Source organism: Sabulicella rubraurantiaca, from assembly GCF_017355885.1.
GTDB classification, from domain to species: domain Bacteria; phylum Pseudomonadota; class Alphaproteobacteria; order Acetobacterales; family Acetobacteraceae; genus Roseococcus; species Roseococcus rubraurantiacus.
In genome coordinates, this window is the sequence record NZ_JAFEUU010000006.1 from 1 (window position 1) to 105589 (window position 105589).

The 105589-nt window shown below is 71.5% G+C and carries 112 protein-coding genes and 1 pseudogene (1 of these 113 cut by a window edge); 67 read left to right on the top strand and 46 right to left on the bottom strand.

The window, feature by feature from the left end; genetic code table 11:
- The 3 genes and pseudogenes from JTJ31_RS11910 to JTJ31_RS25355 form a co-directional block, all read left to right on the top strand.
- A partial coding sequence (locus JTJ31_RS11910) for a hypothetical protein (RefSeq protein ID WP_207538893.1) occupies positions 1 to 284 on the top strand: 284 nt, incomplete at its 5' end.
- A gap of 91 nt (positions 285 to 375) precedes the next feature.
- Positions 376 to 813 carry a PaaI family thioesterase gene (locus JTJ31_RS11915; RefSeq protein ID WP_207538894.1) on the top strand — a complete coding sequence of 146 codons (438 nt, stop codon included), beginning with the start codon at positions 376 to 378 and terminating at the stop codon, positions 811 to 813.
- 420 nt (positions 814 to 1233) lie between these two features.
- Positions 1234 to 1329 (top strand): annotated as a pseudogene (locus tag JTJ31_RS25355) (PEP-CTERM sorting domain-containing protein); the annotation flags it as partial.
- Positions 1330 to 1356: 27 nt separating this feature from the next.
- Here JTJ31_RS25355 and JTJ31_RS11925 read toward each other — a convergent pair.
- Positions 1357 to 2619, bottom strand: a complete 1263-nt coding sequence (locus tag JTJ31_RS11925; RefSeq protein ID WP_207539210.1) for a sensor histidine kinase — start codon at positions 2617 to 2619, stop codon at positions 1357 to 1359.
- Positions 2620 to 2687: 68 nt separating this feature from the next.
- On the bottom strand, positions 2688 to 3836 hold the full coding sequence (locus JTJ31_RS11930; protein WP_207538895.1) for a penicillin-binding protein activator: 1149 nt from the start codon (positions 3834 to 3836) through the stop codon (positions 2688 to 2690).
- Here JTJ31_RS11930 and rsmI point away from each other — a divergent pair.
- From rsmI to JTJ31_RS11945, 4 genes are read left to right on the top strand one after another with little or no spacing between them, the layout of a single operon-like run.
- Complete coding sequence (gene rsmI, locus JTJ31_RS11935) at positions 3818 to 4699, top strand: 16S rRNA (cytidine(1402)-2'-O)-methyltransferase (protein ID WP_207538896.1); 882 nt, start codon at positions 3818 to 3820, stop codon at positions 4697 to 4699. The genes JTJ31_RS11930 and rsmI overlap by 19 nt on opposite strands.
- A complete protein-coding gene (locus JTJ31_RS24660; RefSeq protein WP_236020133.1) occupies positions 4696 to 5001 on the top strand; it encodes a hypothetical protein in 306 nt (101 codons plus the stop codon). The genes rsmI and JTJ31_RS24660 overlap by 4 nt, the downstream gene beginning before the upstream one ends.
- Positions 4998 to 5504, top strand: coding sequence for an MOSC domain-containing protein (locus JTJ31_RS24665; protein ID WP_328805723.1), 507 nt, complete (start codon positions 4998 to 5000; stop codon positions 5502 to 5504). The genes JTJ31_RS24660 and JTJ31_RS24665 overlap by 4 nt, the downstream gene beginning before the upstream one ends.
- Positions 5505 to 5533: 29 nt before the next feature.
- Entirely contained in the window at positions 5534 to 6208 is a 675-nt protein-coding gene (locus tag JTJ31_RS11945) for an HAD family hydrolase (protein WP_207538898.1), read from the top strand.
- Positions 6209 to 6237: 29 nt separating this feature from the next.
- On the opposite strand, the gene JTJ31_RS11950 is transcribed toward JTJ31_RS11945, so the two are convergent.
- The gene (locus JTJ31_RS11950) at positions 6238 to 7899 is read right to left on the bottom strand and encodes a stimulus-sensing domain-containing protein (protein WP_207538899.1); all 1662 of its coding nucleotides are present in this window, start codon (positions 7897 to 7899) and stop codon (positions 6238 to 6240) included.
- A gap of 10 nt (positions 7900 to 7909) precedes the next feature.
- Entirely contained in the window at positions 7910 to 9406 is a 1497-nt protein-coding gene (locus JTJ31_RS11955) for a tripartite tricarboxylate transporter permease (RefSeq protein ID WP_207538900.1), read from the bottom strand.
- A gap of 38 nt (positions 9407 to 9444) precedes the next feature.
- Between JTJ31_RS11955 and lysM the strand changes: the two genes are divergently transcribed.
- Positions 9445 to 9915: a peptidoglycan-binding protein LysM gene (gene lysM, locus JTJ31_RS11960; RefSeq protein WP_207538901.1), complete on the top strand. Its 471-nt coding sequence runs from the start codon at positions 9445 to 9447 to the stop codon at positions 9913 to 9915.
- 71 nt (positions 9916 to 9986) lie between these two features.
- On the opposite strand, the gene JTJ31_RS11965 is transcribed toward lysM, so the two are convergent.
- On the bottom strand, positions 9987 to 10496 hold the full coding sequence (locus tag JTJ31_RS11965) for a tripartite tricarboxylate transporter TctB family protein (protein WP_207538902.1): 510 nt from the start codon (positions 10494 to 10496) through the stop codon (positions 9987 to 9989).
- A 75-nt stretch (positions 10497 to 10571) separates the two neighbouring features.
- On the opposite strand from JTJ31_RS11965, the gene JTJ31_RS11970 reads away from it, so the two are divergent.
- A complete protein-coding gene (locus tag JTJ31_RS11970; protein ID WP_207538903.1) occupies positions 10572 to 11357 on the top strand; it encodes a class I SAM-dependent DNA methyltransferase in 786 nt (261 codons plus the stop codon).
- Here JTJ31_RS11970 and JTJ31_RS11975 read toward each other — a convergent pair.
- Positions 11336 to 12388: an alkene reductase gene (locus JTJ31_RS11975; RefSeq protein ID WP_207538904.1), complete on the bottom strand. Its 1053-nt coding sequence runs from the start codon at positions 12386 to 12388 to the stop codon at positions 11336 to 11338. The genes JTJ31_RS11970 and JTJ31_RS11975 overlap by 22 nt on opposite strands.
- Positions 12389 to 12574: 186 nt before the next feature.
- On the opposite strand from JTJ31_RS11975, the gene JTJ31_RS11980 reads away from it, so the two are divergent.
- Together JTJ31_RS11980 and JTJ31_RS11985 are read left to right on the top strand one after the other, a co-directional pair.
- Positions 12575 to 13444: an SDR family oxidoreductase gene (locus tag JTJ31_RS11980; RefSeq protein ID WP_207538905.1), complete on the top strand. Its 870-nt coding sequence runs from the start codon at positions 12575 to 12577 to the stop codon at positions 13442 to 13444.
- Positions 13445 to 13487: 43 nt separating this feature from the next.
- Positions 13488 to 14453: a Bug family tripartite tricarboxylate transporter substrate binding protein gene (locus tag JTJ31_RS11985; protein WP_207538906.1), complete on the top strand. Its 966-nt coding sequence runs from the start codon at positions 13488 to 13490 to the stop codon at positions 14451 to 14453.
- A gap of 190 nt (positions 14454 to 14643) precedes the next feature.
- On the opposite strand, the gene JTJ31_RS11990 is transcribed toward JTJ31_RS11985, so the two are convergent.
- The gene (locus JTJ31_RS11990) at positions 14644 to 15600 is read right to left on the bottom strand and encodes a Bug family tripartite tricarboxylate transporter substrate binding protein (protein WP_207538907.1); all 957 of its coding nucleotides are present in this window, start codon (positions 15598 to 15600) and stop codon (positions 14644 to 14646) included.
- A gap of 3 nt (positions 15601 to 15603) precedes the next feature.
- Complete coding sequence (locus tag JTJ31_RS11995; RefSeq protein WP_207538908.1) at positions 15604 to 16335, bottom strand: SapC family protein; 732 nt, start codon at positions 16333 to 16335, stop codon at positions 15604 to 15606.
- A gap of 105 nt (positions 16336 to 16440) precedes the next feature.
- Here JTJ31_RS11995 and JTJ31_RS12000 point away from each other — a divergent pair, with 105 nt between their 5' ends.
- From JTJ31_RS12000 to JTJ31_RS12010, 3 genes are read left to right on the top strand one after another with little or no spacing between them, the layout of a single operon-like run.
- Positions 16441 to 16827 (top strand): hypothetical protein, encoded by a 387-nt coding sequence (locus JTJ31_RS12000; RefSeq protein ID WP_207538909.1) that lies wholly within the window; start codon positions 16441 to 16443, stop codon positions 16825 to 16827.
- 3 nt (positions 16828 to 16830) lie between these two features.
- A complete protein-coding gene (locus tag JTJ31_RS12005) occupies positions 16831 to 17307 on the top strand; it encodes a hypothetical protein (RefSeq protein ID WP_207538910.1) in 477 nt (158 codons plus the stop codon).
- Complete coding sequence (locus JTJ31_RS12010; RefSeq protein ID WP_207538911.1) at positions 17304 to 18455, top strand: cupin domain-containing protein; 1152 nt, start codon at positions 17304 to 17306, stop codon at positions 18453 to 18455. Before JTJ31_RS12005 ends, JTJ31_RS12010 begins: the two co-directional genes overlap by 4 nt.
- Here the strand turns inward: JTJ31_RS12010 and JTJ31_RS12015 are convergent.
- A complete protein-coding gene (locus JTJ31_RS12015; RefSeq protein ID WP_207538912.1) occupies positions 18433 to 19206 on the bottom strand; it encodes an AraC family ligand binding domain-containing protein in 774 nt (257 codons plus the stop codon). The genes JTJ31_RS12010 and JTJ31_RS12015 overlap by 23 nt on opposite strands.
- A gap of 44 nt (positions 19207 to 19250) precedes the next feature.
- Here JTJ31_RS12015 and JTJ31_RS12020 point away from each other — a divergent pair, with 44 nt between their 5' ends.
- The 3 genes from JTJ31_RS12020 (at position 19251) to JTJ31_RS12030 (ending at position 23694) form a co-directional block, all read left to right on the top strand.
- Positions 19251 to 20483 (top strand): MFS transporter, encoded by a 1233-nt coding sequence (locus JTJ31_RS12020; RefSeq protein WP_207538913.1) that lies wholly within the window; start codon positions 19251 to 19253, stop codon positions 20481 to 20483.
- Between the two features lie 113 nt (positions 20484 to 20596).
- Entirely contained in the window at positions 20597 to 23170 is a 2574-nt protein-coding gene (locus JTJ31_RS12025) for an HWE histidine kinase domain-containing protein (protein ID WP_207538914.1), read from the top strand.
- Entirely contained in the window at positions 23167 to 23694 is a 528-nt protein-coding gene (locus tag JTJ31_RS12030) for a biliverdin-producing heme oxygenase (RefSeq protein WP_207538915.1), read from the top strand. Before JTJ31_RS12025 ends, JTJ31_RS12030 begins: the two co-directional genes overlap by 4 nt.
- A 110-nt stretch (positions 23695 to 23804) precedes the next feature.
- Here the strand turns inward: JTJ31_RS12030 and JTJ31_RS12035 are convergent, their stop codons facing one another.
- Positions 23805 to 24713: a LysR family transcriptional regulator gene (locus JTJ31_RS12035; RefSeq protein ID WP_207538916.1), complete on the bottom strand. Its 909-nt coding sequence runs from the start codon at positions 24711 to 24713 to the stop codon at positions 23805 to 23807.
- A gap of 93 nt (positions 24714 to 24806) precedes the next feature.
- On the opposite strand from JTJ31_RS12035, the gene JTJ31_RS12040 reads away from it, so the two are divergent.
- Positions 24807 to 25226 (top strand): DoxX family protein, encoded by a 420-nt coding sequence (locus tag JTJ31_RS12040; protein WP_207538917.1) that lies wholly within the window; start codon positions 24807 to 24809, stop codon positions 25224 to 25226.
- A gap of 55 nt (positions 25227 to 25281) precedes the next feature.
- On the opposite strand, the gene JTJ31_RS12045 is transcribed toward JTJ31_RS12040, so the two are convergent.
- Complete coding sequence (locus tag JTJ31_RS12045; RefSeq protein WP_207538918.1) at positions 25282 to 25749, bottom strand: zinc-ribbon domain-containing protein; 468 nt, start codon at positions 25747 to 25749, stop codon at positions 25282 to 25284.
- A 77-nt stretch (positions 25750 to 25826) separates the two neighbouring features.
- Between JTJ31_RS12045 and JTJ31_RS12050 the strand changes: the two genes are divergently transcribed.
- From JTJ31_RS12050 to JTJ31_RS12065, 4 genes are read left to right on the top strand one after another with little or no spacing between them, the layout of a single operon-like run.
- Complete coding sequence (locus tag JTJ31_RS12050) at positions 25827 to 26498, top strand: cell division ATP-binding protein FtsE (protein ID WP_207538919.1); 672 nt, start codon at positions 25827 to 25829, stop codon at positions 26496 to 26498.
- Positions 26491 to 27330 (top strand): FtsX-like permease family protein, encoded by an 840-nt coding sequence (locus JTJ31_RS12055; RefSeq protein ID WP_207538920.1) that lies wholly within the window; start codon positions 26491 to 26493, stop codon positions 27328 to 27330. Before JTJ31_RS12050 ends, JTJ31_RS12055 begins: the two co-directional genes overlap by 8 nt.
- Positions 27331 to 27357: 27 nt before the next feature.
- On the top strand, positions 27358 to 27963 hold the full coding sequence (gene tsaB, locus JTJ31_RS12060; RefSeq protein ID WP_207538921.1) for a tRNA (adenosine(37)-N6)-threonylcarbamoyltransferase complex dimerization subunit type 1 TsaB: 606 nt from the start codon (positions 27358 to 27360) through the stop codon (positions 27961 to 27963).
- On the top strand, positions 27960 to 28400 hold the full coding sequence (locus JTJ31_RS12065; protein WP_207538922.1) for a GNAT family N-acetyltransferase: 441 nt from the start codon (positions 27960 to 27962) through the stop codon (positions 28398 to 28400). The genes tsaB and JTJ31_RS12065 overlap by 4 nt, the downstream gene beginning before the upstream one ends.
- Here the strand turns inward: JTJ31_RS12065 and JTJ31_RS12070 are convergent.
- Positions 28387 to 28605, bottom strand: coding sequence for a sulfurtransferase TusA family protein (locus JTJ31_RS12070; protein ID WP_207538923.1), 219 nt, complete (start codon positions 28603 to 28605; stop codon positions 28387 to 28389). The genes JTJ31_RS12065 and JTJ31_RS12070 overlap by 14 nt on opposite strands.
- 99 nt (positions 28606 to 28704) lie before the next feature.
- Here JTJ31_RS12070 and JTJ31_RS12075 point away from each other — a divergent pair, with 99 nt between their 5' ends.
- From JTJ31_RS12075 to JTJ31_RS12100, 6 genes are all read left to right on the top strand, one after another.
- A complete protein-coding gene (locus tag JTJ31_RS12075) occupies positions 28705 to 29130 on the top strand; it encodes a Ros/MucR family transcriptional regulator (RefSeq protein WP_207538924.1) in 426 nt (141 codons plus the stop codon).
- Between the two features lie 62 nt (positions 29131 to 29192).
- Positions 29193 to 29591: a Fur family transcriptional regulator gene (locus JTJ31_RS12080; RefSeq protein WP_207539211.1), complete on the top strand. Its 399-nt coding sequence runs from the start codon at positions 29193 to 29195 to the stop codon at positions 29589 to 29591.
- Positions 29588 to 30382, top strand: coding sequence for a GNAT family N-acetyltransferase (locus JTJ31_RS12085; protein WP_207538925.1), 795 nt, complete (start codon positions 29588 to 29590; stop codon positions 30380 to 30382). Before JTJ31_RS12080 ends, JTJ31_RS12085 begins: the two co-directional genes overlap by 4 nt.
- Positions 30383 to 30457: 75 nt before the next feature.
- Positions 30458 to 30916 carry a carboxymuconolactone decarboxylase family protein gene (locus JTJ31_RS12090; protein ID WP_207538926.1) on the top strand — a complete coding sequence of 153 codons (459 nt, stop codon included), beginning with the start codon at positions 30458 to 30460 and terminating at the stop codon, positions 30914 to 30916.
- Positions 30917 to 30918: 2 nt separating this feature from the next.
- A complete protein-coding gene (locus tag JTJ31_RS12095) occupies positions 30919 to 31809 on the top strand; it encodes a sigma-70 family RNA polymerase sigma factor (RefSeq protein WP_207538927.1) in 891 nt (296 codons plus the stop codon).
- 83 nt (positions 31810 to 31892) lie between these two features.
- Complete coding sequence (locus JTJ31_RS12100; protein WP_207538928.1) at positions 31893 to 32279, top strand: hypothetical protein; 387 nt, start codon at positions 31893 to 31895, stop codon at positions 32277 to 32279.
- Positions 32280 to 32292: 13 nt separating this feature from the next.
- Here the strand turns inward: JTJ31_RS12100 and JTJ31_RS12105 are convergent, their stop codons facing one another.
- From JTJ31_RS12105 to JTJ31_RS12125, 5 genes are all read right to left on the bottom strand, one after another.
- Positions 32293 to 32988, bottom strand: coding sequence for a lysophospholipid acyltransferase family protein (locus tag JTJ31_RS12105; RefSeq protein ID WP_207538929.1), 696 nt, complete (start codon positions 32986 to 32988; stop codon positions 32293 to 32295).
- Positions 32989 to 33035: 47 nt separating this feature from the next.
- Positions 33036 to 33689 (bottom strand): LysE family translocator, encoded by a 654-nt coding sequence (locus tag JTJ31_RS12110; RefSeq protein WP_207538930.1) that lies wholly within the window; start codon positions 33687 to 33689, stop codon positions 33036 to 33038.
- A 10-nt stretch (positions 33690 to 33699) separates the two neighbouring features.
- A complete protein-coding gene (locus JTJ31_RS12115; protein WP_207538931.1) occupies positions 33700 to 35577 on the bottom strand; it encodes a potassium transporter Kup in 1878 nt (625 codons plus the stop codon).
- A gap of 117 nt (positions 35578 to 35694) precedes the next feature.
- Positions 35695 to 38892, bottom strand: coding sequence for a PAS domain S-box protein (locus tag JTJ31_RS12120; RefSeq protein WP_207538932.1), 3198 nt, complete (start codon positions 38890 to 38892; stop codon positions 35695 to 35697).
- Between the two features lie 92 nt (positions 38893 to 38984).
- Positions 38985 to 39623 carry a glutathione S-transferase family protein gene (locus JTJ31_RS12125; RefSeq protein WP_207538933.1) on the bottom strand — a complete coding sequence of 213 codons (639 nt, stop codon included), beginning with the start codon at positions 39621 to 39623 and terminating at the stop codon, positions 38985 to 38987.
- A gap of 45 nt (positions 39624 to 39668) precedes the next feature.
- On the opposite strand from JTJ31_RS12125, the gene JTJ31_RS12130 reads away from it, so the two are divergent.
- Together JTJ31_RS12130 and JTJ31_RS12135 are read left to right on the top strand one after the other, a co-directional pair.
- The gene (locus JTJ31_RS12130) at positions 39669 to 40271 is read left to right on the top strand and encodes an RluA family pseudouridine synthase (protein ID WP_328805724.1); all 603 of its coding nucleotides are present in this window, start codon (positions 39669 to 39671) and stop codon (positions 40269 to 40271) included.
- The gene (locus JTJ31_RS12135; RefSeq protein WP_207538934.1) at positions 40256 to 40627 is read left to right on the top strand and encodes a hypothetical protein; all 372 of its coding nucleotides are present in this window, start codon (positions 40256 to 40258) and stop codon (positions 40625 to 40627) included. Before JTJ31_RS12130 ends, JTJ31_RS12135 begins: the two co-directional genes overlap by 16 nt.
- Here the strand turns inward: JTJ31_RS12135 and JTJ31_RS12140 are convergent.
- Genes JTJ31_RS12140 through JTJ31_RS12150 form a run of 3 tightly spaced genes read right to left on the bottom strand, consistent with a single transcriptional unit; the run spans position 40612 to position 43621 of the window.
- Positions 40612 to 41001 carry a hypothetical protein gene (locus tag JTJ31_RS12140; protein WP_207538935.1) on the bottom strand — a complete coding sequence of 130 codons (390 nt, stop codon included), beginning with the start codon at positions 40999 to 41001 and terminating at the stop codon, positions 40612 to 40614. The genes JTJ31_RS12135 and JTJ31_RS12140 overlap by 16 nt on opposite strands.
- Positions 40998 to 42839, bottom strand: coding sequence for a transglycosylase domain-containing protein (locus JTJ31_RS12145; RefSeq protein WP_207538936.1), 1842 nt, complete (start codon positions 42837 to 42839; stop codon positions 40998 to 41000). The genes JTJ31_RS12140 and JTJ31_RS12145 overlap by 4 nt, the downstream gene beginning before the upstream one ends.
- Positions 42840 to 42883: 44 nt before the next feature.
- Positions 42884 to 43621 carry a DUF6639 family protein gene (locus tag JTJ31_RS12150; protein ID WP_207538937.1) on the bottom strand — a complete coding sequence of 246 codons (738 nt, stop codon included), beginning with the start codon at positions 43619 to 43621 and terminating at the stop codon, positions 42884 to 42886.
- 192 nt (positions 43622 to 43813) lie between these two features.
- Between JTJ31_RS12150 and JTJ31_RS12155 the strand changes: the two genes are divergently transcribed.
- Positions 43814 to 44731, top strand: coding sequence for a glutathione S-transferase family protein (locus tag JTJ31_RS12155; RefSeq protein ID WP_207538938.1), 918 nt, complete (start codon positions 43814 to 43816; stop codon positions 44729 to 44731).
- Positions 44732 to 44733: 2 nt separating this feature from the next.
- On the opposite strand, the gene JTJ31_RS12160 is transcribed toward JTJ31_RS12155, so the two are convergent.
- The 3 genes from JTJ31_RS12160 to JTJ31_RS12170 all read right to left on the bottom strand — a co-directional run bounded on the left by JTJ31_RS12160 (position 44734) and on the right by JTJ31_RS12170 (position 47528).
- Complete coding sequence (locus JTJ31_RS12160; protein WP_207538939.1) at positions 44734 to 46356, bottom strand: ABC-F family ATP-binding cassette domain-containing protein; 1623 nt, start codon at positions 46354 to 46356, stop codon at positions 44734 to 44736.
- A gap of 71 nt (positions 46357 to 46427) precedes the next feature.
- Positions 46428 to 47084, bottom strand: a complete 657-nt coding sequence (locus JTJ31_RS12165) for a glutathione S-transferase family protein (RefSeq protein ID WP_207538940.1) — start codon at positions 47082 to 47084, stop codon at positions 46428 to 46430.
- A gap of 3 nt (positions 47085 to 47087) precedes the next feature.
- Positions 47088 to 47528, bottom strand: coding sequence for a hypothetical protein (locus tag JTJ31_RS12170; protein WP_207538941.1), 441 nt, complete (start codon positions 47526 to 47528; stop codon positions 47088 to 47090).
- 85 nt (positions 47529 to 47613) lie between these two features.
- On the opposite strand from JTJ31_RS12170, the gene lysA reads away from it, so the two are divergent.
- Complete coding sequence (gene lysA / locus JTJ31_RS12175) at positions 47614 to 48972, top strand: diaminopimelate decarboxylase (protein WP_207538942.1); 1359 nt, start codon at positions 47614 to 47616, stop codon at positions 48970 to 48972.
- A 171-nt stretch (positions 48973 to 49143) separates the two neighbouring features.
- A complete protein-coding gene (locus JTJ31_RS12180; protein ID WP_207538943.1) occupies positions 49144 to 51615 on the top strand; it encodes a TIGR02302 family protein in 2472 nt (823 codons plus the stop codon).
- A 36-nt stretch (positions 51616 to 51651) separates the two neighbouring features.
- On the opposite strand, the gene JTJ31_RS12185 is transcribed toward JTJ31_RS12180, so the two are convergent.
- From JTJ31_RS12185 to hemE, 4 genes are read right to left on the bottom strand one after another with little or no spacing between them, the layout of a single operon-like run.
- Entirely contained in the window at positions 51652 to 54693 is a 3042-nt protein-coding gene (locus JTJ31_RS12185) for a S8 family serine peptidase (protein ID WP_207538944.1), read from the bottom strand.
- A gap of 58 nt (positions 54694 to 54751) precedes the next feature.
- On the bottom strand, positions 54752 to 55384 hold the full coding sequence (locus JTJ31_RS12190) for an HAD family hydrolase (protein ID WP_207538945.1): 633 nt from the start codon (positions 55382 to 55384) through the stop codon (positions 54752 to 54754).
- Entirely contained in the window at positions 55381 to 56475 is a 1095-nt protein-coding gene (gene hemH / locus JTJ31_RS12195) for a ferrochelatase (protein ID WP_207538946.1), read from the bottom strand. Before hemH ends, JTJ31_RS12190 begins: the two co-directional genes overlap by 4 nt.
- A 30-nt stretch (positions 56476 to 56505) precedes the next feature.
- The gene (gene hemE / locus JTJ31_RS12200) at positions 56506 to 57543 is read right to left on the bottom strand and encodes a uroporphyrinogen decarboxylase (RefSeq protein WP_207538947.1); all 1038 of its coding nucleotides are present in this window, start codon (positions 57541 to 57543) and stop codon (positions 56506 to 56508) included.
- Positions 57544 to 57851: 308 nt separating this feature from the next.
- Here hemE and JTJ31_RS12205 point away from each other — a divergent pair, with 308 nt between their 5' ends.
- On the top strand, positions 57852 to 58796 hold the full coding sequence (locus tag JTJ31_RS12205; protein WP_207538948.1) for a pyruvate, water dikinase regulatory protein: 945 nt from the start codon (positions 57852 to 57854) through the stop codon (positions 58794 to 58796).
- Positions 58793 to 59386 (top strand): Maf family protein, encoded by a 594-nt coding sequence (locus JTJ31_RS12210; RefSeq protein ID WP_207538949.1) that lies wholly within the window; start codon positions 58793 to 58795, stop codon positions 59384 to 59386. The genes JTJ31_RS12205 and JTJ31_RS12210 overlap by 4 nt, the downstream gene beginning before the upstream one ends.
- Here JTJ31_RS12210 and mscL read toward each other — a convergent pair.
- The 6 genes from mscL to JTJ31_RS12240 all read right to left on the bottom strand — a co-directional run bounded on the left by mscL (position 59383) and on the right by JTJ31_RS12240 (position 64258).
- The gene (gene mscL / locus JTJ31_RS12215) at positions 59383 to 59838 is read right to left on the bottom strand and encodes a large conductance mechanosensitive channel protein MscL (RefSeq protein WP_207538950.1); all 456 of its coding nucleotides are present in this window, start codon (positions 59836 to 59838) and stop codon (positions 59383 to 59385) included. The genes JTJ31_RS12210 and mscL overlap by 4 nt on opposite strands.
- A 127-nt stretch (positions 59839 to 59965) precedes the next feature.
- Positions 59966 to 60703 (bottom strand): aquaporin Z, encoded by a 738-nt coding sequence (gene aqpZ, locus JTJ31_RS12220; RefSeq protein WP_207538951.1) that lies wholly within the window; start codon positions 60701 to 60703, stop codon positions 59966 to 59968.
- A 117-nt stretch (positions 60704 to 60820) separates the two neighbouring features.
- A complete protein-coding gene (locus JTJ31_RS12225; protein WP_207538952.1) occupies positions 60821 to 61627 on the bottom strand; it encodes an ABC transporter permease in 807 nt (268 codons plus the stop codon).
- Positions 61624 to 62376: an ABC transporter ATP-binding protein gene (locus tag JTJ31_RS12230; protein WP_207538953.1), complete on the bottom strand. Its 753-nt coding sequence runs from the start codon at positions 62374 to 62376 to the stop codon at positions 61624 to 61626. The genes JTJ31_RS12225 and JTJ31_RS12230 overlap by 4 nt, the downstream gene beginning before the upstream one ends.
- A gap of 32 nt (positions 62377 to 62408) precedes the next feature.
- On the bottom strand, positions 62409 to 63548 hold the full coding sequence (locus JTJ31_RS12235; protein ID WP_207538954.1) for a hypothetical protein: 1140 nt from the start codon (positions 63546 to 63548) through the stop codon (positions 62409 to 62411).
- Complete coding sequence (locus JTJ31_RS12240) at positions 63545 to 64258, bottom strand: hypothetical protein (RefSeq protein ID WP_207538955.1); 714 nt, start codon at positions 64256 to 64258, stop codon at positions 63545 to 63547. Before JTJ31_RS12240 ends, JTJ31_RS12235 begins: the two co-directional genes overlap by 4 nt.
- Before the next feature lie 205 nt (positions 64259 to 64463).
- On the opposite strand from JTJ31_RS12240, the gene JTJ31_RS12245 reads away from it, so the two are divergent.
- The gene (locus tag JTJ31_RS12245; RefSeq protein WP_207538956.1) at positions 64464 to 65831 is read left to right on the top strand and encodes a bifunctional heptose 7-phosphate kinase/heptose 1-phosphate adenyltransferase; all 1368 of its coding nucleotides are present in this window, start codon (positions 64464 to 64466) and stop codon (positions 65829 to 65831) included.
- A gap of 33 nt (positions 65832 to 65864) precedes the next feature.
- Here JTJ31_RS12245 and JTJ31_RS12250 read toward each other — a convergent pair whose 3' ends face one another.
- The 3 genes from JTJ31_RS12250 to JTJ31_RS12260 form a co-directional block, all read right to left on the bottom strand.
- Positions 65865 to 67340, bottom strand: a complete 1476-nt coding sequence (locus JTJ31_RS12250; protein WP_207538957.1) for a lytic transglycosylase domain-containing protein — start codon at positions 67338 to 67340, stop codon at positions 65865 to 65867.
- A 225-nt stretch (positions 67341 to 67565) separates the two neighbouring features.
- The gene (locus tag JTJ31_RS12255; protein ID WP_207538958.1) at positions 67566 to 67787 is read right to left on the bottom strand and encodes a DUF4287 domain-containing protein; all 222 of its coding nucleotides are present in this window, start codon (positions 67785 to 67787) and stop codon (positions 67566 to 67568) included.
- A 92-nt stretch (positions 67788 to 67879) separates the two neighbouring features.
- Complete coding sequence (locus JTJ31_RS12260) at positions 67880 to 68221, bottom strand: cupin domain-containing protein (RefSeq protein ID WP_207538959.1); 342 nt, start codon at positions 68219 to 68221, stop codon at positions 67880 to 67882.
- A gap of 143 nt (positions 68222 to 68364) precedes the next feature.
- Here JTJ31_RS12260 and JTJ31_RS12265 point away from each other — a divergent pair, with 143 nt between their 5' ends.
- The 5 genes from JTJ31_RS12265 (at position 68365) to JTJ31_RS12285 (ending at position 72299) form a co-directional block, all read left to right on the top strand.
- Positions 68365 to 68871: a MarR family winged helix-turn-helix transcriptional regulator gene (locus JTJ31_RS12265; protein ID WP_328805725.1), complete on the top strand. Its 507-nt coding sequence runs from the start codon at positions 68365 to 68367 to the stop codon at positions 68869 to 68871.
- Between the two features lie 135 nt (positions 68872 to 69006).
- Entirely contained in the window at positions 69007 to 69513 is a 507-nt protein-coding gene (locus tag JTJ31_RS12270) for a glycine zipper 2TM domain-containing protein (protein ID WP_236020134.1), read from the top strand.
- A 64-nt stretch (positions 69514 to 69577) separates the two neighbouring features.
- Positions 69578 to 70837 carry a glutamate-5-semialdehyde dehydrogenase gene (locus tag JTJ31_RS12275; protein WP_328805726.1) on the top strand — a complete coding sequence of 420 codons (1260 nt, stop codon included), beginning with the start codon at positions 69578 to 69580 and terminating at the stop codon, positions 70835 to 70837.
- A gap of 62 nt (positions 70838 to 70899) precedes the next feature.
- Entirely contained in the window at positions 70900 to 71748 is an 849-nt protein-coding gene (locus JTJ31_RS12280; RefSeq protein WP_207538960.1) for a 2-keto-4-pentenoate hydratase, read from the top strand.
- Positions 71745 to 72299 carry a nicotinate-nucleotide adenylyltransferase gene (locus JTJ31_RS12285; protein ID WP_236020135.1) on the top strand — a complete coding sequence of 185 codons (555 nt, stop codon included), beginning with the start codon at positions 71745 to 71747 and terminating at the stop codon, positions 72297 to 72299. Before JTJ31_RS12280 ends, JTJ31_RS12285 begins: the two co-directional genes overlap by 4 nt.
- Before the next feature lie 8 nt (positions 72300 to 72307).
- Here JTJ31_RS12285 and JTJ31_RS12290 read toward each other — a convergent pair whose 3' ends face one another.
- Positions 72308 to 72478, bottom strand: coding sequence for a hypothetical protein (locus JTJ31_RS12290; RefSeq protein WP_207538961.1), 171 nt, complete (start codon positions 72476 to 72478; stop codon positions 72308 to 72310).
- Between the two features lie 22 nt (positions 72479 to 72500).
- On the opposite strand from JTJ31_RS12290, the gene rsfS reads away from it, so the two are divergent.
- Positions 72501 to 73082, top strand: coding sequence for a ribosome silencing factor (gene rsfS / locus JTJ31_RS12295; protein ID WP_207538962.1), 582 nt, complete (start codon positions 72501 to 72503; stop codon positions 73080 to 73082).
- Complete coding sequence (locus tag JTJ31_RS12300; RefSeq protein WP_236020155.1) at positions 73079 to 73546, top strand: 23S rRNA (pseudouridine(1915)-N(3))-methyltransferase RlmH; 468 nt, start codon at positions 73079 to 73081, stop codon at positions 73544 to 73546. Before rsfS ends, JTJ31_RS12300 begins: the two co-directional genes overlap by 4 nt.
- Positions 73547 to 73625: 79 nt before the next feature.
- Here JTJ31_RS12300 and JTJ31_RS12305 read toward each other — a convergent pair whose 3' ends face one another.
- Positions 73626 to 74306 carry a PEP-CTERM sorting domain-containing protein gene (locus JTJ31_RS12305; protein ID WP_207538964.1) on the bottom strand — a complete coding sequence of 227 codons (681 nt, stop codon included), beginning with the start codon at positions 74304 to 74306 and terminating at the stop codon, positions 73626 to 73628.
- A gap of 702 nt (positions 74307 to 75008) precedes the next feature.
- On the opposite strand from JTJ31_RS12305, the gene JTJ31_RS12310 reads away from it, so the two are divergent.
- The 3 genes from JTJ31_RS12310 to JTJ31_RS12320 all read left to right on the top strand — a co-directional run bounded on the left by JTJ31_RS12310 (position 75009) and on the right by JTJ31_RS12320 (position 77452).
- Positions 75009 to 76100, top strand: coding sequence for a TRAP transporter substrate-binding protein (locus JTJ31_RS12310; protein WP_207538965.1), 1092 nt, complete (start codon positions 75009 to 75011; stop codon positions 76098 to 76100).
- A 132-nt stretch (positions 76101 to 76232) separates the two neighbouring features.
- Complete coding sequence (locus tag JTJ31_RS12315) at positions 76233 to 76469, top strand: YMGG-like glycine zipper-containing protein (protein ID WP_236020136.1); 237 nt, start codon at positions 76233 to 76235, stop codon at positions 76467 to 76469.
- Between the two features lie 197 nt (positions 76470 to 76666).
- Positions 76667 to 77452: a GNAT family N-acetyltransferase gene (locus JTJ31_RS12320; protein ID WP_207538966.1), complete on the top strand. Its 786-nt coding sequence runs from the start codon at positions 76667 to 76669 to the stop codon at positions 77450 to 77452.
- Positions 77453 to 77476: 24 nt separating this feature from the next.
- Here the strand turns inward: JTJ31_RS12320 and JTJ31_RS12325 are convergent, their stop codons facing one another.
- A complete protein-coding gene (locus JTJ31_RS12325) occupies positions 77477 to 78451 on the bottom strand; it encodes a quinone oxidoreductase family protein (RefSeq protein WP_207538967.1) in 975 nt (324 codons plus the stop codon).
- Positions 78448 to 78921, bottom strand: a complete 474-nt coding sequence (locus tag JTJ31_RS12330; protein ID WP_207538968.1) for a methylated-DNA--[protein]-cysteine S-methyltransferase — start codon at positions 78919 to 78921, stop codon at positions 78448 to 78450. The genes JTJ31_RS12325 and JTJ31_RS12330 overlap by 4 nt, the downstream gene beginning before the upstream one ends.
- Before the next feature lie 95 nt (positions 78922 to 79016).
- Here JTJ31_RS12330 and JTJ31_RS12335 point away from each other — a divergent pair, with 95 nt between their 5' ends.
- Genes JTJ31_RS12335 through JTJ31_RS12360 form a run of 6 tightly spaced genes read left to right on the top strand, consistent with a single transcriptional unit; the run spans position 79017 to position 84782 of the window.
- Positions 79017 to 79358, top strand: coding sequence for a (2Fe-2S) ferredoxin domain-containing protein (locus JTJ31_RS12335; RefSeq protein ID WP_207538969.1), 342 nt, complete (start codon positions 79017 to 79019; stop codon positions 79356 to 79358).
- Positions 79348 to 80646 carry a tRNA uridine-5-carboxymethylaminomethyl(34) synthesis GTPase MnmE gene (gene mnmE, locus JTJ31_RS12340; RefSeq protein ID WP_207538970.1) on the top strand — a complete coding sequence of 433 codons (1299 nt, stop codon included), beginning with the start codon at positions 79348 to 79350 and terminating at the stop codon, positions 80644 to 80646. The genes JTJ31_RS12335 and mnmE overlap by 11 nt, the downstream gene beginning before the upstream one ends.
- 19 nt (positions 80647 to 80665) lie before the next feature.
- A complete protein-coding gene (gene mnmG / locus JTJ31_RS12345) occupies positions 80666 to 82546 on the top strand; it encodes a tRNA uridine-5-carboxymethylaminomethyl(34) synthesis enzyme MnmG (protein ID WP_207538971.1) in 1881 nt (626 codons plus the stop codon).
- Complete coding sequence (rsmG, locus tag JTJ31_RS12350; protein WP_207538972.1) at positions 82533 to 83129, top strand: 16S rRNA (guanine(527)-N(7))-methyltransferase RsmG; 597 nt, start codon at positions 82533 to 82535, stop codon at positions 83127 to 83129. Before mnmG ends, rsmG begins: the two co-directional genes overlap by 14 nt.
- Positions 83130 to 83175: 46 nt before the next feature.
- The gene (locus tag JTJ31_RS12355) at positions 83176 to 83934 is read left to right on the top strand and encodes a ParA family protein (RefSeq protein WP_408015410.1); all 759 of its coding nucleotides are present in this window, start codon (positions 83176 to 83178) and stop codon (positions 83932 to 83934) included.
- A complete protein-coding gene (locus tag JTJ31_RS12360) occupies positions 83931 to 84782 on the top strand; it encodes a ParB/RepB/Spo0J family partition protein (protein ID WP_207538973.1) in 852 nt (283 codons plus the stop codon). Before JTJ31_RS12355 ends, JTJ31_RS12360 begins: the two co-directional genes overlap by 4 nt.
- Here JTJ31_RS12360 and JTJ31_RS12365 read toward each other — a convergent pair.
- Positions 84772 to 85869 (bottom strand): serine hydrolase domain-containing protein, encoded by a 1098-nt coding sequence (locus JTJ31_RS12365; RefSeq protein WP_207538974.1) that lies wholly within the window; start codon positions 85867 to 85869, stop codon positions 84772 to 84774. The genes JTJ31_RS12360 and JTJ31_RS12365 overlap by 11 nt on opposite strands.
- A 123-nt stretch (positions 85870 to 85992) precedes the next feature.
- Between JTJ31_RS12365 and JTJ31_RS12370 the strand changes: the two genes are divergently transcribed.
- Genes JTJ31_RS12370 through JTJ31_RS12400 form a run of 7 tightly spaced genes read left to right on the top strand, consistent with a single transcriptional unit; the run spans position 85993 to position 92206 of the window.
- Positions 85993 to 86967, top strand: a complete 975-nt coding sequence (locus JTJ31_RS12370; protein WP_207538975.1) for a Bug family tripartite tricarboxylate transporter substrate binding protein — start codon at positions 85993 to 85995, stop codon at positions 86965 to 86967.
- 39 nt (positions 86968 to 87006) lie between these two features.
- On the top strand, positions 87007 to 87993 hold the full coding sequence (locus JTJ31_RS12375) for an Ldh family oxidoreductase (protein ID WP_207538976.1): 987 nt from the start codon (positions 87007 to 87009) through the stop codon (positions 87991 to 87993).
- The gene (locus tag JTJ31_RS12380) at positions 87986 to 88747 is read left to right on the top strand and encodes a TrmH family RNA methyltransferase (RefSeq protein ID WP_207538977.1); all 762 of its coding nucleotides are present in this window, start codon (positions 87986 to 87988) and stop codon (positions 88745 to 88747) included. The genes JTJ31_RS12375 and JTJ31_RS12380 overlap by 8 nt, the downstream gene beginning before the upstream one ends.
- On the top strand, positions 88747 to 89826 hold the full coding sequence (locus tag JTJ31_RS12385) for an MlaE family ABC transporter permease (protein ID WP_236020137.1): 1080 nt from the start codon (positions 88747 to 88749) through the stop codon (positions 89824 to 89826). Before JTJ31_RS12380 ends, JTJ31_RS12385 begins: the two co-directional genes overlap by 1 nt.
- A complete protein-coding gene (locus JTJ31_RS12390) occupies positions 89826 to 90575 on the top strand; it encodes an ABC transporter ATP-binding protein (RefSeq protein WP_207539220.1) in 750 nt (249 codons plus the stop codon). Before JTJ31_RS12385 ends, JTJ31_RS12390 begins: the two co-directional genes overlap by 1 nt.
- Complete coding sequence (locus JTJ31_RS12395) at positions 90576 to 91571, top strand: MlaD family protein (RefSeq protein ID WP_207538978.1); 996 nt, start codon at positions 90576 to 90578, stop codon at positions 91569 to 91571. It begins immediately after the preceding gene.
- Positions 91568 to 92206 (top strand): ABC-type transport auxiliary lipoprotein family protein, encoded by a 639-nt coding sequence (locus tag JTJ31_RS12400; RefSeq protein WP_207538979.1) that lies wholly within the window; start codon positions 91568 to 91570, stop codon positions 92204 to 92206. The genes JTJ31_RS12395 and JTJ31_RS12400 overlap by 4 nt, the downstream gene beginning before the upstream one ends.
- Positions 92207 to 92212: 6 nt before the next feature.
- On the opposite strand, the gene JTJ31_RS12405 is transcribed toward JTJ31_RS12400, so the two are convergent.
- Both JTJ31_RS12405 and JTJ31_RS12410 read right to left on the bottom strand, forming a co-directional pair.
- Positions 92213 to 92632: a SufE family protein gene (locus JTJ31_RS12405; RefSeq protein ID WP_207538980.1), complete on the bottom strand. Its 420-nt coding sequence runs from the start codon at positions 92630 to 92632 to the stop codon at positions 92213 to 92215.
- Positions 92632 to 93396: a CarD family transcriptional regulator gene (locus tag JTJ31_RS12410; protein ID WP_328805728.1), complete on the bottom strand. Its 765-nt coding sequence runs from the start codon at positions 93394 to 93396 to the stop codon at positions 92632 to 92634. Before JTJ31_RS12410 ends, JTJ31_RS12405 begins: the two co-directional genes overlap by 1 nt.
- Positions 93397 to 93412: 16 nt before the next feature.
- Between JTJ31_RS12410 and JTJ31_RS12415 the strand changes: the two genes are divergently transcribed.
- Positions 93413 to 93613, top strand: a complete 201-nt coding sequence (locus tag JTJ31_RS12415) for a hypothetical protein (protein WP_207538981.1) — start codon at positions 93413 to 93415, stop codon at positions 93611 to 93613.
- Positions 93614 to 93908: 295 nt separating this feature from the next.
- Here the strand turns inward: JTJ31_RS12415 and fdxA are convergent, their stop codons facing one another.
- Complete coding sequence (gene fdxA / locus JTJ31_RS12420; RefSeq protein WP_207538982.1) at positions 93909 to 94241, bottom strand: ferredoxin FdxA; 333 nt, start codon at positions 94239 to 94241, stop codon at positions 93909 to 93911.
- Positions 94242 to 94531: 290 nt separating this feature from the next.
- On the opposite strand from fdxA, the gene JTJ31_RS12425 reads away from it, so the two are divergent.
- Positions 94532 to 95494: a class I SAM-dependent methyltransferase gene (locus JTJ31_RS12425; protein WP_207538983.1), complete on the top strand. Its 963-nt coding sequence runs from the start codon at positions 94532 to 94534 to the stop codon at positions 95492 to 95494.
- On the opposite strand, the gene JTJ31_RS12430 is transcribed toward JTJ31_RS12425, so the two are convergent.
- Positions 95491 to 95775, bottom strand: a complete 285-nt coding sequence (locus tag JTJ31_RS12430) for an RNA-binding S4 domain-containing protein (protein ID WP_207538984.1) — start codon at positions 95773 to 95775, stop codon at positions 95491 to 95493. The two genes, JTJ31_RS12425 and JTJ31_RS12430, sit on opposite strands and share 4 nt — an antisense overlap.
- Before the next feature lie 117 nt (positions 95776 to 95892).
- On the opposite strand from JTJ31_RS12430, the gene JTJ31_RS12435 reads away from it, so the two are divergent.
- A complete protein-coding gene (locus tag JTJ31_RS12435) occupies positions 95893 to 97392 on the top strand; it encodes a glycosyltransferase family 39 protein (RefSeq protein WP_207538985.1) in 1500 nt (499 codons plus the stop codon).
- 1 nt (position 97393) lies between these two features.
- Here JTJ31_RS12435 and JTJ31_RS12440 read toward each other — a convergent pair whose 3' ends face one another.
- Complete coding sequence (locus JTJ31_RS12440) at positions 97394 to 100279, bottom strand: helicase-related protein (RefSeq protein WP_207538986.1); 2886 nt, start codon at positions 100277 to 100279, stop codon at positions 97394 to 97396.
- A 74-nt stretch (positions 100280 to 100353) separates the two neighbouring features.
- Between JTJ31_RS12440 and JTJ31_RS12445 the strand changes: the two genes are divergently transcribed.
- From JTJ31_RS12445 to JTJ31_RS12465, 5 genes are all read left to right on the top strand, one after another.
- Positions 100354 to 101460, top strand: a complete 1107-nt coding sequence (locus JTJ31_RS12445) for an MFS transporter (protein ID WP_207538987.1) — start codon at positions 100354 to 100356, stop codon at positions 101458 to 101460.
- Between the two features lie 97 nt (positions 101461 to 101557).
- On the top strand, positions 101558 to 103078 hold the full coding sequence (locus JTJ31_RS12450) for a replicative DNA helicase (RefSeq protein ID WP_207538988.1): 1521 nt from the start codon (positions 101558 to 101560) through the stop codon (positions 103076 to 103078).
- Between the two features lies 1 nt (position 103079).
- The gene (alr, locus tag JTJ31_RS12455; protein ID WP_207538989.1) at positions 103080 to 104129 is read left to right on the top strand and encodes an alanine racemase; all 1050 of its coding nucleotides are present in this window, start codon (positions 103080 to 103082) and stop codon (positions 104127 to 104129) included.
- The gene (locus tag JTJ31_RS12460) at positions 104126 to 104908 is read left to right on the top strand and encodes an MlaE family ABC transporter permease (protein ID WP_207538990.1); all 783 of its coding nucleotides are present in this window, start codon (positions 104126 to 104128) and stop codon (positions 104906 to 104908) included. The genes alr and JTJ31_RS12460 overlap by 4 nt, the downstream gene beginning before the upstream one ends.
- Positions 104905 to 105589: the 5' portion of an ABC transporter ATP-binding protein gene (locus JTJ31_RS12465; RefSeq protein WP_207538991.1), read on the top strand. 89 nt of this gene lie beyond the right edge of the window; the window shows 685 of its 774 coding nt (coding positions 1-685); its start codon is at positions 104905 to 104907; its stop codon lies off the right edge, out of view. The genes JTJ31_RS12460 and JTJ31_RS12465 overlap by 4 nt, the downstream gene beginning before the upstream one ends.

Sequence of the window (105589 nt, forward strand, 5' to 3'; positions counted from 1 at the left end):
GAACCATCCCCATGACGCAGATCACCTCCCCCGCCGCTGGCCTGGCCCTGACCGACGACCAGCTGGACGCCGCTTCGGGCGGCATCGGCCTGGGCACCTGGATTGGCGCGGGCGTCGGCCTCGTGGCTGGTGTGGCGCTGACCATCGCCACCGCCGGTGCCACCGCGCCGCTGCTGGCCGAGGCGGGCGTTACCATGGCCAGCATCATCGCCACCGGTGCCACCACCACCGCAGGCCTCACCGCCTCCGGCGCACTCGTCGGAACCGCCGTCGGAGGAAGCTGAAGCAGAGGGAGAGGCTCCAGGGTGTGCCGGACGGCGCATCCCGGAGCCGGCCCCGCTTGCCAGGGCGGCCGCCACGCGGCACCCGGAGCGGATGGAATCGCATCTCCTCACCCAGGCCGCCTCGCCCTTCCACGACCTTCTCGGCATCGAGATGGACGAGTGGCGCGAGGGCTTCGCACGGCTGGTCTGCCGGCCGGGGCCGCAGCACGCCAATCGCGGCGGCATCGTCCATGGCGGGGTGATGCTCGCCCTGCTGGACCAGGTGAACGCCTTCGCCGGGCTGTTCTGCCCGGTGCCGGGGCGGCGCCGCTCCGCCGTCACCCTCGACCTCGATGCGCGCTTCACCGCGCCGGGCCGCATTGGCGGGGTGCTGCGGGCGGAAGGGCGTCTCGTCACGTCTGGACGGGCGGTGTTCTTCGCGCAGGGCCAGGTGCTGGACGATGCGGGGCAGGTGGTCGCCTTCGGCGGCTCCACCCACCGCTACCGCTCCGGCAGCCACGCACTGGAAGGCGTGCCGGTCGAGGCCTGACCCCGCGCCCTGATGCAGTCGCGATCAGCAATTTTCTTGACATCTATCATTTCGAGGCCGTCACCATGCCTCCCTGTTGCGGGAGGCATGAGGATACGTCGTCTGGCTGCATTGACCTTGGTGCTGATCGGGCTTCTGGGCGGTTCTGCCACCGCGGCACCCATCACCGGCCTGCTCTACGTCCCGCTGGGTGGCACGAACATCATCCGCATCGATTTCGACGGGACGCAGTTCATTGGCGGCGGCGTGATCGGCGAGGCGATTTCCCCAAGCTGGGACGCCATGTCCTACGACCAGGCGAGCGGCGACCTGTATTACGTCCAAGAGAACGGCACCACGCTGAACCGCATCCAGTTCGACGGGACGCAGTTCATCGGCGGTGGCGTGCAGCTGGAGGAGATCCGGCCCGACTGGAACGCGATGAGCCTGATCTTCGCACCGACCTCGACGCCGGTTCCCGAGCCGACTTCCGCCCTGCTGCTCGGCTTCGGCCTGCTGGGCCTCAGCGCGATGCGCCGCCGCCCCGCCAGGCCTGACCGGCGCTCAGTTCCCCGGCAGGGCGACGCGAAAACTCGCGCCCTGCCCCGGCTCGCTTTCGATCGAAAGCTGTCCCCGGTGGCGCTGGACGATGTGCTTCACGATGGCGAGGCCAAGGCCGGTATTGCCCTGGGCGCGGGCGCGGCCCTTGTCCACGCGAAAGAAGCGCTCGGTCAGGCGGGGCAGGTGCTCGCGCGCGATGCCAGGCCCGTCGTCGCGCACGGCGAAGCCGACGCGCGCCCGCTCGCGAAAGGCTTCCAGGCGCACCTCCTCCGCTGCGTGCCGCAGGGCGTTGTCCAGCAGGTTGCGCGCCACCTGCGCCAGCTGGTCGGCATCGGCCGGAGCGGCGGTGAGCGACTGCTCCGGCAGGTCCAGCACGAGGCGCACGCCGCGCCGGGCGAAGAGCGGCTCCATCGCCGCCGCCTCGCTGCGCAGGATGTCGGAAAGCGGCGCCTCGCCCGAAGGGGGCAGGTGCTCCGTCGCCTCGACGCGCGACAGGCCGAGCAGGTCGTCGATCAGGCGGCGCATCCGCTCGCCCTGCTCCGCCATGATGGCGAGGAAGCGCTGCTGCGCCGCCGGGTCGTCCGCGGCCGGGCCGCGCAGCGTCTCGACGAAGCCCATCATGCTGGCCAGTGGCGTGCGAAGCTCGTGGCTGGCATTGGTGACGAAATCGGCCCGCATCCGGTCCAGGGCGCGGGCCGCGGAACGGTCGCCCAGCAGCAGCAGGATGCGCCCACCATCATCCAGCGGCGGGTCCATCGCCAGGGCCTGGGCGGCGTATTCGCGATGCGACACGCCGGGCAGCGCCACCTCCACCACCTGCGGTCCTGACCCGGCCAGGGCGCGGTCCAGCGCCGCCGCCAGGGCGGGGTGGCGCAGCAGCGCGCCCAGCCGCCCACGTGCGCCGTCGCCGAAGGCCAGCCGCGCGGCGCGATTGAGGCGGATGGGGGCCAGCCGCGCATCCAGCACCAACAGCGGGTCGGGCAGGGATTCCACCACCGCCTCTCCTCCCGCGCGCAGCCGCCCCACCAGGGCGGCGCGCGCCTCCGTGGCGCGGGCGAGGCGGGACAACTCCTCCTCCACGGCGCCGAGGCCGGGCAGGGCGGGCAGGGGCACCGGGGCCGCGCGCGGGCCTTCCGCCGCGGCGCGCAGCGCCGCAACCAAGCGGGCCGAAGCGACAGCCCAGAGCACCCCCAGCGCCCCCGCCCCCACCAGCACGGCCAGCAGCGCGGCCAGCCCGGGGCCGGAGGAAAGCGCTCCCGCCCCCATCAGGGCCACCAGCACCGCCGCCGGTGAGGCGGCGAGCAGCAGCGTGGCGAGGAGGGCGGTGCGACGCCTCAGCTTCCCGCCCCGCCGGGGGACGGAGCAGGCTGCACCACCACTGGATCGCCCCCTGGCCGCAGGGCAAAGACGGCAAGGCCGCGCGACACCACGCCGCCGGGCAGGATCTGCATGGGCCCGTCCGCGCCCAGGAAGGTCATGCCCACCGGCGGGGTGCCGTCACGCACCGCTCGCGCTGCCAGCGCCGCCCCGTCATAGGCCGTGCCGGCGAGGCGCGGCGGCGCGCCGCCGAAGGCCGCGGCATATTGCCCATCGAAGCGCCCGCGCCCCTGCGGATCGGGACCGGGGAACCACGCCCCGGCCAAGCTCGGCTCGTTGCCCAGCGCCGCCTCGCCCGCCCAGAGGACGGTGCCGAGCAGGCGCGGCCGGTTCGGCCCGAAGGCGTTGGCGATGGCCGGCCCCGCCTGACGGGCGAAGGCGGCGCCCCCGCCCAGGAGGATCGCGTCGGGCTGCGCAGCGGCGAGGCTCTCCGCCGGCCCGGCCATGTCGCCGCCACGCGGCCCCGTGAACTGCACGGCGGGCGGCGGCAGGCCGAGATCGGACAGGGCGCCGCGCATGGCGGAAGCCAGGCGCTGGCCGAAGGCGTCCTCCGGCGCCAGCAGGGCGAAGCGGCGCGCCCCGGCTTGGGCCGCGGCGGACACCATGCGCCGCGCCTGCTGCGTCGGCGTGATACCCAGCACCCAGACCTGCGGCCCGGCCTGGGCCTCGTCGGCGGTGAAGGCGAAGACCGGCACGGGGCTGCCGCGGACCACGCCCGACACCGCGGCCGTCTCGCCCAGGGTGAGCGGCCCGGCGATGGCCTGTGCACCCTCCGCCATGGCGCGCCGCGCCGCCTCGGACGCGCCGGAGGCGCTGGAGCGCGTGTCGCGCGGCACGAGTTCGAGGCCAGGGTCGCCGCTCTCGAACAGGGCGAGGGTGGCGGCGTTCTGCATCGCCTGGCCGAGCGGGGCGTTCCCGCCGGAAAGCGGCAGCAGCAGCGCGACGCGGGTGCGCGGCACCTCCGCCGGGACAGGGCCGGCCATGGGGGGCCCCCAGCCAGGCGCGGGAGCGTAACCGGGATAGCCCTGCGGGGCTTGCGGGGCGCAGCCGATCAGGAGCAGGAACAGGGCCCCCGGCAGCAGAGCCCATGGACGACGACGCGGCATCACCTCTCCCCCCTTCCGGCGGCCTCACCCTGGTGGCCACGCCGATCGGCAACCTGGACGACATCCCGGCCCGCGCGCTCCAGGCGTTGCGCGGGGCCGACACCGTGCTCTGCGAGGATACACGGGTGACGGCGAAACTGCTGGCGCGGCACGGCGTTGCCGCGCGCCTCGCCGCCCTGCACGACCACAACGAGGAAGCGGAGGCCGCGCCGCTCGTCAAGCGAATGCTGGCCGGCGAAAAATTGGCATTGGTGAGCGATGCCGGCACACCCTTGATGAGCGACCCCGGCTACCGCCTGGTGCGCGCTGCCATCGCGGCTGGCGTGGCGGTGACGGGCATCCCCGGGCCCAACGCGGCGGTGCTGGCGCTGACCTTGTCCGGCCTTCCGCCGCATCCCTTCCTGTTTCTCGGCTTCCTGCCTGCGCGTGGCGGCCCGCGCGAGGCCGAACTCGGCCGTCTGCGCGCCGCCGAGACGGCGGGTCTTTCCGCGACGCTGCTCTTCTACGAGGCGCCGCACCGCGCGGCGGAGACGCTGGCGGCGCTGCGCGACGCGCTGGGGGCCGACCGGCCGGCCGCGCTGGCGCGCGAGCTCACCAAGCGCTTCGAGGAGGTGCGGCGGGGGACGCTTGCCGAACTCGCGGCGCATTACGAGGCGCACCCGGCGCGGGGCGAGGTGGTGCTGGTGGTGGGCCCCGCCCCGCCGCCCGATGCCCCGGCGGAGGAGACGCTGGACGCGCTGCTGCGCCGCGCGATGGAGACGCTGTCCCTGCGCGACGCCGCCGCGCATGTCGCCGCCGCCACGGGAATGCCGCGCAAGCAGGTCTATGCCCGCGCGCTGGAGATCGGGAAGGGCGCGGGGTGAGGCGGCGCGTCCTGTGGATGAACCTGCTCTTCGCGGCCGGGCTGGCGCTGATCCTGCCCTGGTTCGCCGCCGGCGTGCTGGCGCATCGCTGGAAGGCGGCGCGCGGCACGGCCTGGGCGACGCAGCACGCCTATGCGGCGCGCACCTTCTGGATCGGCGTGGTGGGGCTGGTGGCGGGGGCGGTGTCCGGGCTTTGGCCCATCCTGGTGCTGGCCTGGCTGTGGTGCGCGGCGCGCGTCACGCGGCAATTCATGTTCTGGGAAAGCGAGGATTGGGTGGCCGATCCGGGGCGTTTCCTGTGAGCGGCGGCTTCCCGCCCGGCTCGCCGCTGGCGCGGCTGCTGGAAGGTCCGATCGCGCCGGGAAGGCTGCTGTGGATCGGGCTTCGCCCCGAGCGCCGCGCGCCGGTCGTACCCGTGTCCGAGGCGCTGCTGGTGGCCGGGCGCGGCGTGGAGGGTGACCGGTATCGCGGCACGGGCAAGGCGAACCGGCAGGTGACGATCCTGGCGCGCGAGCACCTGGACGCCATCGCCTCCTTCCTGCACCGCGACGCGATCGCGCCCGAGGCGCTGCGCCGCAACCTGCTGGTGGAAGGCGTGAATTTGCTGGCGCTGAAGGGACGGCGCTTCCGCATCGGCGCGGCGCTGCTGGAGCACTCCGGCGAGTGCCACCCGTGCTCGCGCATGGAGGAGGTGCTGGGGCCGGGCGGCTACAACGCCACGCGCGGCCAGGGCGGAATCACCGCGCGGGTGATCGAGGGCAGCGTGGTACGGGTGGGTGATGAGGTAGAGGTGGCCGAGGCATAGGGCACGGTGCGTTTTGGAGGAAATCTCGCATGATTCCACGCCCGCTCGACGCCGTGATCTTCGACATGGATGGGCTGCTCCTCGATACGGAGACGCTGTATCGGCAGGCAATCGTCTCCTCCTGCGCCAGCCAGGGCCACGAGATGCCGGGTCATCTCCATCTCAGCCTGATCGGCACGCCCCAGGAGGCTGGCGACGCATTGCTCCGTGGCCATTTCGGCCTCACCTTCGACCTCGACGCCTACCATGCGGCCTGTGCCCAACATTTCGACAGATTATGCGAGGCTTCGGTGCCGCTGCGGCCCGGAGCGCTGGAGCTGCTCGGCTATCTGAAGGCCAACGACATTCCGATGGCGGTCGCGACCTCGACCACGCGAAGCCGTGCGGAGCCTCGCCTCGCACGCGCAGGCATCCTCGACTTCTTCCATGGCTTGGTCACGCGCAGCGACGTGCGGCGCGGCAAGCCGCATCCGGATAGCTTTCTGGCCGCCGCCGCCGCGTTGCAGGCCCGGCCCGGCCACTGCCTTGCGCTCGAGGACTCGCATAATGGCGTCCGCGCCGCGGCAGCTGCGGGAATGGCAACGGTCATGATCCCCGACCTGCTCGCCCCGACCCCGGAGATCGAGAGGCTTTGCGTCACGGTGTGGCCCAGCTTGCTGGAGGTCCTGCATCGCCTCGAGCTGGTCGGCGCCACGCGCGGCTGAGGCTTTGTGGGCGGCTGCGCGTGTGCCGGCTATGCCTTCGGCAGCCGCACGGTGAATTTCGCGCCCAGCACCTTGCCATCGGCGCTGCGGCGGTTCTCGGCGGTGATGCGGCCGCGCAGGCCTTCGATGATCTGCTTGGAAATGGACAGGCCCAGGCCGGAATGCTGGCCGAAGCGCTCGCCGCGCGGGCGTTCGGAGTAGAAGCGGTCGAAGATGCCGTCCAGCTTGGCCTCGGGGATGCCGGGGCCTTCATCCTCCACCACCACTTCCACCTCCGCCCCCGCCGCGCGCGCGCGGATGGTGACGGTGCCCTCCTCCGGCGAGAAGGAGACGGCGTTGCCCATCAGGTTGCGGAACACCTGTACCAAGCGGTCCTCCACCCCCAGCACGGTGAGGCGCGCCGGTACTTCCAGCGCCATCACCGGGTCCTTCTCGCGCCGCGTGGCGTTGTGAAGCTCCACCAGCACGGAGAGCATGGGTGAAAGCTCCACCGGCTCCGCCACCGCGCGCGACAATTCCGCATCCACCTTGGAGGAGTCGCTGATATCGCCGATCAGCCGGTCCATCCGCACCGCATCCTCGGCGATGATGGCCAGCAGCCGGGAGCGCTGGTTCGGGTCCTCCACGCGGCGCAGCGTCTCGATGGCGCTGCGCACGCTGGTCAGCGGGTTCTTCAGCTCGTGCGCCACGTCGGCGGCGAAGCGCTCATTGGCGTCGATGCGGGCCCAGAGTGCGCGCGCGGCGGCCTGGAGGTCACGGGCCAGGATGCCGATCTCGTCGTCGCGCGCGCGCAGGTGGCGCGGCACGGAGCCACCGCGGCCGCGCCCTTGGCGCATCTCCGCCGCCGCGCCGGCCAGTTGCAGGATGGGTCGCGCGAGGGTGCGGGTGAGGAAGAGCGACACGCCCACCGTCAGCACCAGCGCCAGAAAGAAGAGGCCGAGCACGGAGACGCGGATCTCCAGCAGCCGCGCATCCACCTCGCGCGCCTCGCGCGTCAGCAGCACGATGCCGAGATTCTGCCCGCCGCGTCGCGCCGGCTCCGCCACGCTGACCAGGAGGCGCCCTTCCGGCGTGCGGCGGATATAGGGGGCGACACCGCCCTCCAGCGCCAGGCGCAGCTCCGCCTGCCGCTCCGGCCCGAGGTCGGGCTGCCACTCGAAGCTCTGCGCGGCGGGCGAACGGTCCAGCGTGACGTCGGAGCGGCGCGGGCGCGGAACCAGGGCGGAGACCTGCTCGGCCAGGGTGGAGAGGCGCTGGCCCCAACCGCCGGGCACGGCGGGGGCGGGCAGCGGCTCGGCGATCACCGTGCCGCCCGCCCCCTCGCGCACGCGCGAATCGGCGATGACGAGGCCGGCCGCGTCGAAGATGCGCGCCTGGGTGGCCGGCGACGGCTCGACGAGGCGGCGCAGCAGCGGCCGCGCCTGCTCGGGCACCAGCGTCGCGCGGTCATCCTGCACGCGCACCGCGGCCTCGGCGATGGCGCCGGCATAGATGCGCGCCTGGGTGCGCATCGCCTCCACCTCGGCGGCGAGCAGCCCGTCCTGGTACTGGTCGAGATAAAGCAGCGCCGCCGCCAGCAGCGCCGGCGGCAGGGCATTCACCAGCAGGATGCGGCGCAGCAGCGGCGAGACGAGACGCCGCCGTGCGGGCGGCGCCGCGTCCGGCTTCAGGAGAGGCGCGATCTCGGACATGCCGGATGGGTTACCCCCGGCGCACGCGCCACGCCACCCACAGCCGCGGCCCCGCCAGCCCCAGCACCGCGAGGAGAAGGATCGCCAGCGAGACGGGGCGCGTCACGAAGACGCTCCAATCGCCCTGGGAGATGGTGAGGGCCTGGCGCAGCGCCTGTTCCGCCATCGGGCCGAGGATCATGCCGATCACCACCGGCGCCACCGGGAAGTCGTAGCGCCGCATGAACATGCCGACGATGCCGATCAGGTAGAGCAGCACGAGGTCCACGACGGAATTCGAGATGCCGTAGGTGCCGACCGTCGCGAAGACCAGAATGCCGGCATAGAGCTGCGGCTGCGGGATCTTCAGGATGCGAACCCACAGCCCGACCAGCGGCAGGTTCAGCACCACCAGCATGATATTGGCAATGAAGAGGGAGGCGATCAGCGTCCAGACCAGCTCGCCCTGGATCTGGAACAGCAGCGGCCCGGGCTGGATGCCGTAGGACTGGAAGGCGGAGAGCATGATCGCCGCCGTCGCGCTGGTCGGCAGGCCCAGCGTGAGCATGGGCACCAGCACACCGGCGGCGGCGGCGTTGTTGGCCGCCTCCGGCCCCGCCACCCCCTCGATCGCGCCGGTGGTGCCGAATTCCTTCTTCGCCTCGGGCGAGGCGAGGCGCCGTTCGGCGTAGTAGCTCAGCATGGTCGGCATCTCGGTGCCGCCGGCGGGCAGCACGCCGAAGGGAAAGCCGAGGCCCGCGCCGCGCAGCCAGGGGCCGAAGGAGCGGCGGAGATCAGAGCGCGACAGCATGACGCGGCCCACCGGCAGCACGGTGGGCTCGCCGCCGTGATAGCGCCACGCCATGTGCAGTGCCTCGCCCACCGCGAAGAGGGCGACAGCCACCAGCACCACGTTCACCCCGTCCAGCAATTCGGGGATGCCGAAGGTCATGCGCGGCTGGCCGGTTTGCAGGTCGATCCCCACCAGCCCCAGCGCCAGCCCGAAGAAGAGCGAGGTCAGCCCACGCAGCGCCGAGCCGCCGAGCACGGCGGAGACGGTGACGAAGCACAGCACCATCAGCGCGAAATACTCCGCCGGGCCGAGGCGCAGCGCGAGATCCACGATGACGGGGCCCAGGAAGGCGATGCCCGCCGTGCCGACCACGCCCGCGACGAAGGAGCCGATGGCCGAGGTGGCGAGGGCCGGTCCGGCGCGGCCGGAGCGCGCCATTTTCGCCCCTTCCAGCGCGGTGATGATGGAGCCGGACTCGCCCGGCGCGTTCAAGAGGATGGAGGTGGTCGAGCCGCCATACATCGCGCCGTAGAACACGCCGCAGAACAGGATGAAGGCGCCCGTCGCGCTCACCTGGAAGGTGATGGGCAGCAATAGCGCGATGGTGAGCGCCGGGCCGAGCCCGGGCAGCACGCCGACGGCGGTGCCGAGGAAGCAGCCCAGCAGCGCCCAGCCGAGATTGGACAGCGTCAGGGCCTGGGAGAAGCCGAGGGAAAGACCAGCAATCGCATCCATCAGGGGCAACTTTCGCTGGGGCGCCGGGTTCCGGCGCCATGGGACTCTTCAATTTCATCCAGGGTGTCGGGCGCCGGCTCGGCCTCGGCACGACCGCCACCGCCGCCGAGGCAGAGAAGGAACCCGCCCCCACGCCGCCCTCGGCCGACATGCTCCAGCAGGAGGTGAACCGGCTGGGCCTCAACGCCGCGGGCGTCACCATGAAGGTGGAGGAAGGGACGGTCGTGCTGGAAGGCGCGCGGGGAATGGACCCCGCGGAGCACGAGAAGCTCGTCCTCGCCCTCGGCAACGTGGCGGGCATCAGTGCGGTGGATGACCGGACGCAAGGCGCCCCCCAGCCGGAAGCCACCTTCTACACCGTCAAAAAGGGCGACACGCTCTCGGCCATCGCCAAGGCGCATCTCGGCAACGCCAATGCCTACATGAAGATCTTCGAGGCGAACACGCCGATGCTGGAGCACCCGGACCGCATCTATCCCGGCCAGGTGCTGCGCATCCCGAAGGACTGAAGAGGGGCAAGTCTGCGGGGCTGATTCACCGCTTCGGTGATTCCGCCTCCGCAGGTCAGGCCCGGGCATCCTCACGGAACTTCCTGGCCGAGGAGGTGCAGCACCGCCTCCTCCAGCACGCCCGCGCCAATGTTCACCCCCAGCGCCTGCACGAACAGGAACCAGGTGCCGAGGCAGAGCGGCAGCGCGATCAGGATGTCGCGCAACAGGCGGCGCGACCCGAAGGCCGCCGCCACCAGCACGAATTGCGCCGAGGCCGCGATCGAGAAGCCCAGCGGCCCGATCAGGGCCAGGTTGGCGAGCAGCCCCGCCCCCATCAGCCCCAGGGCGCGCAGATTGGGCGGCCCGGCCTCCTGCACCTCCTCGATGTGGTGGGACCAGCCGCCGCGCCAGGCGGAGAGCGTGAGCAGCACCCCGAGCAGGAGCAGCCCCCCTGCGACCAGGAAGGGAATCACCTTCGGCCCGACCTGGGCATAGAGCGGCGAGACGGGGATCACTGCCGCCTGCCAGAGCGCGAGCGCCCCCAGACCGGCGACAAACAACCCGGCGCCCAGATCGGCCCGGGAGGGTTCCTGACGCATGACGCCTCGCGCATCCTCGAAGCGGCATCTCAAGCCGCAAACGCCCCGCCGCGCAACCAGAGAGGAGCGGACCCCATGGATTCAGAGCCCTTCGCCCCGGATGGACGCCTGCTCCGCTTCCTCCAGTCGGTCGCGGAGGGGGGCGCAGGGGATGCGGTGGACGGGGTGGGGGCGGCGGAGGCCGGTCTGGTGCGGCCGGGGCCGGATGGGGCGCCGGTGCTGACCGAGGCCGGGCGGGCCTCCCTGGCCGCTGCTGCCATTCCCGCCATCTACCGGCGCCACGCCGCCGTCTTCGACCGGCTGCGCGTCCGCACGCTGTTCGAGCGCGCCTGGCTAGAGCAGTTCCTCGCCCTCGTGCCGCCGGGCGGTGCCGTGCTCGACCTGGGCTGCGGCATGGGGGAGCCGATGGCGCGCTTCCTCGCCGAGGCGGGGCGACGCGTGACCGGGGTGGATGCCTCGCCCGCGCTTCTGGCCCTGGCGCGGGAGAGGATGCCCGCCGGGGAGTGGATCGCGGCGGATATGCGCGACCTCGATCTGAGGCTGCGCTTCGAGGGCATACTGGCCTGGGACAGCTTCTTCCACCTGTCGCGCGCCGACCAGCGCGCGATGTTTCCCGTCTTCGCGCGTCACGCCGCGCCCGGCGCCGCGCTGATGTTCACCAGCGGCCCGGCGGCGGGTGAGGCGATCGGGAGCTTCGAGGGCGAGGCGCTGTTCCACGCCAGCCTCGACCCCACGGATTACCGGGAGAGGATGGGAAAAGAAGGCTTCGAGGTGGTGGCGCACCGCGCGGAGGACGCGGAATGCGGCGGGCGGACCGTGTGGCTCGCCCGCCGCTCCGATCAGGCGGCCAGCGCCGGGTAGTCGGTATAGCCGCGCGCGTCGCCGCCGTAGAAGGTGGACTTGTCCGGCTGGTTCAGCGCCGCCCCCTCGCGCAGCCGCACCGGCAGGTCGGGGTTGGCGATGAAGGGCGCGCCGAAGGAGATCATCTCCGCCTTCCCGGCGGCGAGATCCGCATCCGCCCGTGCCCGGTCATAGTCACCATTGAGGATCAGCGTGCCGGGGAAGAGGTGCCGCGCCTGCCCCGCCACGTCCCAGCCCGGACGGGCATCGATCACGTGCAGATAAGCGATGGGCCGCTTCGCCAGCTCGGCGATGACATGGGCGTGGGTGGCCTCGGCCTCCGGATCCTGGATGTCGTTGAAGGTCACGCCCGGCGAGAGCCGCACGCCAACTCGGTCGCCACCCACCGCCGCGATGGCGGCATCCGTGGCAGCCAGGAGGAAGCGGGCGCGCTTCTCGATCGTGCCGCCCCACTCATCCTCACGCCGGTTCACGTTCGGCGCCAGGAACTGCGCCGGCAGGTAGCCATTGGCGCCATGCACCTCCACGCCGTCCAGCCCGGCTTCCACGGCGAGCGTCGCCGCGCGGCCATAGGACTGCACAAGCGCCTCGATCTCCCGTGCCTCCAGCGCGCGGGGCATGCCATGCGGCTTCGGTCCCTCATGGGTGAAGATCTCGCCCGGCGCCTGCACGGCGGAGGGCGCGACGGGCGCCTCGCCGTTCAAGAAGTCGGGGTGGGAGATGCGGCCGGCATGCATGAGCTGCACGAAGATGTGCCCGCCCCGTGCCTTCACCGCCTTCGCCACGTCGCGCCAGCCCTCCTGGGTGCGCGCGTCGTAGAGGCCAGGAATGTCGATGTAGCCGTGGCCCGACGGGTCGGGGGTCGTGCCCTCGGTGATGATCAGCCCGGCCGAGGCGCGCTGCGCGTAATACTCGGCGTTCAGCGCATTGGGCGCGCCACCCGGCGAGCGGTTGCGCGTCATCGGCGCCATGGCAATGCGGTTGGGCAGGTCGAGCGCGCCGAGGCGGATCGGGGTGAACAGGTCGGTCATGAGGGTCTCCCTCGTGTCTTCCTGCTCAAGCTGGGGTGTCCGGCCTCGCCCGTGAAATGGCCGTTGGTGATGACGGGCATTCACCACGCGAAGGTTGCGGAACCGTCCCGCGCCCCCAAGGTGCGCGGCCCCTCGACATCCCGGCCCATCCTGTCACCCTGCGCGCGGGACGGAGACGGATATATCATGTTTCGGGACGACCTCTTTGCGGGGCACCGCGTGCTGGTGACGGGCGGTGGCACCGGGCTGGGCCGCGCCATGGCGGAACGCCTGCTTTCCCTCGGTGCAGAGGTCGAGATCTGGGGACGCCGCGAATCCGTGTTGAAGGAGGCGGCGGATGCCATGGGCGGCGCGCCGCGCGTGACCTTCCGCGCCGTGGACATCCGCGATGGCGAGGCGGTGGAGCGCGCCGTGGCAGCTTCCTGGGAGGAAGGGCGTCCCTTCACCCGGCTGATCAACAACGCGGCGGGCAACTTCATCTCCCGCACGGAGGATCTGTCGCGGCGCGGCTTCCGCGCCATTGCCGAGATCGTGTTCCACGGCACCTTCCACGTGACGCAGGAAGTGGGGAAACGCTGGATTGCGGACGGGACGGGCGGGGCGGTGCTGTCCATCGTCGTCACCTGGGTCTGGACCGGATCGCCCTTCGTCGTGCCCTCGGCGATGAGCAAGGCGGGGGTGGAGGCGATGACCAAGTCGCTGGCCGTCGAATGGGGACGGCACGGTATCCGGCTGAACGGCATCGCGCCGGGCGTCATCCCGACCGAGGGCGCATCATCGCGGCTGCGGCCGGGCGATACGCGGCACAGCGAGCCGGCGCAGCGTAACCCGCTGGGCCGTGTCGGCACGCTGGAAGAGATCGGCGACCTCGCCGCCTTCCTGCTGGCGCCGCAGACAAGTTGGATCAATGGCCAGACCGTGGCGCTGGATGGCGGTGACTGGCTCGCGAATGGCGCCTATTTCACGAACTACCTGAGCTGGGGCGACGCGGAATGGCAGGCGGCGCGGGAGCGCATTCGCGCGCGCGACGCCGCCGACAAGACGCCGCAAGGCTGAACGCCGCCTGCGCGCAAGGATGCTTCACCGGAGGACACCCATCATGACGACCCGCCGCGCCGCGCTTGGCCTTCTCGCCACGCCGCTCCTCTTGCCCGAGGCGCGGGCGCAATCCTGGCCGACGCGGCCGCTGCGCCTCGTCGTGCCCTATGCGCCGGGCGGCACGACGGACCAGCTGGGCCGCTCTCTCGCCGAGCTGCTGTCGCGCGAGCTGGGGCAGCCCGTGGTGGTGGAGAACCGGCCGGGCGGCAATACGGTGATCGGCACCCAGGCCGTGGCGCAGGCGGCGCCGGATGGGCACACGCTGCTGATGGCCTCGGGCGCCAGCATGATCCTGAACCCGCTGGTGATGCGCCGCATCCCCTACAACGCGGAGCGCGACCTCGCCCTTCTTTCGGTCGCGGTGGAAACGCCGCTGGTGATGGTGGTGGGGCCGCAGGTGCAGGCCCGTAACGTCGCCGAGTTCACCGAGCTGGCAAAGCGCCAGCCGCTCAACGTGGCGACGGTGGGGATCGGCAATCCCATCCACCTCGCGGCGGAGCTCTACGCGCTTTCGGCGGGGGTGGAGTTGCAGAATGTCGTCTATCCAGGCAGCGCCCCGGCATTGACCTCGCTGCTGTCGGGCGACGTGCAGGTGATGTTCGACGTGGTGCTCACGTCCTTGCCCTTCATCCGCGACAACCGGTTGCGCGCGCTGGCGGTGACGACGCGCGAGCGGCTGGCGGTGCTGCCCGATGTGCCGACCCTCGCGGAAAGCGGCTACCCCGGCTACGAGGCCTCGACCTGGTTCGGCGTGGCAGCGCCAGCCGGGCTGCCCGCGCCGGTGGAAGCGCGACTGCGCGAGGCGCTGGCCGCGGCGCAGCGCGATGCCGGGTTCCGCCAGCGCTTCGACTCGCTGGGCCTCGTGGTGCAGCCGCCGCGCGACGCCGCCGCGATCGCGACACTGCTGCGCGAGGAGCGCACGCGCTGGGGCAGCGTGGTGCAGCGGCGAGGGATCAGCCTGGAGTAGACCGGCGAAAGCCGCACAAGCACCAAGCACCCTCCAGTCTCCACCCGGCCGCAACGCGGCCGGCGCGCGGCTCGGAACAGTCAGGTCGGCGCAACATGTCTGAGGCGCGCAAGCCAAGCCGCCGGAGGCGGCGCCCGGCGCTTGAGGGCATGGAATGCGCTTGAGGCGAAGCCTCAAGCGCATCCAAAAACTACGCCAAGCCCAGTTCTTTCAGCACCGTCTCCGTCGCGGCGATGTCGGCCTGGAGGTAGCGCTCGAACTCCGCGCCCGGGAGGAAGGCGTCGTCCCAGCCGCGCGCCTGCAGCAGGTCGCGCCAAGCGGGCAGGGCGTGGAGATCGGTGATGAAGCGCGTCAGATTCTCGCGCGCCTCGGGGCGGATGCCCGGTGGAGCGAAGACGCCGCGCCAATTCGCCGTCACCACGTCCAGGCCGCTTTCCTTCAGCGTCGGGACCGCGGGGTCGGAGCGCGTCTCGCCCGTGGTGGCCAGGGCGCGCATCCGGCCCGCCTTGATCTGCTCGCTGAACTCGGAATAGCCGGAAATGCCCGCGCGCACCTGCGCGCCGAGGATCGCCGCCTGGGCCGGGCCGCCGCCCGCGAAGGCGACATAGCTCGCCTCGCGCGCATTGCGGCCCAGGGCCTTGAGGATAAGGCCGAGGGTGATGTGGTCGGTGCCGCCCGCGCTGCCGCCCGCCACCGCGACGCCGCCCGGATTGGCGCGGAACGCCGCCAGCAAACCCTGGATGTCCTGGATGTCGGAGGAGGCCGGCACCACCACCACGCCCACTTCCTGCGTCAGGCGCGCGATGGGCACCACGTCCTTCAGCCCGACCGGGGCGCGGTTGGTCAGCACCGCCCCCACCATGACGGAACCCGCGACCATCAGCGCGTCGCCGCGCCCGCGCCGCTGCGAGACGAAGCGCGGCAGCCCCACCGTGCCGCCGGCGCCGCCGACATTTTCGAACTGCATGGTGCCGACCATGTTGGCGCCGCGCGCCACCTGCTCGATGGCGCGGCCCAGCCCGTCCCAGCCGCCGCCGGGGCCGGCGGGGATGAACATGTGCAGCATGTTGAGTCGCGTCTGCGCCGCGGCGGGAAGCGCGGAGAGCGCAAGGGAGGCGCCCAGGAGGGCGCGGCGCGTCGGGGTCATCGTTCAGGTCACCTTGCTTGCCAGTTCGGGGATTCCGCCCATGGAGACGATGTGGGCGTAGATGGCCTCGAGCCATCCCTTGTCGCGCAGCGTGGCGAGGTCCTTGGCCGGAAGCTTCGCCAGCGCGTCGCGCTGCACGGCATGGAACCCGTCCATGCGCCGCTGCTGCCCGTCCACGGTGAACTCGATGGAGGAGGGGCCGAGCAGCCCCTTCTTCGCGAGGCCTTCCGCCATCTCCCGCGTGCGGACGAAGGCATTCTCCACGGCGCGGCTGAACTCGAAGGCGCGGCGGGCCGTCTCCGTCGCCTCGCCCTTCTCGTCGAACAGGGGCTCGCCCTCGGTCTCGGAGAGCTGCGGCGCGGAGGGGTCGAGGCACAGGGCGAGATCGCCCGTCGTCTCGTTCACGCGCACCAGGAAGAAGGGGAAGCGTCGAAGATAGGAGGGGACGTAGCCGCCCTCCCGCCACTTGCTGCCCTGCACGAACAGGTTGGAGTTGGCGCGCAGCCCCGTCACGGCGACGGGCATGTGCGGCAGGTCGGAGGCGAAGACGATCGCCATGTGGCGGGCGACGTGGCTGAACTCCTCCAGCGCCACGGGCACCGCAGCCAGCCCGGCCGCGAATCCGTGACCGGCGTCGCGCAGCCGCAGCTTGCCGTGCGTGGCCGGGTTCAGCGGCTCCATCCGCGAGTAGAGGGGGGGGAGGCGGATCACGGGCGGCGCGGCGGCGTCTGACATCCGGGATTCCTGCCTGAAATTCGGCGCGGCGACCATAGCCCTCCCTTGCGGGAGCACAACGAACCGGCGCATCCTACCAAACGAGGCAAGCTCGAAGAAAACGAAATGTCCAACGAATCCGATCCTTCCGATTCTGGCTCCCCGCGGCTGCGGCGGCGCCTCCTGGTGACGCGCGCGGCTCTCGGCCTGGGGGCGAGCGCAGCGGTGGCCGGGGGCGCGGCGGCGCAAAGCGGCCGATCCGACAATGACCCGCGCGACGCCGCCGGCTATGGCCGTTCGGGCCGCACGGATAACGACCCGACGGACGGGGCAGGGCGCGGTCGCGCCAGGTCGCGCGGCGTCACCGACAACGACCCGTCGGACGGCATGGGACGTGGGCGCGGCGCCGGCACCGGCCGATCCGACAACGACCCGCGCGACGCCGCCGGCTATGGCCGCTCCGGCCGCACCGACAATGACCCGACGGATGGGGTCGGTCGGGGAAGGCGCTGAGCCATGGCGGAGGATGATGCCGGCAAGGGGAGGCTGGGACGACGCCTCCTGGCGCTGAAGCTGTCCGCAGGGGCGGCGGCGCTGGCGGGCTGCGTGCCCAACCAGCCCCAGCCCGTTTATGCCGTGCCCGTTCCCGCTCGCCCCATGGGCACGGGCCGCACGGATAGCGACCCGCGCGACGGGGTGGGACAGGGGCGCGGCTATGGCTACGGCTCCGGCCGGACGGACAGCGATCCGCGCGACGGGGTCGGCGCCGGGCGCGGCAATCTGGGCTACGCCACCGGCCGCACCGACAGCGACCCGCGCGATGGGGTCGGCCAGGGCCGTGGTGGCTATTATGGCGGTGGCTATACCGGACGTTCCGACAGCGACCCGCACGATGCAGCGGGACGCGGGCGTGGGGTCACGGTCCCCTACCGCACCGGCCGCACGGACAGCGACCCGCGCGACGCCCCCGGCCGGGGCCGGACCGGCTGGTGAGCCTCGCCGAGGAAGCCTTCGCCACTGCCTTTCCCGGGCTGGCGGTCGAGGATGTGCTGGCACTGCGCGAAGGCCGGGACTGGCGCCTGTTCCGCGGCAACGACCCGGCTCGCTTCGCTGGGTTGCTGTCCGTCGCCGACCTGGACGCGCATCTGCGGACCGACGGCGCCCGCTCGCCGCGCGTCTCCATGGCGGACGAGGCGCGCGAGGGCAGCGCCGGCGTGCCGGAGCATGAATTCACCCTGCCGGATGGGCGGGTGGACCTGCCGCGCCTCTTCCAGCGCTTCGATGCCGGGGCGTCGCTGGTCGTGTCGCAATTCCACGAGACGCACCCGCCCCTGCAGCGCTTCTGCCGCGGCCTGGAGAAGCTGTTCCTGCATGGGGTGCAGGCGAATATCTACCTGACGCCGCCGGGCGCCCAGGGCTTCCGCACCCATTACGACACGCATGATGTGCTGGTGCTTCAGGTCGAGGGCCGCAAGCGCTGGCGCGTCTGGGATGGGGAGCGCGTCCCGCGCCCGACACGCCGCACCCCCTGGCCCGGCGACCTCCCGCCCGAGGGGGAGCCGCACGTGCTGTCGCTGGCGCCGGGCGACGCGCTCTACCTCCCGCGCGGGGTGATGCACGACGCGGCGACGGAGCCGGGCGAGCGTTCCCTGCACATCACGGTCGGGCTGCTGGAGCCCTCCTGGGCCCAGGCCATCCGCGCCCTGGTGGATGCGGCGGAGCTGGACGACCCAGCGCTGCGCGAGGCGGTGCCAACCTGGCGCATCGGCGAGACGGAGTTCGAGGCGACGCTGGCTGAGAAGCTGGCGCGGCTCGCAGGGGCGGAGCAGGCGGAGCGTCTGGCAAATCTGCTGCTGGAGCAGCTGTCGCGCGACCGTCAGCCCCTACCCGCGCGCGGCCTCTTCGCCCCCATGCCGGAGGGAGCGCTGCGGCTTTCCGACGGGATGCACCACCATCTCGCCCAGGCACCGGACGGCATGGCGGCGCTGCATTGGAGCAGCGGCCGCCTCACCCTGACGCCCGAGGAGGCGGAGGCGGTGATCGCGCTGGCCGAGGGCGCCGTCCCCACCGACCGCGTCCTGGCGGAGAAGCTTTGGCGGATGGGCCTGCTGGAGCCCGTCAGCGACCTGCCCCCGGCGTGACGCCGAAGGCGGCGCGGAAGGCCGCGCCGAAGGCGGGGGCGCTGCCGTAGCCCACGGCGGCCGCCGCCCGCGTCGGGGTTGCGCCCTGGGCCAGCAGCGCCGCCGCCTCGGCGAGGCGCAGCGCCTGGCGCCAGCGCGCGAAGCCCATGCCCGTTTCCTGCCGGAACAGCCGCGCCAGGGTGCGGGCGCTGGCGCCGCAGCGCGCCGCATGCTCCTCCAGCGTCAACGGGCTGGCCGGGTTGGCGCGCAGCGCCTCCGCGAGGCGCCGCAGCCGGGGGTCGCGCAGCGCCGGCACGGCGAGGGGCAGGCGCGGGGCACGCGCCACCTCCTCCGCGATCAGCGCGGCGAGGTGGCCGCCGCGCCCGGCCTCGTCCCATTCCAGCGGCTCAGCACAGGCGGCCAGGATCAGCTCGCGCAGCAGGGGCGAGACGCCAAGCACGGCAGCGCGGCTCTCGCCCACCCGCGCCGCATCCTCACGGAAGAACAGGGCGCGCATCGCCACTTCGCCCTCCGTTCGGACTTCGTGCCCCATCCGGGCAGGCACCCACAGGGCGCGGCCGGGCGGGACGGTGAAGCCCGCCGCCTCCGTCCGGACGCGCATCACCCCGCGCGTGGCGTAGAGAAGCTGCGCCCGGGCGTGGTCGTGCCAGCCCGTCGCCTCGCCGTCGCGGTAGTCGCGCGCGAAGGCGGCCAGGGGCCGGTCCACCTGTTCCTGCGCCAGGGTGCGCTGGTTCTGTCCGTTTGCCGACATGATCCGTCCGGACGTCGCGAGGTGGACAGCATAGACTGGCGCCCATGAGCGCCACCACCCGCCAGATCGCCTTCATCAACGCCGCCCACAGCCTGACCCATTATGGGCTGCTGATCCTCGCCACCGCCGTGCTTGCGATGACGCAGCAGGAATCAGCGCGGTTCGGCGGGGAATACGGACCGATCCTCGCCCTCGGCACCGCCATGTTCGTGGTCTACGGGCTGGGGGCGCTGCCCATGGGGCATCTGGCGGCGAAGTTTGGCCGCAAGGCGCTGATGGTGGCCTTCTTCCTCGGGGCGGGCGGATCCCTCGTCCTGGCCGGCTTCGCCACGGGACCGATCTCCCTGGCCCTGGGGCTGGCCGGCTTCGGCGCCTTTGCGGCGATCTACCACCCGATCGGCACCGCCATCGTCGCCGAGGCGGGGGGCGACCGCGTCGGCCGCGCCATGGGCATCAACGGGGTCTTCGGCAATCTCGGCGTGGCGCTCGCGCCGGTCGTCACTGCCTTCCTGGCCGCCACGCTGGGCTGGCGCTGGGCCTTCGTCCTGCCCGGGCTATTCTCCGTCGCCATCGGCCTGCTCTACATGCGCGAGCCCGCCTATGACGCGCACAAGGCCGGCATCTCCGCCCGTCCCTTCCCGGTGATCCCGCGCGAAGTGGTGCGGCGCGCCGTGCTGACGCTGCTTCTGATCGCGGCCGTGTCCGGCCTCGTCTTCAACGCCTTCACCCTGCTGCTGCCCAAGCTGATGGAGGAAAGGCTGGCGGACAGCCCCGACCTGTTGCCGGTGGTCGGCATGCTCGCCTTCCTGGCGACGATCTGCGGCGGCGTCACGCAGTACACGGTGGGGCGGATGATCGACCGGCGCACGCTGAAATCGGTCTTCATGCCGCTGGCGATGGTGCTGGTGCCGGGGCTGCTCGCACTGTCCTTCCTCCAGGGCTGGGCGGTGCTGCCCGTCTCCGCCATTGTCGCCGCCGCGATCTTCGGCCAGGTGACGGTGAACGAGACGATGACCGCGCGCTACGTCGCGCCGGAGCTGCGCGCCAAGCTGTATTCGGTGCGCTTCACCATCGGCTTCATGGGCGCCGCCCTCGCCTCGCCGCTGGTCGGCTTCCTGCACGAGGCGACGGGCAACCTCGCCCTCACCATGCTGGTGCTGGCCGGGGTGGCGGGAGTGACGCTGCTCTGCTCCCTGTTCTTCCCCAACCGGCCAGAGGAGCTGCGGCCGGAGCTGTGGACGGAGCCCTCGGGACCGCGCGTGCAGCCGGCGGAGTGACATCGCCGGAGGCTTCGCCCCGGTTCCGCCTTTTTTGACTGGGCATGCAATTTCTGCTGCATTCGGCGGGGCTGCGCGCATCCTGGGCGTGGCACGGCGCAACAGGCAGGACCATGCAGAATACCGGCCCCAGCGCCCCCACCCCGGCCGATCTGTCCATTTGCGACCGCGAGCCGATCCACCTCCTGGGCGGCATCCAGCCCTTCGGCTTCCTCCTCGCCATCTCGCCGGATTGGGAGATCCGCCGCGCCTCCGCCAATGCTGCCGAATGGACCGGCATCGAAGCGGAAGCGCTGATCGGCACCCAGGCCCGCGCCCTCCTGGACGGGGAGGCGGTGCACGACATCCGCTCGCGCCTGCAGATGCTGATGGGCACGGCGCATGTGGAGTCGCTGCTCGGTCTCCATGCTTTCCCCGGCAAGCCGCCCGTGGACGTGGCGGTGCACATGGCAGCCGACGGCTTCGTGCTGGAGTTCGAGCGCCACGTGCCGGAGGATGCGGGCGCCGCCGCCGCGGTGCGCGATGCGATTGGGCGCCTGCAGAACATCGCCGATTTCCCCGCCTTGTGCCGCTCGGTGACGCGCCACCTGCGCGCCCTCTCCGGCTTCGACCGGGTGATGATGTACCGCTTCGACGAGGATGGCTCGGGCGAGGTGGTGGCGGAGGCGGTGCGCGCCGGGCTAGGCTCCTTTCTCGGGCAGCGCTTTCCCGCCTCCGACATCCCGCGCCAAGCGCGGGCGCTGTATGAGCGCAACACGATCCGCGTCATCGCCGACGTGTCGGCCGCGCCCATCCCGATCGTGCCGGCGCTGGACGCGGCAGGCCTCCCGCTCGACCTGTCCATGAGCGTGGGGCGCGCCGTCTCGCCCGTGCATCTCGAATACCTGCGCAACATGGATGTCGCGGCCTCGCTTTCCGTGTCCATCCTGAGGCAGGGGCGGCTCTGGGGCCTGCTAGCCTGCCACAACATGACGCCCCGCACCCTGTCCCTCGCCAAGCGCTCGGCGATCGACTTCCTCGGCCAGATGCTGTCCTGGCTGCTGGAAAGCCGTGAGCGCGAGGCGGGGCGCGTGGCGGAGCGCGTGGCCTACGAGACCCATGCCCGCCTCGCCGACGCGCTTCTGTCGCGCGGTTCCGGCCTTGCCGGGCTGGTTGACCACCTCGCGCCGCTGCGCGTGCAGATGGGGGCCGACGGGCTGGCGTTGTGCCTCGGCGGGCGGGTGACGGCGGATGGCGACGTGCCGTCGCAGGAAGCGCTGCACTCGCTGGTCACCCTGCTGGAGATGCGCTCGGAGGGGCGGGTGCTGGCGACGGATTCGCTGGGCACGGTCCATCCGCCGGCCGCGTCCTTCGCCGCCATCGGCAGCGGGCTTCTCGCCGTGCCGCTGCCGCGCTCCCCCCGCGACTGGATCCTGTTCTTCCGCAAGGAGGCGGCGCGCAAGGTCACCTGGGCCGGGCGGCCTGCCAAGGCGCTGGAGCCCAGCGCGGACGGGCTGCGCCTGTCGCCGCGCAAGAGCTTCGAGGCCTGGGAGGAAACGGTGCGCGGCCGCTCCCTCCCCTGGGGACTGACGGAAACCACCCTCGCGGAATCGCTGCGGGTCACCCTGCTGGAAGTGGCGCTGCGCCTGGCCGACCGGGCGGAGCGCGCCTTCCACGCCGCGCAGGACCGGCAGGAATTGCTGATCGCGGAATTGAACCACCGCGTCCGCAACATCCTGAACCTCACGCGCGGCATCGTGTCGCAGAGCCGCGGCGGGGCGGACTCGGTCACCGAGTTCTCGCGCATCGTGAGCCAGCGCATCCAGGCGCTGTCGCGCGCGCATGACCAGATCAACGACGGCAGCGGCGAGGCCGTCTCCCTGCGCAGCATGATCCTGCGCGAGGCGGAGGCCTATCTGGGCGTATCGCGCGAGCGGCTGATCATCGAGGGCGGCGACGTGACGGTGGAGCCGGGCGCGGTGGCCACCCTCGCCCTCGTGCTGCACGAGATGATCACCAACGCGGCGAAATACGGCGCGCTGCTCGGCTCGCACGGGCTGATCCGCGTCACCATCGGCCGCGACGCGCTGGGCGCGCTGGTGCTGGACTGGGTGGAAAGCGGTGGGCCGCCCGTGCGGGCGCCGTCGCGGCGCGGCTTCGGCTCCACCATCATCGAGCGCACCATCCCGCACGAGCTGAACGGCACGGCGGAGCTGGATTACCGCCCCGACGGGCTGGTGGCGCGCTTCACCCTGCCGGCGCAGCACCTGCGCGACGGCGTGGGCGAGGGCGCAATGCGGCCCCTTCCCGCCGCCGCGCCCGTTGCCTCCGGAACGGGGCTGCCGGACACGGTGCTGCTGGTGGAGGACAACCTCATCATCGCGCTGGAGACCGAGGACCTGCTAATCAATCTCGGCGCCCGCTCGGTGGAAACGGCGGCCTCGGCCGAGGGGGCGTTCCGGCTGCTGCAGGAATTGCGGCCCGACCTCGCCATCCTCGACTTCAACCTGGGGCACGGCAATTCCGTGCCGGTGGCGGAGCGGCTGCAGGCCATGGGCGTGCCCTTCGTCTTCGCCACGGGCTATGGCGAGGCCTCCTTCATCTCCGACGCGATGGAGAATGTGCCGGTGCTGCAGAAGCCCTTCGAGGCGGACAGCCTGCTGGCCGCCTTTGCCCGTCTCGGGACGCCCACCACGGCCCGCCCGTGAGCGTGGCCGAAGCCGGCGCACGCCTCTTCCTGCGCGAGGCGACGCGTGAGGCGCATGACGCGGTGGACCGGGCCTTTGGCGCCTATGCGCTGACGGGACGCGACGGCTATGCCCGTTTCCTGCGCGCCCAGGCCCGCATCCTGCCGGCGATGGAACGGAGCCTCGACCCCGGCCCCCTGCTGCCACCCTGGCGCGGGCGTGGCCCCCTGCTCAGCGCCGACCTCGCGGCGCTGGGCGAGGCGATGCCGCCCGCCGCTCCCCTCGCGCTGCCGCCGGGCGAGGCGGCGCGGCTGGGCGCGATCTACGTGCTGGAAGGCTCGCGCCTTGGCGGGGCGATGCTGGCGCGGCAAGTGCCCGCAGAGTGGCCGGGCGCCTTCCTCCGCACCCCCGCGCCTGCCGGCTTGTGGCGCGCGGTCATCGCGCTGCTGGAGGCCGAGGATTCCGGCCCTGCCTGGCGCGAGGAAGCGGCCGACGGCGCCCGCGCCGCCTTTGGCGCCTTCCTCGACGCGGCGCGCACTGCCTAGCACCCTCTGGGCGGCGGCGCGGCTTGGCCCCGCCAAGGTGGCGCAACTGCCAGAACATCAGCAACAGAACGGGGCCCCCGCGGAAACGCCGAGCGTTTTCGTGGGGAGAACTACACCTCGCGCGCTTCCGCCAAGATCAGGCGGCGCAGCCAGGCATGGCCGGCATCCGCTTCCAGCCGCCGATGGAAGACCAGTGACAACCGCGTGTGGCGCACATCCACCGGGGTCGGGCGCGTGACGAGGCCGTGCGACGCGGCCATCGCCTCGGCGAGGCGGGCGGAGAGGGTGATGATGAGGTCGGTCTGCAGCAGGATCTGCGGCACGGCCGAGAGATGCGCGACCACCGCGCCCAGCCGCCGCTGCCGCCCTGTCCCCTCCAGCGCCACGTCCAGCGCCCCGTCGCGCGAGCCATTGGCGGAATGGAGAAGCTGCGGCGTGGACAGGAAGCGATCCAGCGTCCATTCGCCCTCGGTGAGCGGGTGGTCGGGGCGCATCAGCGTCATGAAGGCCTCGGGCAGGAGGCGGATGCGGGTGTAGAGCGCGCCCGGTTCCGGTAGCACCGCGACGGCGAGCACGGCGTCGCCGCGTTCCAGCAGCGCCTCGGCATTGGTGCGGTCGCCATGGCGGATGGCCAGCAGGCAGCCCGGCGCCTCCCGTCCCAGCCGGGCGAGGAGGCGCGGCGCCAGCACGGCCTCCGCGTATTCGCTGAAGGCCACGGGGAAGACGCGGCGGCTCGTCGCGGGGTCGAAGGGCGCCTGGGCGGCCAGCGTCTCGGCCAGCCGGTCCAGCGCCTCCGCCACCGGGGCGGCGAGGGCGAGGGCAAAGGCCGTCGGCTCCACCCCGCCGGGGCGACGCAGGAACAGCTCGTCCCCCAGCGCGCCACGCAGCCGCGACAGGGCGTTGGAGACGGCGGGCTGCGACAGGCCCAGCCGCTCAGCCGCGCGCGTGACATGGCGCTCGCGCGCCACGGCATCGAAGACGCGCAGGAGGTTGAGGTCGAGCTGGGACAGGTTGGTCATTCGCGACGGTGATGATGGAGCTTCGCCTTTCCCATTGGAAGGGTTCGCGGCGGGGCGGCAGCTTCTGGGCAACGGAACAGGAGACCCCTTCCCATGAACACCCAGCCCCATGCCATCGCGCTTCTGCGCATCTCCCTCGGCCTCGTGCTGCTTGCCCATGGCTTCGTCCTGAAGATCCTGGGCTTCGGCCTGGGCGGGACCATGGCTTTCTTCGGCTCGCTCGGCTTTCCCCCGATCCTCGGCGCCTTCGTGGCGCTGGGCGAGACGGCGGCGGGACTGGCGCTGATCGCCGGCGTGCTGGTGCGCCCGGCCAGCCTGCTGGTCCTGCCCATCCTGCTTGGCGCCACTTGGCAGCATGCCGGCCAGGGCTGGCTGTTCACCTCGCCCGGCGGCGGCTGGGAATTCCCGGCCCTGCTCTCCGTCCTGGCACTGGCCCAGGCCGGTCTGGGCGCGGGCTCCTTCGCCCTGCGGCTCCCCATCGGGCGCCCGGCGGCGCTGCCCCAGACGGCCTGAGCGCCCGCTCCCCCGAACCCCCGCGTGGTCCCCGCCGCGCGGGGGTTTTTCGTGTTCAGCCGCCCAGCAACTGGCTCACCCGTTCAAAGGGCGGCCAGGCCCGGGCGATCTCCTCGTGGCGCAGCAGCACCGCCGCCGCCAGCGCCCCGAGCACGGCGAGGCTGGCGATCCAGGCCAGGATGAGCCCGGCCCCCCCGCGCCGCCGGGGCGGTTCCTCCACGAAGTCACGAATGGGGCGCGGCCCGGCCACCGGCATCAGCGGCGGCGGAAGCGAGCCGAGTTCTGTCCGGCCACGCGGCAGCGGCGGGAGTTCGGGCCGCAGCGCGGGCGGCTCCTCCAGCCGCGGCGGAGGCGACGCGGCTGGGGCAGGGCCGGGTGGCGGCGCTTCGGGCGGCGGGGCAGGCTCGGCCCCCGAAGGCACCCAATCCTGCCGGCAAGCGGAGCAACGCAGCTTCTTGCCCGGCGCGAGAAGCGACTCGGGCACGCGGTAGGCGGCGCCGCAATGCGGGCAGGTGATGTCCATCGTGGGACGGAATGTGCCAAGCCGGCCCCGTGGCCTACAAGGGGCCCGCGAAACGGGACCGAAGGAGGGGCAGGGGATTGGTTCGCTTCACGGGGGTCGGCGTGCGTTACGGGGGGCCGCGCGGACGCGCGGCATGGGGGCTGATGGGCGTGTCCTTCGCGCTGGAGCCGGCTTCCTTCACTTGGCTGCTGGGTCCCTCGGGCGCGGGCAAGTCCTCGCTGCTGCGGTTGATGCACCTGTCGCTGCGCGCCACGGAAGGCCGGGTGGAGGTGCTGGGCGAGGATGTCGCGCGCCTGTCGCGTCGGGCGCTGACCGGGCTCAGGCGTCGGATCGGTGTGGTGTTCCAGGATGACCGCCTGCTGCCGCATCTCTCGGCCTATGAGAACGTGGCCCTGCCGCTCCGCATCCAGGGCGTAACGGAGATGCGCCTCACCGCCGATGTGGGAGAGATGCTGCGCTGGGTCGGTCTGGAGCACCGGGCGGAGGAGCCGCCGGAGATCCTGTCGGGCGGCGAGCGCCAGCGCCTCGCCATCGCGCGCGCCATCGTGGCGCGGCCATCCCTGCTGGTAGCGGACGAGCCGACAGCGAATCTCGACGAGGCGCAGGCGCGGCGCGTCATTGCCCTGCTGCGCGAGCTGCATCGCATGGGCACCACCGTCGTTGTCGCCACCCACAGCGAGACCCTGCCCGTGGAATACCCCGCCCCCGCCTTGCGGCTGGAGGAGGGAAGGCTGGTGTCGCATGGCTAGGGGGGCGCTGCGCGGCCTGCGCGGCCGCGACCCGCTGGGGCTGCGGCGCGCCTTCGCCGACCGGCTCCTGCCGGCGCTGGTGGCGGCGATGGCGCTGCTCGCCGCCCTGGCGCTGGCCGGGGCACATTGCGCCGGGCAATTGGCGCAGCGCTGGCAGGCGGGCGCCGCCGGCCCCGCCCTGGTGACGCTGCCCGCCGGCGCGGATCTCCGGGCCGCCATCGCGGCGCTTTCCCCCCACGCCGAGGTGACCCCCGTGCCCGAGCCGCGGATGCGCGAGCTCCTCGCGCCCTGGGTGGGTGAGGTACCGGGCCTGCCGCTGCCGCGCATCCTGGAGGTGACGCCCACGAACCGGGCGGGGCTGGAGGCGGCGGTGTCCGCCCTGCCCGGCGCCCGGCTGGAGGGGCGCGGGGAAAGCGTGGCCCAGGCGGTGACGCTGGCGGCCGGGCTGCGGGCGCTGTCGCTGCTGCTGCTGCTGGTGATCGCGGCGGTGGCGGCGGCGCTGGTGGCGGTGGCGACGCGCGCCGGCATCGCAGCGCGGCGCGAGACCATCGTGATCCTGCACGAGCTGGGGGCGCGGGATTCCGACATCGCCGGGCGCTTCGCCGCGCGCCTCGCCGTGCTGTGCCTGGGCGGGGCGGCGGCGGGCACGGTGGTGGCAGCGGTGGCGCTGTGGTTCCTGGCCGGGGCGGCGGTGCCGGTCGCCTTGTCGCGCCCCGCCGCCTGGGATGACCTGCCCTGGGCGGGGCTGATCGCCCTGCCGCTCGCCGCCGCCGCGATCGGCTGGCTGACGGCGCGGCTGACACTGCGCGCCTGGCTGCGCCGCTTGCCCTGAGCCGGTGCGGGTGCGAAGCGGGGCGCGATGCGTCTCCTCCTTCTCGATGCCGCGCTGGATCGCTGCCTCGCCGCCCTGAGCGACAGCGAGACGGTGCTGGCCGAGCGCAGCCAGCCCGGCCGCCACGGCCAGCCCGCCGCCCTGCCCCCCTTGGCCGAGGCGGTGCTGGCCGAGGCTGGGATGCCGGATGCGGTGGCGGTCTGCGTCGGCCCCGGCTCCTTCACCGGCATCCGCGCCGCGCTGGCGCTGGCGGAAGGCCTGGCCCTGGCGCGGAACCTGCCGCTCTGTGGGGTTTCCGCCGGTGAGGCGATGGCGGCGGAATGCGGAGAGGGCTGGCCGGTCTGGAGCGCCACGGACAACCGGCGCGGCGGGATCTTCCTGGAAGGGCCGGGCGAGGCCGTCGCCCTGGCCGAGACGGCGCTGCCGATGCCGGAGGGGCCGGTGCGCCTCGCCGGGGATGCGGCGCCGCGCGCGGCTTCCCGCCTCCTAGCGCGAGGGGCGCGCATCCTGCTGACCCCGGTGCGGCGCCCTGGCGCGCTGGGACTGGCGCGCGTGGCGCTGCGCCGCCTGCGCGGCGAGGTCGCGCCGCGCGCGGCGGAGCCGCTCTATGTCGAGCCGCCGGCCACCACGTGACGCCGCGCCTGGCCGGACCGGAGGAGGCGGCGCTGCTGGCCGCCCTGCATCACGAAGCCTTTCCCCCCGGCGAGGCCTGGGACGAAGCCGCCTTCGCCGCGCTGCTCGGAAGCCCCGGCTGCTTCGCCCTGAGCGGGGAGGGCGGCTTCGTGCTGGCCCGCGCGGCGGGGGGCGAGGCGGAGATCATCACAATCGCCGTGCGGCCCGTGATGCGGCGGCGTGGGCTGGGACGCATCCTGGTCGAGGACGCGGCCGCCTTCGCCGCCGCGCTGGGGGCGGAGGAGATGTTCCTGGAGGTGGAGGAGGACAATGCCCCGGCCCTGGCGCTCTATGCCGCGCTGGGCTTCCGCCGCGTCGGGCTGCGGCCGGGCTATTACGGCGCGGGGCGCGACGCGGCGGTGCTGCGCCTGCCCCTGAAGCCCGTCACGGCTTCCTGACCCACAGCACGCCCTCGCCCTCCTCCAGCAGCTCGTAGCCCTGCTCGCGCAGGGTGCGGGGCAGGTTGCGGCGCGGCTCCTCCCCGGCGAAACGCAGCTCCAGCACTTGGCCCGAGGCCATGCGGTCCAGCTGCAGCCGGGCCCGCACGAAGGTCATCGGGCATGTCTCGCGCGTGATGTCGAGGCAATGATCGGACCGTTCCATTTGGACTCCATGGAAATGACTTGAAATTCTCAAGATGAGGCTTGCGGATCGGCGGAGAAAGTGAATATCCCTTCGGAGCAAGACGAAGGGAGATTGATCATGTCCGAAACAACGGCCGGCGCGGACCTGCTCGGATTGACGGCCGAAATCGTCTCGGCGCATGTTTCCAACAATTCCGTCTCGGTGACCGATCTCCCCAACCTGATCACCGAAGTCCATCGCACGCTTTTGCATCTCGGCTCTGGTCCTGCACCTCGGCCGGAGCCGGAAAAGCTTACTCCCGCCGTGCCGGTCAAGAAATCGGTGACGCCCGACTACCTGATCTGTCTGGAAGATGGAAAGAAAATGAAGATGCTGAAGCGGCATCTCCAGACCGCCTACAACATGACGCCAGAACAATACCGGGAGAAGTGGGCCCTCCCGCCTGACTATCCCATGGTCGCGCCGAACTACGCCAAGCATCGCTCCTCGCTGGCCAAGAAGATCGGGCTGGGGACCCAGGGCCGCAAGGGCGCCAAGGGCTGAGCTTGCGCGCCGCCACCGCCCGCCCCGCTGCCGACCACCCCGATCCCTCGCGGATCGAGCGCATGTGCATCGAGCGCGGGCTGAAGATGACGGGGCAGCGCCGCCTGATCGCCCGCGTGCTGAGCGAGGCGGAGGACCATCCGGACGTCGAGGAGTTGTATCGCCGTGCCTCCGCCCTGGATGCCCGCGTCTCCGTCGCCACGGTCTACCGCACCGTGCGCCTGCTGGAGGAAAAGGGCATCCTGGAGCGCCGCGACTTCGGCGGCGGCCGCGCCCGCTTCGACCCGGCCGATCGCGGCCACCACCATCATTTGATCGACGTGGATACAGGCACGGTGATCGAATTCGCCGACGCGGAGCATGACGCGCTGGCCCGCGCCATCGCCCGGCGCCTGGGCTTCGACCTCGTGCAGCTCCGTCTGGAGATCTTCGGGCGCAAGGCACCGGCGAAACGCGGATGAGCGAGGTGATGTTCGAGGAGCTGCGCTCCGGCAATCTCGGCGTGCGGCTGGCCCGCGACAGGCGCGAGGTGGAGGCGGCACAGGCACTGCGCTTCCGCGTCTTCTTCGGCGAGATGGGTGCCCGCCCCGATGCCGCCACGGCGGCGAGCGGCCGCGACGCCGATGCCTATGACGCGGTGGCCGACCACCTGCTGGTGCTGGACCATGACCGCGGCGAGGGGCCGGAAGCCGTCGTGGGCACCTATCGGCTGATCCGCCGCCCCGCCGCGGCGAAGCTGGGCCGCTTCTATTCCGAGGACGAGTACGACATCCGCCCTGTGCTCGACTTCCCGGGTGAGGTGCTGGAACTCGGCCGTTCCTGCACCGATGCCGCCTATCGCACACGCGGGACGCTGCAATTGCTGTGGCAGGGCATCGCAGCCTATGTCTTCGCGCACCGCATCGGCCTGATGTTCGGTTGCGCCTCCCTGCCCGGCACCGACCTGGATCGCAACGCGGCGCAGCTTTCCTACCTGCACCATCATCACCTGGCGCCTGAGGCGCTGCGGCCGCGCGCCGTGCCGGAGCGCTACATTCCGATGGACCGGCTGCCGGAAGGCGGGTTCGACGCGAAGCGCGCCATGTTGGAACTGCCGCCGCTCATCAAGGGGTATTTGCGCCTCGGCGGCTTCGTCGGCGATGGCGCGGTGCTGGACCACCCGTTCAACACCACCGATGTCTGCGTCGTCGTGAAGACCGACCTGGTGACCGACAAGTATTTCCGCCACTACGAGCGCAAGCACGGGGGCTAAAAAACTCGCGCGGCGCCGTCACGCCGCGCGAAGCTGCCTCGTCCTGGGGATGGAAACCCCCAAAGGACGCGTTCCATGACCCCTCGCCTCGACTTCCTCGCCACCGCCCCTGCCCTGCTCCAGCCGCTGATGAGACTGGAAGCCGCCATCGCCGGCAGCGGGCTGGACCATGGGCTGATCCATCTGGTGAAGCTGCGCGCCTCCCAGGTGAATGGCTGCGCCTTCTGCATCGACATGCATGTGCGCGACGCCCGCCGCGCCGGGGAGAGCGAGGAGCGCCTCTTGCTGCTCGATGCGTGGCGGGAGGCACCGCACTACACAGATCGCGAGCGCGCCGCCCTCGCCTGGACCGAGGCGCTGACCCTGGTCGCCACCACCCGCGCGCCGGATGCTGAGTACGAGGCGCTGCGGCCGCATTTCACTGACGCCGAGATCGTGGCGCTGTCCCTGCAGATCGCCTCGATCAACGCCTGGAACCGGCTGGCCATCGGCTTCCGCAAGAGCCCGGCCCTGCCCGCCGCGCGGGCGGCCTGACCATGGCAGGGCCCGACGACGTCGCCGCGCCCTTTGCCGCGCTGCGCGACGACCTCGTGGGCCTCGCCTACCGCATGACCGGCTCGCTCGCGACGGCGGAGGACATCGCGCAGGAGGCATTCCTGCGCTGGAACGCCGCCGAGCGCGACCGCATCGAGGTGCCGCGCGCCTGGCTGCTGAAGGTGGCGGCACGGCTCAGCCTCGACCACCTGAAATCGGCGCGGCACCGGCGCGAGATCTATGTCGGCCCCTGGCTGCCCGAGCCGGTGCTGGAGTCCGAGGAGCCGCCGCAGGAAGCGGAGCGGATGCGGGCGCAGGACCTGTCCGTTGCCTTCCTGCTCACCTTGCAGCGTCTCAATCCCGCCGAGCGCGCGGTGTTCATCCTGCACGACCTCTTCGGCACCCCCTTCGCGGAGATCGCGGTGCTGCTGCGGCGGACGGAGGCCGGGTGCCGGAAGCTGGCCGAGCGGGCGCGGGCGCGGCTCGACGCGGATGCACCACGCCGCGAGGTGCCGGAGGCCGAGGCGCGGCGCATCGCCGCAGCCTTCCTCGCCGCGTCGCGCGAGGGCGACGAGGCGGCGCTGCGCGCGCTGCTGGCCCGCGACGTGGTGCTGCACACGGATGGCGGCGGTGTCCGCCCCGCCGCACGCAACCTGATCGCGGGCGCGGAGAAGGTGGGCCGGTTCTTTGCCGGGCTGGCGCGCAAGCGAAGCGCAGCGCCGGAATTGCTGCATCTGGGCCGCATCAACGCCCTGCCCGGCTTCGTGACGCTGGAGGCGGACGGGCTGCCGCAGACCACCGCGCTGGAGATCCGCGATGGGCAGGTCGTCGCGATCTACGTGATGCGGAACCCGGACAAGCTCGGCGCGGTGCGGGCGCGGCTGCTGCCCTGAAGCGTCCTGGAGCGGGACGGCTGTCGCCGAATCGCGGCGGGCTGATAGGTTTCGTTTCCCCGCCGACACGACAAGGATACGCGATGCTTCGCCCCCTGCTTGCGCTTGCTGTTCCCTGCCTGCTGCTGACCGCATGCGGCGACGAGCCGGACGAAGCGGCGATGCGCACCGCGGTGGAGAAGCGGGTCGAGGCCGAGCAACATCAGATGCGGCAGATGCGCCAGACGATGAGCGGCATGGCCAGCGGCCTCGCCGGCGGGCGGCCCGCCGCGACCCAGGCCCCGGAGCCGAGCCTGCGCCTGGTGGAGTTCAGGAAGGGCAGCTGCCGCGAGGCTCAGGGCCAGCCCGGCCACATGTGCGACTTCACCATGACGGTCGAGCTCGACGGCGCCCGCAACACGAGCAACGCGTCGGGCCGGTTCTTCAAGGCCGGTTCGGGGCCGCTCGAGGTGGAGATCGCGCGCCGCTAGCGCGGCCGCCGGCCTAGTCCAGCCGCGCCTGCTCCCCTTCGATCGCCGCCTCCAACCGCTCCATCAGCCGCTCCCGGCCGGAAAGCGGCGGCAGGATGTGGATGCGCAGCGTGCCTGGGCGCTTCAGGAAGGAGCGGCGCGGCCAGAACAGGCCGGAATTGGTCGCCACGGGCAGGACGGGCAGGCCGGTCGTCTGCGCCAGGGCCTGCACGCCGGGCTGGTAGGGCAGGCGCTCGCCCGGCGCGGTGCGGGTGCCCTCGGGGAAGATCACGATCTGGCGCCCTTCCGCCGCGGCCGCCTTGCCGTCACGCATCAGCTTGCGCATCGCCGTCATGCCGCCTGTGCGGTCCACGCCGATATGCCCGGCCCGCTTCGCGTACCAGCCATAGATCGGCAAGAGGAACAATTCGCGCTTCATCACGAAGGCGACATCCGGCACCAGCGCGAACCAGACAAAGGTGTCGAAGGCGGATTGATGTTTGGAGGCGATGAGGGCCGCCCCTGACTCCGGCAGGTGCTCGCGCCCCTGCACCGCGATGCGCGTGCCGCAGACCAGGCGCAGCATCTTCACCATCAGCCCGGCCCAGAGATGCATCATCCGGCGCAGGAAGGGGCGCGGCCCCAGCAGCAAGGGCATGGCGAGCAGCCCCGCCGTTGCGGTCAGGCCGAAGAAAAGCGCGTTGAACAGGAGGGAACGCAGGGCAAGCATGCGGCGCGGGGTGCAACGGAACCGCGCGGAAGTCCACCCTGCGGCCGCTAGCCGGCGCCGGGCCGCCGCGCCAGGGCGAGACCGAGGCCCAGCGCCATCATGGCGCCGCCCGAGGCCTCGCGCAACCGGCGGACCAGCTGCGGCCGCGCAGCGGCACCCGTCCGGATGCCGGCGGCCGCCAGCGCGACGGCGATGTCGACCAGCGTGTTGAGAAGGACGGAGACGAGGCCCAGCAGGGCGAATTGCAGCGCCACGTGGCCCGCCGCCGGGTCCACGAATTGCGGCACGAAGGCGAGGAAGAAGGCCGCCGTCTTCGGGTTCAGCGCCTCCACCGCGATCCCTTCGCGAAAGGCGCGGCCCACCCCGATGGACGGCACCGCGACGCCGTTCCCCAGCGCAGCCGCCGCGTCCTGGCGGGCAGCGCGTATGGCGCGCAGCCCGATCCAGACCAGATAGGCGGCGCCGAGCAGCTTCAGCGCCGTGAACAGCTCCGCGCTCGCGAGCACGAGGGCGGAGACGCCGAGGCTGCCGGCCAGGACATGCACCATGCCGCCCAGCCCGGTGCCGAGGCTGGAGGCCACGCCCTCCGCCCGGCCGCCCGACAGCGCACGGGCGGCGACGTAGAAGATGCCCGGGCCGGGCGTCACAGCAAGCAGAAGGGCGGCCGCGAAGAACAGGGCGAATTGGGTGGCGCTGATCATGTTTGCTCCGTCAGATCGCGATGCGCACGCCGAGTTCCACCACGCGGTCCGGCGGGATGCGGAAGAACTCGGTGGCGGGCAGGGAGTTCCGGCTCATCACCGTGAAGAGCCATTGCTGCCAGCCGCGCATGCGCGGCACCGCCGCCGAGACGATGGTTTCGCGGCCGAGGAAGTAGGAGGCCTGCATCTGCTCGTAGGTGATCAGCCCCGCATCGTGCAGCCGCTCCAGCTCGCGCGGGATGTCGGGGCTTTCCTGGAAGCCGTAGCGGATGAGGACGCGGTGGATGCGGTCGGCCAGCTCCGTCACCTCCGAGCGGCGCTCGGGAGCGACCTGGGGGATGTCCTGGTTCTGCACGGTCACGAAGAGCACGCGCTCGTGCAGCACCTTGTTGTGCTTGAGGTTGTGTAGCAGCGCGCCGGGCAGGTAGTCGGCCTCGCCGGTCATGAACACGGCGATGCCCGGCACGCGCGTGGTGCGCGACTGTGGCAGGCGCGCGAGGAAGGAGGCGAGCGGCAGCCCGTCCTGCCGGATGCGGGCGAAGAGCAGCTGCCGGCCGCGATACCACACATACATCAGCGTGAAGGCAGCGGCGCCGATCATGATGGGCACGTAGCCGCCATCGGGGATCTTCAGCGCCGTGGCGATGAAATAGGCGATGTCCAGGACGAGGATCGGTCCGAAGACCAGCGTCAGCAGCAAGCGGTTCCAGCCGAATTGCCGGTGGAACACGATCAGCGCGAGGGTGGTGGTGCACAGGAAGGTGCCCGTCACCGCGAGGCCGTAGGCCGCGGCCAGCGCCTCGGAGTCACGGAACTCCAGCACCAGGATGATGACGCCGATCAGCAGCGCGCTGTTCACCTGGGGCATGTAGATCTGCCCCTCCTCCGTCGCCGAGGTGTGGCGCACCTCGAGCCGCGGCGAGAAGCCCATCTGCACGCATTGCCGCGCGATGGAATAGGCACCGGAGATCATGGACTGGGAGGCGATGATGGTCGCCAGCGTCGCCAGGATGACCAGGAAGAAGCGGAACCATTCCGGCGCCAGCAGGAAGAACGGGTTCTCGATGGCCGAGGGATCGCGCAGCAGCAGCGCCCCCTGCCCCAGGTAGTTCAGCGTCAGCGCCGGCAGCACGAAGGCGACCCAGGCGAGCTGGATGGGCTTGCGGCCGAAATGGCCCATGTCGGCGTAGAGCGCCTCCGCCCCCGTCACCGCCAGCACTACGCTGCCCATCGCGATAAAGGCGGCCGAGTGGTAGTGCACGCAGAACTGCAAGGCGTAGTGCGGCGACAGCGCTGCAAAGACCTCCGGGGCGAGCAGCGCCTCCATCAGCCCCAGCCCCCCCAACACGGCGAACCACACGGCGCAGATCGGCCCGAACAGCGCGCCGATGCTGCCCGTGCCGCGCCACTGCACCAGGAACAGCGCCAGCAGCACGCCGAGCGAGATGGGGATCACCAGCTCGTGCAGCCCAGGCCCGATCACCTCGAGCCCTTCCACCGCTGCGAGGACGGAGATGGCCGGGGTGATCATGCCGTCGCCCAGGAACAGCGCGGCGCCGGCGATGCCGATGAAGGCGATGAGGAGGCGCCCGCGCGGGCGCGTGGCGGTGCGCTGGGCCAGCGCCATCAGCGCCATGATCCCGCCCTCGCCCCGGTTGTCGGCGCGCATGACGATCAGCACGTACTTGATGGTCACGGTCAGCATCAGCGACCAGAAGATGAGGGAAAGGACACCCAGCACCTCCCAATCCTCGATGCCGCCCTCGGTGAAGTGCGACAGCGCGGCCTTCAGCGCGTAGAGCGGCGAGGTGCCGATGTCGCCATAGACGACGCCCAGCACGCCGATCAGCCCGGCTGGGGTGAGCTTGCGGTTGGGGTCGGCGGACATGGGGGTGCCTCGAAGGGGGGTTCTGGCCGGCGCGGAGGGTTATTCCCGCCGGACGCCCACAGCCAGCAGCGTCCGGCGCGGGACAGGGTTGCGGAAAACCGGGGCGCGCGCCAGCGCTCAGCCGCGCCGCAGCGCCTCGGCCACCGCCATCTGCAGCTCGGAGAGGCGGAAGGGCTTGCGGAGGATGAGGGCCTCGGAACCGGCCGCCGCCTCGATCGCCGCCGTGTCGGCGAAGCCCGTGGCGAAGAGGATGGGCAGGCCCGGGCGGCTGGCCCGGATGCGGCGCGCCACCTCCGCCCCGTTGATGCCGGGCATGGCGAAATCCAGCATGACGAGGTCCGGCACGCTCTCCTCCAGCGCGGCGAGGCCGGTGAGGCCGTCCTCCGCCTCGCGCACCGCGTAGCCCAGCTCGGCCAGCTGCTCGGCCAGCATGCGGCGCATTTCCGGGTCGTCATCCACCACCAGGATCTCGGCGCCGCTCGGCCGGGGCCGGACCACGCCGGCAGCCGCCTCGCTGCCTTCCGCCACTCCCTCGCTGCGCGGGAGGAGGAGGCGCACGATGGTGCCCTCGCCCAGCGCGCTCTCGATCCGCGCCGTGCCGCCCGCCTGGCGCGCGATGCCATAGACCTGCGACAGGCCGAGGCCGGTGCCTTCGCCGACGCCCTTGGTGGTGAAGAACGGGTCGAAGGCGCGGGCCGCGACAGCGGCGGTCATGCCCTCCCCCGTGTCGCGCACCGAGATCTCCACGTACTCGCCGGACCGCAGCTCCGTGTCCTGCGCGATGCGGATGCGGCGCGTCCCGATCACCAGCTCCCCGCCCCCCGGCATGGCGTCGCGTGCGTTGATGGCGAGGTTGAGCAGCGCCATCTCCATCTGCGTGGGGTCGGAGCTCACGCAGGCTTCCCGTTCCTCCAGCGCCAGCCGGATCGCGATCGATGGGCCGAGGGTGCGGGCGAGGAGGTCGCGCAACCCCTCCACCAGCGCGGCGGGGCGCAGCGGGCGGCTCTCGATGCGCTGGGCACGGGAAAAGGCGAGGAGCTGCGCGGTGAGTCGCGCGCCGCGCTCCGCCGCTGCCAGCCCGTGCTCGGCCCAACGCCGCACCTGGGAGGGGTCGTCGGGACGGCGATGGATCAGGTCTAGCCCGCCCACCACCGCGCCGAGCAGATTGTTGAAGTCATGCGCGATGCCGCCGGTGAGCTGGCCGATCGCCTCCATCTTCTGCGCCTGGCGCAGCGCCTCCTCCCGCTTGCGCTCCCAGGTCACGTCGCGGCCCACGGCGTAGAAATTCCCGTCCCCCATCACGACGGTCCAGGCGACCGTGGCGTAGCTGCCATCGGTGCGCAGCAGCCGGTTCTCGAACCCCTCGACCGAATGGCCGGCGCGCAGCGCCTCCAGCAGCGCGGCGATGCGCGGCATGTCGTCCGGATGGACGGAGGCGGCGAGGGGGCGGGACAGGATCTCCGCCCGGCTGAAGCCAAGCAGCTTGGTCCAGGCGGGGTTCACCTCCTTCAGGAAGCCATCGTCGCCCAGCACGCCGAACAGGTCGTTGGACAGCTCGAAGATGCGGTTGCGCTCGCGCGTGCGGGCGTCCACCTCCGCCTCCAGCCGCTCGTTCAGGGCGCGCAGCGCCTCCTCCGCCCGGCGGCGGGCCGTGACGTCGCGGCACACGCCATGGGCGCGCACCGCCACCCCCGCCATGTCACGCAGGATGCGCCCCTGGTTGTGCAGCCACAGCAGCCGCCCATCCGGGTGGCGGTAGCGGAACTCCACCTCGAAGGGCGTGCCATCCTCGATGGCGGCGCGCATCGCCTCCGCCACGGCGCGCGCATCCTCGGGCGGCATGCGGTCGTAATAGTCGCCGGATTGGTCGCCTGGGCCGAACACCGCCTCCGCATTGGCGGAGCGGCGGATGAACTGGGTGGCGAGGTCCAGCTCCCAGGTCACCATGCGCCCGGCCTCGAGGCCGAGGCGCAGTCGCGCCTCGCTGTCCCGCAACGCCTCCTCCGCCCGGCGCTGCGCCGTCAGGTCGGCCGTGACGCACAGGATTCCTGTCACCTGCCCGTCGAAGTCGTGCAGGGTAGTGACGTTGTTGTGCACCCAGACGGTCGAGCCGTCGGGACGGAGGTAGCGCTTCACGATCTCGAAGGAGGCGCCCGCGCTCGCCGCCTGGCCGAACTGGGGCAGGTTGCTGCCGAGGTCGCCCGGATCGGTGATGTCCTGCATCCGCAGCGCCAGCAGCGCCTCGCGCGGGCGGCCGACGATCGCGCAGTAGCGGTCGTTGACGCGCACGAAGCGCCCGGCGGTGTCCACCTCGGCGATACCCACCGTGGCCTGGGCGAAGATGGCGGCGAGATGCGCCTCGCTGGCCTGGGCTTGGGCTTCCGCGGCGGCGCGGGCAGCGGCGGCCCAGCCGCGCTGCGCCACCACCTCGGCAAGGCGCGCCTCGCCCTCCGTCCAGATGCGCGACCGCTTCGGGTCCACGCAGAGCAAAGCGACGAGCCGCCCGTCGCGCAGCAGAGGGACGGCGAGGCGGGAGGCGGAGCCCTCCGTCGGGACGGCGCGCCCGTCTCGCAGCGCGCCGGGATCGGGGAGAAGGCTGGCGAGCGGCAGCGAGGGCGGGAGTTCGGGCAGCGAACCGTCGCTCCAGGCGCCAGCGGCCCGCGCCTCCTCGCCCTCAGGCTCGGCGAAGAATGCGCGGCCGGCGTCCAGCTCGCGCGCCAGCGCCTCGGCCGCCGCGCGCCGCACCGCCTCCGGCTCCGGCAGGCCGCGCAAACGTTCCTCCAGTGCGTGAAGCACGGCGTCGCGCCGCACGGACAGAACGCGCCTCGTGGTCTCCGTGACGGCGCAGAACATGCCGAGCACCGCGCCCGCCTCGTCGCGCACCGGCGAGTAGGAGAAGGTGAACCAGGCGCGCTCCATGCCGCCGCCGCTCCGCTCCACCAGCAGTGGCAGGTCCTCGCGGAAGCTGGCCTCGCCAGCCAGGGCAGAGTCGATCAGCGGCGCGATGTCGGACCAGATCTCCGCCCAGATGTCTTGAAACCGCGCGCCCAGCGCCGCCGGATGCTTGTCGCCGAGGATGCGGGCGTAGCCATCGTTGTAGAGAAACCCCAGCTCCTTCCCCCAGGCAAGGAACATGGGGAATTTGGAGCCGAGCATGAGCGCGGTGGCGGTGCGGATCGCGGCCGGCCAGCCTTCCGGTGGGCCGAGAGGCGAGGCCGACCAGTCCAGCGCAGCCATGCGGCGCGCCATCTCGCTGTCTCCGGCGAGATAGCCGGAGGTGCTGGTGACGCGCTGCGTTTCCCGGTGGTCGTCCACGCGCGCTCCCTGTCCGGGCCGGTGTCCCGACCCAACTCCTGCATTCCGCGGCATCCTTGCCCGTCCCGCGCCGGGCCGGCAAGGGATGGGGCTCAGGCGAAGAGCCGCCCTGGCGTGCGTGGCCCCGGCAGGAGGTCATAGGCGGGGGCGTAGCCGGGCATGGCGGCGAAGCGGGCGCGCCAGGCGGCGATGCGCGGAAAGGCTGCATGGTCGAGCGGCCATTCCGCTTTCGGATAATGGAGGTAGCCCTGCATGGAAATGTCGGCGATGCAGGGCGCGCTGCCCAGCAGGAAGTCTCGCCCTTCCAGCTGCTGCTCGACCACGCGGAAGGCCGTCTCCACCCGCGCTCGGAAGAAGGCGATCACCGCCGGGTCGGGGTTCTCCGCCCAGCCCAACAGGAAGCGCCAAGTGGCGAGGTAGGACGTGAATTTGTGGTTGTCGAAGAGCAGCCAGCGCAGCGCCTCGTCGCCATCAGCCGCGGCGAAGCGGCCGGAATGGCGCGAAAGATGCGTGAGGATGACGCCAGACTGCGTGAGGCGCTTGCCTTCGTGCTCCAGCACCGGCACCTCCCCCATCACGGAGATGCGGGACTTCCATTCGGCGGTGCGCGTCTCGCCGTGGAAGTAATCCACCCAGACGCCCTCCCACTCCGCGCCGCAAAGCGCGAGCATGAGGGCGACCTTGTAGCAGCCGCCGGACTCGGGAAAGCAGTGCAGACGCATTGGGGCCATCGGGAGATCCTCGCGCGAATCCTCCACCAGGATGACGCGGTGCTCGTGCTGGACAAGCCCGCGGGCCTGCCCGTGCATCGCGGGCCGCGCGGAGGCGCCTCGCTGGAGGATTGGGCGGAGGCGCTGCGCCAGGGCAAGCGCCATGCGCCGCAACCCGCGCATCGTCTGGACACGGACACGGCAGGCTGCCTTGCCTTCGGGCGCACCAAGCCCGCCATGGCGGCGCTGGGGCGGCTCTTCGCGGAAGGACGGGCCGAAAAGACCTACTGGGCCGTCGTGCGCGGCGAATTGCCCGAGGAGGGGGTGTGCGAGGCGAAGCTGCTCAAGCGCTCCACGAAGGAGCGGGGCTGGTGGATGGCGGTGGACCCGAAGGGGCAGGCGGCGCGGACGGAATGGCGCGTGCTGGGGCGCGGCGGCGGCCTCGCGGCCGTGGCGCTGCGCCCACGCACCGGCCGGACGCACCAGATCCGCGCTCATCTCGCCCATCTCGGCGCACCGATCCTGGGGGATGAGCGCTATGGCGGCGGCGCCGGGCGGCTGCACCTGCTGGCGCGGGAATTGCGGCTTCCGCTGGAAGCGCCGGTCCGCGCCACCGCGACGCTGCCGCCGCACATGGAGGAGGCGTGGCGGCGATGCGGCCCGCCCTGATCCTGCCGCTGCTGGCGCTGCCACTGATGGGGCAGGGGCTGCCACGCCCGCGCTGCGACTTCGCCAGCGCCATGACGGCGCTGCGCGAAGCGGAGGTGATGGCCGGGCAGCCTGTCTCCGGACTGGTGCAGGGCCGTGAGCTGGGCGCATCGCTGCGCGCGGCGGCTGAGGCGCTGGCGCCGCGCCTCCTCGCCTGCGGCTGCCGGGACCTTGCGGCGCTGGCGCGCGAGGCGGCAGAGGCGGCCGCGCCGGCGGAAAGCGAGGGCAGCGCCGCGCGCATCGCCGGGGCGCTGGAGAATGCGCGCTTCCGCCTGCGTCTGGTGCGCGAGGGGTTCGGCGCTCAGGGCTGCCGCTGAAGCGCCGGAAGAGCGGCAAAGACCAGATAGCCGACCAGCGAGGCCAGTCCCGGCCCGCTGCCGAGATGCGCGAGCCAGGCGGCGAAATCCCATCCGCGCAGCACCCGGCCCAGCGCCAGTTCCATCCCGAGCAACAGGAGCAGCGCCAGACCGCCCATCAGCCAGCGCGCCGCGCCGCGCGGCACCGCCATGCGCGCCACGATCCACCCGGCGAGGAACCAGGACCACAGCAGCACCAGCGGCAGCTCCAGCAGCGTGGCGAGCAGGGCACCAGTCCAGGGCGTCAGCAGGAACTCGCGCAGCGGACCGAGCAGCGCGCCCAGCGCAAAGACAGCCAGGACGTAGAGCAGCGCGGCCGGGGCGGCGCGCCTCACCGCACCCGCAGCTCCACCCCCACCGCCGCGCCGCCGGCATCCAGCACGGAAAGCCGGTAGCGGCCCGGGCCGGGCGGGGTCCATGCGGCCTCACGCCGCGCGGGATCGGAAGGGATGGGCGCGCCATCCACCAGGAAGGAGAGGGGGCGCTGGCCGCCCCCGGCGCGGATCACCACGCGCCCCGCTTCGGCCAGGGCCGCGCCGGGCGGCGGAAAGACGAGGCGCAGCGCATCGGTGCCCGCCAGGGCGGGCGCGGCGGCCGGGCGCGCGGGCAGGGGCGCGCGCGGCGCGGCAGGCAGGCGCTCGAAGACCTGCGTCAGCACGGGCAGGGCAAGGCGCGCCCCGGTGGCGCCGGGCATGGCGGTGCCGTCGGGCCGCCCGACCCAGATTCCGACCGCGTGGCGCCGGTCCAGCCCCACCGCCCAAGCATCGCGCCCGCCCCAGGAGGTGCCGGTCTTCCAGGCAATGCCAGCTGGGCCGCCAAAGGGCTGCACCAGCGCGGCGAGGGCAGCTTCGGCGGCGCGGCGCTCCACCGTCTCGGGCAGGCGCGCATAAAGGGTGACGAGCTCGCGCAGCGTGATGCCGACGCCGCCCAGGGCCAGGGGCAGGGTGGGGACGGCGCCCGGCGGCAGGCGCGGCGTAGCCCCGGCGCGCTTCATGGCGGTGGCCATCCGCACCGGGCCGACCGCCTCCAGCATCGCCACGGCGGGTCCGTTCAGGCTCTGCCGCAGCGCATCCGCGACGGAAAGCCGTCCGGCGAAGGCGCGGTCGAAATTCTCCGGTGCATAGGTGCCGAAGCGGCGCGGCAGATCGTCCAGCAGCGTGTCAGGCCGTGCCAGCCCGGCTTCGAAGCCCAGCGCGTAGACCAGGGGCTTCAGCGCCGAACCCGGCGAGCGCACGGCGCGGGTGAGATCCAGGTGGCCGGCGCGGACGGGGTTGTTCCAGTCGCCGCCGAACAGGGCGCGGAATTCTCCCGTTTCGATCTCCATCACCGCGATGGCGATCGAGACCTGCGGCGGCAGGCGGTCCAGCGCCTCGCGCGCCAGCGCCGTCACGCCGCGCTGCAGGTCGAGGTCGAGCGTGGGCATCGCGGTCAGCGGCGCGTGGCGGGGCAGGGGGTGGCGGCGCGTGGGCAGGGCGGCGTGGGCGATCTCCGCGGGCGTGGCGAGGCCGGGGGCACGCTGGTGCAGCACCGCGTCGCGGGCGATGCGCGCGGCTTCCGGATGGCGGTCGGGGCGGGCGCGGGCCGGCTGCCGCGCCAGGGCGAGGAGCAGGGCGGTCTCGGCCGGGTCCAGCGCATGGAGCGGCCGCCCGAACCAAGCCAGCGCCCCGGCCCGCAGCCCTTCGAGATTGCCGCCTTGCGGCGCCAGGGTCAGCCAGACCGAAAGCACGCCCGGCTTGCCCAGGCGCCATTCCAGTTGCAGCGCCCGCAGCGCCTCGATGGCCTTGCTCCGCAGGGTGCGAGGGCGTGGTTCCAGCAGGCGCGCCGTCTGCATGGAGAGGGTGGAGCCACCGGACACCACCCGCCCGGTGCGCGCCCATTGGCTGGCGGCGCGAGCCAGGGCCAGCGGGTCCACGCCCGGATGGTGGGGGAAGCGTGCATCCTCCGCCCGCAGGAGCTGCGCGAGGAGGTGGGGCGGAGCGTCCTCCGGCGCGGTGCGAAGGCGCCATGTCCCGCGCGCGACGGGGATGGCGTGCAGCAGGCGGCCGTCGCGGGACGGGATCTCGGCCGAGACAGCCTCGAAGCGCGACAGATCGGGCGGCAGGGCGCGGTCCAGCGCCCAGAGCCCGACGGGAAGCGCCAGGAGCAGGGGCAGGAGAAGGAGCGCGCGGCGCATCACCGCCCCAGCCTACACGGACACGCTTCCCATGCGAGCCGCCATCACATGGGCGGCAGGTCGGTCTGGAGGCCGCCGGAAAGGATGAGCTCCATCATGTAGGCGTGACCCTCCCGCACGAAGTGGCGATAGGAGCGCACGCCGAATTCGTGCGGAAAGAAGACGTGGAAGATCTCGGTGATGTCGTCGAGCGTGGCGAAGTCACGCTCCGGATACTGGGCGAGGACCTGCACCCGCGCATGCGGCGCCATAGTCGCGATCTGCACCACATAGGCGAGGTATTCGCCGCAGGCCCGACCCGGCTCGGCGACGCGGAAATTGTCGAACAGGATCGCGTGGGCCAACTCGTGCGCGACGAGGCTCACGTGCAGTTCTTCGTCCATCGGCAGGCGGAACATCAGGCGCCCGGGTTCGCGGAGCCAGGAAGCGGCGATGGAGGTGATCTGCACGATGCGGGTGGCGCGCTCGAAATGGCCCAGCACGCGAAGCCGGTCGGTCTCGGGGCCAAGCTCCACCCGCTCGGAGAAGACGAGTTCCACCGGTGCGTCCAGGCGGAGGCGATGCTCGCCCAGCAGGAAGGCGGAGACGCGGCTCCACGCCTCGCAGGCATGGTCGAGATCGGGCGGGTGTGTGTAGCGCACCAGCAGGAGGGGCGTGCCGCAATCCGCCAATCGCTGCTTGACGGGCTGCGCCATTGCGGCGCCAGCGAGGAAGGGCAGGAGGAAGGCCAGGGCCGTGAGGCACGGGCGAGAGACGGTGCGGGAGGCAGCAGGGACGAGCATGGAAGAAACTCCAACCTCGTGTGGCCGCACGGCGCGGGAGGGGCCACGTTGGGCTTCGCCACCCCGCGAAGCAATCGATGATTCATTCCTTTTGATTAATTACGGGGACGTGACGTCTGACGCTTCGCCGCCCTGCCCGGTCTGGAGACGTTGCTCCCGGGACATTCTTGCCAGGACGACGGAGGCGGCTCGATGGGATACCTGCTCGACGGGAAGTGGCACGAGGGCGACGCCACGGAGGCTGCGAAGGATGGGCGCTTCCAGCGCACAGAATCCGCCTTCCGGAACTGGCTCGGCGAAGGCGATTTCCCGGAGGAGGAAGGGCGGTATCACCTCTATGTCTCGCTGGCCTGCCCTTGGGCGCATCGCACGCTGATCCAGCGGGCGCGGCGGCGGCTCGAGGGAGTCATCGGCCTTTCGGTCGTGCATTGGCGGATGCGCGAGGGCGGGTGGAGCTTCCGCGAGGGTCCCGGCGTCATTCCCGACCCGGTGATGAATGCACGCTTCCTCCATGAACTCTATGCCAGGGCGGACCCGCATTATTCGGGCAAGGTGACGGTGCCGGTCCTGTGGGACCGAAGGACGAACCGCATCGTCAGCAACGAGAGCAGCGAGATCCTCCGCATGCTGGACCGCGCCTTCGGCGGCACGGGGGAACTGTACCCGGATGCGCTGCGCCCGGAGATCGACGCGGTGAATGAGCGCGTCTATCGCGACGTGAACAACGGCGTGTACCGCGCCGGCTTCGCCGCGAACCAAGAAGCGTATGAGGAAGCGGTGGGGCCGCTCTTCGAGACGCTGGACTGGCTGGAGGAGCGACTATCCGGCCAGCGCAGCCTCGTGGGCGGTCGGCTGACCGAGGCCGACCTCCGGCTCTGGACCACGCTGGCGCGGTTCGATGCGGTGTATGTCACGCATTTCCGCTGCAATTTGCGGCGGCTGGTGGATTATCCGAACCTCTGGGCCTATGCGCGTCGCCTCTACGCCCAGCCGGGCTTCGGCGAGACGACGAATTTCGGACACATCAAGCGGCACTACTTCCAGAGCCACCTGCGCCTGAATCCGAGCGGGATCGTGCCTGTCGGCCCGGAGGTGAACTGGAGCGAGTGAATTCAGGCGTGGAGGCCTGGCGCCTCCTGACCCGTCCGCGCCACGTATTCCGTGTAGCCGCCGCCATATTGCTGGACGCCCTCGGGCGTCAGCTCCAGCACGCGGGTGGAGAGCGCCGCCAGGAAATGCCGGTCGTGCGAGACGAAGAGCATCGTGCCCTCGTACTGCGCCAGCGCCGCCACCAGCATCTCCTTCGTCGCCATGTCCAGGTGGTTCGTCGGCTCGTCGAGCACGAGGAAGTTCGGCGGATCGTAGAGCATGCGCGCCATGGCGAGGCGAGCCTTCTCGCCACCGGACAGGACGCGGCACTTCTTCTCCACATCGTCGCCCGAGAAGCCGAAGCAGCCGGCGAGAGTCCGCAGCGATCCCTGCGGCGCCTGCGGGAAGGCGTACTCCAATGCTTCGAACACGGTGTGGTCGCCATCCAGCGATTCCATGGCGTGCTGCGCGAAATAGCCCATGCGGACGCTGCTGCCGACGGAGATCGTCCCGTCATCCGGCGGCGTCACGCCGGCCACCAGCTTCAGCAGGGTGGACTTCCCGGCGCCATTGACGCCCAGCACGCACCAGCGCTCGCGCCGCCGCACCATGAAGTCCAGACCGTCATAGATCGTGCGCTCGCCGTAGCGCTTGTGCACCGCGCGTAGATTCACCACGTCTTCACCTGAGCGTGGCGCCGGGCGGAAATCGAAGGAAACGCTCTGCCGCCGCTTGGGCGGCTCGACGCGCTCGATCTTCTCCAGCTTCTTCACGCGGCTCTGCACCTGCGCGGCGTGCGAGGCCCGCGCCTTGAACCGCTCGATGAAGCTGATCTCCTTCGCCAGCATGGCCTGCTGCCGCTCGAACTGGGCCTGCTGCTGCTTCTCGTTCAGCGCGCGCTGCCCTTCGTAGAACTCGTAGTCGCCCGAGTAGGTGGTGAGCGTGCCGCCATCGATCTCGATGACCTTGCTAACCACGCGGTTCATGAACTCGCGGTCGTGCGAGGTCAGAAGAAGCGCGCCCTCGAAACCCGCCAGGAACTGCTCCAGCCAGATCAGGCTTTCCAGGTCCAGGTGGTTGCTTGGCTCGTCGAGCAGCATGACGTCGGGGCGCATGAGCAGGATGCGGGCCAGCGCCACGCGCATCTTCCAGCCGCCCGAAAGGGCGCCCACGTCGCCATCCATCATCGCCTGGCTGAAGCCCAGCCCCGCCAGCACCTCGCGCGCTCGTCCTTCCAGCGCATAGCCGCCGAGTTCCTCGAAGCGCGCCTGCACCTCGCCGAAGCGCTCGATGATGCTGTCCAGCTCATCGGCCTGGTCGGGGTCCGCCATGGCGGCCTCCAGTTCCGCCAGCTCCGCGGCGACTTCGCTGACCGGGCCGGCGCCGTCCATCACCTCGGCCACGGCCGGGCGCCCGGCCATCTCGCCCACATCCTGGCTGAAGAAGCCGATGGTGACGCCACGATCCACCAGGACCTGCCCCTCGTCGGGGGCTTCCTGCCCGGTGACCAACCGGAAAAGCGTCGTCTTGCCGGCGCCGTTGGGGCCGACCAGGCCGATCTTCTCCCCCTTCTGGAGCGCCGCCGAGGCCTCCACGAAAAGGAGCTGGCGGCCGTTTTGCTTGGAAACGTTGTCAAGACGGATCATGGGAGGGCGAAGGCTTCGGGACCGTGGTGGCCGGCCTTATGCCACGAGGAGCCACGAGGACCAGGGGCGCCTCACGCGGGCTCCTTCTCCCGCTCCGCCATCATCTCCCGGAAGGCTGGCCGGGCCTGGCAAGCCGCCAGCCACGCCTTCACCCGCGGCGCGGCCTCGAACAGCTCCGGCGCGGGCTGGGCGTAACGGATCACCTCCGCCAGGTTCAGGTCGGCGACGGTGAAGCGGCCACCCACCAGCCATCCATCCTTCGCCAACGCCTCTTCCAGCACGGCGAAGGGTTGGCGCAAGGCGGCAATCGCGGCCTCGGCCACGGCGGGGTCGCGCTGATCCGGCGGGTAGCCGAGGCGGTGGTACAGCACGTTGATCGTGTGCGGCTCCGCCTCGGTCATGGCCCAGAGGCTCCACTGCGTCATCAGCGCATCCTCGGCCAGGTCCTTCGGCGCCAGCGGGCCGCCATGCTTCTTCGCGAGGTAGAGGTTGATGGCGAGGCTCTCGCACAGCACCAGTCCGTCATCCTCCATGGCCGGTATGCGCCCGTTCGGGTTCACGGCGCGGAACTCGGGCGAGGTGGTGTTGAGCGGCGCACCGGGCGCCGAGGCGTCGGGCAGGCGGTAGCCCTGGATGACCGGGACATGCCGGAAAGGCACGCCCAGCTCCTTCAGCAGCCAGACATTGCGCGATGCGCGGGAGCGGAGGACGCCGTGGATCGTGACCATGCTTCAGGATTCCTGACCGTAACGGAAGACGCGAGGTGGGGGCACGTCGGCGAAGATGTCATCGTCCTCGCCATCCGCGTCCACCCAGGCTTCGAGGATGTCCAAGGAAAGTGGGAAGCTTTCGCCGCTCTCCTCGAATTCGCTGTCCACCTCGTCCCAGCTGGCCCGGGCAAGCCCCTCAGGCGGCAGGTGCAGGGTAACGGGATCGTCGCCCGACGGGGGTGAGTCGGCCCAAAGCCTCTCGTCCAGATGGGCGAAGGGCGGACAGCGCACCGCCGGACCGAAGTTCAACGTCAGGAGGGCCACCTCGCGCACGTGCCCGTCCACCTCCATGGCGAAGCGGCCATCGGGAAGGCGGAGCACCGGCTGCTCCTTGGCATGGAGCCGATGCTTTCCATCGCGATCCGTGATCACCAGATCGACGGCCACGGTCTCATCCTGCATGGTCAAGCGGTCATCCTTCCCCTTGGGGGAGGATCATACCACACCCCCTACCCGTTTTCGCGGTCCAGACGCATATCTTGCGTCCATGGCCGCCCCCGCTCCGCGTCACGACGACGCGCCCGAACCTTCCTTCGTTGACCTCCTGGCCCAGCGTCCGGCGCTGTCCATGGACGCCCTTGCCGGCCTCATGATGGAGGAGGTGCCTCTGGCGCGCATCGCCCAGGCGGTGGGCACCCCCACCTGGGTTTATTCCGCCGGCACGCTGCGCCGCCGCGCCCGCACCCTCTGCGATGCGCTGCGTGATGCCGGGCTGGACGCCACAGTGCATTTCGCGACCAAGAGCAACCCGAACCTCGCCGTGGTCGCGCTGCTGGCCGGCGAAGGCCTGGGCGCCGACGTGGTGAGCGAGGGCGAGCTGCGCGCCGCCCGCGCCGCCGGCGTCCCTGCCTCGGGCATCGTGTTCAGCGGCGTCGGCAAGTCGGAACGGGAGATGCGCCTCGCCATCGCCGAGGACATCCTGCAGATCAACCTGGAAAGCGCGGAGGAGGCGGAGATGCTGTCCGCCCTCGCGCAATCCCTCGGCCGCCGCGCCCGGGTGGCGCTGCGCGTGAACCCGGATGTGGATGCGCGCACCCACGCCAAGATCACCACGGGGCTGACGGAGAACAAGTTCGGCGTGCCCATCGCCCTGGCGCCGGCGCTCTATACGCGGCTTTGCGAGATGCCGGGGCTGGAGGTGGTGGGGCTGGCCACGCATATCGGCTCGCAGATCACGCAGGGCGTTGGTTCCTACGCCGCCGCCTATGCCCGCCTCGGCACGCTGGTGCGGGAGTTGCGGGCGCAGGGCCTGCCGGTCGAGCGGGTGGATTGCGGCGGCGGCCTCGGCATCCCCTATCGCGACGAGATCCCGGCCAGCCCCGCCGCGCTGGCGGGCGCCATCAAGGCCGGGCTGGGCGATGCCGGGGTGAGGATCATGCTGGAGCCGGGTCGCTGGATTGCTGGCCCGGCCGGGGTGCTCCTGTCGCGCGTGGTGATCGAGAAGCAATCCGTGGGCCGGCGCTTCGTGATCCTGGACGCAGCGATGAACGACCTGCTGCGCCCCGCCATGTACGAGGCGTGGCACGGCATCCTGCCCGTCTCGCCCGCCGCCTTCCACGCGCCGCAATCCCCGGCCGACGTGGTGGGCCCGGTCTGCGAGAGCAGCGACACCTTCGCCAAGGGGCGCAACCTTCCGGCCCTGCCGCCCGCTTCTCTCGTGGCGTTCCTCGATGCAGGCGCCTACGGTGCGAGCATGAGCAGCACCTACAACGCCCGGCCTCTGGCCGCGGAGGTGATGGTGAACGGGTCCGACTGGTCCGTGGTGCGCGAACGCCAGGGATACGAGGAATTGCTGGCCGGGCAGCGCGTGCCTGACTGGATCGCTGATCCTGGCGGGGCGGTTTGACGGCCGGCCAGCAGGTTTATTTTTGCCCTGAGGCGCCGGGCGGCGCCTCCGGCGCCTTGGCTTCGCCGCGCCACGGTTGTGCTGGCTGGGTTGTTGGTTTAGCGGCGCCGGCCGCGTTGCGGCCGGATCTTGATGGGTGGTCGCCTGCGCCCCGCACATGGAGCCCTCCCCATGCGTGACCTCGCCCTGAAGCGCCGCCTCGCCCGCCTCGCCTTGTGGTGGGAGGGGGCGTGGCTGGCGGCCTGGCCGGTGCTGGCGGTGCTGGGGCTGTTCCTGGTGTTCGCGTGGAGCGGCCTGCCCGCGCTGCTGCCGGGCTGGGCACATCTGCTGGTCCTGCTCTGTTTCGCGACGGCGCTGATCCTGGCGCTGCGCCAAGGCTGGCGCGGGCTGCGACGGCCCGATGCCGCCCAGGCGGACCGGCGGCTGGAATCGGCTTCCGGGCTGCGCCACCGCCCGCTGGCCGCGCTGGAGGACCAGGTGGCCGGCGGCGATGCCGGGCTCTGGGCCGCGCATCAGGAGCGGATGCGGGCCAGGATCGGGCGGCTGCGCGTGGGCTGGCCGCGCCCCGGCCTCGCGGCGCGGGACCGGCGGGCCCTGCGCGCCGGGCTCGGGCTCTCCGTGCTGGCAGCCCTGGTCGTGGCCGGCACCGACGCGCCGGCGCTGCTGCTGCGCGGAATGCAGCCGCGCCTTGCCGGGTCGGTCGCCGCCGCGCCGGCGCTGCGGGTCGAGGCCTGGGTGACGCCGCCCGCCTATACCGGCGCGCCTCCGGTCTTCCTGCCCGCAGGGGGCGGCTCGGCCACCGTGCCCGCCGGGTCGCGGCTGCAGCTTGCCGTGTCCAACGCCGCCTCGCCCTCCGCCGAGGGCATCGTGCTGCAGCCGCTCGGCGGCACCTCCCATGGCGGGGAGGCGGTGATGGAGCAGGGCACGCGCATCACGCTGCGCGATGGCGGGCGCGAGGTCGCGACTTGGTCGCTGGCGGTGCAGCAGGACGCGCCGCCCGTGGTGCGCTTCCCGGAGGCGCCGTCGCGCGCCCCGCGCGGTCTCGGCATCCGCCTGCCCTGGCAGGTGGAGGATGATTGGGGTGTGCTGGCGCTGCGGGCGGAAATCCGCCTCGTCGCGCGCCCGACGGCGGCGCCCGTCGTGCTGGATGTCGCCCTGCCCACCGCCGCGCCGCGCCAGGCCCGTGGCCAGATGCCGACCGAGCTGTCGGCGCATCCCTGGGCCGGGCTGCCGGTCACGCTGCGCCTCGTCGCGCGGGACGGGGCGGGGCAGGAGGGCCAGTCGGAGGAGGCGTCGCTCGTCCTGCCGGAGCGGTCCTTCAACCACCCGGTTGCGCGCGCGATCATCGCCGTGCGCAAGGCGCTTTCCGTCGCGCCAGAGGAGCGGGTGGCGGCGATGCGCGCCCTGGACCGCATCGTGGCCGAGCCGGAGGCCTTCGAGCACGACGCCGCGACGCAGCTTTCGCTCCGCACCGCCCGAACGCAGCTGCAGCGCGACCGGCGCGAGGCGGCGGTGGGCGAGGTGCAGGAACTCCTCTGGGAAACCGCGCTGGCGCTGGAGGAAGGGCGCGACGGCCGCACCGCCCGTGCCATGGCCGAGGCGCAGGAGGCGCTGCGCGAGGCGCTGGAGCAGAGCGAGCGCCAGCCGGGCGACCAGCAGGCACGCGAGGAGTTGCGCCAGCGCATCGAGGAGCTGCGCGAGGCGATCCGCCGCCACCTGGAGGCGCTGGCCGAGAGGCTCCAGCGCGAGAATGCCGAGGCGCTGCCCTATGACCCGCAGCAGCGCATGATGGATGGGCGGGACATGGAGCGCCGCACCCGCCGCATGGAGCAGGCGGCGCGCGAGGGCCGCACGGAGGATGCGCGGCGCGAGCTGGCGGAGCTGGAGGAGATGCTGCGCGCCTTGCAGGAGGGGCGCGTCGCGCGGGGCGAAAGCCCGCAGCGCCAGGGCCAGCGCCAGCGCGGCCAGCAGCAGATGGGCGCCGTACAGGACCTGCTGCGCCGCCAGACCGAGATGCTGGACCAGGGCCAGCGCCGCGCTGACGAGGAGGATCGCCGCCGGCCGCAGACGCGCCGCAACCAGTCCTCGCCGCCCCCGGATGCGGAGACGGAGCGGCAGCGGCGCGAGGAGGCGCGGCAGCAGCGCGCCCTGCGCCGCGCCCTGGGCGAGCTGATGCAGCAGCATGGCGACCTGACCGGCGAGGTGCCGGAAGGGCTCGGCCGCGCCGGCCAGGCCATGCGCGACGCGCAGGAGGCGCTGAGCCAGGGCCGCGACGCCCGCCCCTCGCAGCAGGAGGCGATCCGGCGGCTGCAGGAAAGCGGGCGGCAGATGGCGCAGCAGATGCAGCGCCAGTTCGGTGGCCAGGGCCAGGGTGAAGGCGAGAGCGGCGAGGACATGGCCGGCGACGCCGAGGGCGGCAACGAGGATGGCGAGCAGGAGCTAGGCGAGGGGCGCGACCCGCTGGGCCGCCGCGGCCGCGAGGCGACGGGGCAGGCGGATAACGGCTCCGACACCCGCGTGCCGGATGAGGCGGAGCTGCTGCGCACCCGCCGCCTGCAGGACGAGCTCCGCCGCCGCGGCGCCGAACGCGCCCGCCCGGTGGAGGAGCTGGACTACATCGACCGGCTGCTGCGCCGCTTCTAGCGGCGCATCAGTCCGGTCCGTGCCCTCGGGCGGGAATTACGCCAGCAGGCTCCATGCATCGGTCTGCGTGGGCAGGTTGCCCGACCAGAGCCGCGTCGTGCCGTCCATCTCCCACAGGCGATAATCGCCTTCGCCGGAGCGCCAAAGGATGTCGGCGCGGTCGTCGCCGCTGTAATCGGCCAGGGCGGCGAAGCTCCAGCCATCGCCCGGCCCGCCCAGCGTCGCCTCGGCCTGCCGCCCGGTCTCGTCCAGGAGCCAGAGGCGCAACCCTTGCTGGGCCGGGTCCCACCACAGCAGGTCGGCGCGGCCATTCCCGTCCAGGTCGCCCGAACCGGCGAGGTCCCAGTCGGCGCCGCGCGTCCCGAGGAAGAGCGTGTCAGTGATGGCGAGCCCCTCGCAGGCCCAGAGGAAGACCTCGCCCGCCGGTGCGCAGAAGATCTGGTCGGCCCGGCCATCGCCGGTGGCGTCTGCGGCGGCCAGCCATTCCCACCCCGTGCCCAGCCCCGCGGGAACCCCGCCCTCCAGCGTCAGGAAGCCGATTTCCGTCGCCGTCCAGCCGGCCAGGAACCCCGTCTCGTGCTGCCACACCAGGTCGGCCCGGCCATCGCCGTCCAGATCGGCCAGAGCGCGCACCGCCCAGCCTTCCACGACCCCCAGATCCACCGTGGTCCAGGAATCCGCGAGGCTGACGGTGAAGCGCAGGGCCCCGTCCACGCCGCGCCACAGGATGTCGGCACGGCCATCGCCCGACCAGTCACCGGTCGTCACCAGCGTGTCGGTGGCCGCGATCGACGCGCCGTTCGGCGAGAACCCGGCCGCCCCCTGCAAACCGTCGCCATGGAGGCGCCAGATCTGCATCGCGCCGTCGCCGTTCCGGAACAGCAGGTCGCCATAGCCGTCGCCGGTGAAGTCCGTGGGGCGGGCCATGCCCATGGCGCGCAGCCCATCCAGGAAGACCAGCCCCTCGACCGAGGAAAGATGGTCCATCCCCTCGGCAGAGGAGACGCGGACCGTACCGTCGGCCAAGCGGTCGATCACCGCGTCGCCCCGGTTCACGCCGAAGATGGCGAAGTCGCGCCCGACGCCGCCCGTCAGCTGGTCATTGCCCTCATTGCCGATCAGCGTGTCGCGCCCTGCCCCGCCGCGCAGCGCGTCGGCCCCGCCGAAGCCCATCAGCAGGTCGTCGCCCCAGCCGCCATCGAGCGTGTTCGCCGCGGCCGAGCCGCGCAGGTCATCGCCCGCAGCGCCACCGAAGGCGTGGCGCAGCGCGTGCTCGGGGGCGAGGGTGACGGCAATCCCATTCAGTGAACCGGTGCCGGCCGAAAGGTCGAGAACGACGCGGCCCGTCATCGGCGCGGCGTTGATCGCGTCCTGCCCCGGGGTGCCCAGCACGACACGCCCCGGCTCCGCCGCGACGGCCAGGGCGAAGTCGTCGGTATAGACCGCCTGGCTGCGGAGGTCGGGCGACGGTTGGGTGCCCGCCGCATCCTGCCAGAGGGAGTCACCGGTCAGCAGCAGCCCCGCCGATTTGAGGCTGCCGCCCACGCCGCCATCCTTGGTCGAGATGACCAGCGTCCAGGTGCCCACCGCGGACTCGCCCCAGAAGCCCGGCGTGCCGAGCAGGGAGGGCCCGGGCCAGGGATAAGGGTTCACGTAGTCCGGATCGCCATAGTCATTCGGCATGAAGGTGTTGCCGGTGGTGGTGAGGAGGCGGATGCCGGTGCCGTCCGGCGAGATCAGTTCCACCGTGAGGTCGGAGGGGCGCGCGGCGTCGAGGTCGAGCGTCAGCTCGACCGCGTTCAGCCGGAAGCCCGGAAGCGCTTTCTCGGGCTGCAGGATGTTGAAGGTGACGAGGAGCGGCGCGCCGGAGGCGAAGCCCGACCCCAGTCCGGCACTGGGCGAGGCCAGGCTGGTGACGAGGTTGTGCTCGGTGCGCTGGGCCGTCCAGGTTTCGGCGAGGCGAATGGCGGCTCCGGCATCGGCCAAGCCGAAGCCGTAATCATGGGAGAAAGTCAGCCCACCGCCATTCTTGTTGCCCGCCGAATTCTCCAGCCATTCGCTGCGGAACCAGCTGTCATGGCCCGGCGTCCCGGCCAGCGTGTCGGTCAGCCGCGCCGTGTAGGCCAGGATCTCCATCACGTCGCGGTAGCCGAGCTCGGGATTGGCCTCGAGCATGAGGGCGACGACGCCCGAGACGGTGGGCGCGGCGGCGGAGGTGCCGTTGAACCCGGTGTAGTCGCCACCGAAGCGGGCGGCGTCACCGTTGTAGCCGTTGGTGGTGCCGGCGCGGTCGGGCGCGGCGACGCTGTCGCCGGTGAGCAGCAGATCGTCGCCCGGCCCGCCGAAACCGGAGATGAAGAGGTTGCCGCCGGGGCTGCTGTAGGAGGAGATGACGCCGCGATTGTCCACCGCCGCCACGGCGATGGTGAAGCGGCTGGCGTTCATCGTCTCCGCCCCGCCATCATGCGGGGAGGGGGCGCCGGGCTCCAACCGCTCGTTGCCGTTGCTCTTCACCACGATGGCGCCGAGGCCGCCGCGCCCTTCGCGTGCCACCTGCTCCAGCGCGGCCAGGGTTTCCGCCTCGGGCTTGAGCCCGAAGGAGCCGCCGTAGGAGGCGTTGAAGATCGCCGCTCCGTCGAGGAGGCCCTGTGCGAAGGCATTGTCCGGATCCGCCGCATCCGCGCCAAGCACGCGGTAGGAGACGATCTTCGCGTCGGGGGCGATGCCGATCGCGCCGACCCCGTTGTTGCCGCTGGCAGCGATGATGCCGGCCACCGGGGTGGCGTGGTTGTCGTAGCCCGAGCCGATGCCGGTCGCGACCGGCAAGCCGGTGGCGAGGTTCGGGTCCGCCGGCACCGAGGCGCCCGCTGGGCGGGTCCACATCTGGGCGAGGAGGTCGGGATGGGTCGCCTCCACCCCCTCATCCATCACCGCGACGAGGACGTTGCGGCCACTCCAATGTCCCCAGGCATCGAGCAGGCGAAGATCCACGCCGGGCGTGCCACCGGCCTGGCCGGTGTTCCGCAAGTGCCAGGCAAGCGGAAAGATCGGGTCGTTGGGCGTCGCGGTGAAAGGCACGGATTTTTCCTCCGACCGCCTTGTCGCAGCGCCTGTCCCAAGGTTCCAGATAAGGGAATTACCGGAGGGAGCTTGTCGCCGTGTCCTTTGCGGCCTCGCCGATCCGTCGGGCCAGGGTTTCCGGGTCGAGATGCCCGCGCACCCGCAGCACCGGGCAGCCCGCCGCACGCCCCGCCGCCTCGCCCGCGTCGCTGTCCTCGACGACGAGGCAGTGCTCCGGCGCCTCCCCGCACAGCGCGGCGGCGCGGAGGTATAGGTCGGGTGCGGGCTTGGGATGGCCGACATCCTGGAAGGACAGGACGCGGCCCTCGAAGAAGCGGAGGAAGCCCAGCGTCTCCAGCTTCAGCCGCAGTTCGATGCGCGAGGAGTTGGAGCACACGGCCATCGTCATGCCGCGTGCTGCCAGCAGCGCCAGGCTGTCCGCCGCGCCGGGGATGGGGCCGAGGGAGCGCGCGATCTCCGCCTGGATCTCGCGCGACAGGGATTGCGTCCAGCCCTGGGGAAGGGGACCGGTGCAGCGCTCGATGCGCGGGATCATGTCCGGCAGGGCGATGCCGAGGAATTCGTGCTCCGCCTCCTCCGCCGTCATCGCCCAGCCGCGCGAGGTCAGTTCGCGCGCGACGATCTCGTTGATCAGGCGCTCGCTATCGGCCAGCACCCCATCGCAGTCGAACAGGACGGCGCGGATCAAGCCGCGCTTCTCTCGCTCGCGCGGGCGCGCGCATGCGGGCAGTCGCGATGCTCGCGCGGGCATTGCCGCGCGCCGGCGAAGGAGCAGAGCGTGCGGCCGGAATTGCGCGCACGCTCCACCAGCGCCGCGAGGGCAGCGATGAAACCGGCGTCGCTGTTCTGCGCCGGCACGCGGAAATAGCCGGGAATGCCGAGCTTCTCCGCCACTTCGCGATATTCCACGTCCAGCTCCACCAGCGTTTCCGAATGCTCGGAGACGAAGGCGATGGGGCAGATCAGCACGGCGACCTTCTCATGCGCCGCACGCTCGATCTCGTCCTCGGTGGAAGGGCCGATCCATTTCTGCGGCGTGACGCGCGACTGGTAGCAGGTGACGTGGTCGAGGCCGGGTTCGTCCAGCGCCCGCAGCACGGCAGCGACGGTCTGCTCCACCTGCCACTGATACGGGTCGCCCGCCTTCACGATGCTCTCGGGCAATCCATGGGCGGAGAAGAGCACGCGCAGCTTCGTGCCCGCCGGAAGCTTCGCCCGCGCCTCCTCCAGCGCGGTGTGCAGCAGGCGCGCGGCGGCGGCGGCATAACCCTCATCCGAATGGAAGCAGCACAGCGTGGTGGTGGGCACGTCGAGCCCGACCTTCCGGCACGCCTCCTCCCAGGCCGCGACGCTGCTGCCCGTCGTGGTGGTGGAATATTGCGGGTAGAGCGGCACCAGCACCGCCTCGTCCGGCGCCCAGTCCTTGGCGGCGCGCGCCGCCTCCTCGCTCATCGGGTGCCAGTAGCGCATGGCGATGAAGGAACGGTACTCGACCTCGCCGCCACCCGCATTCAGCGCGGCGTCGAGGTTTCGCGCCTGCTCCACCGTGAGTTCCAGAAGCGGCGACTTGCCGCCGAGCACCATGTAGTTCTCCAGCGCAGGCGCGGTGCGGCGCCAGGCGATCAGCCGGCCGAGCCAGGGCCGCACGAAGCCCGGCACGCGCAGGATGGCCGGGTCGGTGAAGAGGTTCACGAGGAAGGGCCGCACGCTCTCGGCCCGGTCCGGGCCGCCGAGGTTGAACAGGATCAGGGCAACGCGGCGTGGCTTGGAGGGAGGCATGGCGGGGAGATACCCCCGCCCGGCCGCAAATCAAGCCGCGCGGATGATCTCGAGCAGGCGTTCGACATGCGAAATAGGGGTGGGCTGCTCCACCCCATGGCCCAGGTTGAAGATGTGTGGCCGCCCGCGCAGCGCCTGGAGGATGAGCCGCGCCTCCACCTCCAGCGCCGTGCCGCCGGCGACCAGGGCCTCGGGGTCGAGATTGCCTTGCAGGGCGATGCCCTCCGGCACGTTCGCCGCGGCCCAGCCCGGGTCCATGCTGGTGTCCATCGCCACGGCCTGCATCCCGGCCTCGCGTGCATATTCCGCGAGGAGCGGCCCGGCGAGGCGGGGGAAGCCGATCATCGGCAATCCAGGATGGGCGGCGGCCACGGCATCGCGGATCCGCCGCGCCGGCTCGATCACCCAGCGCCGGAAGGCGGAGGGCGGCAATTGCCCGGCCCAGGAATCGAACAGCATCAGCGCCTCCGCCCCTGCCTCGGCCTGGGCCAGCAGATAGGCGATCGTCGCCTCCTCCAGCTTGCCGAGAATGGCTGCGAAAAGCTCCGGCTCGGCGTGCATCATGCGGCGCGCGGCGTGGAACTCGCGCCCGCCGCGCCCCTCGATCATGTAGCAGCCCACCGTCCAGGGGGCGCCGGCGAAGCCGATCAGCGTGACGCCCGGGTGGTCGCGGCCAAGGATGGCGCGGGTGCGGCGCACCGTCTCCATGACCGGCGCCGCCTTCGCCGCGGCCCCCGCCACATCCAGCGCATCGAGGCCGGCCCGGTCGGTGATGGGCGGCAGGCGTGGCCCCTCGCCCTCCACGAAGCGAAGCTCCTGCCCCATGGCCCAGGGCACGACCAGGATGTCGGAGAACAGGATGGCGGCATCCATGCCGTAGCGCCGCACCGGCTGCACCGTGACCTCGGAAGCCGCCTCGGGATCCATACACAGCGCCATGAAGGAGCCGGCGCGCGCACGCACCTCCCGATACTCGGGAAGGTGCCGCCCTGCCTGGCGCATCAGCCAGACCGGAGGGGGCGACACGGCCTCGCCGGCCAGGACACGGAGCAGCGACTTATCCGACATGCCCAGGCTTATCCTTTCAAAAAGGAAAAATAAGAAGGGTGAAGGTGGTTGTTGGAGGGTGTGGATAACGGGGATGCAACCTGTCCCCGGCTTGTCCACAGCGCCATCCCCAGAAGCCGGAGGGGAAGAAGCCGAGGACTGTGGCCGGTTTCGCCGCGATGGAAGCGCGATCCACAACCCTGGCCCGGAATCTCTCCCCCGGTGGAAGATTTGTGCCGGTTGTCCCCGACTCTCCCTGCGCCCTGGCGGAAGGGCGAAAGAATCCCCACAATCCCCACTCCTTTCCCCAGCCCGTCCACAGGCCCCCCATGCCCGGCCGAAACACCAACCTCCACCTCGTCAGCGACAGCACGGGCGAGACGCTAAACTCCATGGCCCGCGCCGTGCTGGCACGGTTCGACTCGCCGGGGGTGATCCAGCATCGCTGGTTCCTCGTGCGCTCGCGCCTCAACCTCGACCGCGTGATCGAGGGGATCGAGCATGAGCCGGGTCCGGTGGTCTTCACCCTGGTGGATTCCTCCTTGCGCCACTCGCTGGAGGAGGCGTGCCACCGCCTGGGCGTGCCCGCCCTCTCGCCCCTCGACGAGATGACGGAGATCCTGCAGGCCGAGATCGGTGCGCGGGCCAAGGAGCGGCGCGCGGCACAGCACGTGATGGACGCCGATTATTTCCGCCGCATCGACGCCATGCACTACGTGCTGAGCCACGATGACGGCCAGGGCACGGCCGGGATCCGCCACGCCGACCTCGTGCTGGTGGGGGTGTCGCGCTCCTCCAAGACGCCCACCTGCTTCTATCTGGCGAACCGGGGCATCAAGGCGGCCAACATCCCGCTCGTGCCCGGCGCGCCCCTGCCGCCGGAGCTGGAAAACCCGCCCTGCCCGGTGATCGGCCTGACCATCGATGCGGGATCGCTGATCGACATCCGCCGCAACCGGCTGAAGATCATCGGCGCCGGGGGCGTGCGCCAGGGCGAGAACGAATACGTAGACCCGGACGCGGTGAAGGCGGAGATCCTGGCGGCGCGCCGCCTCTGCTCCTCGCGCGGCTGGCCGGTGATCGACGTCACCCGCCGCTCCATCGAGGAAACGGCGGCGCTGATCATGCAGCAGGTGGAGCTCTGGCACACGCGGCGCCAAGGCGGCCCTGCGGCAAATCCCGAGGATCCTGCCGCCGCCATCATCGGGGTGGGGAACAAGCCGTTGGAGCCGCGCGTCGTCACCCATTCCACCTTGGGCCGCCGCGGCGGATGAGGCTGATCCTCGCGTCGCAGAGCGCCGCGCGGCGGCACATGCTGGAATCGGCGGGGCTTCGCTTCGAGGCGATGCCCGCCGCGGTGGACGAGGAGGCGATCAAGGAAGGCGCGCGCGCCGAGAAGATTCCCCCTGCCGATGCCGCGGCGATGCTGGCCGACGCCAAGGCGGCTCGCATCGCCCGCAAGCATCCCGAGGCAGTGGTGATCGGCGCCGACCAGCTCCTCGTCTGCGGCAGCGAATGGTTCTCCAAGCCCGAGGATCTCCAGGCGGCACGGCGGCAATTGCTGCGGCTGCGCGGACACCGGCACGAATTGGTGACCGCCGTGGTGGTGTGGCGCGACGGCGAGCGCGCCTGGCACCACGTCGCCACGCCGCGCCTCGTCATGCGCGACTTCTCCGAGGCCTTTCTCGATGCCTATCTGGCGCGCGAGGCGGAGCACGTCACGCACTCCGTCGGCGCCTACCGCATCGAAGGCCCGGGGATCGGACTGATGCGCGACGTGCAGGGCGACCACTGGGCCATTCTGGGCATGCCGCTGCTGCCCCTCCTGCGCTACCTGCGCGACAGCGGGGTGATCGAGGGCTAGGCAGGCGGTCTCGCGGCGCGCAGCTCGTCGCGGATCTCTGTCAACAGCTTCTCCGTCGGCGTCGAGGCGGGCGGCGCCTTGCCCAGCTCCTTCAGCCGGAGATGGGCGAGGATCCGCACCACCCAGAAGATCGCAAAGGCCACGATCACGAACTTGATGATCGTGTTGATGAAGCGGCCGATCGCCAGCACTGCCGCCCCGCCCTCGCGCGTCGCCTCGAGCGAGGCGCGGCGCTCGCCGCTCAACACCACGAAGATGTTGGAGAAATCCACCCCGCCGATCAGCGGGCCGATGATAGGGTTGATGAGATCTTCCACCAGCGAGGTGACGATGGTCGTGAAGGCCGCGCCGATGACGATGTCGACCGCAAGGTCGACCACGCTGCCGCGCATGAGGAAGGCCTTGAATTCCTGCAGCCAGACGGGTTCGCGGATGGGAAGATCGAGTGCCATCTCGCGGGGAAGCCTCCATTCGACCGGTCGACCCTAGCATCAGGCGGCCGCGGGCCATGGAAATCCTGGAGGCCACCGTCCAGGAGCAGCAATGGGGGCGAAGCGTCGCCCCGGGTGCGGGGGTGGTTCAGCTCGAAGGCTGCTCCACCGCGACCCGTGCGCTGTCCGCCGCTTCCGGCGCGTCGCGGTCGAGCCAGCGATGCAGGATGCCGCCCATCACCGCGCCCATGATGGGCGCCACCCAGAACAGCCAGAGCTGACCCAGCGCCCAGCCGCCCACGAACACCGCCTGGGAGGTGGAGCGCGCGGGGTTCACCGAGGTGTTGGTGACGGGGATGCTGATTAGGTGGATCAGCGTGAGGCACAGCCCGATCGCGACTGGCGCCAGCGAGGCCGGCGCGCGGCGCGAGGTGGCGCCGAGGATGACGACCAGGAACAGGGCGGTCAGCACCGCCTCGGCCAGGAAGGCGGAGGACATGGCGTAGCCGCCCGGCGAGTTCGCGCCATAGCCATTGGCTGCGAAATTGCCCAGCTCGAAGCCCGGCTTGCCGCTGGCGATGCCATAGAGCACCGCCGCCCCGAAGATCGCACCCAGAACCTGCGCCACGATGTAGGGCAGCGCTTCGGAAGCGGGAAAGCGGCCGGCGCTCACCAGGCCGAGCGTCACGGCGGGGTTGAGGTGGCAGCCGGAGACGTGGCCGATGGCGAAGGCCATGGTGAGCACGGTGAGGCCGAAGGCGAAGGACACGCCCAGCAATCCGATCCCGACCTCGGGAAAGGCGGCCGCCAGCACGGCGGAGCCGCATCCACCCAGCACCAGCCATGCGGTACCGATGAACTCCGCCGTCAGCTTCTGTGGGGACATCGCGATGATCTCCTGTCGCGCCCTTCTCGGCGCGAAACGGAGGCAATCATGCGAGAGCAGGCACGCGAAATATAATTCTGTGTATATTTCGTGCGCGTTTTCTTCCCCGGCGCCGCGCTATTCCCCGATGTTCAGCAGCGCCCCCTTCACCCGCGCCGCCTGGAATTGCGCGCGGAACAGCAGCGCCATCAACGCCAGCCAGACCACGTTCAGCCCATAGGCGGCGGCGAGGTGGCCCCACTCGGCGCGGTCCTCCAGCAACGCAGCGCGCATTCCCTCGAAGACATGGGCGGCGGGCAGGGCATAGGCCACCGGCTCCAGCCAGTCGGGCAGGATGGCGACCGGATAGAACACGGCGGCGAACGGGGTGAGGCCGAAGAGGATGCTCCAGGCCAGCGCCTCCGCCCCCGCGCCGAAGCGCAGGATCAGCGCGGTGACGCCCATGGCCACCGCCCAGCCCATCACCACCAGCGCGGTGAAGAACAGCACCAGCATTGGCCCCAGCCGCAGGATGTTGAAGCCGTACAGGAACCAGGCCAACGCCATGGCGGGGATCACCGCGATCAGCGTCCGCAGCACCGACATGGTCATCAGCCCTGCCACCAGCTCCCAAGGGCGCAGCGGCGAGACGAAGATGTGGCCGAGGTTGCGCGACCAGATCTCTTCCAGGAAGGAGATGCTGAATCCCATCTGCGAGCGCAGCGCCGCTTCCCACAGCAGCACGCCGCCGAGCAGCACTCCGGCCGCGGCCGAGGTGACGTTGTTCTGCACGCCGGCGAGGTAAGCGGTGATGAAGCCCCACACCACCATCTGCAGCACCGGCCAGTACATCAGCTCGATCAGCCGCGGCGGCGAGCGGCGGTAGAGGGCGAGGTGACGATAAACCAGGCCCCAGACGCGGCGAGTGGAGGAAGCGCCGTTCATGCCACCGTCTCCTCCACGCGCGTGCCGCGGGCGATGTCGAGGAAGACCTGTTCCAGATCGTCGCGACCGTAGCGCGCCAGCAATTCCGCCGGCGTGCCGCGATCCACCGCCTTGCCCTGCTTGAGCATCAGCACCTCGTCGCAGAGCCGCTCCACCTCACCCATGTTGTGCGAGGCGAGCAGGATGGCGCAGCCGGTTTCCGCCCGATACGCCTCCAGCCGCGAGCGCACCCAATCCCCCGTGTCCGGGTCGAGGCTCGCCGTCGGCTCGTCCAGCAGGAGGAGGTCCGGGCGGTTGATCAGCGCCTTGGCCAGCGCCACGCGCGTCTTCTGCCCGGCGGAAAGCTGCCCTGCCGGCCGGTCGAGCAACTCGGCGAGGTCGAGGTCGCGCGCCAGTTCCGCGATCCGCGCGGCGAGGCGCGGCACGCCATAGAGATGGCCATAGACGCGCAAATTCTCCTCCACGCTCAGCCGGTGCGGCAGGGCGATGTAGGGAGAGGAGAAATTCATCCGTGCCAGCGCCGCGAAGCGGTCGGCGGCCATGTCGTGGCCCAGCGCCACGATGCGCCCGGCGCTGGGCACCAAGAGGCCGAGCAGCATGGCGATGGTGGTGGTCTTGCCGGCGCCATTGCCCCCAAGCAGCCCCAGGGTGCGCCCGCGCCCGATGCTGAAGGACAGGGAATCGACAGCAGGGGGGCGTCCCGGCGCGTAGCTCTTGCTCAGCGCCTCGACGGTCAGGGCGGGGGTCATGGGGTGGGAAATGCGCCCGGACCCCGGAAGTGTCACCCCCGGAAGAGGGCGCCGCTGAAACGCGTGATGCCGCGCCGCCAGCCCCAGGCGATCGCGGCCGGACGATCCGCGTCCAGCAGCACGATGCCCTCACGCTCCGAAGGCAGCGAGGCGTCCAGCGCCGCACGCTCCGCCGCCCCGAGGGAGAGCAGCGAGGGTTCGAAGCGGAGGCGCAGCAAGGGGAAGTCTTGTTTCGCGAGGGGCAGGGCCAGGCATTGCCCCGGCGTGACGGCATCCAAACCCAGCGTCCAGCCCCGCACCCCCGCGAAGCGGCGCAGCCGGGCGAGGGGCCCCGGTTCCTCCAGCGCATCCTCCACCGGCACGGCAACGGCGAGATCGCGGCGCCCGAGCGGACCGAGCAGGGCTTCGAGGCGCAGGAACTCCGCCTCCTCCAGCGCCGCGAGGGAAAGGGACAGGGTGATCGGGCCGAACTGCCGTGCCTCCTCCGGCCGCGCCAGCCCGGCCAGGGCCCGGCGTTCCGCCTGGCAGCGGAAACGGCGGCGCTGCACGGGCGTGGGCGCGGTGCCGGGGAGCAGGAGGCGCCACAGCCCTTCCGTGTCCAGCTCCAGCGCCTCCTCCGCCAAGCGGGGCTCCTCCTCGCCGGGGCCGAGGCGCCATTGCGGGCGGCGGCGCAGATGCGCGGTGAGATCGGCGTGGCGGAGGCCGCGCAGCGCCGCCTCCAGCTCCGGCTGGGCAGGGGACGGAAGGGTGCGCGGTTCCTCAGGCGGGGCCGGCTTGGCGTCGAGGCCCAGCGCCGCTTCCACCGCCGTCAGAAGCGTGGCGGCCTCGGCGGGAAGCCGCAGCAGGGCCGCGTGGGTGTCGAGCAGCGCCTCGGGCAGGAGGCGGGCCAGTGCCTCGCGCGCCTCGGCCAAGTGCTCGCCAGGGGGCGGCGACAGGGCAACGAGGTCGCCGCCCGGCAGGGTGAAGAGCCGGGCGCGGGTGGGGCGCAGCACGGGGGCCATCGCCTCGCGCAGGAGGTGGCGGTGCCGGTCCTCCCGCCAGTCGCGCGGCAGGGCGGAAAGGCGCAGATGCAGCGCCCGGCGCTCCACCCCCGAGGCGGCGCAGTCGCGCATCAGCGTCGCGAGGGCGAGGGCGTCGCGCCATGCCTCCGCGGTGCCCGTCCTCGCGGTCATGGCGCCGCTTCGTGCAGGGCGTCGCGCGGCGCCCAGGCGGGACGCGGGCCGAGCAGGACGAGGCGCGGCGGAAGCGTGGGCGGCGGGGTGGGGCCAGGCGGGGCCAGGGCCCAGGCCTCGCCCCCATCCATCCAGCCCAGTGCTTCCGCATCAGCACCGATCAGCCCGTGGTCCCAGCCGGAGCGCGCGAGGGCGGCGCGGCGTGCCCGCAGCGCCGCCGGGCGGGACAGCGCCGGCAGCGGCAGCACCGCCACCGGCGCGCGCGGTCCGGTTCCGCCCCGGCCAGTGGGCGCCTCGGCCAGATCCTCCTCCGGGCATTCGAGGAACAGGCGCAGCCCGGGCCGCAGCGGTGGCGGGTCATGGGTCAGTCCGCGCAGCAGGGCACGACAGGCCTCCTCCCTCTCGCCGGGGCCAGGGGAAAGAAGCTGGCCGCGCGGGACGCCCTCCGCATCCAGGAGGAGGCGCGGGGAGGCGGGCCGGTCAGGCGCGGGTGGCGACGGGGTGAGCACGGCGTCGCCTTGCTGCGGCAGCACGAGTAGGCGGGGCGGCGGTCCCCCGAGCGCGGCGATGGCGTCGGCGGCGCGTCGGGCGGGCGCATCGGTGGCCCCCACCAGTGCCCAGCCCCCGCCGGGCAGGGGCAGGAGGACGCCGCCCCCGGACCAGGATGCCTCCTCCAGCAGGGCGCGCGCGAGGGCGCCTTCGGCCGCCACGGCCAGCGTGCCGGGCGGTGCTGTTGCGAAGGCTCCGGTGGAGCGGATCGGGTGCTGGCATCGTGGCAGGAGGGGTCATGGGCGGGCGCGGTCCCGGCGGAACGGCCCTTCTGGCCGCGCCATTGGCCTATCGCGGCGCCGGTTAACGCGCCCTTGCCACCGGCCCAGGTTGCGGAACCGGCCCTCGCTGGGCTACGCCGCTCCCATGCCGCATGACACCAGCGCCCCGCCCCAGCGCGAGGCGAGCACGCCCAGCGAACTGGCGGAGGCGGTCAAGGCGCTGGGCCGGGCCACCGTGCTGGTCGTCGGCGACGCCATGATGGACCGCTACGTCTACGGCCATGTCGGCCGCATCAGCCCCGAGGCGCCGGTGCCCGTGCTGTCGGTGGAGCGCGAGGTGGCGCTGCCGGGCGGCGCGGGCAACGTGGTCCGCAACCTCACCGCCCTGGGCTCCGCCGTCGCCTTCGTGTCCGTGGTGGGGGACGATGCCGCGGGCTCCGACCTCACCGGGCTGATCGGCGGGCAGCCGCGCGTCGAGCCCTGGCTGCTGGTGCAGGGCGGGCGGCTGACCACGGTGAAGACGCGCTTCCTCGCCGCCGGGCAGCACATGCTGCGCACGGATCACGAGCAGCCCTCGCCCATCCATCCGCGCCTTGCCGACCGCATGGTGAAGATTGCCTCGGACGCGGTGGCGGTGACGACGGTCCTGGTGCTGAGCGACTACCGCAAGGGTGTGCTGGCCGGCGACATCCCGGGGCGGCTGATCCAGGCGGCACGGGCGGCTGGGCGCCGCGTCGTCGTGGATCCCAAGGGCGGCGACCATGGCCGCTTCGCCGGGGCCGACCTCATCATCCCCGAGCCGGAGGAGCTGAGCCACGCCACCGGCCTGCCGGTGCGCGATGAGGCGAGCACCGCCGAGGCGGGGCGCGTGCTGATGGCGGCGCACGGCTTCGGCGCCGTGCTGGTGCCTCGTGGCGCCGAGGGTCTGACGCTGGTGCGCCCCGAGGGCGTGCTGCATTTCCGCGCCGAGGCCAATGAGGTGCACGATCCGGCCGGGGGCGGCGACGCGGTGGTGGCGGTGGTCTCGGCCGCGCTGGCCTCCGGCCTGTCGCTGGAGGCGGCGGCGCGCCTCGCCTCGCTGGCCCTGGGCATCGTGTCGCGCAAGTCGGGCATCGCCCTGGCGCGGGCGGATGAGCTGCTGGAAGGACTGACGCCCGGGCGCAGCGCGCTGCGCAAGCTCGTCTCCCTGCCGCTGGCGGTGGAGGTGGCGGAGCGCTGGCGCCATCGCGGCTGGCGCGTCGGCTTCCTCCACGCCGCGGAACCCTGCCCGACAGCGGTGACGGAGCAGGCTCGGCGCTGGTGCGACCGGCTGATGGTGGGCGTGGAGCGTGAGGATGAGGGCGCGGTCCTGCTGGCCGAGCGGCCGGAGGTGGACCTGATCACCGTGTGCGGCGCGCCGGGCGAGGAGATGCTGCGCCTCCTGCGCCCCGACATCATGGTGTCCTGCGCCTCGGATGAGGCGCTGGAGCGCATCCTCGGCGAATGGGGCGGGGAGCTTCGCCCCTCGCCCTGAAGGGGAAGGGGGTGGCCCCCTTCCCGTCCTTCTTCAGCTCTGCGCGTCGGGCGACAGCACGTTGCAGGCGCCGTTGCGCCGCAGCCGCTCGCAGGCCTGCTGGGCGTTGCTCTGGCTCAGCCCGGTCACGCGGGCGCGGAACAGGGTGGAGCGGCCGACCTGCACCGAGGTGACGGCGACCTGTCCGCCCGCCGTGCCCTGCGCGGCCTGCGCGGCGGCGCGCGCCTGGGTCGGGTTGTTGAAGGCGCCGACCTGTACCGCCCAGACCCCGCTGCTCGTGGCCACGGCTGGGCGGAAGCCGGCGGGCAGCGTGCCCGCCTGGGCGACGGAGATGAAGCCCAGCGTGCGCGGCGGCAAGGGCTGCGCGGTCGCAGGCGTCGGGGCGGGAGCCGGGGCGCGGCCGGTCACCCGCGCGGCAGGCGGCGGCAGCGGTGCCGCCGTCGGGGCGGTGAAGGAACCGCCCAGGGCGGCGGTCTGGTAGGGCGCCTCGGCGCGGGCATTGCTCTCCGCGAGGCGCGCAGCGCCCTCGGGCGTCGAGCCATCGGGGATCGGGTCCATGCGCGCCACGACGATGCGGCCGTCGGGCAGCACGTCGCCAGAGGGCGCCGAATAGGCGCTGGAGGATGCGGCATAGGTGCCGCCGCCGGCCTCGGCCGCCGCGCGGCCTTCCGCCTCCGCCAGGCGGATCGCGCCCTGGGGCGTCGAACCGTCGGGGATGGGCTCCATCGCCACCACACCGCCACGCGCCACGGGGGCCGGCGCGGCCGCCATCATGCGCGGGCCGGCGCTCGGCTCGGGATCGGGCAGGCGGGCGTATTGCGCGTTGCCCTCGCGGATCGCCTGCTGCTCAGCGATGGCGAAGCGGGTCGAGGCATCCATGCGGCGCGGCCCGGGCGGCACGCGCAGCGGGATTTCCGCTGCCGCATAGACCTCGGCCGGGGCACGGCGCACGGGCGAGGAGCGGATGACGCCGGGTCCGACGCGGGCGACGTAGTTGCGCGTCTCGGTCGGCAGGCCACGCGAGTTGTAAAGGTAATCCTCCAGCCGGCGCGGCCCGGCATTGTAGGCCGCCAGGAAGGCCGGCGAGCCGTAGAGGTCGTACATCTGCCGGATATAGGCGGTGCCGGCCATGATGCTGTCATAGGGATGGTAGGGGTCGTCGCCGAGGCCGTGCCGGGCCTGAAGCTCGCGGTAGGTGCCGGGCATGACCTGCATCAGCCCCATGGCGCCGACCGGCGAGGTGGCGGTGGCGCGGCCGCCGGATTCCTGGCGCATCACTTCGCGGATCCAGCGCTCCGGCACGTCGAAGCGGCGCGACGCCTCCCGGATATAGGGACCCCAGGGATCGGAAGATGGACCGGGTGGGTCGTAGGAGCGGCTCTGCGTGTAGCTCCCGGAGGAGCGTGTCGTCGGGGCCTGTCCCCCTCCGCTCCCACAAGCGGCCAGCAGGCCCAGCACGGCAAAGGTCGCCACCGGTCGGGCCACCGCCTTCGCGTTCCATCGGCGCATCGTCGAAATCCCCCTTCGTCGCGGCCGCCGCGTCCATCCGGTGTGCCAATTCCCCCTGGCATTCCGGCGCGTCGGCCCCCGGTCGCCCTTCCCGGGGACGACCACAAGCCCTGGACCCTAGACGCGCCCGGGGGGGCGAGTCCAGCGTCGGAGGCGCCCGGTCCAACAATCGCGTCTTTTCTGGGCTCTACGCCGCGCGGCGCCGGATGCAATAACCGGGAAGCCTCACCGATCTTCCGCGAGCGTATGGGCGACCAGCGCATTGGCGTGACCGTGGCCCAGGCCATCGGCCTGCTTTAGCCAGTTCACCAGCTCCATGTGGTTCCTGTCGGGATGGGCGCGGATCAGCGCCTTCCATTCGCTGATGGGCCGGCCGTACTTCTTCTCGATCGAGGGAAAATACGAGGCCGGGCCTTTGACGGGCGCATCTTCGCCGGGAGCAGGCATGGCATGTCCTTTCATCGGTGATCGGTTCACCGTCCCGCCGGTGGTTCAGCGGGCCAGCAGCGAGTTTGGGACGCCCACGTGCCGCGACGGCGTCACAGATCCTCCTGCACGATGGTGTCGCTGGGATGGATGCAGAGCAAGCGGAGGCGGCCTTCGCCGATATTGACGAAGCGGTGCGGGACATTGGCCGGGGCGACGACGATGTCGCCGGCCGAAGCCCGGCTCCGCTCGTTCCCGACCGAGAACTCAGCCTCGCCTTCACGCACCACCCAGGTTTCCGGGTAGGGGTGGCGGTGCAGGCGCGATCCCATGCCTGGTGCGCTGTCGGTCAGGAACATCGACACCGGCGCGCCGAACTCGCGGCCCTGGAAGCGAACGGTGCGGCTCTGCTCCGGCGCAACTTCGCGGTGCCGCCTCACGCGGATCATGCCCATCGGGATCTCCTGTTTGTCTCGGCGGGAAGATAATCGCCGGGATGATATCTTGACGTCAAGATAAATATCTTTGCGTCGAGATATGGCCGGCTGTCCCTGGAAAGCGGTATCTCCGGCATGTCCGAGAAGGCATTGGTGGAACGGTGAAGGACCACGTCGACAGGCTGCGCGAGCAATGGGCGAGGGAAATCCCCGACCTCGACACCGAGCCGATGGCGATCCTGGGCCGGGCCCTGCGCCTGACGCAGCTGCTGCGAAGCGGCATCGAGCAGGGCTTCGCGGAGTTCGGGCTGGATCGCGGCGAGTTCGACGTCATCGCGACCCTTCGCCGGGCCGGGCCACCCTACCGCCTCACGCCGACGGATCTGTATTCGACGCTGATGATCTCATCCGGAGGCCTGACCCACCGCCTCGGCCGCCTGGGGAAGGCGGGGCTCATTCGACGCGAGCAATCGCCCCACGATGGGCGGAGCGTTCATGTCACGCTGACCGATGCGGGCATCGCCCTGGCGGAAGAGGCCTTCCGCAAGGACATGGCGAGCGAGGCGAAGCATCTGGCGCATCTGACGTCCAAGGAGCGCAAGGCGCTCGCGGAACTCCTGCGGAAGCTCCTGTCAGGGGTGGAGAAGGAAACAGGCCCGGCGCGGTGACCTCCGATCAGCCGCGAATGGCGGCCAATCACAGGGCAGAGAGGCTGCGAGGGGTCCTGGCACCGGCCAGCGACAGGACGTAGAATCCGCGGCATGCCCGGGCCCTGACACCGGGCGCCATCCAAGGAAATCTCCATGCCGCGTCCGTCCTGCCTCTTGCTCCTGCCTGTCGCCCTCCTGGCGCTCTCCGCCGCGGCCTGCGCGCCGCAGGCGATGAACAGCACCATTCCCACCTATGCGGTCGGCCAGGTCGGGCGGCTGGAATACGGCACCATCGTCGGCGCGCGCCCGGTGAACCTCCAGGCGCCCAATACCGGCGTTGGCGCGGTGACCGGCGGCGTCGCGGGCGGCGTCATCGGCTCCACCATCGGCGGCGACTGGCGCGCCCGCGCGGTGGGCGGCGTATTGGGCGCGGCGCTGGGCGCCGCGGGCGGCACGCTGATCGAGGGTGCGGCCGGCGCTGGCTATGGCGTCGAGTTCGTGGTGCGCCTCGACCGCTCGGGCAGCGACGTCACCGTGGTGCAGACCAACGAGGAAGGCTTCCAGGTCGGCGAGCGCGTCGCCATCTCCCTGGGTGACCGCGCCCGGCTGATCCGCGCCGCCGGCCCTGCCCCCATGGCGCCGGCGCCCGTCTGGCGCTGAGCGGGCATTCCCGCCGGGGCGGCGAGGCCCTATCGTCCGCCGCCCCTGCTGGAGCCCGAACGCCGTGAACGCCGCCGACCCCGCCTTGCTCATCGACTCCACCGCCCGCGCCGCGCGCGCGGCGGCCACGAGCCTGGCGCGCGCCCCGGGCCCGGCGAAGGACGCGGCGCTGTGCGGGGCCGCCGCCGCCATCCGCGCCCAGACGGCGGAGATTCTTGCGGCCAACGCCGCCGACCTCGCCGCCGCAACCGGCCTGTCGGCAGCCTTCGCCGACCGGCTGACCCTGAACCCCGCGCGGGTGGAAGCGATGGCGAAAGGGCTGGAGGAGATCGCCGCCCTGCCCGATCCGGTCGGCCGCGTGCTGGCGGAATGGACGCGGCCCAATGGCCTCGTGATCCGCCGCGTCGCGCAGCCCCTGGGTGTGATCGGCATGATCTTCGAAAGCCGCCCCAACGTCACCGCCGATGCGGGCGGGCTGTGCCTCAAGGCCGGTTCCGCCGTGATCCTGCGTGGCGGCAGCGAGTCCGCGAATTCCGCCCGCGCCATCGCCGCCTGCCTGCGCGAGGGGCTGCGCGAAGCCGGACTTCCGGAGGATTCCATCCAGCTCGCCCCCACGCAGGACCGCGCGTTTGTCGGCGCCATGCTGGGCGCGGCGGGGCTCGTGGACCTCATCATCCCGCGCGGCGGCAAGGGGCTGGTGACGCGTGTGATGCGCGAGGCGCGCGTGCCCGTCCTCGCCCATGCCGAAGGGCTCTGCCACACCTTCGTCCACTCCGCCGCCGATCCGGAAATGGCGCGGCGTATCGTCGCCAATGCCAAGATGCGCCGCACGGGCATTTGCGGTGCGACGGAGACGCTTCTGGTGGACGTGCCTGTGGCGCAATCCCTGCTGCCCCTCCTGGTCTCCGACCTCGCGGCACTGAGTTGCCACTTCAAGGCCGATGCGCGCGCCCGCGCCGTCTGCCCTGAGCTTCCCGCGGCGACGGAGGAGGATTTCGCCACCGAATGGCTCGACGCCATGCTGAGCATCGCGGTGGTGGACGGGGTGGAGGGCGCGCTCGCGCATATCCGCCGCTTCGGCTCCGAACACACGGAGGCGATCATCACGGAGGATGCGGCAGCGGCTGAGCAATTCCTGGATGGGCTGGATTCCGCCGTGGGGCTGTGGAACGCCTCCACCCAGTTCTGCGATGGCGGCGAGTTCGGCTTCGGCGCGGAGATCGGCATCGCCACCGGCCGCATGCATGCGCGCGGCCCGGTGGGGCTGGAGCAGCTCTGCACCTATCGCTACCGCGTGACCGGAACGGGGCAGGTCCGGCCCTGACGCGCCCTTCCCTCCCATTCCCGCGCGCGGCAAGCTGCGCGCGGGAAACCGGAGGAACGTCCATGCGTCGTTTGCTTCTTGCCGCCGCCGCGCTCGCCTTCGCGCTGCCTGCCGCCGCTGCCTGCCCGGATGAGGCGGCGGTGCAGGACCTCGCGCGTTCGCTGCTGGCGAACCAGCCAGCGCAGCCGCTCGAAGGCATGACGGGCCTGCCCGACGGGCAGTGCGCGCAGGATCGGCTCGTCGCCATCCTGTCCCGCGAATGGGGGCGGCCGGTCGGCTACAAGGTCGGGCTGACCAACGCGGCGGCGCAGCAGCGCTTCGGCTTGGCGCATCCCATCACTGGGACCATCTACGAGGCGACGGTGCGGAACCGCTCGGGCGCCGAGTTGCCGGCGCGCTTCGGCTCCGTGCCGACGGTGGAGGCGGACCTCATCGTCCGCGTCTCCTCCGAGGCGATCAACGACGCGCGTGACCACATGGCGGTGCTGCGCGCCATCGACCAGGTGATCCCCTTCATCGAGATGCCGGACCTCGTGCTGGCGCAGGGCATGAACGGGCCGAACCTGCTGGCGATCAATGTCGGCGCGCGACTTGGCGTGGTGGGCGAGCCGATCCCGGTGGAAGCCAGCGAGGATTTCGCCCGCCGCCTCGGCGCCATGACCGTGGTGCTGGAGAATGGCGAGCGCGAGCTGGCGCGCGCCCCAGGCACCGCGCTGCTCGGCCACCCGCTGAACGTGCTGCCCTGGCTGGCGCAGGACCTGGCGAGCCGGGGGCGGAGGCTGCGCGTCGGCGACCTCGTCTCGCTCGGTGGCTTCTCGCCGGCGCTGCCGACAGAGGCGGGACGCACCTACACCGTTCGCTACGAGGGGCTGATGCCCCAGCCGGTGAGCGTGGTCGTGCGGACACGTTGAGGCGCATCGGGCTGCTGGGCGGGTCGTTCAACCCCGCCCATTCGGGGCATCGCCACGTCGCGGAGGTGGCGTTGCGCGCGGTGCGGCTCGATCAGGTGTGGCTGCTCGTCTCGCCGGGCAATCCGCTGAAGCCGCGCGCCGGCATGGCGCCCTTCGCCGAGCGCCTCGCCTCCGCGCGGCGCATCTCCAACGGCGCGCGCATCCTGGCGAGCGACGTGGAGCAGCGCCTGGGCACGCGCCACACGGTGAAGACACTGGCGCGGCTGCGGCAACGCTTCCCGCGCGAGGTCTTCGTGCTGGTGATCGGCGCCGACAACATGATCCAGCTGCCGCGTTGGCGCCGCTGGCGTGAGGTACTGCGCCTGGCCCCGCTGGCGGTGCTGCCCCGGCCGGGCTACACGCGCCGGGCGCTGCGCGGGCAGGTCGCCTCCGTCCTGCGGCACAGGCGACGCAAGCCGGCGCTTCTGCGCCAGGGCGGTGAATGGGCATTGGTGCCCGCCGCCGAGCGCAGCATTTCCGCCACCGCGATCCGCTCGGGCGCGTTAGGTTAGACACGAGGTCAGGGAGGCCGCATGGCGCGCAGCACCGACGATTCGAAGCCCCGCAGGCCGAGCGCATCGCGCGCGGCGAAGCCCGCGGCCGCGCCCGCCAAACAGGCCGGCGCCAGCCGGACGCCAGGCGGGTGGCCCAAGGCCGTCCAGGTGGCTTCCAGCCGGACGGCCACCGCCAAGGCCCCGGCCAAGCGCGCCGGCATGACCAAGACGGCCGCGAAGCCGGAGCGGGCGCGCATTGCCCCCACCACGGCCGATGTGCGTGCCGCCCCGCGCAGCCGCGCCGCGAAGCCAGAGGCGGCGAAATCTGCGGCGGCGAAGGGCAGCGCGGCCGCCTCCGTCACGGACACCAAGGCGGCCTCCGCCGCGGGGCCGCGCCCGCGCGCCGCGCGCCGCAAGGGTCCGCCCGCCGATCCGGGCCGGCTGGACCGCCTCGTCGCCGCCGCGGTGAAGAGCCTGGAGGATGACAAGGCCGAGGACGTGACGGTGCTGGACGTGACCGGCCGCGCTTCCTTCACCGACCGCATGGTCATCGCCACCGGCCTCGCCGACCGGCAGATCCAGGCCATGGCCGCGCATCTGGACGAGGCGCTGGGCAAGGAAGGGCTGAAGCTGCGCAAGGACGCAGTGCAGGCAAGCGAGGACTGGGTGCTGATCGACGCGGGCGACCTCGTCATCCACCTGTTCAAGCCGGAAGCGCGGCTGGTCTACGACCTCGAGAAGATGTGGGGCCCCGACTCCCCGCTCGGCGAGGCGGGTCCGGGCGAGGTGTCGCCGATCTGAAGGCACGTCTTCTCGCGGTCGGGCGGTTCAAGGGCGGGGCGGAGGCGGCGCTCTTCGCGCAATACAATGGGCGGCTGCGTCCGCCCCTCGCCTTGCAGGAATTCCCGGAAGGGCGCGGCGCGCCGGCCGAGATCCGCGCGCGGGAAGCGCAAGCCATCCTCGCCGCCCTGCCGCCGCGCGCCCTGCTGGTGGCGCTGGATCTGGGCGGGCAGGCGCCGTCCTCTGAGGCGCTGGCGCGGCTCTGTGCCCGCTGGGAGGAAAGCGCGCGGCCGATCTGCTTCGCCATTGGTGGCGCGGAGGGGCTGGACCCTTCGGTGACCGGTCAGGCGGAGGCGGTGCTGTCGCTCGGCCCGCTGACGTGGCCACATCTGCTGGTGCGGGCGCTGTTGGCGGAGCAGCTGTTCCGCGCGCAATGCATCCGGACCAACCACCCTTATCACCGGGAATGGCGGCCGGGCGGATGAAGCCTTCTCTAAAAAGAAGCGCTCCGGCCTAAGGGGGGAAGGCCGGAGCGCCGAAACCTGAAACCTAAGGGGGAAGGGTTCAGGCGTTCTTGCGGCGCAGCATGCCGAGGCCGAGCAGGCCGGCGCCGAGCAGGGCGAGACCTGCGGGGGCGGGCACCGGGACGTTCGGGGTCCCAAGGGAGATCCCGAAGAAGGTCTCGTTGCCGGCTTGGGCGCCGGTGAGCGTGGCGGCCAGGCCGATGCGGTTGGTGCCCGTGGCGAAGAAGGGCTGGGCGGCGGCCGCCTGCTGCTGGTCGAGCTTGAAGGCGAAGCCCGAGTTGCCGGTGCCCTGGGCGGTGGTGGGGAAGTCCACCTGCGAGAAGGCGCCCGAGTTCCACAGGGCGGTGCCGTTGGCGCTGTAGATGGTGAGCACCAGGTTCGTCAGCGTGATGCCGTTATTGCCACTGTTGACGCCGGGCTCAGCCGCGTTCAGCACGATGCGCAGGTCGGCCGCGGTGATGGGGGTGAGGCTGCTGAGGGCCACCGTCTGCGTCTGCGAGTTGCCGGTCTTGGCGTCGCCCGTGATGACGTCCTGGGTGCCGTTCCAGCTGACGGAACCCTGCTCGGTCCCATTCTTCTGCACGGTGAGGATGGTCTCGACGGCGCCGATGCCGGTGCCCTGCAGATCAATCACGCTGTCGAACACAAGCGCGGCCTGCGAGGGCAGTGCGACAGAGCAGGCCAAGACAGCTGCACAGGCGGTAGTCTTCAGAACATTCATTGCGTGTCTCCCGAGTGTGCTGGCAGACCCTCAGGTACCGGGCTGCGCAGTGTGGATTGATCCACGCCTTTTGCAAGCAAGAGCTGTGCCAACATCAAGAATGCTGGATTTTCAGGAGTTTGCGATCGTTGCGCTGTCGATCCGGGAAAGGGTGTAAAGCAAATCGACTCATTCCCTTGAATAATGTTTATCCAGCATTGTTATGCTATTTTTTGGTGATAATCCTAATAAAGAGACTTAACGGGTGATCGCTTCCATGGGAGCCGGTCCGGCCTGACACCTGTATCCCGGCAAGCGGAGCGTCGCGTCCGCAAGTCTCGTCCTTTGAGGAGCGGCCCAACAAAGCGAATGCATGCGACATCCCCAAGGTCCGGCCGGACCTTGGAGACCGATCTTCAGAAGAGATAGATGGCGTCCCGCCACGCCGAAGCGCGGCGGTGGCAGACCTTCAGCCCATCCACTCCTCGATCAGATCGCGGATTTCCTCGGGCGACAATAGATCGGCCCGGTTCTCATCCTCGGCAGCGTCGCAATGGGGCAGGGTTTCGGGAGAAAGGGCGCTTTTCACGTCTTGCTTATCCGGCATGTTCTATCGAACCGCCCCAACGGGAGAGGCTCGGACCCAGTTGCACGCGCCCTTCCGGGCAGGCGCGGATTTCGGTAATGCGGCGCCAGACGTCCCGCCTGGAGGAAACCCAGTTCATGAACCGCCGTCTCGTCCTGGGCGCCGCTGCCGCGGCCGCCCCCGCCGCCCTCCTGGCGGCCCCCGCCGTCGCCCAGACCCATCCCGAGGTGCGCTGGCGCTTCCAGTCCTCCTTCCCCCGCAACCTCGACGTGCTCTACGGCACGGCGGAGCGGATCGGTAACCGCGTCGCGGCGCTGACCGAGAACCGCTTCCGCATCACGCCCTTCCCGGCCGGAGAGATCGTGCCTGGACTGCAGGTGCTGGACGCGGTGCAGAACGGCACCATCGAGTGCGGCCACACCGCCTCCTACTGGTATATCGGCAAGGAGCCGGGCTTCGCCTTCTTCACCGCCATTCCCTTCGGCCTCAACACCCGCCAGCTCACCGCTTGGCTACGCCATGGCGGCGGTAATCAGTTCGCCGACCAGCTCTTCGCAGAATACAACATCGTCGGCTTCCCGGCGGGCGACACGGGCGCGCAGATGGGCGGCTGGTTCCGCAACGAGATCCGCTCGCTGCAGGACGTGCAGGGGCTGAAGTTCCGCATCTCCGGCCTGGCCGGGCGCGTCTTTCAGGCGATGGGCGCCGCGCCGCAGCTCACCGCGCCCGCCGACATCTACCCGGCGCTGGAGCGCGGCGTGATCGATGGGACGGAGTTCACCGGCCCGCACGATGACGAGCGCCTGGGCTTCTTCCGCGTGGCGCGCTTCTACTACGCGCCCGGCTGGTTCGAGCCCTCGGCGCGGCTGCACATGATGACCAATCGCCGTGCCTACGAGGCGCTGCCGCAGCTCTACAAGGATGCTCTGCAGATCGCCTGCGCCGAGGCGGATAGCGAGATGGTGAGCCGCTACGACCACCTGCACCCGCAGGCGCTGCGCCGCCTCGTCGCCGCGGGCGCGCAGCTGCGCTTCTATCCGCGCGAGGTGATGCAGGCCGCCTGGCGCGCCAACGAGGCGCTGATGGCGGAGCTCGCCGGGCAGAACCAGCGCTTCCGCACCATTTGGGAAAGCTACCGCCCCTACCGGTCGGAGCTATTCCAGTGGTTCCGCGTGGCTGAGAATTCCTTCGACAACTTCGCCTTCGCCGCCACCGCCCAGGGTGGCTGAACGGAGAGGCTAACAGGGACGGATCTCCCTTTCGGGTCGCAACGGGAAAGCCGCGCCAGCCCTGGCGCGGCTTTCTGCGTTAGGCCCCCAGCGTCGGCTTTCTCTGCCGGGTTACGCGGAATGGAGATGTGTATGTTCCAAAAGCTTTGCATGGCGGCTGGCCTCGCCGCGCTTCTCGGCACCACGGCCTGCACCAATCCCTATAGCGAAGGCCAGCGTGCGGCCGGCGGTGGTCTGATCGGCGCGGGTGCGGGTGCTGCGATCGGTGGTCTGGCTGGTGGCGGTTCGGGTGCTGCGATTGGTGCGGTGACAGGCGGCGCGGTGGGCGCAGCTACGGGCGTGCTGACCACGCCGCAGCGCCGCTACTGATGAGATGCGGGGCCGCTCCGGCGGTCCCGCCGCACGCCGGCCCTGAGGCGGAGCGGCATCATCGAAAAGGGTGGTGACGCGGGCCGCCAGGCATATCGGGGTGCAGTGCGCCAGATCGCTGGAGAGTGAGAGGGCAGCGACGGCAGGCCCGCGTCCGACACAATAATGTCACAACGCGGGTTCCGGTTGCATCAACCTTGTTCCATCCTCCCGCGATGCAGCACGCCCCTCCCGCCACGATCCGCGAAGCCTCACCCCTGGGCCGCGTGCTGGCGATTGAGCGCGCCACGCTGAACGCCATCCCGGCGCCGCGCCAGCGCTTCCTGGGGCCGTTGATCCTGCGCGCCTTCCACGGCGGGACAGGTCGCGCCAACGCTGCCATGGCCCTTGCGCCCGAGGATGTTTCCGATCCGCTGGTGATGCTGGAGGAGGTGCGACGCTTCTACGATGCGCTCGGTATCCGGCCGCGCCTGCGCTCCACGCCGCTCGACCCGCCCGGCCTGAGCGAAGCGGCGCGGGCTGCGGGGTGGCGGGACTATGACGAATCGCTGGTGCTGCACGGCTCACTTTCCCCGATCGCGCAACAGGAGGCGGCGTTGGAGGTGCTGACGACGCCTGAAGAACGCTGGATGGCGGTGCTGGCGACCGCGGAGCATCAGGTCGAGGCGCGGCGGCGCGAGAAGCGCGAGGGTGCGGCTCTGATGGCCGTCCCCTGCGCCTGGCTGCTGCTGGAGGACGCCGCCAGCCTCTTCGTGGTGGCGGACGGGCCGCTCTGCGGAATCTTCGACTTGGCGGTGCGTCCCGAGGCAAGGCGACGGGGCTTGGCACGGCGCATCGTGGCGGCTGGGGCAGACTGGGCGCTGCGGCAGGGCTGCACCCATGGCTACCTGCAGGTGAGCGCGACGAATCACGCGTCACTCGCGCTCAACACCGGAATGGGTTTCGGGGAAAGCCACCGCTACCGGTATCTTTCCCCCAGATAGCCGCTTCGGCCGAAGCCGGAAATTTTACGGCAGAAGGATGGTCGAGCCGGTGGTCTTTCGCGCCTCCAGGTCGCGATGGGACTGGGCGGCCTCGCGCAGCGGGTAGCGCTGGTTGATGGCGATCTTCACCGCGCCGGATCCCACGACGTCGAACACATCCTGCGCCGAGGCGACGAGATCCTCGCGCTTCGCCGTGTAGGTGGCCAGCGTCGGGCGGGTGAGGAAGAGCGATCCCTTGGCAGCCAGGATGCCGATATCCACCGGCGGCACGGGACCGGAGGCATTGCCGAAGGACACCATGACGCCGAAGGGCGCGAGGCAGTCGAGCGACGGGACGAAGGTGTCACGCCCGACGCTGTCATAGACCACGGGCAGCATGGCGCCGCCGGTGATGCGCTTCACCGCTGCCGGCAGGTCCTCGCCCGCCATCACCACGTGGTCGGCGCCATTGGCGCGTGCCAGTTCGGCCTTCGCTTCGGTGGAAACGGTGCCGATCACAGTGCAGCCCAGATGCTTCGCCCACTGGCACATGATGAGGCCGACGCCACCCGCCGCCGCATGGACCAGGATCGTCTCGCCCGCCTTCACCCGATAGGTGGAGCGCAGCAGGTACTGCGCCGTCATGCCCTGGAGCATGAGGGCCGCGGCCTGCTCGAAGCTGATATTGTCGGGCAGCTTCACGAGGCGGTCCGCCTTCAGCGTCCGCGCCTCCGCATAGGCGCCGATCGGGCCGGTGGCATAGGCGACGCGGTCGCCGACCGCGACCTCTGTGACGCCCTCACCCACGGCCTCGACCACGCCCGCGGCTTCCATGCCGATTGTCGCCGGCAGGGCGGGCGCCTTGTAGAGGCCGGTGCGGAAATACACGTCAATGTAGTTCAGCCCAACGGCGTGGTGGCGCACCAGCGCCTCGCCCGGCTTGGGATGAGGGAGCGGCACCTCGTCCCACTGCATCTGCTCGGGGCCGCCATATTCGTGAATGCGGATCGCGTGGATCATGCCGGGGTTCCCCGTGTGAAGGACAAGGATTGGGCCTCCAGGGCCAAGAGAAATCGTTTGGTATCCAACCCACCTTCCCCGGAATAGCCCCCCGCGCTGCCATCTGCGGCGATGACGCGGTGGCAGGGGATGAGGATGGGAATGGGGTTGCGCCCATTGGCTTGGCCGACCGCGCGTGGGACCGAGCCGACCTCGCGTGCGATCTCCAGATAGGAGCGGGTGGTGCCGGGCGGGATGCGGCACAGGGCCGCCCAGACGCGGCGCTGGAAGGCGGTGCCATGTGGCGCTAGGGGCAGCTGGAAGCTCGTGCGCTCGCCGTCGAAATATTCGTGCAACTGCTCGCGCGCCGCTTCCAGCAAGGGCGTGGCCTCCTGGTCGCGGCCACGGCCCCAGTCGAGCGCAACGATGGCGCCCTCCTCCTCCGTGACCGTGATCTCGCCAAGCGGGGTATGGAGCGAGAGCTGTGGCATGGGGAAGGATGCAGCACCCACGCTCATCGGGCGTCAAGCCGGAGGAACACGGAGGCGGGGCTGGGCGGAACGCGCCACGCCGCTTAGATCGGGGCATGGACCACGCCGACCCGCCCCCCTACTTCCGCGCCCATGTCTTCGTCTGCTGCAACCGCCGGCCCGATGGCCATAAGCGGGGAAGCTGCGCCGCGAAGGGCAGCGAAGCTTTGCGCGACTACATGAAGGCGCGAGCCAAGGAGCTGGGGCTGAAGGATGTGCGGGTGAACCAAGCGGGCTGCCTGGATCGCTGCGAGTTCGGTCCCACCATGGTCATCTACCCAGAAGGTGTCTGGTATCAGGTCCGCACCCGCGAGGAGGTGGACGAGGTGCTGGAGGCGCATCTGGTGAAGGGTGGACGCGTGCCGCGTCTGATGCTGACGGAGAAGCATGTCGCCTGACACCGTCTTCGCCCTAGCCTCCGGCGCGGGGAGGGCAGCGGTGGCGGTGCTGCGGATCTCCGGCACGCGCAGCGCGGCGATGCTCGAGGCGCTGGCTGGACGCCTGCCATCGCCCCGCGTGGCGACGCTGCGACGGCTGCGTCATGGTGGAGAAGTGCTGGACCGGGCGCTGGTGCTCTGGTTCCCCGGGCCGGGTTCCTTCACCGGAGAGGATTCCGCCGAGTTGCACCTGCATGGCGGGCCGGCGGTCGTGGCGGCGGTGTCCGACGCCCTCGCCGATCTCGGCGCCCGGCCGGCAGAGCCTGGGGAGTTCACGCGACGCGCCTTCCTGCATGGAAAGCTCGACCTGACGGCGGCCGAGGGCATCGCGGATCTGGTCCATGCCGAGACGGAGGCACAGCGTCGCCAGGCACTGCGTCAGGCGGAGGGCGCATTGGCAGCGCGGGAAACCGCCTGGACCGCGCGGCTGCTGCGCCTGCTGGCGCGCCAGGAAGCCTTCATCGAGTTCGAGGACGAAGATCTGCCTCACGACCTGGACGCCCAGGTGTGGGCAGAGGCAGAGGCGCTGCGGAACGAGCTGGAGGCCTCCCTGGCTGCTTCTGCGCGGGACGAAAGGCTGCGCGAGGGTCTGTCCATCGCCATCCTCGGCGCGCCCAATGCCGGCAAGTCGTCGCTCCTGAATGCGCTGGCGGGGCACGAGGCCGCGATCGTTTCCGCGCGTGCTGGGACTACGCGCGACGTGGTGGAAGTGCGGCTGGTGCTGGGCGGGGTTCCCGTTACCTTGGCCGATACGGCCGGCTTGCGCGAAGCGGCGGACGAGATCGAGGCGGAGGGAGTGCGCCGTGCCCTCGCACGGGCGGAGCGGGCCGCGCTTCGCCTGCTGGTCTTCGCGGCCGACGCCGCCCCGGACGCCGCCACGCTGGCTCTGCGCGATGAGGGAACGTTGCTGGTGGGCAGCAAGAGCGACCTCGGCCCGCCTGCCGTTCCTGGCACCTTACCCGTCTCCACGGCCACGGGCGAAGGGCTGGGCCTGCTGCGTGCTGCGCTGGAGCGGGAGGCAGTGCGCTTGGCAGGGATGAGCGAAATGGCGGGGCTGACGCGCCCGCGCCACCGCGCTGCGATCGGCGAGGCGGTGTCCTGGCTTGGCCAACTGGAGACTGCGCCTCTGCCTGAGTTGCGCGCGGAAGCCCTGCGCGCTGCGCTGCGTGCCCTGTCGCGGCTCACGGGCCGCATGGACGTGGAAGCGGTGCTGGATCAAGTCTTCGGCGAGTTCTGTATCGGCAAGTGAATGTGCTAGACGCCGCGCCATGTTCGATGCGGCGTATGACGTGGTGGTGATTGGCGGGGGGCATGCGGGCTGCGAGGCCGCCGCTGCCGCCGCGCGCTGCGGCGCCCGGACCCTGCTGCTGACGCATGATCTCGCTCGGCTGGGCGAGATGTCCTGCAATCCGGCGATTGGGGGCATCGGCAAGGGACATCTGGTGCGCGAGGTGGATGCGCTGGATGGGCTGATGGGCCGCGCAGCCGATGCGGCCGGCATCCATTTCAAGCTGCTCAACCGTTCCAAGGGGCCAGCGGTGCGCGGGCCGCGCGCTCAGGCGGACCGCGCGCTGTACCGCGATGCCATCCAGGCGTTGCTGGCGACGCAGGACGGGCTGGTCTGCGAGGCCGACGCGGCGGAGGACCTGATCCTGCGCGATGGCCACATCGAGGGGGTGGCGACGGCCTCGGGACGGCGCATCCGCTGTGGCGCCGTCGTCATCACGACTGGCACCTTCCTGCGCGGCGTGATCCATGTCGGGACGAAGCGCATTCCCGCGGGGCGCGTGGATGAAGCGCCCTCGATCGGGCTCGCGCTGACGCTGGAGCGGCTTGGGCTGCCGCTAGGTCGCCTCAAGACCGGGACCCCGCCGCGGCTGGATGGGCGCACAATCGACTGGGCCGCGCTGGAGCGGCAGGAGGGCGACGCGGTGCCGGAGCCCCTGTCCGTCCTCACGGAGCGCATCAGCAACCCGCAGGTCGTGTGTGGTATCACCCATACCAACCCGCGCACCCACGCCATCATCCGCGAGCACCTGCATCTTTCCGCCGTCTATGGCGGGCGCATTGAGGGAGTTGGCCCGCGCTACTGCCCATCGGTCGAGGACAAGGTGGTGCGCTTCGCTGAGAAGGAACGGCACCAGATCTTCCTGGAGCCCGAGGGTCTCGAAGACCCGACCGTCTATCCCAACGGCATCTCCACCAGCCTGCCCGAAGTAGTGCAGGCCGCGATGATCGCGAGCATGGCGGGACTGGAGCGCGCGGTGATCCTGCGCCCCGGCTACGCCATTGAGTACGACCATGTGGACCCTCGCGCTCTGTATCCGTCGCTGGAGTGCCGCAGCCTCGCCGGCCTGTTCTTGGCCGGGCAAATCAACGGCACGACGGGGTATGAGGAGGCGGCGGTGCAGGGTCTGCTCGCGGGTGTGAATGCCGCGCACCGCGCCGGTGGGGCTGCGGAACTCCCGGCCGTCCTTTCGCGCGGAGAGGCCTATGCGGGCGTGATGGTAGATGACCTGACGCTGCACGGCGTGAGCGAGCCTTACCGCATGCTGACGGCACGCGCGGAACACCGTCTGGCGCTGCGCGCCGACAACGCGGCGATGCGCCTGTCGCACCTTGGCGAGGCCTGGGGCTGCATTGGCCCTGAACGGCGCGCAGCACACCATCAGTTTGCAGCAGCGTGTGCGGCGGCCCTGGCTCGGGCGCGGCATGAGGGGGCAACCCCGGCGCAATTCGCTTCCGCTGGCGCTATGGTGAACCAGGACGGGCGCCGCCGCAGCGCGCTGGAGGTGCTGGCACTGCCCGGGGTGGAACCCAATGCGGCGGAGCGCGTCTTCCCCTGGCTTCGAGATCTGGACGGCCGCGTTCGCGCTTGGCTGGAGGCAGAGGCGCTCTACGCCCCTTACCTGGAGCGCCAGGAGCAGGAGCGGCAGTGGCTGGCGAGGGAGGAGCGGACGTCGATTCCCACGGGCCTCGACTTTGCTTCGGTGCCCGGACTGTCACGCGAAATGCAGGACCGGCTGAGCCGTGCCCGGCCAGACACGCTGGGCAGGGCTGGCCGCCTCCCGGGCATCACTCCGGCCGCCTTGGCCGCCCTGGCGGTACACCTTCGTCGACAGGGGGCTGTTTCACGTGAAACGGCTTGAAGGCGTTTCACGTGAAACAGAGGAGGCGCTGGAAGCCTATGAGGCCCTAATCCGGGAATGGAACCCGCGCATCAACCTCGTCAGTCCACGTGACCTTCCCGCCCTGCGCGCGCGCCATATCGAGGATTGCCTCCAGCTTCCGCCTCTGCTGCCGGCTGAAGGGCCGGCAGCCGACCTGGGCTCAGGCGGCGGCCTGCCTGGCATCGTCATCGCATTGCTGCGAGCAGCGCCATTACATCTGGTGGAGTCGGATCGGCGCAAGGCAGCCTTCCTGCTGGAAGCGACGCGGCGCCTCAACCTTCCGCATGTCACGGTTCACCCCGCGCGGATTGAAGCTGTCCAGCTGCCTCCGCTCGCCGCCGTGGCCGCCCGTGCCCTGGCGCCGCTCCCTGAGCTGCTGAACTACGCCCATCGTCTCCTCGCGCCCGGTGGCGTTGCGGTCTTCCCCAAGGGCCGCAATGTCGATGCGGAGTTGACGGAGGCCGCGCGGCACTGGTTCATGCGCGTGGAGCGGTTCCCGAGCCGCGCCGCGCCCGACTCCGTCCTCCTCCGCCTCAGCGAGATCCGCCCTGCCGGTGCCTGACCCGAAACCCTGCCGAATCCTCGCCCTCGCCAACCAGAAGGGGGGCGTGGGCAAGACCACCACGGCGGTGAACCTCGCCGCTGCCCTTGCGCTGCGCCACAAGGTGCTGCTGCTCGACCTCGACCCGCAGGGCAATGCCTCCACGGGGCTTGGCCTGCCGCGCTCGGATCGCGCGCCGGGCAGCCACGCGCTGCTGACGGAAGGCCGCCCGCTGGCCGAGGTGACGCGCCGCACCGCCATCGCAAACCTCTTGATCGTCCCCGCCGATCCTGACCTCGCGGGAGCTGAGCTGGAACTGGCCGACATGGAGGGGCGCGAGGCGCGGCTGCGCCGCGCGATCACCTCCGGAACAGAGGCGCTGCGCGGCGTCGAGTGGGTGCTGCTTGATTGCCCGCCCTCGCTCGGTCTTCTCACCCTCAACGCGCTGGTCGCCGCTGATTCCGTGCTTGTTCCGCTCCAGACCGAGTTCTACGCGCTGGAAGGCGTGTCGCAGATCGTGCAGACGCTGGAGCGCGTGCGGCGCGGCTTCAACGCTGCGCTGCGGCTGGAAGGGATCGTGCTGACCATGTTCGATCGCCGCAACAACCTCTCCGAGGCCGTGGCGGGCGACGTGCGCGGCGTGTTCGGTGAGCAGGTCTTCGACACGGTGATCCCGCGCAATGTCCGCGTCTCCGAGGCGCCATCGCATGGCATGCCGGTGACGCTCTACGACCCACGCTCTCCGGGCGCGGAAGCCTATGCCAAGCTGGCGACGGAACTGGTGCGCCGCCACCGGTCGCGCCTCAAGCAGGGGGCGCCCGCATGAGCCAGAAGCCGCGCGGTCTCGGCAAGGGCCTCCAGGCCCTCTTGGGAGAAGCCGCCTCCGCCGTCGCCGCCACGCCCGGCACCGGGCTGCGCAACCTGCCCGTTTCGGCGATGGAGCCAGGGCCGTTCCAGCCGCGCGAGGCGATGGATGAAGCGGCGCTGGAAGAACTCGCCGCCTCCATGCGCGAGCATGGCGTCCTCCAGCCCATCCTCGTCCGCCCCTCCAAGGGAGACCCGTCGCGCTTCCAGATCATCGGTGGCGAGCGGCGCTGGCGGGCGGCACAGCGTGCCGGGCTGCACGAGGTTCCGGCCCTGGTGCGCGACTTCTCCGACCGCGAGGCGATGGCGGCGGGCTTGGTCGAGAACCTGCAACGCCAGGATCTGAACGCGCTGGAGGAGGCGGAAGGCTACGGCCGCCTGACGCAGCAATTCGGCCTGACGCAGGAAGCCCTGGCGAAGATCGTCGGCAAGAGCCGCCCGCATGTCGCCAACACGCTGCGCCTGCTCAACCTGCCGGAGCGCGTGCGCGACCTCCTGCGCGACGGTGCGATCACCGCCGGCCATGCCCGCGCCCTGCTCACGGCGCGCGATCCGGAGGCGCTGGCCCTGGCGGTGGTGGATCGTGGCCTGAACGTGCGCCAGGCCGAGGCGCTGGCCGCGGCGCGGGAGCTTCCGCCGCGCGCGCCGCGTGCCGAGCCGGATGCCGAGACGCGCCGGCTGGAACGCGACATCTCCGCGCGGCTTGGCTTGAAGGTCAGCATCCGCCACGGCGGCAAGGGTGGGCAGGTCGTGCTTTCCTACCGCGACCTCGACCAGCTCGACGGGATCGTGCGTCTCCTCACTCCCTGATGGAGGCGTGCACCATGTTGCTCAGCCGCTCCATGCGGGCAGTGTGGAATTCCTCGTCCGCACGGGTGTTGGAGAGGAAGGCGAAGGACACGCCAGAATCCGGATCGCCCCAGCAATAGGACGAGCCGACGCCGCCATGGCCGAAGCTGTCTGGGTGCGCCAGCGTGCCGATGCCGCGGATATGGGCCGTGGTGCCGCGCAGATGCGGCCCAAGCCCGCGATGCATCGGGATGCCGTTGTATTCGTCCACCCGGTCGCCCGTGCGGTTCTTGAGCGCATACTGGACCACGCGGCGCGACAGGATGGGTGCACCGCCCGCCAGCAGGCACTGGTAGAAGGCGGCCATGGCCCGCGCCGTGCCATAGCCGCCGCCGCCGGGGACCCCCGCCTTGCGATGCGCCGCGCCACATTCGGGTTGGCGCGGCGACCCGTCCGGATCGTGCATGTCCGCGGCGCGGCCCTGTTCGCGATCCGGCAGGCCAACGAATAACTCCCGCTCCAGCCCCAGCGGCGCGATGAGGCGGCGTCGCAGGAAGTCGCGATGGTCCTCCCCCGTGACGGCACGGATCACCGCCGCTGCGACCCAATGCGCCGAAGCGGGATGGTAGCGCACGCGTGACCCCGGCTCCCACTCCAGAGGAAAGGCGCAGACGGTGCGGCGCAGCGCCTCGGGATCTTCCCAGCATTCCTCGGGGATAACGGCGGAGGGGAAGCCCGCTTGGTGCGTCAGCAACTGGAGAAAGGTGATGCCGCCCTTGCCCTCGGCCTCGAAGCCCGGCAGGTACCGCGCGACAGGGTCGGTGAGGGAGATCATCCCCTCCTCTGCCAGCGCCCAGAGTCCTGCGGCCGTCACCACCTTGGTGTTGGAATAGAGCAGCCACAGGGTCTCGGGCGTCGCAGCGCGGCCCTTCGCGGCCTCGCCGAAGTTGCGGAACAGCGCGATCTTGCCGTGGCGTGCCACCGCCAGCTGCGCGCCGGGATGCCGCCCCTCCGCGATGTCGGCCTCCACGCGCTGGCACATCCGCTCCAGCCGTAATGCATCCAGCCCCACAGCCTCTGGCGTGGTTTCGGGGAGGGGAAAATCCATGGGCGCTTCCTTCCTGCTTGCCTGCATCAGGCCAGGAGGCGCTAGGCTGGACAAGAGCAGGCAAGACCGGCTCCAATCAACGACGCGAAATCGCTGTTTCCTTCCGGAGGATTCCACAAGACAATGCGTGCAAATCGCCGAACGCTCCTTGCCCTGCCTGCCCTGGGCCTGACCGCAACCGCCGCGCGGGCGCAATCCACCTTTCCGGATCGCGCGGTGCGCTACATCGTGCCCTTCACTCCGGCTGGCCTCACCGACATCATGGCGCGCCTCGTCGCGCAGCGCCTGGGCGAGGCCTGGGGCAAGCCAGTGGTGGTGGAGAACCGGGCCGGGGGCAACGCCCTGATCGGGGCCGATGCCGCCGCCAAGTCGCCGCCGGACGGGCACACGCTGCTCGCCATCACCCTCACCCACGCGGTGAACGTGTCGCTCTTCCCCAACGCGCCCTACCGGCTGGAGCAGGATTTCGTCCCGGTGTCGCTGCTGGGCTCGCTGCCGCTGGTCGTCGTGGTGAACAGCAACTCCCCGCTGCGGACCCTGCCCGACTTCCTCCAGCATGTCCGCACGCGGCAGACCAATGCCGGCTCCTCCGGCAATGGCTCGCCGCCGCATCTGGGGCTGGAGCTCGTGCGCCGCGTTGCCGAAGCGGGCAGCAACATCACCCACGTGCCCTATCGCGGTGGTGCGCCGGGCGTCACCGACCTCGTCGCCGGCAATCTCGACTTCATGGTGTCCAACCTCCCGGAATGCCTGGCGCAGATCCAGTCGGGGCGGCTGCGCGGCCTCGCCATCACCGGGGCGGAGCGCCACCGCCTCGTTCCCGACATCCCGCATGTCGCGGAAGCCGGCGCGCCCGGCCTCGCTATGAGCAACTGGACGGCCATGCTGACCAACAGCGCCGTGCCGCGCCCGGTCCTGCGGGAGATCGAGCGCGCCACCCTGGCCGCGATCCGTGACCCGGACACCAAGCGCCGCGCCGAGGAGGGTGGGTTCGACGTGCTCGGCTGGGACAGCGACCGTTCCAAGACCTTCCTGTCGGAAGAGGTTCAGCGCTGGTCGCGGCTCGTGCGCGAGGCCGGGATTCGCGTGGACGCGTGACGCTGGACGCGGGCCGGCATCCGCGCTTGAAGCTTCGGGATGGTTCGCCTGCCCCTTGCCGAAGCCGAACGCCTCGCCGCCCGTGCCCTGGAGGCTGCGGGGGCCAGCCCCGCCATGGCCTGCTCCACCGCCGCCGCCCTGGTGGCGGCGGAGGCCGAGGGGCAGGGTGGGCACGGGTTGTCGCGCATCGCCCAATATGCCGGCTTCCTGCGTGAAGGCCGCGCCGATGGGGCGGCAGTGCCGCGTGTCGCCCGCGAAAAGGGCGGCGCGGCGCTGGTGGATGCCGGGAACGGCCTCGCCTTTCCCGCCCTGGACCTGGCGGAGCGGCAGGCCGAGACGCGCGCCCGCGCCCATGGCGTGTCCTTTGTCGCCGTGACCAACAGCCACCATGCCGGCGCCATGGCCCTGCCGGTGCGCCGCCTGGCGGAGGCGGGGCTGGTGGCCCTGGCCTTCACCAACTCGCCCTATGCCATGCCGGTCCCGGGCGGGAAGCGGCCGCTGCTCGGCACCAACCCGGTCGCTGCCGCCTTCCCACGCCGCGAGGCCGCGCCGCTCGTGGTGGACCTCGCCTTGTCGGAGGTGGCGCGCGGCAAGATCATGGTCGCCGCCAAGGAAGGCCGCCTGATCCCCGAGGGCTGGGCGCTGGACAGCGCGGGCCGTCCCACCACCGATCCCAAGGCGGCGCTGGATGGCGCCATGCTGGCGATGGGCGGCACCAAGGGCGCGGCCCTGGCCCTGGTGGTGGAGATCCTCTGCGTCGCCCTGGGCGGCGCCGCCTTCGGCTTCGAGGCGGACAGCTTCTTCGCCCCCTCGCCCAACCCGCCGCGCCTAGGTCACGCGCTGCTGGCCGTGGACCCCGGCGCCCTGGCTGGGACCGACGCCTTCCTGGACCGGATGGAGGCGCTGGTTGCCGCCATGCTGGGCGACGAAGGGGTGCGCCTGCCCGGGTCCCGCCGCGACGCGCTGCGCGAGGCCGCCGCGCGCGACGGCATTCCCGTCCCCGACGCGTTGCTCTCCCATGCATGAGGAACGCCACCCTGCCGAGCGCCGCGCGGCGCAGCGCGACTTCCAGCGCATCTGCGGCGTCAACGCGGTGCGCGCCCTTTTCCTGCGCCGGCCGGAGCAGGTGCTGGCGCTGAACTACGTGGAGGCGCGGCGCCCCGTTGCCGGGCCGCTCTGCCGCTACCTCGCGCGCCACCGCCGCCCCTATGACGAGGTTTCGCCCGACCGCCTCGCCCGCCTTGCCGGGACGGAGCACCACGGCGGCATCATGGCCCTGGCCACGCTGCGCCGGGCGGAGCCCCTGCCCACGCCGCCGCCCCCCGTGCTCTTCGCGGGCCGCGTCCTGCCCGTGCTCGACGGCATCGGCAATCCGCATAATTTCGGCGCCATCGCTCGCACCGCCGCCTTCTTCGGCGCCCGCGCCATGCTGCTCTCCGGCGACGCCCGCCAGGCCGACCTGTCCGACGCCGCCTTCCGCACCAGCGAGGGCGCACTGGAGCACTTGGCCGTGTTCCGCGTCGAGGACCTCGCCACCACGCTGCGCCGCCTGTCGGGCCAGTTCCTCGCCGTCGCCGCCGTGGCGCGCGGCGGCGTCCCGCCCGAGGCGATCCCCCGCAGCAAGCCCATCGCCCTCGTGCTTGGCAACGAGGAGAGCGGCCCGCTGCCCGGGACGGTGGAGGCCTGTGGGGCGCACGTCACCCTCCAGGGTTCCGATCTGGTGGAAAGCCTGAACGTCGCGGCCGCAACCGCGGTGCTGCTGCACACCTTGCGCTCCTAATGCTTGAGACGGACACGGAGAACGGCGTCCCGGTCCTGCGCTTCTCCGGCCGGCTCGACGCTGCTGCCGCTGCCGCCACCTGGCAGGCGGCGCATCGCGCGGCGCATGGACGCTTCGTCGTGGATGCGCGCCGCGTCGAGGCGATGGACTCCGCCGGGGCCGCCCTGCTCGCCGGGCTGGGTGAGGGCGCGGAATGGCGGGAGCCGGAGGCGGAGGCGCCACGCCTCGTCCTGCGCCGCTTCCGGACGGGGCTGGAGCGTGTCACGCCGCCCGCGCCGCGCAAGCCCCTGCCCTGGCTCGCGCAGATCGGCGCGCCTTTCGTCGCCCGCGCCGGCGGGCTCCGCGAAAGGATGCGCTTCCTCGGCGAGACGGTGCTGGCCGGCAGCACCACGGCGCTGCGCCCCTGGCGCCTGCGCTGGCGCGAGGTGGTGCGCCACCTGGACGAAGCGGGCACGCGCGCCTTTCCGCTCTGCATCCTGCTGGGCGTGCTGATCGGCGTGATCCTCGCCTTCCAGTCCTCCATCCCGATGCGCCAGTTCGGCGCGGAGATCTTCATCCCGCAGCTGGTCGGCATCTCCCTGGCGCGCGAGTTGGGGCCGCTGCTCGCCTCCATCGTCCTGGCGGGGCGCACTGCTTCGGCCTATGCGGCGGAGCTGGGCACCATGAAGGTGAACGAGGAGGTGGATGCGATCCGCACCATGGGCCTCGACCCGGTCGTCTGGCTGGTGCTGCCGCGCGTCGTTGCGGCGGCGATGGTGATGCCGGTGCTGGCGCTGGTGATGACCGTCACCGGAATCGTCGGCATGGGGATCGTGATGGCGACGCTGGGCTATCCGCCCGTCGCGGTCGCGATTCAGTTGAAGCAATGGCTGAGCCTGGGCGACGTGGTGGGCGGGCTGAGCAAGGCGGCGGTGTTCGGCCTCGCCATCGGCTACATTGGCTGCCGCTCGGGCCTCTCGGCCGGGCGCGGGCCGCGCGCGGTGGGCGATGCGGCGACCATGGCGGTGGTGGGGGGCATCGTGTCGCTGGTGGTGCTGGATGGCGTCTTCGCCGTGCTCTTCTTCCGGCTGGGCTGGTGATGGCGGATTCGGTGATCCGGGCCGAGAAGGTCGCCATGCGCTTCGGGGGCAACACGGTCTTCCAGGACGTGTCCTTCGAGGTGCGGCGCGGCGAGGTCTTCGTCATTCTCGGCGGCTCGGGCTGCGGCAAGTCCACGCTGCTGAAGCTGCTGATCGGGCTGATGCCGCCCAGCGAGGGCCGCATCGCTGTGCTGGACGAGGAAATCGCACGCCTCGCCGGTCAGGCGCGGCGCGACCTGCTGCGCCGCATCGGCGTGATGTGGCAATCGGGCGCGCTGCTGGGCTCGCTCAGCCTGCTGGAGAACGTGATGCTGCCCATCGAGGCGCACACCGCCCTGCCCGAGGAGGCGCGCGCCCTGGTCGCCGGCTCCAAGCTCGGCCTCGTCGGGCTGGGCGACGCCACCGCGCGCCTGCCGGCGGAGATCTCGGGCGGCATGGTGAAGCGCGCCGGCATCGCCCGCGCCATGGCGCTCGACCCCGAGATCCTGTTCCTGGACGAGCCGAGCGCGGGGCTCGACCCCATCACCTCGGCGGGGCTGGACGAACTCATCCTCTCGCTGGCGCGGGAGACGGGGACCACCTTCGTGGTGGTGACGCACGAGCTGCAATCCATCCTGGCCATCGGGGATCGCTGCATCATGCTGGACAAGGAGGCGCGCGGCATGATCGCGGAAGGCGACCCGAAGCGGCTGAAGGAGGAATCCACGCATCCCACGGTGCGCGCCTTCTTCCATCGGGAGGCCCGCTAGATGCCATCCACGCGGCGAATCCAGGCCTCGGTCGGCGCGCTCGTGCTCGTGGGCGCGGCGCTGCTGACGGGCATCGTCCTGTTCCTCACCGGCGACCGGCTGCGCAGCGGCGACAGCGTCTTCGAGACCTATTCGCGCGAAAGCGTGCAGGGCCTCGAGACGGGCTCGCCCGTGCGGTATCGCGGCGTGCAGGTGGGGCGCGTGACGGAGATCGGCCTCGCCTCTGCCGAGTATCGGCGCACGCGCGGCGACGCCTTCGCCAGCGCCTTCCAGCTGGTCTTCGTCCGCTTTGCTGTGGATTTGTCGCGCGTCGGCGACATCCCGAGCCTGCCCAACGCGGTGAATGAGGGGCTGCGCGCGCGCCTTGCCACCCAGGGCATCACCGGCGTCGTCTATATCGAGCTGGACTACGTGGATCCCGAGCGCTTCCCGCCCGGCTCCGTGCCGTGGGATCCGCGCTTTCCGGTGATTCCGGCCCAGCCCTCCACCACCGCCCAGGTGCAGACCGCGGCGGAGACGTTGCTGCGCCGCTTCGAGAACGTGGATATCACCGGCCTCCTGGACAACATCAACGGCCTCATCAGCGACCTGCGCAGCCGCGTGCACGAGGGCGACATCGCCGCAGTGCTGCGCGACGCCTCGGCCCTGCTCGCGGAGCTGCGCGGCCAGGCGGAGCGCGCCAACCTGCCGGGCGCGGTGGACGAGATCCGTGGCGCTGCCGCCGGGGTGCGCGGCCTGACCGAGAGCCGCGACGTGCGCGAGGCGCTGGCGACGCTCAACCGTGCCATGACCGATCTGCGCCGCACCACGCAGATCCTGCCGCAGACGGTAGGGCGCGCCAACGCGACGATCGGCGATCTGCAGGCCGACCTCTCCCCCATCATGCGCGACCTGCGCGCCGCCACCTCCAACCTGCGCGAAACCACCGAAGCGCTGCGGCGCTCACCTTCCCAACTACTCCTGGGCGCGCCGCCGCCACCGGATCGGAGACGATGAAGCGACGCCACCTTTCCCTCCTCCTGCTCCTCCCGGGCTGCTCGGTTCTGCCGGACCGCCCCTATATCGAGACGCGGCGCTACGCCCTCGATCCGCAGCGCGAGGGGCGCCCGCGCCCGTCCCGGGGACAGGCGCTGCTGCTGCGCTCGGTCGCCGCAGGGCCGGGGCTGGATTCGCGCGGCCTGCGTCGGCTGCGCCCCGACCACTCGCTCGATGTCGCGCCCTATGACGAATGGATCGGCCCGCCGGCAGAGCTGGCGGAGGCGGCACTGCGCGAATGGCTGCGCGAAAGCGGCTTGTTTCCCGCCGTGGCCACGCCGGGCACGCGCCTCGCTGCGCCGCTGGTGCTGGAGGTGGAGCTGACGCGGCTGGAACGATTCGGCCCGGTGGCAAGGGCCGGGATGGGCGCGCTGCTGCTGCGCGATGGGAGTAACCCGGTCTCCGGGCGCCAAGTGCTGGCCCAGACTGTGGTGGAGGCGGAGGCTCCCGTCTCCGGCACGGCGGAGCCCCCGGCCGAGGCCGCCGCGATGCGCGACGCGCTGGGCCGGGCCTTCCAGCGCCTGGAGCAGTGGCTGGCCAACAACATCCCGCGCGGCACCGCTGCCGCCGCCACCGCGGCACCACGGCGCCGCTGAGCGAGGCTACCCGGCGGCCGCCTGGACCGCCCGTGCCGCCGCCGCCATGCGATTGAACACCGCATGGGCGCCATTGCGGCGCGACAGGCTCAACCCCAGCCGCCCGAGGAAGCCGGGATTGGCCTCCAGGATCTCCTCCGGGAGGCGGTTGTCGAAGATGCGCAGCAGCATGGCGAGCACGCCTTGCACGAAGGCGGCGTCGCTGGCGGCACGGAAGCGCAGCCGCCCGTTCTCGACGAAGCTGACCAGCCACACGCGCGACTGGCAGCCCGTCACGCGGTTGGCGTCCACCATCTCTTCCCGCGCGAGGGGTTCCAGCTCCCGCCCCAGCTCCATGAGCCAACGGTAGCGGTCATCCTCCTCGTCGAAGAAGGACAGGTCCTCCTCAAGCTCGGTGACGGTGTCTTCGATCGTGGGGCGTGCCATCACACCGACTTGGCGAAGGCCACCAGACGCTCACTGGCCTCGGCCTTGTCGATCTTCTCGATCGCCGCGTATTCCGCTGCCAGGCGCTCCAGCGCCTGCTCGTAGATTTGCCGCTCGCTGAAGGACTGGTCGGGCTGGCCGGCATTGCGCTGGAGGTCGCGCACCACCTCGGCGATCTGGATCGGGTCGCCCGAGTTGATCTTCGCCTCGTATTCCTGCGCGCGGCGCGACCACATGGTGCGCTTGATGCGTGCCTTGCCCTTCAGCGTGTCGATCGCTGCCTCGAACTCCTTGGGCGTGAACAGCTTGCGCAGCCCGGCGGTCGGGATCTTGTTGACCGGGACGCGCAGCGTCATCCGGTTCTCCTCGAAGGTCACGACGACCATCTGCAGCGCATGGCCCGCGGCCTCGATCGTCTCGATGCCCTGCACCTGGCCGACGCCATGCGTCGGATAGACGACATGGTCACCCGCCTTCAGCTCCACCTTGGCGGCGGGCGGGCGCGGCGGGGCGGACTGGCCCTCGGCGAAGCCGGGGCGGCCGGGGCTGCGCACGGCAAAGGAGGGCGGAGCGCCTGGACGGCCCATGCCGGGCCGCGCAGGGCCAGTCGGCGCCGCGACGATGATGGTGGGGCGCGGCGCGGGCGGCGGCTCGGCCGGCGCAGCCTCGGCGGGTGGGGCCTCCGGCGCGTCGGGCTTCTTGGGGGCCTCGGCCTTGCGGACGGGCTTGGGGGAAGGGGCCTCGGTCTTCCTGGGAGGGGTCACGGGTGTGGAAACTGCCTTGGACTGGACAGAAGCCGCTTTCGGCGGGGCCGGGGCGGGCTTCGGGGTGACGGGTTCGGGAGGAGCGGGCTTCGGCGCAGCGGCCTTGGCCGGGGCGGTCTTGGTGGCGGGAGCGGCGGTCTTCGCTGCAGGGCGGGGCGGGGCGGGGCGGGGCGTCGCGGGTTTCGGGGCCGGGGGCTTGGGGGCCTTGGCCTGCTGAGGGGCCTTGGCGGGTGCGGGCTGCTGGGCCTGCAGCTTCTCCTTGGCGGGCTTCTCCGGCTTTGCGGCAGGCTTGGCCGAAGCAGCCCGCGCCGCCGGCTTGGGACGCCGGGCGGGTGGCGGGGGCGGGGCCTTGGCGGGCTTGCTCGGGGCCTTGCGGGCGGTGGCCATGGGGCGTTCTGCTCCTTGGTGCCGAACGAATTGGGGGGCCAGTTCGGTTGCGTCGAACCATGCCCCGCCATGTGGCCAAGGTAGCACAAAAACCGCCCCGGGTCACGCCCGGCGCGACACCTGCCTCAGGGCTTGCCTGGTTCGGGGCTGAACAGCGCCTGCTTGCCGGGCTTGTCCTTCCATTCATCAGCATCGGGCGGCGGCTCGCCCTTGCGGGTGATGTTGGGCCAGCTCTGCGCGTAGTTGCGGTTCAGCTCCGCCCAGGGGGTGGCGCGGTCGTCGCTGTCAGGAAGGATCGCCTCGGCCGGGCACTCAGGCTCGCACACGCCGCAATCGATGCACTCATCGGGATGGATGACCAGCATGTTCTCGCCCACGTAGAAGCAGTCCACAGGGCACACTTCCACGCAGTCCATGTACTTGCACTTGATGCAGTTCTCGGTGACGACATAGGTCACGGGCGCACTCCGGGCAGGCGGCGATGGCGGTGATTTGGACCCTCGCGCGGGGCCTGTCCAGCGGCATGGATGCAAGCCAGCCCGTATAGAAAGCGCATCTCATCCTGTCCCCAGCCCAAAGAAACCAAGGACTCAACCGGGGCTCCTGGCGCCCAGGTCACCGCCTTGGGGCAAGACTCGTGCAGGCGGAGCGCTTGAAGGCAAATCCTTCTCGATAAGGGATTGATTTGTGCAATTTCATGCTGCGAGAGTTCGCGCGCCGGAAGCTTCACAAAGAGGTATGCCATATCATGCATTGGCGCCTTCGCATTCTTCGGGGCACGATCTACTCCCATGTCCCGTTTGGCGCAGCGCTTCGCCGCGCCAAACGCCTGCTCCGCCCCCCGACCGATGAAAGCCCCAGCACCCGCTTCGCTATCGCCGATGGCCTGCGTCAGCTCTCTCTCCTTTCCCGTCCTGGAGTAAGATTCCCCACCTCGTCGTTGCTCGAAATGGGCACGGGGTGGCTGCCGGTGATTCCCCTCCTTTTCCACATGGCGGGGTATCGCCGGATCGTCCTGACAGACACCGAAAAGCTGATGGACGACGCGACGGTGGAAATCGCGAAGCGATCCATCCGGCGCCGCCTGCCCGAGATCGCCAAGGAACTCGGCATGACGGAGGAGGCCGCAATGGCCGCGCTGGAGAGGCCTTTCCAGCCCGAGTATCGCGCACCCTGGGACCCCCAGGCAGACAACCTGAGCCCGGTGGATATGCTGATCTCGCGCTGTGTCTTCGAGCATGTGCCGCCCGCGGAGCTGGAGGAATGCCTCGCCGCATTCCGCAAGGTTGTCCGTCCGGGCGGCGTCATGTGCCACGTCGTGGACAACAGCGACCATTGGCAGCACCTGCACCACGCGCGCAGCCCTGTGCAGTTCCTGACTTGGCCGAAGGGCGGTCTCATTGAGCGCTTCGCGACGCTCAACAGATACGGCTACACGAATCGCCTGAGGCACTCCGATTACATTGAGATGTTCCGGCGCACCGGATGGGAGATTGTCACCGCAGAAGGTGAGCCAGATCCACGCAGCCTGAAGGATCTGCAGCAGCTTCGCCCTGCCCCGCCCTTCGATACGCGCGACGCCAGCGACTTGGCGATCCTTTATTCTTGCTTCGTGGTGCGCAACCCGGTCGACGCCGTGAAACAGCCAAGCGTGACGGCGCAAGCTGGCGGACGCGCACATGAGAACGCGAACAATCTGGGCCCCTCTTAACCCTGCCCCTCCGCGATCTCCTCATACAGCGTGCGCGCCTCGGAAGCGGGGCCGCGCCTCTCGCCGAGATCCAGCACGCGCCACACCCGCACCCTCTCGCCCAGCGCGAAGGTCAGCACGTCGCCCACCCGCACACGCGCATGCGCCTTGGTGACGGGCTGGCGGTTCAGCCGGAACCCGCCCGCCTCGATCAGCCGGGCGCAGGCCCCCTTGGTCTTGGCGACGCGCGCATGCCAGAGCCAGGCGTCGAGGCGCAGGAAATCCTCCGGGACTTCCGTCACGCGGCGCCGCTCCCCAGGGGGGATGCGCCCCCTTCTTGCCCAGGGACCATGCGCCCCTATTGTCCCGCTGATGCGCGGCTCCGTCCAGCTTCGCGCGCAGGACCGGGAAGACGCCGCATGACTCCGCCGCCAGCCGAAGCCGACGGGCCACGCCTGGTGCTGCCCCTCCTGCTCCTCCTCGCCCTCGCCCTCCGGCTCTTTCAGCTGGGCACCGGGTATTTCTGGATGGACGAGATCGCGACGGTCTTCTTCATCCGCCTGTCCTGGGAGGAACTCTTCGGCCCGATCGCCCGGCTGGAGCCCAACCCGCCCGGCTATTACGCCCTGCTCAAGGTGCTGCGCCCGCTGCTGGGCGAGGGCGAGTGGGGGCTGCGCCTGCCCTCCGCATTGGCCGGCGCGGCTGCGGTGCTGCCGGTCTTCCTGTTCACGCGCCGCGCCTTCGGGCCACGCGCGGCGCTGGTGGCCGGGCTGCTCCTCGCCGTGGCGGGGCAGCACGTCATGCAGTCGCAGGAGGCGCGCAACTACGCCACGCTGTTCCTCCTGGCCGCAATCGCCCTCGCCTCCCTGGAGGCAGGGCTGGAGACGCCGGGGCGGCGGGGCCTCGCGCTGCTGCTGGCGCAGGGGCCGCTCTGGGCGGTGATGCTGTACCTCCATGCCACCTCCGCCTTCGCGGTCCTTGGGCTGGGCTCCTATGCGCTGGCGCGAATCCTGCCGCGCCGGGCCTGGGCGAAGCTGGGGACGCTGGCAATCGCGGGGCTGGTGGCGCTGCTGCTCTGCCTGCCGTGGCTGGGCATCATGCTGGAATTGTCGCGCCAACCCACCGTGGCGCTGACCTGGATCCCGCCGCTGACGGCGTTCTGGGCCTGGGCCTCGCTCACCCATGCCCTCGCCGCCCCGGTGCTGGAAGCGGGCTGGGTGGCCACCGCCACCTGCGCCGCGCTGTTGCCGCTGGGAGTGGCCGCCTGCCTGGCTTGGCGACGGCGCGACGGAAGGGCAGGCGCGCTGCTGCTGGCGCTCGCCGCCGGCGTAGGGCTCATGGTGGCGGCGAGCCTGTTCCGCCCCGTGCTGCTGGACCGCACGGCGCTGGTGCTGCTGGTCTTCGCCCTGCCGCTCTACGGCTATGCCGCCACCGCGCCGCGCCTCGGCGCGCTGCTTCTCCTGCCGCTTGCCCTGCTGACCCTGGGCGGGCTTCTCACCCATTACCGCGAGGATGCGGCGCATGGCCGGCGCTGGCAGCCCTGGGGCCGCGCCATCGTCGCGATCGAGCCGCGCATCGCCCCGGGCGAGCGCCTGGTGATCGCCGGCACTTTCGAGCTTCTGGCGCCCGTCCTTTATGGCGGCGAAAGGCTGGCCGCGTCCCGCCCGGCCTGGGCGGTGGTCCCGCCCGGGGACCGGCTGGCGCGGAGGGTCATCGCCCGCATCCCAGGTGCCGCCATCCTGGACACGGAAGGGCCCTGCCCCGGGCCGGAGGCGGCGCGCGGCGCCTGGGTGCTGGGCTTCGCCCCCGCCGGGGAGTCGCGCCCCATCCGCTTCCTCGAAGCTTGCGGCTGGGCGCTGGAGGCGAGCGAGGAGCGCTTTGCCGCGCTCCGCCTCCGCCGCCTGCGCGCCCCGCCCTAGCTCACTTCAGCTTCAGCTTCAGCAGCGCCGCGAAGGGGCTGTCCTCGGCCGTGGTGGTCGGACGGTCCTCGTGGAAGGTACGCGTCTCGGGCCCGCCCTTGCCGAAGCGGTCATCGCGGTCACGGCGCGGCCGGTCGTCCCGCCGGGGGCGATCGTCGCGGCGCCCCTCCTTGCGTGGGCCGTTGCCCTGGGCGCCCTCACCACGCGGCCCTTCGCCCTGCGGACGGTCGCCACGTTCCTCGCGGCGCGGGCCACCCTTGCCGGCGAAGGGGCGGTCGCGGCGCGGCCCGCGATCGGGCCGGGGACCACGCGCTTCGCGCGGCGCATCGCCCGCTTCGGCTGGGGCGGCGCCCTCGGCGGGGGTGGCGCCTTCCGCTGCCGGGGCGCGGCGTTCGTCGCGGCGCGGCGGGCGGCGATTCTCCTCGCGGCGGGGCGGGCGCTGCCCGTGGCGCGGCGCGCGCTCGGGACGGGCCCAGGCCACCATCACCGGCGGCAGCGGCCCCTCCACACCTTCCGGCAGTGGGGCCGGCGTGATCAGCCGGAAGCCGAGCCCCGCCAGCACGTCGCCCAGCAGATCGCCGCGGATGCCGAACTTGCCCAGCGTCTCGGGCGGCAGGGGCGCGGGCGCCTTGCGGGTCAGGTAGCCCAGCTCGCCCGCCACGCGCTCCGCCACATCGAGGCGCACGTAGATCGGCCCGGCCTTCACCCAGCCGATGATCTCGGCAAAGCCCTCGGGCCAGGACAGGGCCAGCACCCCGTCGGCGGGAATGGAGACGAGACCCGGCGCCGGCAAAGGCGGCGTCGGGATGTCGTGGCTCAGCGCCCAGAGCTGCGCGCGCATCCCCATCGGGCGCGGCTTCAGCACCTCGGGCACGTAGAGGGCGAAGCGGCCGGCGCGGATGCCGATGCCCTTCAGCTTGGCCTTCAGCTCGTTGTTGATCTGGTGGCGCGTGTCGCCGGGCTTCAGCCCCAGCGTCTCGCGCAGCTGGTAGGCGGGGCCGCGCAGCGTGTTGTCCTCGGCCGCCTTGGCCTCCACCTGCGCCACGGCGGCGAGGTCCTTGCCCAGCGCCCCCTCGATGAAGGCGACGAGCTTCTGGCGGATGCGCTCCTTCTGTGCGCTGTCGAGGAACTCGCTGTCGCGCACCTCGATCACCGGCTTGCCCGGCTCGGGGCCCATCTTGAGCCGCGCCACCTCGGCGCCGTCCCACAGGATGCGGTGCTCGGGGCTCAGCGCGAAGGCCTCGGGCTTCGCCACCTCCAGCGCGGCGACGCGGCGCGGCATCTCCATCGCGAGCGCCCGGCGCGCGGCGCGCAGCACCAGCTTGCGCTCCTCCTCGCCGCCCTCGCCCGCATCGGGGGAGAACTGGAAGCCTTCCACCTTGCCGACATTGTGGCCTTCCACCACCACCTCGCCGGAGCGGGTGACGGCGGAAAGCAGCTCGTCCTGCGTGTCGTCCAGGCGGCGGATCAGGTGCGCGGCGCGACGGTCCACGAAGCGCGCCGTCAGCCGCTCATGCAGCGCGTCGCTCACCGCGTCCTCGGCGGCGCGGGCGGCGTCCTGCAGCGCGGGCGCGTCCTTCACCCAATCCGCGCGCGCGGCGATGTAGGCCCAGGAACGGATATGGGCGAGACGCGCCATCAGCGTGTCCAGGTCGCCCTCGACGTTGTGGCAGCCGGCGATCTGGCCGCGGATCCAGTCCTCCGGCAGGGTGCGGTTGTCGCACAGCTCCTCGAAGATGCGGGCGCAGAGCCGCGTGTGGCTGTCATCCGCCAGCTTGCGGAAGTCGGGCACCTGGCACGCCTCCCACAGCAGCGCGACGCGGGCGCGGGAGTTCGCGCGCTCGCGGATCGCGGGCTCGCGCGCCAGGGCGGCGAGGACGATGTGGTCCGTCGCGTCATTGCCCTTGGTCAGCCCGGGCTGCGGCGGCGGCGCGGCGAGGCTGTCCAGCAGCGCATCCACCGACGAGAAGTCGAGGTCGCTGTTGCGCCAGACCAGCGCCTGGAGCGGCTCGAAATGGTGGTTCTCGACCTTGTTCACCATCTCGTCCGGCAAGGGTGGGCACTCGGCCGTGGTGCCGAAGGTGCCGTCGCGCATGCCGCGCCCGGCGCGGCCGGCGATCTGTGCCGCTTCCTGCGCCGTCAGCGGGCGCGGGCGGTTGCCGTCGAACTTGGTGAGCGAGGCGAAGGCCACATGGTCCACGTCCATGTTGAGCCCCATGCCGATCGCGTCGGTGGCGACCAGGAAATCCACCTCGCGGTCCTGGTACATCTTCACCTGGGCATTGCGCGTGCGCGGGGAGAGCCGCCCCATCACCACGGCGCAGCCGCCGCGCCGGCGGCGGATCGCCTCCGCAATTGCGTAGACCTCGCCCGCGCTGAAGGCGACGACGGCGGAGCGCGCCGGCAGGCGCGTCAGCTTGGCCGGACCGGCATAGGTCAGCTGGGACAGGCGCGGCCGTGTCTCGACCTCCACCTGCGGCACGAGGCGCTGCAGCAGCGGGCGGATCGTCTCGGCACCCATGAACATCGTCTCGACCAGGCCGCGCGCGTGCAGCAGCCGATCGGTGAAGATATGGCCGCGATCCGGGTCGGCGCAGAGCTGGATCTCGTCCACCGCCAGGAACTCGACGCGGCGGTCGAGCGGCATGGCCTCCACCGTGCAGGCGAACCACTTGGCCTCGGGCGGGACGATCTTCTCCTCGCCGGTGATGAGGGCGACGTTCTTCTCGCCCTTCTGCGCCACCATGCGGTCGTAGTTTTCCCGCGCCAGCAGGCGCAGCGGGAAGCCGATGATGCCGGAGGAATGCGCCAGCATCCGCTCCAGCGCCAGGTGAGTCTTGCCGGTGTTGGTGGGGCCGAGGATGGCTTTCACGCGCGCGTCGAACATGCTTGATCCGGAAGAGAAGCCGGGTGGTTATGCACCCATCCCCGCGCAATGCAATCTTCCCACCCGTGTGAAACGTGAGCCAGGCCCGCCCCTTCGCCCTCGCCTTCGCCGCGCAGTTCCTTGGGTTCGGCGCCGCCCTGCCCTTCCTTCCGGCCATCCTGGCGGCGGGCGGGCTTTCCGCTGGCGAGGTGGGGACGGTGCTGGCCGCGGGCTCCATCATCCGGCTGCTTTCCGCGCCGCTGCTCGGCCAATGGGCCGACCGGAACGGGGATGCGCGGCGCGTCCTCCTCGTCGCCGCGCTGGTGGCGGGGCTGGCCGCTTTGGGCTTCGGGCTGCTGGCAGGCTTCGCGCTGCTGCTGGCGGTGCAGCTTCTCCATGCCGCCGCCGCCGCGCCGGTGATGCCGCTGACCGACGCGCTGGCCCTGCGCGCCGGCGGCTTCGACTATGCGCGGGTGCGGGCGGCGGGTTCCGTCTCCTTCATTGCCGGCGCGGTGCTGGCCGGGTTCCTGGCCGATGCCACCGGGCCGCGCGCCGCCGCCTTTCTGCTCGCCGGCGGAATGTTCGCCACTGCGCTGGTGGCGCCACGCCTGCCACGCCCGCCATCGCGCCCGCCCGGCGAGGCGCCGTCCGGCCCGCTCTGGGCGCCTTGGCGTGAGGCGGGGTTCCGCCGCCTCCTGCCGCTTTCCGCCGCTGTGCAGGGGTCGCACGCCGTGCTCTACGGCTTCTCGGCCATCCATTGGCAGGCTTCCGGCCTGTCGCCGGGGCAGGTCGGGCTGCTCTGGGCCACGGGGGTGGTGGCGGAGATCGTCCTGTTCCTGAAGGGCGGTGCGCTGACGGCCGCTTTGGGCAAGCGCGGCCTCGCCCTGCTGGCGGCAGGGGCGGGGGTGGTCCGCTGGGGCGCGACGGCGGTGGTCGTGGATTTCTGGACCTTGCTGCCGCTCCAGGCGCTGCACGGCCTCACCTTCGGGGCCATGCACCTCGCCACCATGCGGGCGTTGCTGGAGCTTCCTGCCCCCCTCGCCGCGCGGGCCCAGACCCTGCACGTGGCCGCGGTGGGCGCGGCCATGGGGAGCCTCACCTTCGCGGGGGGCTGGCTCTATGCGGGGTTCGGCGGCCTCGCCTTCTGGGCCATGGCCGGGCTCTGCGTCCTGGCCCTGCCCCTCGCCGCGCGGCTACGCTGAGGGGCGTGGCGCAGGGGACACGACGGGGTTCATCCCCGTGTTCCACAGGGCACGGTCGGTGACTTCGGCACCCCCGCCGCGCTAGGGTGGCAGGCTCATGAACACCATTCACCCGCCTTCCATGGACGAGGATCGCGGCCTTCTCGGCCTCGGCACCCGCCTTCCCCCGGCCAATCTCCAGGCCGAGCAGGCGCTGCTCGGCGCGCTGCTCGCCAACAACAAGGCCTATGAGCGGGTGAGCGAGTTCCTGGAGGCGGAGCATTTCGCTGACGCCATCCATGGCCGCATCTACACGGCCATCCGCCGCCGGGTGGAGAACGGCCAGCTGGCCGACGCGGTGACGCTGCGCCACGAATTCGAGCACACGGGCGACTTGGCCGAAGTCGGTGGCCCTGCCTACCTGTCGCAGCTCCTCACCGCCATGGTCGGCATCGTCAATGCCGGTGAATACGGCAAGCTGATCCACGACCACTGGCTGCGCCGCCAGCTCATCGACCTGGGCGAAACGGTGGTGAACCGCGCCTTCGGCGCCGAGCCGGAACTCGAAGGCAAGGACCAGATCGAGGCGGCGGAACAGGCGCTGTTCAACCTCGCCACGGAAAAGGCGAGCGAAGGCGGCGCGATTTCCTTCGAGAAGGCGCTGACCCGCGCGGTGGAGGTGGCGGCGGCGGCGCTGGAGCGCGGCGGCGGCGTGTCCGGCCTGCCCTCCGGGCTGCGCGACCTCGACGCCAAGATGGGCGGGCTGCACGACAGCGACCTGCTGATCCTCGCGGGGCGTCCCGGCATGGGCAAGACGGCGCTCGCCACCAAGGTCGCCTTCGGCGCGGCGCAGTTCCTCCTCCGCGACACGGAGGAGCAGAAAGGCCCGAACGCCGTCCCGCCGGCCGTCGCCATCTTCTCGCTGGAAATGAGCGCGGACCAGCTGGCCAACCGCCTCCTGTCCGAAAGCAGCCGCATCCAGGGCGACCGCATCCGCCGCGGCGAGATCAGCCAACGCGAGTTCGACAATTTCGTCGCCGTGTCTCGCGAGCTGTCGCGCCTGCCTATCCTGATCGACGACACGCCGGCTATCACCCTGTCGGCGCTGCGCACGCGCTGCCGCCGCATCCAGCGCACGCGCGGCCTGAAGTTCATCGTGGTGGACTACCTCCAGCTCATGCGCCCTGCCGTCGGCACGCGGCCGGAATCCCGCGTGCTGGAGATCAGCATGATCACGCAGGGGCTGAAGGCCATCGCAAAGGAGCTGCACATTCCCGTCATGGCGCTGTCCCAGCTGTCGCGCGCGGTGGAGCAGCGCGAGGACAAGCGGCCGCAGCTTTCCGACCTTCGTGAATCCGGATCGATCGAGCAGGACGCGGACTGCGTGATGTTCGTGTATCGCGACGAATACTACCTGAAGGCGCGAGAGCCGAAGATCACCAACTTCACCGATGACGGCAAGTTCCACGAGGCGATGGAACGCTGGCAGCAGGACATGGAACGCGCGCATAACAAGGCCGACCTGATCATCGCCAAGCAGCGTCACGGCCCCACCGGCACCATCCCCCTCTTCTTCGAGGCGGAGTTCACCCGGTTCGGCGACCTGGACACGCATCACGCTCCCGAATACGCGGAGTGACATGTCCACCGGCAAGCTGACCATCGACCTCGGCGCGGTCGCGCGCAACTGGCGCATCCTGTGCGGGGTCCATGGCGGCGGGGCGGTGGCGGCGGTGGTGAAGGCCGATGCCTACGGGCTGGGCGCGGCCCGCGTCGCCCCCGCCCTGCAAGCGGCGGGCTGCCGCCATTTCTTCGTTGCCACGCCCGGGGAGGGCGACGCGCTGCGCGAAGCCCTGGGCGATGGGCCGATGATCGCCGTGCTGGACGGTTTCGCCGGCACGCGGCGCGAGCGCCATCCGGGCGTCATCCCTGTGCTGAACAGCCTGGACGACATCGCCGCGCACGAGGGCGAGGCGGTCCTGCACCTGGACACGGGCATGAGCCGCCTCGGCCTGTCCCCCACCGAAATGGAAATGCTGGCAGCCGAGCCGCATCGCCTCGACCGCGTGCGGCTGCGCTACCTCATGACCCACCTCACCGTGGCGGAGGAGCCGGACCATCCGCTGAATGCGCGGCAGGCGGAACGTTTCGAGGCGGCCTGCGCCCGGCTGCCGCCCATCCCGCGCTCCTTCGCCAATTCTTCGGGCATCTTCCTGGGCCCGCGCTTCGGCAGCGACCTCGCGCGCCCTGGCGCCGCGCTTTACGGAATCAACCCCAGGCCGGGGTGGCCCAACCCGATGGAGCCGGTGATCCGCCTCGCCCTACCTATCTTGCAGATCCGCGAGGTCGGGCCCGGCGAGACGGTGGGCTATGGCGCCGCCTGGCGCGCCACGGCGCCTTCGCGCATCGCCACCGTGGCGGGCGGCTATGCGGATGGCATCCCGCGCGCCTGGGACGGGCGCGGCAGGGGCTTCCTGCATGGGAAGGAGGCGCCGCTCGTCGGCCGCGTCTCCATGGACCTGATGACCTTCGACGTCTCCGCCATCCCCAAGGCTCGCCCGGGCGACTGGCTGGAGGTGATCGGGCCGGAACAGGACGCGGATGCGGTCGCCGCCGCCGCCGGCACGATCGGCTACGAAATCCTGACCCGGCTGGGCCGCCGCTTCCAGCGGGGCTATGTGGGCGCATGACCGCCGCGCTGAATCTCGTTGCCCTGCTCGGGCGCACCGTGCTGGGCCTCTTGCGTGCCCTTGGCCAAGTGTCGCTCTTCGCTGCCGAGGCGCTGTCGCACCTGCTGCGGCCGCCCTTCTTCCTGCGCCAGTTCGTGCGCCATTTCGCGGAGATCGCGTATTTCTCCCTGCCCGTGGTCGCGCTCACCGCGCTCTTCACCGGCATGGTGCTGGCGCTGCAATCCTATGTCGGCTTCGCCCGGTTCAATGCGGAAAGCGCCATCGCCTCCGTCGTGGTGCTGAGCGTGACGCGCGAGCTGGGACCCGTGCTGGCCGGGCTGATGGTGGCCGGGCGCATCGGCGCCGCCATGGCCGCCGAGATCGGCACGATGCGCGTCACCGACCAGATCGACGCGCTGACCACGCTCTCCACCGACCCGATGAAATACCTGGTCGCGCCGCGACTGCTGGCTGGGACGCTCGCCCTGCCGCTGCTGGTGCTGGTGGCGGACATCCTCGGTGTGATGGGCGGGTTCCTGGTCGGCGTGCTCAAGCTCGGCTTCGTGCCGCAGACCTTCCTCGATAATGCCTGGGACATCCTGCAGCCGATGGATGTCATCTCCGGCTTGGTGAAGGCGGCGGTGTTCGGCTTCGTCATCGCGCTGATGGGGTGCTGGTGCGGCTATGCCTCGCGCGGGGGGGCGCAGGGCGTGGGGCAGGCGACAACGCGCGCCGTGGTCTCGGCTTCCATCCTCATCCTCGCCTTGGACTACCTGCTGACGGCGGCGTTCTTCTCGTGAGCGGATCGCCCCGGATCAGGCTGCGCGGTCTGCGCAAGGCCTTTGGCGCGAAGCAGGTGCTCGACGGGGTAGACCTGGACGTCGCGACCGGCCGCTCCATGGTGGTGCTCGGCGGCTCAGGCTCCGGCAAGTCGGTGACGGTGAAATGCATCCTCGGCATCATCACCCCCGATGAGGGCGTGATCGAGATCGACGGGCAGGACGTGGCGAAGCTGTCGCGCGCCGACCGCGCTGCCATCCTCGACCGCACAGGGATGCTGTTCCAGAACGGCGCGCTCTTCGACAGCCTGCCGGTCTGGGAGAATGTCTGCTTCAAGCTGCTGGCGCAGAAGCGCGTCTCCCGCGCCCAGGCACGCGACGTGGCGGCCGAGGCGCTGGCGCAGGTGGGCCTCGCTGCCACCGTCGGCGAGCTTTCCCCGGCGGAGCTTTCGGGCGGGATGCAGAAGCGCGTGGCCCTGGCCCGCGCCATCGCCGCGCGCCCCGACATCATCTTCTTCGACGAGCCGACCACCGGACTCGATCCCATCATGGGCGCGGTGATCGACGGGCTGATCGTGGATTGCGTGAAGCGCCTCGGCGCCACCGCTCTGTCCATCACGCATGACATGGCGAGCGCGCGCCGCATCGGCGACGAGGCGGCGATGATCCACAAGGGCCGCATCGTCTGGACCGGCCCTGCCG

What these genes read in the sequence shown, in the direction of transcription:
- JTJ31_RS11915 (WP_207538894.1), top strand. Translation starts at nt 376, where the DNA reads ATGGAATCGCATCTCCTCACCCAGGCCGCCTCGCCCTTCCACGACCTT.
- JTJ31_RS11925 (WP_207539210.1), bottom strand. Translation starts at nt 2,619, where the DNA reads ATGGGGGCGGGAGCGCTTTCCTCCGGCCCCGGGCTGGCCGCGCTGCTG.
- rsmI (WP_207538896.1), top strand. Translation starts at nt 3,818, where the DNA reads ATGGACGACGACGCGGCATCACCTCTCCCCCCTTCCGGCGGCCTCACC.
- JTJ31_RS11930 (WP_207538895.1), bottom strand. Translation starts at nt 3,836, where the DNA reads ATGCCGCGTCGTCGTCCATGGGCTCTGCTGCCGGGGGCCCTGTTCCTG.
- JTJ31_RS11945 (WP_207538898.1), top strand. Translation starts at nt 5,534, where the DNA reads ATGATTCCACGCCCGCTCGACGCCGTGATCTTCGACATGGATGGGCTG.
- JTJ31_RS11950 (WP_207538899.1), bottom strand. Translation starts at nt 7,899, where the DNA reads ATGTCCGAGATCGCGCCTCTCCTGAAGCCGGACGCGGCGCCGCCCGCA.
- JTJ31_RS11955 (WP_207538900.1), bottom strand. Translation starts at nt 9,406, where the DNA reads ATGGATGCGATTGCTGGTCTTTCCCTCGGCTTCTCCCAGGCCCTGACG.
- lysM (WP_207538901.1), top strand. Translation starts at nt 9,445, where the DNA reads ATGGGACTCTTCAATTTCATCCAGGGTGTCGGGCGCCGGCTCGGCCTC.
- JTJ31_RS11965 (WP_207538902.1), bottom strand. Translation starts at nt 10,496, where the DNA reads ATGCGTCAGGAACCCTCCCGGGCCGATCTGGGCGCCGGGTTGTTTGTC.
- JTJ31_RS11970 (WP_207538903.1), top strand. Translation starts at nt 10,572, where the DNA reads ATGGATTCAGAGCCCTTCGCCCCGGATGGACGCCTGCTCCGCTTCCTC.
- JTJ31_RS11975 (WP_207538904.1), bottom strand. Translation starts at nt 12,388, where the DNA reads ATGACCGACCTGTTCACCCCGATCCGCCTCGGCGCGCTCGACCTGCCC.
- JTJ31_RS11980 (WP_207538905.1), top strand. Translation starts at nt 12,575, where the DNA reads ATGTTTCGGGACGACCTCTTTGCGGGGCACCGCGTGCTGGTGACGGGC.
- JTJ31_RS11985 (WP_207538906.1), top strand. Translation starts at nt 13,488, where the DNA reads ATGACGACCCGCCGCGCCGCGCTTGGCCTTCTCGCCACGCCGCTCCTC.
- JTJ31_RS11990 (WP_207538907.1), bottom strand. Translation starts at nt 15,600, where the DNA reads ATGACCCCGACGCGCCGCGCCCTCCTGGGCGCCTCCCTTGCGCTCTCC.
- JTJ31_RS11995 (WP_207538908.1), bottom strand. Translation starts at nt 16,335, where the DNA reads ATGTCAGACGCCGCCGCGCCGCCCGTGATCCGCCTCCCCCCCCTCTAC.
- JTJ31_RS12000 (WP_207538909.1), top strand. Translation starts at nt 16,441, where the DNA reads ATGTCCAACGAATCCGATCCTTCCGATTCTGGCTCCCCGCGGCTGCGG.
- JTJ31_RS12005 (WP_207538910.1), top strand. Translation starts at nt 16,831, where the DNA reads ATGGCGGAGGATGATGCCGGCAAGGGGAGGCTGGGACGACGCCTCCTG.
- JTJ31_RS12015 (WP_207538912.1), bottom strand. Translation starts at nt 19,206, where the DNA reads ATGTCGGCAAACGGACAGAACCAGCGCACCCTGGCGCAGGAACAGGTG.
- JTJ31_RS12020 (WP_207538913.1), top strand. Translation starts at nt 19,251, where the DNA reads ATGAGCGCCACCACCCGCCAGATCGCCTTCATCAACGCCGCCCACAGC.
- JTJ31_RS12025 (WP_207538914.1), top strand. Translation starts at nt 20,597, where the DNA reads ATGCAGAATACCGGCCCCAGCGCCCCCACCCCGGCCGATCTGTCCATT.
- JTJ31_RS12035 (WP_207538916.1), bottom strand. Translation starts at nt 24,713, where the DNA reads ATGACCAACCTGTCCCAGCTCGACCTCAACCTCCTGCGCGTCTTCGAT.
- JTJ31_RS12040 (WP_207538917.1), top strand. Translation starts at nt 24,807, where the DNA reads ATGAACACCCAGCCCCATGCCATCGCGCTTCTGCGCATCTCCCTCGGC.
- JTJ31_RS12045 (WP_207538918.1), bottom strand. Translation starts at nt 25,749, where the DNA reads ATGGACATCACCTGCCCGCATTGCGGCGCCGCCTACCGCGTGCCCGAG.
- JTJ31_RS12055 (WP_207538920.1), top strand. Translation starts at nt 26,491, where the DNA reads ATGGCTAGGGGGGCGCTGCGCGGCCTGCGCGGCCGCGACCCGCTGGGG.
- tsaB (WP_207538921.1), top strand. Translation starts at nt 27,358, where the DNA reads ATGCGTCTCCTCCTTCTCGATGCCGCGCTGGATCGCTGCCTCGCCGCC.
- JTJ31_RS12070 (WP_207538923.1), bottom strand. Translation starts at nt 28,605, where the DNA reads ATGGAACGGTCCGATCATTGCCTCGACATCACGCGCGAGACATGCCCG.
- JTJ31_RS12075 (WP_207538924.1), top strand. Translation starts at nt 28,705, where the DNA reads ATGTCCGAAACAACGGCCGGCGCGGACCTGCTCGGATTGACGGCCGAA.
- JTJ31_RS12080 (WP_207539211.1), top strand. Translation starts at nt 29,193, where the DNA reads ATGTGCATCGAGCGCGGGCTGAAGATGACGGGGCAGCGCCGCCTGATC.
- JTJ31_RS12085 (WP_207538925.1), top strand. Translation starts at nt 29,588, where the DNA reads ATGAGCGAGGTGATGTTCGAGGAGCTGCGCTCCGGCAATCTCGGCGTG.
- JTJ31_RS12090 (WP_207538926.1), top strand. Translation starts at nt 30,458, where the DNA reads ATGACCCCTCGCCTCGACTTCCTCGCCACCGCCCCTGCCCTGCTCCAG.
- JTJ31_RS12095 (WP_207538927.1), top strand. Translation starts at nt 30,919, where the DNA reads ATGGCAGGGCCCGACGACGTCGCCGCGCCCTTTGCCGCGCTGCGCGAC.
- JTJ31_RS12100 (WP_207538928.1), top strand. Translation starts at nt 31,893, where the DNA reads ATGCTTCGCCCCCTGCTTGCGCTTGCTGTTCCCTGCCTGCTGCTGACC.
- JTJ31_RS12105 (WP_207538929.1), bottom strand. Translation starts at nt 32,988, where the DNA reads ATGCTTGCCCTGCGTTCCCTCCTGTTCAACGCGCTTTTCTTCGGCCTG.
- JTJ31_RS12110 (WP_207538930.1), bottom strand. Translation starts at nt 33,689, where the DNA reads ATGATCAGCGCCACCCAATTCGCCCTGTTCTTCGCGGCCGCCCTTCTG.
- JTJ31_RS12115 (WP_207538931.1), bottom strand. Translation starts at nt 35,577, where the DNA reads ATGTCCGCCGACCCCAACCGCAAGCTCACCCCAGCCGGGCTGATCGGC.
- JTJ31_RS12125 (WP_207538933.1), bottom strand. Translation starts at nt 39,623, where the DNA reads ATGGCCCCAATGCGTCTGCACTGCTTTCCCGAGTCCGGCGGCTGCTAC.
- JTJ31_RS12135 (WP_207538934.1), top strand. Translation starts at nt 40,256, where the DNA reads ATGCGGCCCGCCCTGATCCTGCCGCTGCTGGCGCTGCCACTGATGGGG.
- JTJ31_RS12145 (WP_207538936.1), bottom strand. Translation starts at nt 42,839, where the DNA reads ATGCGCCGCGCGCTCCTTCTCCTGCCCCTGCTCCTGGCGCTTCCCGTC.
- JTJ31_RS12150 (WP_207538937.1), bottom strand. Translation starts at nt 43,621, where the DNA reads ATGCTCGTCCCTGCTGCCTCCCGCACCGTCTCTCGCCCGTGCCTCACG.
- JTJ31_RS12155 (WP_207538938.1), top strand. Translation starts at nt 43,814, where the DNA reads ATGGGATACCTGCTCGACGGGAAGTGGCACGAGGGCGACGCCACGGAG.
- JTJ31_RS12160 (WP_207538939.1), bottom strand. Translation starts at nt 46,356, where the DNA reads ATGATCCGTCTTGACAACGTTTCCAAGCAAAACGGCCGCCAGCTCCTT.
- JTJ31_RS12165 (WP_207538940.1), bottom strand. Translation starts at nt 47,084, where the DNA reads ATGGTCACGATCCACGGCGTCCTCCGCTCCCGCGCATCGCGCAATGTC.
- JTJ31_RS12170 (WP_207538941.1), bottom strand. Translation starts at nt 47,528, where the DNA reads ATGCAGGATGAGACCGTGGCCGTCGATCTGGTGATCACGGATCGCGAT.
- lysA (WP_207538942.1), top strand. Translation starts at nt 47,614, where the DNA reads ATGGCCGCCCCCGCTCCGCGTCACGACGACGCGCCCGAACCTTCCTTC.
- JTJ31_RS12180 (WP_207538943.1), top strand. Translation starts at nt 49,144, where the DNA reads ATGCGTGACCTCGCCCTGAAGCGCCGCCTCGCCCGCCTCGCCTTGTGG.
- hemH (WP_207538946.1), bottom strand. Translation starts at nt 56,475, where the DNA reads ATGCCTCCCTCCAAGCCACGCCGCGTTGCCCTGATCCTGTTCAACCTC.
- hemE (WP_207538947.1), bottom strand. Translation starts at nt 57,543, where the DNA reads ATGTCGGATAAGTCGCTGCTCCGTGTCCTGGCCGGCGAGGCCGTGTCG.
- JTJ31_RS12205 (WP_207538948.1), top strand. Translation starts at nt 57,852, where the DNA reads ATGCCCGGCCGAAACACCAACCTCCACCTCGTCAGCGACAGCACGGGC.
- JTJ31_RS12210 (WP_207538949.1), top strand. Translation starts at nt 58,793, where the DNA reads ATGAGGCTGATCCTCGCGTCGCAGAGCGCCGCGCGGCGGCACATGCTG.
- mscL (WP_207538950.1), bottom strand. Translation starts at nt 59,838, where the DNA reads ATGGCACTCGATCTTCCCATCCGCGAACCCGTCTGGCTGCAGGAATTC.
- aqpZ (WP_207538951.1), bottom strand. Translation starts at nt 60,703, where the DNA reads ATGTCCCCACAGAAGCTGACGGCGGAGTTCATCGGTACCGCATGGCTG.
- JTJ31_RS12225 (WP_207538952.1), bottom strand. Translation starts at nt 61,627, where the DNA reads ATGAACGGCGCTTCCTCCACTCGCCGCGTCTGGGGCCTGGTTTATCGT.
- JTJ31_RS12230 (WP_207538953.1), bottom strand. Translation starts at nt 62,376, where the DNA reads ATGACCCCCGCCCTGACCGTCGAGGCGCTGAGCAAGAGCTACGCGCCG.
- JTJ31_RS12235 (WP_207538954.1), bottom strand. Translation starts at nt 63,548, where the DNA reads ATGACCGCGAGGACGGGCACCGCGGAGGCATGGCGCGACGCCCTCGCC.
- JTJ31_RS12245 (WP_207538956.1), top strand. Translation starts at nt 64,464, where the DNA reads ATGCCGCATGACACCAGCGCCCCGCCCCAGCGCGAGGCGAGCACGCCC.
- JTJ31_RS12250 (WP_207538957.1), bottom strand. Translation starts at nt 67,340, where the DNA reads ATGCGCCGATGGAACGCGAAGGCGGTGGCCCGACCGGTGGCGACCTTT.
- JTJ31_RS12255 (WP_207538958.1), bottom strand. Translation starts at nt 67,787, where the DNA reads ATGCCTGCTCCCGGCGAAGATGCGCCCGTCAAAGGCCCGGCCTCGTAT.
- JTJ31_RS12260 (WP_207538959.1), bottom strand. Translation starts at nt 68,221, where the DNA reads ATGGGCATGATCCGCGTGAGGCGGCACCGCGAAGTTGCGCCGGAGCAG.
- JTJ31_RS12270 (WP_236020134.1), top strand. Translation starts at nt 69,007, where the DNA reads ATGCCGCGTCCGTCCTGCCTCTTGCTCCTGCCTGTCGCCCTCCTGGCG.
- JTJ31_RS12280 (WP_207538960.1), top strand. Translation starts at nt 70,900, where the DNA reads ATGCGTCGTTTGCTTCTTGCCGCCGCCGCGCTCGCCTTCGCGCTGCCT.
- rsfS (WP_207538962.1), top strand. Translation starts at nt 72,501, where the DNA reads ATGACCAAGACGGCCGCGAAGCCGGAGCGGGCGCGCATTGCCCCCACC.
- JTJ31_RS12305 (WP_207538964.1), bottom strand. Translation starts at nt 74,306, where the DNA reads ATGAATGTTCTGAAGACTACCGCCTGTGCAGCTGTCTTGGCCTGCTCT.
- JTJ31_RS12310 (WP_207538965.1), top strand. Translation starts at nt 75,009, where the DNA reads ATGAACCGCCGTCTCGTCCTGGGCGCCGCTGCCGCGGCCGCCCCCGCC.
- JTJ31_RS12315 (WP_236020136.1), top strand. Translation starts at nt 76,233, where the DNA reads ATGTTCCAAAAGCTTTGCATGGCGGCTGGCCTCGCCGCGCTTCTCGGC.
- JTJ31_RS12325 (WP_207538967.1), bottom strand. Translation starts at nt 78,451, where the DNA reads ATGATCCACGCGATCCGCATTCACGAATATGGCGGCCCCGAGCAGATG.
- JTJ31_RS12330 (WP_207538968.1), bottom strand. Translation starts at nt 78,921, where the DNA reads ATGCCACAGCTCTCGCTCCATACCCCGCTTGGCGAGATCACGGTCACG.
- JTJ31_RS12335 (WP_207538969.1), top strand. Translation starts at nt 79,017, where the DNA reads ATGGACCACGCCGACCCGCCCCCCTACTTCCGCGCCCATGTCTTCGTC.
- mnmE (WP_207538970.1), top strand. Translation starts at nt 79,348, where the DNA reads ATGTCGCCTGACACCGTCTTCGCCCTAGCCTCCGGCGCGGGGAGGGCA.
- mnmG (WP_207538971.1), top strand. Translation starts at nt 80,666, where the DNA reads ATGTTCGATGCGGCGTATGACGTGGTGGTGATTGGCGGGGGGCATGCG.
- JTJ31_RS12360 (WP_207538973.1), top strand. Translation starts at nt 83,931, where the DNA reads ATGAGCCAGAAGCCGCGCGGTCTCGGCAAGGGCCTCCAGGCCCTCTTG.
- JTJ31_RS12365 (WP_207538974.1), bottom strand. Translation starts at nt 85,869, where the DNA reads ATGGATTTTCCCCTCCCCGAAACCACGCCAGAGGCTGTGGGGCTGGAT.
- JTJ31_RS12370 (WP_207538975.1), top strand. Translation starts at nt 85,993, where the DNA reads ATGCGTGCAAATCGCCGAACGCTCCTTGCCCTGCCTGCCCTGGGCCTG.
- JTJ31_RS12375 (WP_207538976.1), top strand. Translation starts at nt 87,007, where the DNA reads ATGGTTCGCCTGCCCCTTGCCGAAGCCGAACGCCTCGCCGCCCGTGCC.
- JTJ31_RS12380 (WP_207538977.1), top strand. Translation starts at nt 87,986, where the DNA reads ATGCATGAGGAACGCCACCCTGCCGAGCGCCGCGCGGCGCAGCGCGAC.
- JTJ31_RS12385 (WP_236020137.1), top strand. Translation starts at nt 88,747, where the DNA reads ATGCTTGAGACGGACACGGAGAACGGCGTCCCGGTCCTGCGCTTCTCC.
- JTJ31_RS12390 (WP_207539220.1), top strand. Translation starts at nt 89,826, where the DNA reads ATGGCGGATTCGGTGATCCGGGCCGAGAAGGTCGCCATGCGCTTCGGG.
- JTJ31_RS12395 (WP_207538978.1), top strand. Translation starts at nt 90,576, where the DNA reads ATGCCATCCACGCGGCGAATCCAGGCCTCGGTCGGCGCGCTCGTGCTC.
- JTJ31_RS12400 (WP_207538979.1), top strand. Translation starts at nt 91,568, where the DNA reads ATGAAGCGACGCCACCTTTCCCTCCTCCTGCTCCTCCCGGGCTGCTCG.
- JTJ31_RS12405 (WP_207538980.1), bottom strand. Translation starts at nt 92,632, where the DNA reads ATGGCACGCCCCACGATCGAAGACACCGTCACCGAGCTTGAGGAGGAC.
- JTJ31_RS12425 (WP_207538983.1), top strand. Translation starts at nt 94,532, where the DNA reads ATGCATTGGCGCCTTCGCATTCTTCGGGGCACGATCTACTCCCATGTC.
- JTJ31_RS12435 (WP_207538985.1), top strand. Translation starts at nt 95,893, where the DNA reads ATGACTCCGCCGCCAGCCGAAGCCGACGGGCCACGCCTGGTGCTGCCC.
- JTJ31_RS12440 (WP_207538986.1), bottom strand. Translation starts at nt 100,279, where the DNA reads ATGTTCGACGCGCGCGTGAAAGCCATCCTCGGCCCCACCAACACCGGC.
- JTJ31_RS12450 (WP_207538988.1), top strand. Translation starts at nt 101,558, where the DNA reads ATGAACACCATTCACCCGCCTTCCATGGACGAGGATCGCGGCCTTCTC.
- alr (WP_207538989.1), top strand. Translation starts at nt 103,080, where the DNA reads ATGTCCACCGGCAAGCTGACCATCGACCTCGGCGCGGTCGCGCGCAAC.
- JTJ31_RS12460 (WP_207538990.1), top strand. Translation starts at nt 104,126, where the DNA reads ATGACCGCCGCGCTGAATCTCGTTGCCCTGCTCGGGCGCACCGTGCTG.